The sequence below is a fragment of the Thalassospira sp. ER-Se-21-Dark genome (assembly GCF_017922435.1).
Taxonomy (GTDB): domain Bacteria; phylum Pseudomonadota; class Alphaproteobacteria; order Rhodospirillales; family Thalassospiraceae; genus Thalassospira.
This window is the reverse complement of the sequence record NZ_VDEZ01000001.1, coordinates 229837-345179: the sequence shown is the minus strand read 5'-3', so window position 1 is coordinate 345179 and position 115343 is coordinate 229837. Positions and strand designations below refer to the sequence as shown.

Here is a 115343-nt window from a genome sequence, read left to right as displayed (position 1 = left end):
CCGGACACAGCGGTTCAAACACGCCAGCGGCCGCCTTTGGCGAGCCCGTGGCTTCAAAGACAACATCAATACCCCAGCCATCCGTATCGCGTTTGACGATTTCGGTGATGTCTTGGGATTTGACATTAATCGGGGTGATGGCCGCGCTGAGCGATGCGGCAATTTCAAGTTTCTTTTCCGCAAGGTCGGCGACATAGACGCGCGCACATCCGCCAGCAAGGGCAGAAAGCGCGGTAACAAGCCCAATCGGGCCTGCACCAATTACAAGCGCAATGTCACCGGGTTTTATCTTGGCCTTGGTCGCGGCATGGACACCCACCGCCAGCGGTTCAACCATCGCGGCCTCGGCAAAGGAAACATTGTCGGGCAGCTTGAAGGTGAAGGCTTCGGGATGCACGCAGGTCGGGCGCAAGATGCCATGCACAGGCGGCGTTGCCCAAAACCGCACGGCCGGATCGACATTATACATGCCAAGACGGGTGGCCTTGCTGTTGGGGTCGGGCACGCCCGGCTCCATGCAAACCCGGTCACCGACCGATAAGGTTGTGACCTCGGATCCGGCTTCGATCACGGTGCCGGATGCCTCGTGGCCAAGGATCATCGGGTCCTTGACGACGAAAGGTCCGATGCGGCCATGGGTGTAGTAATGCACATCCGATCCGCAGATGCCGACAGTATGCATCTTGATGCGCACATCGCGCGGACCAAGGACCTCTTCTGCGCGGTCGATGGCAGGAAAGTCACGCAGGGTGATGTCATCCTTTTTTTCAAGAACCAGGGATTTCATGACGTTATCCTTTCCTGACAATATAGACGGCAAGTGCAAGGGCAATGACGTTCGAAATCCAGATCGACAGGCCCATCGGTTCGATAAAGCGGAACCAGAAAAGCGACATCGCCACCCAGATCACGACCGAAATGAAACAACGGTCAAAGGCGTTGGTTTCAATCGGCAAAAAGCCTTGGCGTTCTTGCGTTGTGTTTGGTTTCTTTTCGTTTTCTTCCTCGGTCAGAGGGGCGGTATCAAGCTGTGTCGCGTTTTGATTGGTCATGGTGTTATCCTTTCACCGCGCCAAAGGTCAGGCCTGCGACGATGTGTTTTTGCACCAGACCAAACACGATCAGGGCCGGGATCAGGGTAAAGACCGAAATGGACGCCATGATTCCCCACTCCGTCCCCGTGGTAGTTACATATTCCGAAAGACCGGTGGTCAGGGTTCGGGCCTCGAAATTGGTCAGCGTTGCGGCCAGAAGATATTCGTTCCAGGCAAACACCCATGTCAGGATCAGGGTCACAGCGAGTCCCGGACGACAGAGTGGGAAGACGATTTCGGTGATGACTTTCCAGGGACTTGCGCCGTCAACATAGGCGGCCTCGTCGAGTTCGCGCGGGATGGCATCAATCGTCGGGCGCAGGGTCCAGATCGCAAAGGGCAGGTTAAAGGTGCAATAGACCAAGATCATGCCAATGCGGGTATCAAGAAGGGTGAAATCACCAATACGATAGACCTGTGTCATTAGCAAAAACAGCGGCAACAGGAACACGGCGGGTGGTGCCATGCGGTTGGTGATTGTCCAGAAGAAGATCGATTCCTTGCCGCGGAACTGAAAGCGCGACAGCGCATAGCAGGTAAAGAAGCCAAGCACGGTGCAAAGCACAGCATTCCCGGTCGAGATCACCAGCGAATTGATCATGTAGCTCCGCAGCAGTCGGTTACCAAGGACCTCGGTATAGTTGCCCCAAAAGGGGTTGTTCACGATCAGGTCGGGAGTACTGAAAAGCTGCACGGCGGGTTTGACCGAAATGACAAACAGCCAGTAGATCGGGAACAGGGTCAGCAGACTGATGAAAACCCAGAAGAGTGTCGTAAGGAACGGGTTACGCTTTTTCATGGTTTTATCCCTTCCGGTTCTTGCGCGGGGCCAGCATGCTGACATAAAGCAGCCAACAGACCACGATGGTCAGGTAGAGCACGATCACGGAAATGGTCGACCCGTAGCCGTAATTGGTCTTGGGGAAGACTTCCTTGAAGATATGCACCCCAAGGAAACGGGTTGACGAACCTGGCCCACCCCCGGTCAACATCCAGACCTCATCTACGGTGCGCAGCGCATCCATCAGGCGGATAAACACGGTTGCAACCAGGGCCGGAGTGATCATTGGCAGTGTAATGTGCCAGAAGGTCTGTGCCTTGTTCGCACCATCAATCTGGGCCTGCTCGAACGGATCACGCGGCAGGGATACCAGTGCAGCGATCAATGTCAGGGTGACAAGCGGCGTCCAATGCCAGATATCCATGATGACAATTGTCATGAAGGCCGCGGGTGCCGATGTGCCGATATTCATGGTGATGCCAAACCACTCATCAAGATAATGCGGAATAATGCCGATGGATGGCGTGGTCATCAGTTTCCACACCGACCCAACAATGATCGGCGCCATGATGAGCGGCAGGGTATGAATGGTGCGGAAGATCGATTTCCCGGGGAATTCCTTCATGAAGGCCTGTGCCAGTAGATATCCGATAACAAGTTCGGACAGCACGGCAAAGATCACGAACATGACGGTCACCCCAAGTGAATTGAGGAAGGCGTCATCAAAGACAATGCGGCGAAAATTCTCCGCCCCGTTAAAGATCATTTCGGGTGATGCCGCAAACGGGTTCCATTGATGGAACGAGACAAAAACGACATAGAGGAACGGCAAAACACCGAAGAAAAACAGGATCACCAGCGTCGGGGCCAGGAGGATCCAACCGAGTTTGTTGGATTGCATCGTCTACTCCCTGGAAAAGGATGCAGTCAGGCGGTCATGACCCGAAAAGGCCAAGCAGCTTCGTGGTCACTGCCCGATGGAAGGACAGCGACCACGACGGATGTTCTCAGGAAACAGACCTATTTGCGGTAGCCAAGATCGGTCAGTTCTGCCTCGGCCTTGGCCGCCATCTGATCAAGACCTTCGTCGGGACCAAGGTCACCGGTCAGGATTTGATAAAGAATTGGCGCCGTGGCTTCGCGCACTTGGGCGTGGAACGGATATGCCGGTGCACCGGCAAACAGGTAACCCTTGTCACGCAGCAGGTCGTAATACCCGCCGAGTTCCTCGTTCATTGCCTTAACCTTGGGGGCATCATAGGTGGTTTTGTTGGTCACACGTGGTGCGGCAACTGCCCAGTCAGGTTGAACTTCGTCCTGACCGATATATTGCAGGAACAGCATCGCGGCTTCCTGGCTTTTTGATGTCGAGGGAATGCCAAATGCACCACCATCGTAATAGCCGATATAGCCGGTGCCACCTTCGACTTCTTCCATGACGCCATCCTGAAGCGGCGGCAGGGCAACACCCACATTGCCAACCACAAGTGATTTGGTTTCATCCGCAGCGATCCAGCCGGCGTTTTCACCGTAAACCAGGCCTTGGGCTACGCGGCCTGCACCAAACGTGGTGCCGACTTCGGTCCAGGTGGATGCGTTACTTTCAGGCGGGGCGATATCACGCATGCTCAGCCACCATTTCATGGCTTCCTTGGCTTCATCGCTGTTCATTTCGCCGCCATTGGCAACTGATGCCGCGAAGTTGTTATCGGCATCAATACCCCAGTTATAGACACCAAAGGTCGGCGCGATGGTTTCAAAGAACTCGTACCAGGATGCCGGATGGCCGGTATGGGCCTGTGCGGTGGTGCCCCACAGATCCATATCGTGATCTTCTCCCCACTTGGTGAAGAACTGCGCAATTTCGGCATATTCGGCATGGGTGGTTGCCGGGACAAGCTCGCGGCCGGTCTGTTCCTTGAAGGCCGCCTTGATCTCGGCGTCATTGAACAGATCCGTGCGATACAGATAGATCTTGATGAAGGCTTCCATCGGGACGCCGTAAAGGTCACCGTTTTCGCCACGGAAATAGTTGGCGAAGGTGGTGAAATTGTCTTCGCTATAGGTTGGTGCCTTCAGGTCCGGATTGTCCGCCAGAAGTTTTGTGGTGTCGGTCAGGAAATCACGTGCGAGATAGGAATAGACGATGTCCTGTTCGATAAAGACCATGTCATAGATGCCGGTACCGGCCTCCATGTCCTTGATGGCCTTGTCATACATCTGATCCCAGGACGTGGTTTCGATATCCACCCGGATACCAGTCAGCTCTTCAAATTCCGGTGCAAGGACTTCACGGATATAGTTCGAAGGCGGGGTGGATTCTGTCACACCACGCAGGGTTACGTCCTGATAAGGCTTGGCTGCTTCTTTCCAGAAAGCGTCATCGGCATATGCCGCGCTTGATGCGACAGCCATCGCCAAAGCAGATACGCCCACTTTGAGTGCAAAATTCATTGGTTTTTCCTCCCGTTGGAATGATGGGATATCGCCATTAGCAGTCTTGCGCTGCTTTGGAATCGCGATTCCAGTCGCCGAAAGAATGCATATGTATTAAACTGCATGCAAGTGAAAATTTTCATTTGTAATTTTTAAAATACATTTGTTAGTTTCTCGTAATAACGAACGCACTGCCAGAATGTGCAGGGTCATGAAAGGGAGTAAAACATGCCAAGAGAGCCGCTTGAGGACGGTGAAGGGTTCGTAACCGAAGTCTGTTGGCGTTACTATGTGAACGGCCAGACACAGGCTGAAGTCGCGCGCGATATGGGAGTTACCCGCCTTCGCGTTAATCAGGCGATCCAGAAAGCAAAATCGCTTGGACTTGTGAAAATCCAGATCGAGTCGCCGTTCGTGACGCGCCTTGAGGTTCAGCAGCGTCTTGAACAGGCCGGTGTAGCAAGGGCGCTTGTGGTGCCGGTGGATCATGCAAATTACGACAACCATGCCCCCGTGGGGGCGGCATTGGCGCATTATCTCTCCTCAACGCTCAAGAACGAACCTTGGAAACGCATTGGTGTGTCCTGGGGGGTGACCTTGCAGCGTGCTATGGAACGTTTGCCGCTGCATTCCTTGCCGGATCTTGAAATCCTCGCCCTGATGGGCGGGACCGCGGCGGGATCATCTTTCAATGCCTTTAGCATCGCGTCGGGCTTTGCCGAGCGGTTCGATGCAAATTACTCCCATCTGGTGGCGCCTATTTATCTGCCCGGTGACGTCGATAAGGACGTGTTGCTCAGCCAAGAGATTTATGCAACGCACATCGAACGTTGCCTGTCGGCAGATGCGGCTTTGCTGGTTGTCGGGGACGTCTCGGATTTATCCTTTATGGTCAAGTATGGTCTGCCGCGGGATGTAACCATGCAGGAATTACGTGATGCCGGGGCAGTTGGCGATGTGCTGGGTCGCTTCCTTGATGCGGACGGGAATGAAATTGACCATCCGCTTAATGCGCGCACGGTTGGCGTCAACCTTAACGCGCTGGCAGATATCCCCAACAAGATACTGACCGCTGCCGGAAAGCATAAGGTTCCGATCATCAAGGCGGCGATCAAGCGTGGTCTGGTCGACACACTTGTGACCGATGATCTGACAGCGGAACTCTTACTCGAAACCATGACATAACCATCTGAGCACAGGTCACAAGGCACGGACAAATCGTTAGAAAAACAAGCCAGTGCGTGTTTCAAAATCAGGGAAAACGTCGACTTATGACAGCTACATTTTCAGGAAAGAAAGTCATCATCACCGGGGCCGGGAAGGGCATTGGTCATGCATGTGCGCAAATCATGGCCGCGCGCGGGGCGTCGGTTGTCGCCATGGCACGCACGCAAGCCGACCTTGATGCACTGACGGACGAAATTGGGGCAACCGGTATTCGCGTTGATCTGGCTCACAGTGAAGCGGCCCGCGATGCCATGAAGTCAGCAGGTCCAGCGGATTATCTGATCAATTGTGCGGGGACAAATGTTCTCGAAAGCGTGCTTGAGATGACCGATGAGGGATATGAAACCGTCTTGGGCATCAATCTGCGGGCTGCCCTGATATGCGCGCAGGAATTTGCCCGTGCGCGGGTGGCGGCCGGCGGCGGCGGGGCGATTGTTAATGTCACCTCGATTGCCGGGCATCGCGGATTTGTAGATCACATGTGCTATGCCGCGTCCAAGGCCGGGCTTGAAGGGGCGATGCGTGTGATGGCCAAGGAGCTTGGTCCGCATGGCATTCGCGTCAATGCGGTGGCCCCGACGGTGACCATGACGGAACTGGCAGCTGCGGCTTGGTCAGACCCGGCAAAACGCGATCCAATGATGGTGCGTCATCCCCATGGCCGCTTTGCCGAGGTCGAAGAAGTCGCAGGGTCTATCGTTATGTTGCTTGATGATGATGCGTCCTTCGTCAGTGGCGCGGTTCTTCCTGTCGATGGCGGTTTTCTGGCTGTCTGATTCCAAACCTTATTTTTCGGAGATGTATTATGGCTCAATCACTTGCGGGTAAGATTGCCGTTGTCACCGGCGCTGCATCGGGCATTGGCCTGTCGACCACACGTGCGCTGCTCGATGCCGGTGCCAAGGTCGTGATGGTGGATTATAACAAGGATGCGCTTACCGAGGTGACCGGCGAGCTTGGAGAGAATGCTATTGCCCAGCACACTAACCTTCTTGATGTCGACAGCTGTGTGGCCATGGTTCCCGAAATCCTAGAAAAGGTCGATCACATCGATATTCTGCATTGTAATGCTGGGTCTTATATCGGCGGTGATCTGGTTGAAACCGATACGGCAACCATCGACAGGATGCTGAATTTGAACGTCAATGCAGTGATGAAAAACGTCCGTGATGTGATCCCGCACATGCAGGAACGCGGCACGGGTGACATCATCGTTACCGCATCGGTTGCCGGACATATGCCCATTCAATGGGAGCCGGTTTATTCCGGATCAAAATGGGCGATAACCTGCTTTGTACAGACTATGCGCCGTCAGCTCAACAAGCACGGCATTCGCGTCGCCCAGGTCTCGCCAGGTCCTGTGGTATCAGCACTTCTGGCCGACTGGCCGGAAGAAAACCTGCGCAAAGCCAAGGAAAACGGAGCATTGCTTGATCCCTGCGAAGTCTCGGATGCGGTAATTTACATGCTCTCACGTCCGCGCACTGTAACCATCCGCGACATGATCATCCTTCCGACTAACTTTGATATTTAACCTTACAGCTACTAAGTTAACGCTGTGGTTGTTTTGGCAGATGTCGACTTTATCTGCCGAGGCAGAATTGTCAGCGTTTCGGTCAATTCTGCAGATTTATGTCATCTTTTCTGCACGTGACACGAAAATTTATGCCGCCTGAGCCCGGCGCATATATGCGTCGGCGTAGGTGTAGCTATTTTTTTCATAACTCGTAGTTATGGATATTCTTTATTGTTTCTCATGAACGTTCAGCAGTTACCAATTTAGGAAGCTCCACAATCGCGCCCCGTTTTTGAATGACATGTCCCGCCACGTTGTGAGCAAGGGAAACGGCATCATCAAGGCTTTTGCCGGAGCATTTTGCGTAGATGAAACCGGCGTTAAATGAATCGCCTGCTCCAGTCGTGTCGATTGGTTTGACTTTTTTCGGTGCGAAACGTGTTTCAGCAGTGTCCAAAGCCCGATGTATGATTTCTGAATCAGCGTTCTTTACGACAACTTCCTCGCATCCCAGCGCAAGGTAACGGTGCGCGGTGTCAAAAGGTGAGTAATCACCAAACGCGTCCTGCTCATCTGAAAAGCTCGGCATGACGAGGTTTGAAAGAGCGGCTGCACGCTCAATCGCGTCACACATCTCGTTGTGGGTTTTCCAAAGCTTTGGGCGGAGGTTCGGGTCAAAAATGACCTGCTGGCCGTTTTTGCGGCAGTTTCCGATCAGACGAAGGAAAGTGTCGCGGTCTTTTGGCGGAAGTATCGCAAGGGTTATTCCCGAGAAGTAAATCACATTCTGCTCGGTCATGACTTGTTGCAAAATATCAGGATCAGCAGCAAGTAGTCTTGCCGCGGAGTTTTCACGCCAATAAGAGAAACTCCTTTCGCCATCTTGTAAATGGATTGCATAGAGGCCGGGCTGACGGTCCGCGATCCTGACGATGTGATCAATGGCAAATCCTGCACGTTGCAAGAACGCATACATCTCGTCAGAGAGGCGATCTTGGCCAAGTGCTGTAAAATACTCGACGTTCCATGATTCATCGAACAATTGCCGGAGATACCAAGCAGTGTTCATGGTATCTCCCGCGAAACCCTGTTGCCAAAGGCCTGTTTCAGCAGGAGAAAGTTCGACCATGCATTCGCCGATGCAAAGCACTTTGTTTGAGGTTTTCATCAGCTGAAATCCAATTGCACTTTCATGGATTGGCTGCGATCCGATGCAAGGTCAAAGGCCTTTTTAGCGTCCCGGAAGGGGAGCACCGAACTGATGATCGGCGAAACATCAATCACCTTGCGGTCAATTAGTTCTGCGGCCTGGGCAAATTCCGCATCAAAGCGGAAGCTTCCGATCATTTCGACTTCTTTGGTGACCGCGAGACTGAGCGGGAGTTCGCCGTTGCCGCCAAGCCCGACCGAGATGATCGTGCCACCTGGTTTTACTACATCGAAGGCATTGGCAAGTGCCTGCGGACTGCCGGAGCACTCAAACACAACATCCTGAGTGCCCTTGTTCATGCCAAGCGTTTTAAAGTCATCGGCATTCTGGGCGACATCAATGCAGCTATTTGCACCTGCCTGTTGGGCGATATCCAAGGCCGCCTGTGACAGGTCCGTCGCGGTAATCCAGTGCGCTCCGGAATGGGCGGCGGCCAAAATGGTCAGGCAACCGATCGGGCCGCAGCCGGAAACGAGGACTTTTTTCCCCGACAGCGCCCCGGCCTGATGCACAGCATGCAAGCAGACGGCCAACGGTTCGCTGCAGGCGGCGTGTTCCATGTTGATGTCCGGGGACAGTTTGACCAACTGTTCTGCCGGCAGGTTGATCTGCTGGCGGAACAGGCCCTGTTGATGGGGAAAGCGCATTGCGCTGCCAAAGAAACGCATGTCCGTGCATTGATTGCGCATATTTGCGCGGCAATACTGGCATTCGTTGCAGGGCATGGAGGGATTGACCGCGACCTTGTCATTTACAGAGAGGTCAGTGACGTTTTGGCCAATAGCAACGATCTTGCCAGCGACTTCATGCCCTAACGTCATGGGTTCGCGAATTTTAACCGCCCCAAAACCGCCGCTATGGTAGTAATGCAGGTCCGAGCCGCATATGCCGCCCTTGTCAATCTGGACGGTGACCATGCCCGGTTGCGGTGCACCGGGCTGATCGATCGGGTCCACCCGCAGATCATGGGGTGAGTGTATGACAACAGAGTACATGTAAGATCACCCTAAAGAACAGAAATCATGCCGCCATCGGCATAGATGATCTGACCGTTTACGTAGTTCGACGCATCCGAGCAGAGATAAATCGCCGTGCCGATAAGTTCTTCGGGCTTGCCCCAGCGGCGTGCTGGCGTACGTCCCTTGACCCATGCATCGAATTCCGGGTTGGATGTGAGCGCCTCGTTCATGTCGGTCAGCATGTAGCCCGGCCCAATCGCATTCGCCTGAAGGCCTCGTTCGGCCCATTCGGCCGCCATCGCCTTGGTCAGCATTTTGATGCCACCCTTGGCGACGGTGTAGGGGGCGACGGTTGCGCGTGCCAGTTCGCTTGTGAGGGATCCGATATTAACGATTTTGCCGTAACCGCGTTTGACCATACGTTTGGCGGCTTCGCGGCCAATCATGAAGGCCGATGTCAGGTTGGTATCAATCACACGCTGCCAGTCGGCAGTGTCCAGTTCCAGCATGGGTTTGCGGAACTGGATACCAGCGTTATTGATCAGGATGTCGACCTGCACACCTGCGGCGTCCAAGCGGTCAAAAGCAGCCTTGATTGCGGCTTCGTCGGTTACGTCAAACAGAGACGTATCGACCTTCATGCCCTTTGCCGACATTTCTTTTTGTGCCTGTGAAAGTCTGTCTGCATTGGTGCCATTAAGGATCACTGTGGCACCGGCTGCGGCCAAGCCTTCGGCAAAGGCGCGGCCTAGTCCACGTGAAGAGCCGGTTATGAGGGCCGTTTTTCCGGCGAGCGAGAAAAGTTCGAGAGACATGGTTCCTCCAACGGGCTTTTATTTTCAGGCTTTGCTTTCACGGACGGTCAGGTCGCTGCGATCAAAGAAGGATTTCAGCAGTTCGACACCAAGGCCGGGGCCCGCCATCGGATAGACGTAGCCGTTTTCGATTTTCGGAACGGCGGTCACCAGTTCGTTATACCAGCCCTTATAGAAGGCGCGGACGCTTTCCTGAATAAGGGTGTTGGGTTGGCTAAACGACATGTGAATTGCGGCCGCAAAACCAACCGGACCGATGCAGTCATGCGGGGCAAACGGGCGGTGCCATGTTTCCGCAAGAGCGGCGATTTTTTTGCCTTCGGTAAGGCCGCCGGTCCAGCACAGGTCAACCATGACAACATGGGTTGCATCACGATCAAGCATATCCTTGTAGGGCCAGCGTGAGCCCAGTGTTTCACTGGCACAGGTCCAGACATCGGTAGATGAAGCAAATTCTGCCAAGGCCTGCGGTGAGTTCATCCGGATCGGGTCTTCGTACCAGGTCGGGCTGAACTGTTCGAGTTCGCGGGCAATTTTTTTGGCGGTCGGCAGGTTCCATTGAGAATGGAACTCGACCATGATTTCCATCTTGTCGCCAACAGCCTTGCGGATTTCTTCGAAAGGATGGATCGCCTTTTTCATCTGTTCGGCTGTGATGTACTGCCCACGTGTTTCGGCAGCCATCGGGTCAAACGGCCAGATCTTCATTGCCGTGATGCCGGATTCCAGAAGATTTTCGGCCAGTTGGGCCGGGCGGTTCATGAAACCGTCGAGATCCTCATAGGGGCCTTCCGGCTCACCGAGGTTCCAGTTAGAGACAGGCTTGATGTTGTTGGTGCGGACATAGCGATATCCAGCACAGGTGTTGTAAACCCGGATTTTATCCCAGCACAAACCACCCAGCATTTGGTGGACAGGCTGTTCGCATACTTTGCCAAAGATGTCCCAAAGCGCAATATCAATGGCAGAGGCGGCACGATATTCCGCCCCCGTCGATGATTGTGCCATCGGCAAGTTGACCATTTCCTTGTGCAGGGCTTCGATATGAAGGGGGGGCTGCCCGATCAGGCGCCCGGCCAGCGTTTCGTGAATGTGGGCTTCGACCGCACCTGCACCATAGAAGGTTTCGCCAAGGCCAGTGATCCCGGCGTCTGTTTCGACATGGACCCAAAGCACATTGGCAAATTCGTCCACGCGGTAGGTTTTGATAGCTGTGATCTTCATTTTCTTATCCGAATTCAGATTAATTGAGTATTTCCGGGAGCCATAGCGCGATGGACGGGAATGTCAGCATCAACGCCAGGAAGGCGATCTGAATGAGCATGAAAGGCCAAAGAGATGCGAAAATCGTCTGAACGGTGATTTCCGGCGGGGCGACGCTTTTGAGGTAGAAAGCGGCCGGGCCAAATGGCGGTGACAGGAAAGCCACCTGCATGGTCAGCGAGAAAAGAACCCCGAACCAAACCGGGTCATAGCCGAGCTGGGTGACGATTGGCACAAAGATCGGAATGGTCAAAAGCAGGATGCCAATCCAGTCCATAAACAACCCGAGGACGATGAAGATCGCCATCATCAGCATGATTGTAACAACAGGCGCAATATCCAGACCGGTGATCATGCCAGTGACAAAGCGCTGTCCACCTGACAGGTTGTAAATGGCAATCAGTGATGCCGCCCCAAACGTGACCCAAAGGATAATCCCGCAGGATTGCAGAGTACGTGTCAGGGCCTGCCATAGCATTGTGATGTTCAGTTCAGAGCGCAGGGCAATGATCAGAATGGACATGCCGACTGCAATGCCCGCGGCTTCGGTAATTGACGTTACCCCACCGTAAATGCAGCCGAATACGATACCGATCAGGACAAGTAACGGCAGGATGCCGCGCAAAAAGTCCTGTTTTGTAAACGGTTCGGTTCTTTCCGGTGCTTTTGGGGTCAGCGCCGGGTTGAGTGTGCAGCGGATGTAGATATAGGCAAAGTATGCAAAGGCAAGTGCGAAGCCCGGTACGAAGGATGCCAAGAAGAGTTTTTGAACCGAGACGTCAGCGGTCAGTCCATAAATAATCAGGACAATTGACGGCGGGACCATGGTGCCCAGTGACCCGCCGGCGCAGATGATCCCGATAGAAAGTTTCCGATCATATTGCAGGCGCATCATCTGTGGCAGGGCAATCAGACCCAGCAGAACGATTTCGCCGCCAATGATGCCACTGATCGCGGCCATGAAAACGGAAATGATCAGGGTCACGGTCGCAACGCCGCCCTTTAAATTCCCGAAAATCTTGAACAGGGCATCATAAAGATCCTGGGCGAGCCGGGACCGTTCAAGCAATGTTGCCATCAGAATGAAAAGCGGCACAGACAGCAGTGAGTATTCGGTCGCAAGTCCGTAAACTGTTTTATGTGCAAGTGCTATAACCGCCGGGCCAAATTTCAGATAGCTGACAAGAATGGCCAGCGAGCCCGCTGCAAAAGCGAGCGGAACACCCAGCGCCATTAGGGCAAATACACCGCCGACGAGGATAATTGATATAAGTTCAATCGACACGGTTGTCCTCCGTGACTGATTCTGCGGTGTCGGCTGGAGTGCCAAGGAATCTTTTGACGCAGTTGATGATCGCGTAAAGCGCCATCAATCCGGTTGTCAGAACAATAAGGGGCTTCACCGTTGCCGGGATCGGCGGGTTCCATGCGGTACCAAACGGTTCCCAATTCATCAGAGATTGCCACGAACTGGGCGCACCGAACCACGCAATGCCAAGGCAAAATGTCAGGCAGCAAGCCAGCGTGATGAGATCGAATATGCGCTGAAGCCATGCGGGGCACGCGTCATAAAGGACTGTAATTCTGAGATGCTGGTCTCTTTGCATGGCATAGAGACCAGCGGCCAGAAACAGGATTGCCGATAGCCACAAAGCCAGTTCATTGGCCCAGATTGTCGGAGTTTTGAAAATGTAGCGAGCGATGACTTCGTAAAAAGTCACCCCGACAATAATCAATAGAAGTAGGGAAAATAGTGCGACGATGAATTGAAAGCTGCGCACGCGTTTCGGGGTTGCCTGCATCGCGGACCTCCAGAAAAGCCCTCGGGGGATATCCCCCGAGGATCAAAATGATGGACTTGCTGGTTAGTCGAGGATGCCGTTTTTCTTCATATACGCGATATGTGCGTCATAAGCCGCTTTGGCTTCTGGGCTGCGCGTTGCCCAGTCGGCCCAAACCTCCTGGGCTGCTTTGCGGAATGCCTGGCGGTCTGCGTCGCTCCAATCTTCCAAGGTGATGCCAGCCTCGGTCAGCTCTTTGGCAGCTTCTTTGTCAAGCTTGGTTGATTCGGCAATGACTTCCGGGGCAACGGTTGCAATCGCGTTTTCCATGGCCGTTTGCTGTGACTCGTTCAACGCGTTCCATTTTTCCAGGTTAATGGCGATATGTTCGATCGGCATGGAATGGAAGCCAGGATAGGTCGCATATTTTGCGATATCATACAGGCCAAGTTTCTTGTTCACAGCAAGCGTGGATGCATCTGCGCCGGAAACAGTGCCCGTCGACATGGCGGTAAATACTTCGCCAAACGGCATGACAACCGGGCCTGCACCAAGTTTCTGGAAAATTTCAGACTCCATGCCAGGGGGCGAACGGAATTTCCAACCCTTGAGGTCTTCAATACCCGCCAGCGGCGTGGTTGAACTCAGCGATTCCGGGGTTGCGATGAACACCCCGACGAGATGCATGTTGAATTTGTGATAAAGCTCGTTGGCAAGATCAAGGCCGCCATCCTCGTACCAACCAAGAAGCTGTTCCGGGGTGCTATATCCGCCCATGATGTCGCCATAGAACTGGAAAGCCGGGTTCTTGCCAGTGATATAGCCAGCACCCGTTGCGTCACCATCGATGATGCCCATGCTGGATGCTTCGAAGGCCTCGTTCGAGTTGACTACCGACGAGCTGGTGTGCATTTCGACCTGCACCGTGCCATCGGAATATTCTTTTACAAGGTCAGCAAATCGCAGCAACGCTTTGCCCTGCAGCGAGGAGGCGTTGTGGTGTGTCTGGAATTGCAGTGGGTTCGGGGCGGACGCGAGTGCCTGTGATGCCGTGAAGGCCAGAAAGCCGGTGGTGGCCAAGGCGGTCAGTGTTCTTGTTAGTTTTTTCATGTCGTTGGTTCCTCCCTTATGTGACATGTCGTGATATTTCACGAAACATCAGTAACATGCAATGCGCGATAACTTCAATAGTTTTGCTTTCTCGTGTGTGGGAAAATGTGTATATGATATTGAATAAAAACAAATATATTGTGACTTTTTATAAAATTACAGAGACAAAGAATGGCGTCAAAACAGAAAGATAAGGTCATTTCGGGTATTCCTTCCGAACCGGGTAAAGCAGTCTCCGGCAGTGGAAGAAACCTGAACGAGGTAGCCTATAACAAGCTTGAAGAGCTTATTGTTACGTGTGAGTTGAAGCCTGGCAGTTATCTGCGCATACAGGATTTGCAAACTGCAACCGGCATCAGTCGCACGCCAGTCCATCAGGCGGTAACACGCTTGGCCGCGGATACGCTGATGATCATTCAGCCCCGCCAGGGCATCCAGATTGCGCCGATTGATCTGACGCGCACCCATTTGCTGCTGCGGCTGCGTCGCGATATGGAAAGGTTTGTTGTGTCCCTGGCGAGCGCGCGTGCCAGTACATCGCACAGAAGTCAGATGCGCCATCTGATCGGTCTTTTGTCAAAGCATCGCGACAAGATGACGATTGTCGAGTTCAACGAATTTGATCGCCGGATTGATCAAATGATGCTGGCAGCCTGCGGCGAGCCGTTTCTTGAATATACGCTGCGACCTTTGCACACGATTTTCCGCCGTCTGGGATGGATTTATCATACGCAGACGGATGATGGGGTGTCCCTTGACGTGACCATCGACAGCCATCTGGATGTGCTGAATGCGGTTGTGGAGGGGAAAAAGGACGAGGCATTGGTTGCGTCGGACAAGCTGATTGATTTTGTGGATGCGATGTTTCCCGTGCTTGAAAGCAGTATCGCACCGAGCATTTTTGACGTGACCCAGGACTTCGATCCATTTTGATTTAGAGGTTTGACCTCCGTTGTGATTTTACAGTTTTCCTGTTGAAATTTTGTGAAATATCAGAAAATATCAAAGTGCAAAAACAATAACCATATGTGGGAGGATTTCGTGAAGGTCGTGTTCCATGGGGCAAATGCCTCGACTTTTTATCCCGGTTTTGCCGAATTGCTTGAAGAGCCCCATGAGCTTGTCCTGTTGCCCGATCATCTGGACAGTAATGCTGATCGGCAAGACTATGCCAGTGCAGATGTCATCATTGGTATCAAGTTCGACGAAACTTTTCCGACGCCACGCAACCTGAAACTGTATCAAGTGCCGGGGGCTGGTTACGATGGCATCCATGTTCCGGAGCTGCCGGTTGTAGCCTATCTTTGCAATTGCTTTGGGCATGAAATTGCGATCGCGGAATACGCCATGTGTGCGCTGTTGTCACGTCATGTCCCGCTTGCCGATGCCGACGCGCGGTTGCGCAAAGGGGACTGGAAATACTGGGCTGGCGGGCCATCTGGCATGAGAACCGAGCTTGGGAGTACCACAATCGGTATTCTTGGGTACGGGCACATCGGCAAAGCGATCGCCCAGCGCGCCAAAGCCTTTGGTATGGGGGTTCAAGTCGCCAACCGTTCCATGCCGGAAGACCAAAGCCAGATTGATGCTTTCTATGAAATTGACAATTTCAAGGAAATGCTGGCGAACGTGGATGTTGTCGTGAATACACTGCCGCTGGCGGAAAATACGACCGGAATTATTGACGGTCAGGCGTTTGCCAACATGAAGCAGAATGCGGTTTTCATGAATGTCGGCCGCGGTGGCGTGGTCGATGAAGAGGCTCTGTTTAAGGCGCTTAAAGACGGCCTGATCGAACATGCGTTCATTGACACATGGTACCAATATCCAACGGCACCAGATGCGGAGACATTCCCCTCGCGCTTACCATTCCAGGAATTGAGCAACGTCACGATGACGCCCCACATGTCTGGCTGGACGCATGGCACGATTGATCGGCGCACACAAACAATGGCTGAAAACATCAATCTGATTGGTCAGGGGAAAGAACCGATCAATCGCATAAAGCGATAGATCTCCTGTGACTTCGTCTCCCACCGACCAGATTGCTCTTTTGAGTTGTCTGGTTATCCCCCGGGGCAGAAGCCGCCCTTTTGCTCCGGGGCACCTTTAATGTTTGTCACAGCAGAAAAGATTAGTGTGCTGCGTAACAAATGCTATCCGTCAGTTTGGGTCAGTTTTTTGACGTTGGCTTAGGATGTGATGAGTTGTCAGCTTATATGGTACCTGACAATTTTTCCGAGAAATTATTCTGCCTGAGCCCGACGCATACATGCGTCGGCACTGCTGTTTGTTCGGGGGAATTACGCCTTTTCTCCGGACTTCTCGACAGAATCGCGTTCTACCATAAGGCATTCGACCTTGATCTGGTTTGGTGTTGCCAGAAGGCCACCAACGCTGTCGATCAGTAGTTCGGCACTGATTTCGCCCATTTCGTAGTGCGGTAGAATAAGCGTCGTGAGGGCAGGGTGTGTGTGCTGGGCGATTTCGCGGTCGTCAAAGCCGATCACAGCCACATCGTCCGGGATGCTTTTCCCCAGTTCACGCAGCGCGTCAAAACAACCAAGCGCCATCAGGTCATTGGCACAGAAAATCGCGTCTGGCGGATTATCGAGTGCCATAAGCTCATGGGTCATCGAATAACCGGTTGAGGGCTCCCAGTTGCCTGGACGCACAAGTGCCGGATCAAACGGTATATCGTTGCTCGAAAGTGCCTGACGGTATCCCTTGAGGCGGTCGCGCGAGGCGTCGACACCTTTTTGCCCGTTAATGATCGCAATACGTTTGCGACCGGCTTGTATCAGACGTTCAGTTGCCGCCCGTCCCCCCAGCAGGTCACCTGGCAAAACAGACGGAAGGGTGCGGGTGCTGTCGTAGCAATTAACAAGGACAGTGGGCTTCTTTGACAGGATCGGTGGCAATTCCACCAGTCGGGTAAGAATTGTACCGTAAATGATCCCAATGACGTTCGAGTCTGCCAGTTGATTGACGATGCTGGCTTCGATGTTCGCGTTGCCGTGGCTGACCGCGAGGCAAACATTGATCCCGTATTCCAGGGCCTTGTTGTGCGCCCCTTCAAAGGCCAGTGCCATCCAGGGATCGGTGCTGATTTCATCTGCGATAAAGATTATGACGGATCGTGACTTGTTGCTTGGCGCAACCTGGTTTTCACGGCGAACAAGCTGATAGCCAAGTTTGTTCGCAGAATCGATCACGCGCTGACGTGTGGATTCAGTCAGTTTGGCCGGGCTCCCGTTCAGGACCAGTGAGACTGTTGCCTGCGATACGCCCGCCATCGAGGCAACATCCATCATCGTCGGGCGATTTTTGCCACCGTAATGTTTCTTTTGCGACATTGAACTCGTTTTGCCTCTGGTCTTTTAGCCAACCGAATATTGTGCAGTGATTGCGTCAGATGGTGCAAAAACGACCGATAGACAGCGTTTTCGCCCTTAGAATTGAACAGGTTGGCGCACGTCTGAACCACCAAGCCGATATTGGTAATACCTTATTCAAGACGATCAAGACAAGCCGTCTGCCGCGCCTGCAGCATAATTAGTAATCATTCTTGCGGTTGAATTTATATCGGCATTCTATCCTGAGGTCACTTGACTCCATATTATTAATTAATATTATTAATTCAATAGGGAGGATAATTAATGAAAATTTTGATTACTGGTGCAACCGGCAAGGTCGGCAAGGCATTTTTGGCGGCATTTCTTGATAACCCCAAGTATACATCGGCCAAGATCGTGGCGCTGTGCCACAACCGCAAGGTCGAAGCGGGTGAACGGGTAGAGGTCATTACGGGGTCTCTGTCGGATCCGGATGCGGTTGCGCACGTGATGGAGGGTGTCACCCACGTTCTTCATATGGCGGCGGTGAAAGAAAGCCCCGATCTGGTCATTGATGTTGCGATCAAGGGGATGTTCCTGCTTCTGGAAGCCGCGCGCCAGTCATCGACGCTTAAGCAGTTCATTCTGATAGGTGGCGATTGCTCTGTTGGGCACATTTTCAAGGATTATCCGGCGCCAGTCACAGAAACCTCCCCAAGGCAGGCCTACAGCGGCTGTTATGCGCTGACCAAGGTGCTCGAAGAGGTGATGATCGAGCAATATCAAATCCAGTATGGCCTGAATGGCACAGTTTTACGTGCGCCCTGGATCATGGAGAAAGACGACTTTAAATGCGCGCTTTCGTTTGGTCCGGACCAGTTTGGTGGCCCGGTCTGGAGCGACTTGATAAGCGCGGAAAAGGCTGCGCGCCTTGCCGAGGGCAGTTTTGTGCCGTTGATGCGTGATAAAAAGGGCGCGGCTCTTAAGCGCAACTTTGTGCATGTCGATGATCTGGTCGCTGCGTTGATGGCAGCCCTCGATCACCCGGCCGCGATGCAGGAGCTTTTCAATATCTCTATGGATGAGCCGGTCGATTACGCGCAGGTCGCAGATTATCTGGTGCGAACGCGTGATATGGAGCCCGTGGAAATCCCCACGCCGTTTCACAGCAACTGGCTTGATAACACCAAGGCACGGCACGCCTTAGGTTGGCGGCCGCAAGTAGATTTCGAGGAGATGATCGAGCGGGCCTGGGCATATGAAAGAAGCCCGAGCGATCCTCGGAAAATCTGGTATCCGGGGTAATCAATTCCGGGCCAGACCAACTAGGGAGAGCTAAACGTGAAACATAAAATGTTACTAACTCTCGCATCTGCGCTCATTCTTGCGACAGGTGTTGGCGCTGCAAATGCCGATGGGAAAAAGACATTGGCCATTGTGGTGAAAGGCTTGGATAACCCGTTCTTCGAGCAAATCAATCTGGGTTGTCAGAAGTGGATGTCGGAGAACATGGACTCTGAATACGAGTGTTTGTACACCGGGCCTGCATCCAGTGCTGATGAGGCTGGCGAGGTTCAGATCGTCGATGATCTGTTGACCCGCGGTGTTGCCGCAATCGCAATTTCGCCGTCAAATGCGCCAGCGATGGCAAACCGAATTCGTCAGATCAACCCGAATGTTCCGGTGATGACGATTGATGCCGATTTCCTTGAAAAAGATCGCGATTTGCGCGCGACCTATCTGGGAACTGACAACTATCTGATGGGGGTCAAGATGGCCGAAGAAGCCATGATGCTTAAGCCGGACGGGGGATCGGTATGTTTGCAGTTGGGGAATGTTGCGGCGGACAATATTAACGCGCGTGCTTCTGGCTTCCGCGACACGATTTCAGGCGCTAAGGGGACCGAGCGCCTTGCGAACAGCAATGGCTGGACGGAAATTGAAGGGTGTCCGGTCTTTACCAATGACCAGGTCGATCTTGCCAATCAGCAGATGGCCGACACCTTCACGGCAAATCCCGATCTTGATGCCTTTATTCTGATTGGCGGCTGGGCACAGTTTGCGCCGCAAGCCTATGCCCAGGTTACCGATCAGGTCATGGACCGGCTGAAATCCAAGGAGCTGATCCTGATTGCGGGCGATACGCTTCCTCCGCAAACCCAGGCATTCCGCGACGGGCGCAGCCATGCGCAGGTCGGTCAGCGTCCGTTTGAGATGGGGTATCGGGCACCTGACGTGATGATCGAACTGATCAATGGCAAAAAGGTAGATGATCCACTCTATACGGGACTGGATGTTTGCAATCAGTCGGATCCGGGTTTTTGCGCGGATAACTGATACCAATCCTTGATGAACTGAGCCGGATTTGTTGATCAGATCCGGCTCGATTTTTATCCGGGCTTACAAAGGGCGGAAGACAACGTGACAAAAACAAAAATCAACTGGGGCATTCTTTCGACGGCCAATATCGGCGTGGAGAAAGTTATTCCGGCAATCAAAAAATCACCCTCGTCGAATGTGCTGGGGATTGCATCGCGCAATGCGGGGCGATCGGCGAGGGTGGCCAATGACCTTGGAATTCAGAAGTCTTATGCGTCTTACGAGGCGTTGATTGCTGATCCGGAAATTGATGCGATTTACAACCCGTTGCCAAACCATATGCATGTCGACTGGACGCTGGCTGCAGCACGGGCAGGTAAGCATGTGCTGTGTGAAAAGCCCGTCGGGTTAAATGCGCGCGATGCAGAACGGCTACGCGCGTGTCCGAAAAATGTGTTGGTCGCAGAGGCCTTTATGGTGCGCTACCACCCGCAATGGATACGTGTGCGCGAGATGGTCAGAAGCGGTGAGCTTGGTGAGGTCAGGGCGATCCAGGCGGCATTCAGTTACTTTAACGATGATGGTCGGGATATTCGCAACAGGTCAGAGGCCGGTGGTGGTGCCATCATGGATATCGGTTGCTACCCGATCACGGCGGGACGGTTTTTGTTCGAAGACGAGCCGTTGCGCGTTATGGCCCTGATCGATCGAGATCCCGCATTCAAAACCGATCGGATGGCGAGTGTGGTTGCGGACTTTGGCGGCGGCCGGCAATTGTCATTCATGGTTTCGACCCAACTGTGTCCGTATCAGACCTTGAATGTGTTTGGCACGAAGGCACGGGCCGAAATCATGATCCCCTACAACGCGCCGGCAGACAAAGAAACCGCCCTGATTGTCGATACAGGCGAGAGCCTGGATGGCAGCCTGGCTGGCTGCGAGATCGTGCCAGCGTGTGATCAATATGCCGAACAGGCGGAAATGTTTGCGCAGGCCATTCTGACAGGAAGAGGTTTGCCATACGGCATCGAGGATTCGATTGCCTCCATGCGTGTTCTTGACGCGGTTTTTGCGAGCGAAGAGCAAAAAACGTGGGCCAATCTGTAATTAAAACCATCAACTTACACAACCGGGAGTGAAAAACGCTTGATCCAAAATTATTAATGATATTATTAATGATGAGCCGCACAGATAATTTATAAATACAGTCGTGCGGATTGTTAATCGGGAGGATTAAACGCATGAAATTTGTAACAACATTCGCAACCCTCGGTCTGTCAATGGTTCTGGCTGGCGGGGCGTTCGCACAAGAAAAGCAGCAGCTTGCATTCGTGGTGAATGCTGCTTCGGACTTTTGGAAACTGGCAGAAGCAGGGGTCGAGGCCGCACAGGCAGAACTCCCCGAATATGAACTGCAGTTCCGGTATCCTGCACAGGGAACCGCAGCACTTCAGAATGCGCTGATGGATGATTTGGTCGCCGGGGGAACGGATGCGATCATGATTTCGTCGGCCGATCCAAAGAACTCCATTGATGCGTTCAATCGCATTGCGGCCCAGGTGCCGCTCTTTACCACCGATAGTGATGCCCCGCAAAGTGATCGCATCGCCTATCTTGGATCATCGAACGTTGCCGCTGGCGTTCAGGCTGGAGAGATTGCCGTCAAAGCACTGCCAAACGGCGGAAAATGCATGGGCTTTGTCGGGTTCCTTGGGGCCGACAACGCGATTGAGCGTATCGCCGGTTTCCGTCAGGCGGTTGAAGGCAGCGGTATCGAGCTTGTCGATGTGCGTGGTGATGATGTCGACTTTGCGCGTGCGCGATCAAACGTCGATGACGTGCTTGCGGCAAATCCCGACATTGATTGCATGGTCGGGTTCTATTCCTACAACCCGCCCAAAATTTACGAAGCATTGCAGGCTGCTGGCAAGCTGGGGCAGGTGACGGTTGTTGCCTTTGATGAAGACCCTGTAACGCTAGGCGCGGTTCGCGAGGGCAGCTTTGCTGGCACGGTTGTTCAGGACCCGTACCAGTGGGGTTATCAGGGCATGCATCTGATGGCGGATTACCTTGAGGGGGACAAGTCCAAAGTGCCTGCAGATGGCTTGATCATCGTGCCGACGCAGGTGATCGACAAATCCAATGTTGATGAGTTCGAGGCCGTCGTTAAGGAAAGAATAGGCGGGTAATTTTCTTCCCCCTGCCTAGCGAGCGGACGCACGAAATCTGCGCGTGCGCCCGTTCGCACCTTTCCAACGATGTCGAATGGACATTGGGGAGCCGAGTATATGAGTGCAGTGCATGGACTTGATTTGCGACTTGAAGGCGTCACCAAGGTTTATCCCGGTGTGGTGGCCCTTAATGATGTTTCATTGCAGATCAAAGCTGGCGAAGTTGTTGGACTTCTTGGTGAAAACGGGGCCGGAAAATCGACCCTGATGAAGATTCTCGGCGGGCTGATCGCCCCTACATCCGGGAAAATTATTCTTGATGGACAGCATTATGACGCCTTTGACGTCAAACAGTCCCAACAAGCAGGGATCGCGTTCGTCCATCAGGAACTGAATGTTTTCGATAACATGGATGTTTCCGCAAACATCTTCCTTGGCCGGGAACTGGTACGTGGGCCTTTGCGGCTGACTGATCGCAAAGCCATGAATAAAATGGCGGAGCCGCTGATCGAGCGTGTTGGCGCCCCGTTCAAGCCAGATACACCGGTTTCCACATTATCCTTGGCGGAGTGCCAGTTGCTGGAAATCGCCAAGGCGTTGTCGATGAATGCGCGGTTGGTCATCATGGATGAGCCGACATCAAGTCTCACACTTTCTGAGACCAACATGCTGCTTAAGGTCATTGCCGACCTTAAGGCGCAAGGGATTGCCGTCATCTATATTTCACATCGCCTGAGCGAGGTGGAGGAATGCGTCGATCGTGCGGTTGTCCTGCGCGATGGCCATAATGTCGGCGTGCTTGAGCGTCAGGCCGTTACGCATGATGCGATGATCCGCATGATGATCGGACGAGAGCTCAAGGCACTTTACACACCACCTTCAGTGCCTGCGACCAAACCCGTTCTTTCCGTCAAAAACTTTGCGATCAGAGGCAAGCCTGATCGCACGGCAAGCTTTGATGTGATGGCGGGCGAGATCCTTGGCGTTGCGGGCTTGATCGGGGCAGGGCGCACAGACTTGGCCGAGGCAATCTTTGGTGTCGGCGACAAGCTTGGCGGGGACATTCTGATTGATGGCAGAAAGACCGAGATCAATAGCCCGGCCGATGCCATCGCAGCAGGGCTTTATCTTGTGCCCGAAGACCGCAAGCGGGCCGGGTTGATCCTTGAATTTCCGACATTGGAAAATGTCACGATGGCCAACTTGCCAGCATACACATCGCGCGGGCTTGTTTCCCAGAAACGTCAGATCGCTGTGGCGGAATCCCAGCGCAGTGCATTGGCGATCAAGACACATGATGTTCGCCGGGCTGCAAATGAAATGTCTGGTGGCAACCAGCAAAAAGTCGTTCTGGCAAAGTGGCTGTCCATGGATCCCAAGGTCATCATTTTCGATGAGCCGACCCGGGGGATCGATGTCGGTGCAAAAGCCGAGATTTATGGATTGATGCGATCGCTGGCCGATCGCGGAGTGGGGGTGATGATGATATCGAGCGATATGGAAGAGGTAATCGGGGTTTCAGACAGGATTGTCGTGATGAAAGACGGGCTGATTACTGGGGAATTGCCGCGCTTTCGCTTTTCCGAGAGCAATGTGCTCAATCTTGCCGTCGGTAAGGTGCTGGAAGAGGCCTGAGAAATGCAAAAAAAAGATATCGGTCTTGGCATTCTGATTATCGTGGTTGGCGCAATTGTTTATATGCGCAACCCGCTTTTTCTGTCGCCCATCAACCTTGGCAATACCGCAAATCTGATCGGTCTGTTTGGCCTGTTTGCCATTGGGCAAGGGTTTGTCATCATGACCGGCGGTATTGATCTTTCCGTCGGATCAGTGATCGCGCTGCTTGGTGTGTTGTTTGTCGACATGGTCGGTAAGTTCGGTGTTCCCTGGCCATTGGCCGTGGCGATCATCATTGGCCTTGGTGTTCTGATCGGGCTGGCGCACGGTATCCTGATTACACGATTTAGGCTGCAGCCATTTGTCGTTACCTTGTGTGGGCTTTTGATTTATCGCGGCATCGCACGTGGATACACAGCGGAATCAACGGCAGGATTTCCTTTTGGTTCCAGTTATCCTCAGCTTGAATGGCTTACAATCGGTCGGAGTTTCGGCGTGCCGCACTCGTTCGTCGCGATGCTGATTGTGGCGGCGGTGATGTGGGTTGTATTGCATCACACAGTTTTTGGTCGTCACCTTTGCGCGGTCGGCAAGAACGAGGAAGCCGCACGCTTTTCGGGGATAAACGCCCGTTTCGTCACGGTGATGGCATATGTGATCTGTGCCGTGCTCGCATCGATTGCGGCGATATATTTCGCAATGTTCACCAAGTCCGTCCAGCCGTCTTCGCATGGTAACTTTTACGAGCTGTATGCAATTGCGGCGGCTGTTTTGGGCGGATGTTCTTTGCGCGGGGGCGAAGGTTCCGTCATCGGGATCGTTCTTGGGGCCGTGTTGCTACAGGAACTGCAGAACCTGGTGAATTTGCTGGGCATTCCATCTTCGCTGAATTTCGCAGTGATGGGCGCTGTGATTTTGCTGGGTGTTCTGGCGGATCAACAATTTGCAGCCTATCGCACCAGAAAAAATACCGAAAGGGCGCTGGGCTTGCTGCAAAAACCATAAATCACAAAAGAAAACCGTCTGCTTGTTACCACGTTAAATGGATCAGCAGACATGGGGGGTGTTCATGAATGTGCTTGAACTTAAAAACATATCCAAACGTTATGGCGCCATACAGGCACTCGATAGCGTGTCACTTGCTATTGCGCCGGGCGAAGTTGTCGGACTTATGGGTGATAACGGGGCGGGCAAGTCCACCTTGGTCAAGGTGATTGCGGGGAACTTTGCCCCGACGTCGGGCGATATCCTTATTTCCGATAAGAAAGTGGCGTTTAACAAACCATTGGATGCACAGAAAGCCGGTATCGAGGTCGTTTATCAGGACTTGGCGATTTGCAACAATCTGAGTGCAGCGTCTAACGTATTTCTGGGACGTGAACCAACCCGCAGGATAGGGCCGATCAAGGTTGTGGATTATGCCTTCATGCGCAGCAAATCCGCCGAACTGTTTGCGCGATTGAAATCGGAAACCCGTCCCCGTGATCTGGTGCACAAAATGTCCGGCGGGCAACGCCAAGCTGTTGCAATCGCACGAACCCTTTTGAGTGATGCCAAGATCGTTTTGATGGACGAGCCAACGGCTGCGATCTCTGTTCGACAGGTGGCGGAAGTCCTCAACCTGATCCGGCAGCTTAGTGATCAGGGTATCGCTGTCGTTCTGATCAGCCACCGAATGCCAGATGTCTTTGAGGTGGCAGACAAGGTTGTTGTCTTAAGGCGGGGCGAACTTGTTGCAGACAAAAAAGCATCACAGTCTTCGCCAGAAGAAATTACAGGCCTGATTACCGGCGCGATTGAGCACGCATGAGTGGACCTAAAAAAGGAACAATGAATATGGCAACGCCGACTCTTGCTGAAGTCATCAATCGTTCTCAGCATCATGGGCTGATCGCGCGGGTTACAAGCCAGCAGATTTTTTGGGTGTTTATGGCGGCTGTCTTTGCCTGCCTGGCATTGACGATCATGACCGACAGTTTCGCAACAGAGCGCAACCTGTTCAATGTCACCCGCAATTTTGCGTTTGTCGGGATCATTGCGCTTGGCATGACGGCGGTTATTGCATCCGGCGGGATTGACCTTTCTGTTGGCTCTACGCTGGTGATCTCTGCGATGACGGTCAGCGTCATCATGTCCGCGGGAATGCCTTTTTGGCTCGGTTGTATTGCCGCACTTGGCATCTCGTTGCTTGTCGGGGCGGTTAATGGCGTACTGATTGCCTATGCGAAAATGCCACCATTCGTGGTGACGCTTGGCATGCTGTCGGTCGCGCGCAGTCTGGCAATGGTGCTTTCTGATAACAAGATGATCTATGAGTTCGGGCCGGATCACGACTTCTTGCTTTGGCTTGGGGGCGGTTCGACGCTCGGTCTTCCGCATCCGTTGATCATCATGGTGATTCTGGCCTGTGTGACGGCGTTCGCGTTCAGGCATTTACGTTGGGGCCAGCATTTGTTCGCGATTGGCGGCAACGAAAACGCAGCGGTTCTGACCGGCATTCCCGTCGCGCGCATCAAAGTCAGCGTTTATATGTTTTCAGCCCTGATGGCAGGTATTACCGGGGTCCTGGAAGTTGGCTGGCTCGGTGGGGTTACGACCAATCTTGGCCAGGCCATGGAGTTGACCGTCATCGCCGCCGCGGTCATTGGGGGTGCCAATCTTGCAGGTGGCGGAGGCACTGCGTTTGGTGCCGTGGTCGGTGCATTGTTGATTGAAGTGATCCGCAACAGCCTTATTTTGCTTGGTATAAGCACATTTTGGCAGGGAACGTTTGTTGGATCGTTCATTGTGATCGCCGTAGCGTTTGATCGTTTCAGGCAGAGAAAGTCATAGACCTGCAAAAGTACTTTGAGAGAAATGGCAGCTTTTTGAGGCAATCGGAAATGCCAAGTAATTGATTCTGCTGTATCTCGAATGTTACCTTTTGCGGCACGTGACAGCTATACCTCAGACAGCGAGACCCTTGTCCCGTCAGTCGCGGATTTCGCGATTGCATGAATGATTTTTTCGAATTCGTAAGCGTGTTCGAAATCGGGGTAGGCCGGGTTGTCATCGCGGATCGCACAAAGCAGTGCGGCAGCTTCGATGACCTTAAGGTCGTTAAAGCCAAGCTGATGTCCCGGTGCCGGGCAGAATTCGCCATAAGGCGGATGTGCCGGGCCGGTCAGGATTGTGGTGAAACCCTGCTGTGCCTTGTCGCCTGAATTGCGATAAAGCTGCAACTCGTTCATGCGCTCCTGATCAAAGCAGATCATACCCTTGGTGCCGTGAACTTCCCAAGCCAGCCGGTTTTTGCGGCCCCATGCGGAGCGCGATGTCGAAAGGCTGCCCTGAGCGCCGTTGGCGAACCGCACCAAGGCGGATGCCGTATCCTCGTTTTCGACCTTGGCCCGCCCGGTTCCATCAGGGAGCGGGCGGGTAGTGTGAACAGTTTGCATATCGGCAATCAAACTGTCGATGGGGCCAGCAAGGCCATATGCCATCGATACCAGATGGCATCCCATATCCCCCAACGCCCCAAGACCAGCGTCGGCAAGTTTGGCCCGCCATGTCCAGGGGAGTGCCGGGTCAGCCTGATAATCCTCGTCCACCCAGCCGCGAAAATGAACGATCTCACCGATTTCACCAGTTTGGATCAATCGACAGGCATGTGTGAATGCCGGATTCTTGATGTAGTTGTAGCCGACCATGGTTTTGACGCCTGCTGTGCGGGCGGCATCGCGCATTTCGCGCGCCTGATCCAATGTGAGAGCCAGGGGCTTCTCGCAATAAACATGTTTGCCCGCCTTGATGGCGGCAAATGCCATTTCGAAGTGAAGCGCATTCGGCGTGGTGATCGAGATGATATCGACATCCGGATCTGAGATCAGCGATGTCCAGTCGGCAGTACTTTTGGCAAAGCCGAACTGGTCGGCCATCTGTTTGGCTTTTTCGACCGGCGTATCACATAAAACCGCAAGATGAGACTCCGGCACATCGCCCATAACAGCCCGTGCTGCGCCAAATGCCAGCGCGTGCGCCTTTCCCATGAAACCAGTGCCAATCAGGCCAATGCCAAGAGATTTCATTTGCCGGAACTCCTAACCTAGTCAAAATAGAATTTTTGTTCTATTTAATGGATGATCATGGAACGCGCCGTGCGTCAAGCAGAAACAAAACAAGGAAGAATAAACGCCATGAGTGATCAGACCGCACCTGTTTCGCTTGAGGAATTCAATCACCGTCTGGCCGAAATATCGGAAACCATGCCCAAAAGGCTGCGCCAATGTGCGGAGTTTGTTGCGCAAAATACGGATCGCATTGCTGTCTCCACAGTTGCCGAACTATCGGTCGGTGCAGGTGTGCAGCCCTCGGCCTTCATGCGGTTCTGTCAGTTGATGGGATTTTCCGGATTTTCTGAAATGCAGAAAATGTTTCGGGAAACCTATGCGCAAAAATGGCCGGACTACGCCACACGGCTTGAGAACCTGCGTGCAACAGGGGATGACAGCCCCAGTGCCCTGCTGGCCGAGTTTGTCGAAGCCGGGCGGTTGTCGTTGGAAAATCTGGCGTCAACGGTCGATCTGGAAACGCTTGAAAAGGCGGTGGATGTCCTGGCCGAAGCCCCTATGATCCATGTGGTTGGTTTCAGACGTGCCTTTCCGGTCGCGAGTTATCTTTCCTATGCCTTTGAAAAGATGAACATTGCCGCCGTTCTGCATGACGGTGTGGGTAACCTTAATCCACGCCACGCGATCCGCGAGGGCGATGTGGTGATTGCGATCACCTTTGCGCCCTATTCACAGGAAACGATTGATCTTGCCGCCTATGCACATGACCTTGGAAACAAGGTTGTGGCGATCAGTGATTCGCTGAGCGGGCCGATGCGCAAAACAGAAGCTTTGATGTTATCGGTATCGGAGGTCGATGTCGGGGCGTTCAGGGCACTTTCGGCGACAATCTCGTTGGCAATTGCCTTGGCCGTTTCTGTCGGGGCAAAGCGCGAGAAACTGATCGATGGAAAATAATTATTGAAAAACAAAAATAATGGAATAAAAATTCCATAGCGTATTCCCAAGCAGAATACGCGTATCAGCATAAACGGGTGCGAGAGACATCCGCGTGATCATCCCGAAATCATCGATCTGCCATTTGGTTTGCCAGGTTCTTGCTGGCGTGTCGCAGGCAGTTCGGGACGATCATCGTAAGTCAAGGCGGGAACGCCGAAGGGAAGGAACATCGGAATGCTTAAAATAGGTTTGCTGGGTGCTGGACGTATCGGGCAGGTCCATGCGGTGAATATTGTTGCGCACCCGCAAAGTGAACTGGTCGCGGTGTCGGACAAATTTGATGAGCCTGCCGAGAAGCTCGCGCAGATGCATGGCGCTACTGTGCGCAGCAGCGAGGATATCATTGCCGATCCGTCAATAGATGCCGTGTTGATCGCAACACCGACCGATACCCATGCGGACCTGCTGGAGGCAGCGACAGCAGCAGGGAAGGCGGTTCTGTGTGAGAAGCCGGTTGATCTTGATCTTAAGCGTGCCCTAGATTGTCTTGCGCGATGTGAGCCGTACGGCAAACCCATCATGGTTGGATTTAACCGCCGCTTTGATCCGAACTTTGCCCGTCTGAAAGCGGCCTTTGATCAAGGCGAAATCGGCAAGGGGGAGCTGCTTTCGATCACTTCCTTTGATCCGGCGCCACCCCCGGTAAGCTATGTAAAGGTATCTGGCGGGATCTTCCGCGATATGGCGATCCATGATTTTGATATGGCCTGCTGGATGTATGGTGCGCTGCCCGACAAAGTCACCGCCATCGGATCAAGCATTGTCGATCCGGAGATCGGAAAGGCAGGTGACTTTGATACTGCCGTTACCACGCTTGAGTTTTCGGGTGGACGTATCGCCGTGATTAAAAACAGCCGTCGTGCGGCATATGGCTATGACCAGCGTATCGAGTTTTTGGGCTCGGACGGGTTGCTTGCCGCACATAACGTTCTGGAAAACACGATTGAGAAAATCACCGCGCACGGTGCAACCAAGGCCAAGCCGGAGCATTTCTTCCTCGAACGTTATGCCAAGGCCTATCAAATTGAATGGAACAGTTTCATTGAGGGCGTGCAGGGGGCATCGCCCCTTCCAGTTACCCTGAAGGACGGGATCAATGCCCTGGTCGTTGCCGAGGCCGCCGCGCTTTCTGCGCGCGAGGGACGGAGCGTTAATGTCGCAAACGAAATTCTGGCCTGATTAAACGCGTTCTCATCAGGGCTTGGACTTAAACCGGCGTGGCCCATCAGCTGCGCCGGTTTTCTTTTGGCGATCAGGGATTTGTGCCACGCGAGTCGCCCCGAAAACTTAAAACGGCCGATGGCGACTGCACTTATCTGCAATAGCATTATCGGCCATCGCAATTGGTTCGGGTTGGGATGAGCGGCGGTTTCAGCTGGTTTGGCAAGGCCTTGTGGCGGTGACAGAGGGTTATCTTGCAGTGCAATAGAAAAAAAATGTTGATTTCGATAAAAAATAGAACAAAAATTCCATTCAACGGTTTCAACGGGTCATATCAACCCACGCCGCCAGAAGCAGAAAGGTTGCACAAAGACGACTGACTGCCAGAAGAACACATAAATTCAATGGGAAAATCCCAATATTTCAGCCGACTAGGGAGGCAACAGATGAAAAAGGCGCTTACTGCCATCGCGGCAGCAGCATTTGCATTTGCCGGTTTGTCCGCAACCGCATCCGCAGAAAATGAAAAATTCGTTCTCATCAGCCACGCACCAGATTCTGATAGCTGGTGGAACGTGATCAAAAACGCGATCAAGGTCGCGGGTGATCAGATGGGTGCAGAAGTCGAATATCGTAACCCGCCGACCGGCGACCTTGCCGATATGGCGCGTATTGTCGAACAGGCTGCTGCGACCAATCCGGATGGCATCATCGTTACCATTGCAGACTTCAACGTCCTTAAGGGGCCGATCACTGATGCCGTGGATAAGGGTATCCCTGTCATCACGATCAACTCCGGCACGCAGGAACAATCCGAAGAACTTGGCGCGCTGATGCATGTCGGCCAGCCGGAATATGATGCCGGATTTGGTGCCGGTAAACGCGCCGCCGCAGCGGGTGCGAAAAGCTTTGTCTGTGTGAACCACTACATCACCAACCCGGCATCTGTTGAGCGTTGCCGTGGCTTTGCCGACGCACTTGGTGTCGAGCTTGGCAGCCAGATGATCGATAGCGGTCAGGACCCGTCGGAAGTAAAGAACAAGGTCAGCGCGTATCTCAATACCAATCAGGATGTTGATGCTGTGCTGACACTGGGTCCGAACTCAGCCCATCCGACCCTTGCAGCCCTGCGTGACGCAGGTCTTGCCGGTGAAATGATGTTTGGCACGTTTGATCTGTCATCCGAGATTGCCGAGGCCATCAAGGCTGGTGAAATCAACTTTGCCATCGATCAGCAGCCTTACCTTCAGGGCTACCTTCCGGTCGTCATTCTGACCAACTATGCGCGCTATAGCGTTCTGCCGTCCGGGCATATCAACTCCGGCCCCGGTTTCATTACCAAGGACAACATCGCGCAGGTCGAAAAATACGCCGGCGAATATCGTTAAGATTTCCTCCCGCCAAGGGCGCGCCTCAGGCCGCCCTTGGTACCCACCTGATAGTTAAAAGAGTGATGCCATGTCGGACGAGCGGCTCAAGCAAGTCTCAGCCATTCGCCGTGCCATGATCAGGCCCGAACTCGGTGCGATCTGCGGTACGATCCTGGTCTTTGTTTTCTTCTTTATGATTGCCGGTGATAGCGGCATGTTTTCCCCGGAAGGCATTCAGAACTGGGGCGTTGTATCGGCCCAGTTTGCCATCATCGCAGTCGGTGCCTGCCTGTTGATGATTGCCGGTGAATTCGATCTTTCGGTCGGCTCAATGATCGGCTTTGCAGGTGTGGTGATTGCCATTCTGTCTGTTCAATGGGGCCTGCCGGTTTGGCTGTCTATTATTGCGGCCTTCATCGTATGCACGGCACTGGGCGCACTGAACGGTTTTCTGGTGATCAAAACCGGTCTGCCGAGCTTCATTGTTACCTTGGCATTCTTGTATATTCTGCGTGGTCTGACCATCTGGCTTTCCATCCTGACAACCCGGCAGACAATTATTGGCGGGGTTAAGGAAGTTGCTGAGGGTGATCCGCTTGCCTGGCTGTTTGGCGGCGTGATCTTCAAGGGCTTCTTCCAATGGCTTGGCGATATCGGTGTTATTGATACCTTTACCCGTGGTTCCCGTATCGGGCAGCCGGTCGTTGAAGGTCTGCCGATGCTGGTCATCTGGGCGCTGGCATTGATCATTTTTGGTCATTGGCTTTTGACCAAAACGCGTTTTGGTAACTGGATTTTCGCATCTGGCGGGGATGCGCAGGCCGCACGTTATGTTGGTGTTCCGGTCAATCGCGTTAAGATCCTGATGTTCATGTTTACCGCATTCTGCGCAACCGTCTTCGCGACCTGCCAGGTCATGGAATTTGGTTCGGCTGCAGCCGACCGTGGTTTGCTTAAGGAATTTGAAGCCATCATCTGTGTGGTGATTGGCGGCGCACTTCTGACAGGTGGTTATGGTTCGGTCATCGGTGCTGCATTGGGTGCGCTGATCTTTGGCGTCGTTCAGCAAGGGTTGTTTTTTGCCGGTGCGGAAAGTTCGCTTTTCCGGGTGTTCCTGGGCGGTATCCTGATCTTTGCTGTGATCATGAATACCTATATCCGCCGCATGATTACGGGAGAACGGTAATGAGCACGCCATTGATTGAAATGGACAATATCGAAAAGCATTTCGGACCGGTAATCGCGTTGGGCGGTGTTTCCTTCAATGTGATGGAAGGCGAGTGCCACTGTCTTTTGGGTGATAACGGTGCGGGAAAGTCGACCTTCATCAAGACCATGTCAGGCGTACACAAGCCGACCAAAGGTGTCATGCGGGTCAGTGGTCAAGAGACCGTTTTCGACAGTCCGCGTGATGCGATGGAAGCCGGGATCGCCACGGTTTATCAGGATCTGGCGATGATCCCGCTGATGTCTGTAACGCGCAATTTCTGGATGGGCCGCGAGCCACGCAAAAGCTTCGGCCCGTTCAAATGGATCGACTTCAAGCATGCCAACAAGGTCACCTTGGATGAAATGGCATCCATGGGCATCAATCTGCGCGAACCCGAACAGGCGGTTGGCACGCTTTCGGGGGGGGAGCGGCAAACAGTTGCGATTGCGCGTGCCGTTTATTTTGGCGCCAAGGTCCTGATCCTTGATGAACCGACATCGGCACTTGGTGTGCGCCAGACGTCAAACGTTCTGGCGACCATTGATCGGGTGCGCAAAGCCGGAATTGGCGTCATCTTCATTACCCACAACGTGCGCCACGCCATGGCAGTGGGCGACAGGTTTACGGTTTTGAACCGCGGCCAAACCCACGGCACGGCGAAGCGGGGTGAAATCAAACCCGAAGAGCTTCAGGACCTTATGGCGGGCGGTCAGGAACTGGCCGAACTCGAAGGGTCCCTTGGAGGGACGATTTAATGAAGCGGCTTGATGTCATTACGATTGGACGATCATCCGTTGACCTTTATGGCACCCAGATTGGTGGGCGTCTTGAGGACATGGCTTCGTTCAAGAAGTATATCGGTGGTTCCCCGACCAATATGGCGTGCGGGACTGCGCGACTGGGATTGAAATCTGCGCTTATTACGCGGGTTGGCGACGAGCATATGGGGCGGTTCATCCGCGAAAAGCTGGTTGCTGAAGGCGTTGATGTTCAGGGTGTCATAACCGATCCACAACGCCTGACCGCGCTTGTGCTTTTGGGCGTGCGCGATCAAGAACAGTTTCCGTTGATTTTCTATCGCGAAAACTGTGCCGATATGGCGCTGTGTGAGGATGATATTGATCCCGACTTCATTGCAAGTTCACGCTGTGTGACGGTTACCGGGACGCACCTTTCACATCCCAAAACCCGTGCGGCCGTTCTCAAGGCCGTTCGACTGGCCCGTGATGCCGGCGCCAAAACAGCACTAGACATTGATTACCGTCCCAATCTTTGGGGGCTGTCGGGGCATGGAGATGGTGAAAACCGTTTCATTGCCTCGGACGCTGTTACCAAGGAATTGCAGGCAACGCTTCATCTGTTTGACCTGATCGTCGGCACTGAGGAAGAATTCCATATTGCCGGTGGTGTGACCGACACGCTCGAAGCGCTTGAAAATGTTCGGGTGATTTCGAATGCGACGCTGGTTTGTAAACGTGGTCCCATGGGGGCCGTGGCGTTTGCGGACAAAATTGGCAAAAGCCTTGATGACGGAATTTCCGGGCCGGGATTTGCGGTTGATGTGTTTAATGTCCTGGGGGCGGGTGACGGGTTCATGTCGGGCCTGTTGAAAGGCTGGCTGAGCGATGCAGATTGGGAAACATCCCTGAAATACGCCAATGCCTGTGGTGCATTCGCGGTGTCGCGCCATGGCTGTACGCCTGCTTATCCGAGTTGGGATGAACTGCAATTCTTCTTTGATCGTGGCATCAAAACGCCGGAACTGCGCAACGATGCAGAGTTGGAGCAAATCCACTGGTCAACCAACCGTAGCGGCAGTTGGCCTGAAATGCGGGTTTTTGCATTTGATCACCGGATGCAGCTTGAAGATCTTGCCGATGATCTCAGCGTTTCGCATGACCGCATTGGTCCGTTCAAGGAGCTGTGCCTGCGCGCGGTCCAGAATGTTTCGGGCGGCAGGGAAGGATACGGCATCCTGTGCGACCGCCGACTGGGGCGTGATGCCCTTTATGCGGCGGCGGGCACCGGGCTTTGGATCGGGCGACCGGTTGAACTTCCGGGGTCGCGTCCGCTTGAACTGGAAATTGGTCCCGATCTTGGCACGCAACTGGCCGAATGGCCGGTGGAGCATGTGGTCAAGGTTTTGTGCTTCTATCATCCCGATGATGATGATGTTACCAAGGCCGATCAGGAAGCCACCATCATTCGGCTTGCCAATGCAGCGCGCGGCAATGGCTTGGAATTCCTTCTGGAAGTTATTCCGTCAAAGGTTCGCGATTGTGATGATGAAACAACGGCCAAGGTGATCAGGCGTTTCTATGAAATCGGTGTCTATCCCGATTGGTGGAAGCTTGAACCGATGAAATCGGATGCGGCATGGCGCAATGCGTGCGATGCGATTGCCCAAAATGATCCCTATTGCCGGGGTATCGTCGTGCTTGGTCTTGATGCACCAGAAGCAGAGCTTGTGGAAAGCTTCGAGGTTGCGGCGCGCTTTAACATGGTCAAAGGCTTTGCTGTCGGGCGCACGATCTTCATCGATGTTGCGCGTGACTGGATGCAAGGTACGATTGCCGATGATCAGGCCGTTACAGCAATGGCCCAAAAATATCGCGCCCTGTGTGATACCTGGGACGCGGCACGCAAAAAATCGGGAGGAGCGGCATGAAAACCGTTCGATTAACCGCTGCCCAAGCAATGGTGCGTTATCTGAGTGTACAGCGCAATCACGACGGAGAAGACTTTTTCGGGGGCTGCTGGGCCATTTTCGGTCATGGCAATGTCGCCGGAATGGGTGAGGCACTTCATGGCGCAGGCGACAGTTTTCCGACTTGGCGTGGTCATAACGAACAAAGCATGGCACACGCGGCAATCGCCTATGCCAAGGCATCCAATCGCAAACGGGCCATGGCCGTGACAACGTCGATCGGGCCGGGTGCGACCAATATGGTGACGGCCGCGGCACTGGCGCATGTGAACCGGTTGCCGGTTCTTTTTGTACCCGGCGATGTATTCGCCAATCGTGCACCGGACCCGGTTTTGCAACAGATCGAAGATTTTGGGGATGGTACGATTTCGGCCAATGACTGCTTCAAACCGGTCAGTCGATATTTTGATCGCATTACCCGCCCGGAACAGCTTCTGACAGCATTGCCGCGCACAATGGCGGTTCTGACAGATCCGGCCGATTGTGGGCCGGTGACCTTGGGATTTTGTCAGGATGTGCAGGCAGAAGCCTATGACTGGCCGGAAAGCTTCTTTGTGCCAAAGACATGGAAAAAGCTGCGTCCCCGTGCGGACCTTCAACAGATTGAAGACGCCATTGGCGCGATCAGATCGGCGAAAAAGCCGCTGATCATTGCCGGTGGTGGCGTGCATTATGCCCAAGCCTGTGGTGATCTGCATGATTTTGCCCATCGTCACAACATCCCGGTGGCCGAAACACAGGCAGGGAAATCTGCCTTGCCGTGGGATGATGATCTCAATATGGGCTCGATTGGTGTTACCGGGGCAAGCAGTGCCAACACCATTGCCGAGGACGCCGATCTAATCATTGCGGTTGGTACACGTCTTCAGGATTTCACAACGGGCAGCTGGTCGCTGTTCAAGAACCCTGATCGTCGTATTCTTTCGATCAATGTCGCGGCCTATGATGCGCGTAAACATGACGCGATTTCGGTCGTTGGTGATGCCAAGGTCACGTTGGCGGAGCTCACCAAGGAACTGGGCGAATATCGTGCAGGTGCGGTGGACCCGGCACTCAAGCAAAGCTGGATGGATGCGGTTGAGGGTGTCACCGCGGCGCCAACAGGAAATGCGTTGCCAACGGACGCACAGGTGATTGGTGCGGTTCAGCGCAGCACAGATGAAAATGCGATTGTTGTTTGTGCAGCCGGTGGGCTTCCTGGCGAACTTCACAAGCTATGGAAAGCAGCCCGACCCAATGGCTATCACGTTGAATATGGGTTCTCGTGCATGGGATACGAGATTGCCGGTGGGCTTGGGGTCAAGATGGCCTGCCCGGATCGCGAGGTTGTCGTTATGGTGGGGGATGGATCCTACATGATGATGAATTCCGAGCTCGCGACCAGTGTGATGCTGGGGCACAAGATCATCACTGTGATCCTTGATAACCGGGGCTTTGGCTGTATCAACCGTTTGCAGATGGCAACCGGTGGGGAAAGCTTTAACAACCTTCTTGATACCGCGCGTCATGTCGTGCCCTCGGCAATTGATTTTGCCGCGCATGCCGGTGCGATGGGGGCGATTGCCGAAAAGGTATCCTCGATCAACGAGCTTGAAGACGCCATGGTGCGCGCCAAAGAGGCTGATCGATCCTATGTCATTGTGATTGATACCGATCCGTTGCCAAGCACGGAGGCCGGTGGTCATTGGTGGGATGTCGCCGTGCCGGAAGTATCGGTTCGCCCAAGCGTCAACGAAGCCAGAAAAAATTACGAAGCCGCGCTGAAAAAGCAGCGCCCGGGAGATTAAAATAATGATCCTTTACGGTACCAATCCGATCGCATGGTCCAATGATGATGACCAGACCCTTGGCGCAGACATCAGCCTTGAAACCTGTTTGTCCGAGGCGGGAAAGATTGGCTTTGACGGCATTGAAAAAGGTCACAAGATGCCGACCGAACCAGCGGCACTGAAAGCTGCCCTTGCGCCACATGGCCTTAAATTCGTTTCAGGTTGGCATTCGCTTAATCTTCTGACCCATTCGGTCGAGGACGAGAAAAAGGCCATTCAACCGCATCTGGATCTTCTGAAGGCGATGGGATGCAAGGTTTGCATTGTCTGTGAAACGTCAAACGCCATTCACGGCAATGATAACGCAGCCCTTAATAACAGCCCGGTTCTGCATGCCGACCATTGGGCCAAGTTCGGTGCGGATGTCGAAAAAATCGCCGCCTATTGTGCCGATCAGGGCATTGATCTGGTCTACCACCATCACATGGGTACGATTGTAGAAACGGCCGATGAAATTCATGCCTTCATGAGAAATACCGGGCCGAAAACCAAGCTTCTGCTTGATACCGGTCATGCCTGGTTCGGGGGTGCCGACCCCGAAGAACTGGCGGCGCGTTACATGGATCGTGTTGGCCATATCCATTGCAAAAACGTGCGCCCGACTATTAGCAAACAGGTCCGTGAAGAAGGGCTTAGCTTCCTTGAAGGTGTGCGGCGCGGGGTCTTTACCGTCCCGGGCGATATCGAGGGGGGCGTTGCATTTGAACCGGTTCTTAAAATCGCAGCCGACCATGGATATTCCGGCTGGCTAGTGATCGAGGCAGAACAGGATCCGAACGTTCGTAACCCGTTTGAATATCAGTCATTGGGACTGAAATCGCTGCGCGACATGGCACAGAAAACCGGACTGGATAAAGGAGACGCCTGATGGCAGATCTGCTCAGAAAGCCGAATGGAACGACCGGGAAGGTCCACGATATCACGACTGATAGTGCCAACTGGGGTTATGTCGGGTTTGGGCTGTATCATCTGAAACCCGGCGAAACTGCCCGGGAAGCAACCGGCGATCGCGAGGTCATTCTGGTTTTGGTTGAAGGCAAGGCAGAGATTTCTGTCGATGATCAGGATTTCGGTGAACTCGGTAAACGCATGAGCGTGTTTGAGCGTATCCCGCCAGCCTGTGTCTATGCGCCCAATGATGCCAATTGGAAAGCTATTGCGACAACCGATTGCACACTTGCGGTTTGTACCGCACCCGGGAAGGGAAATTACCCTGCACGCGTAATCGAAAACATCGAGCTCGTAGAGCGTGGCAAAGGGGCGAATACCCGATATATCCACCCGATTGCGATGGAAGAAAAAGACATCGCCGATAGTCTTCTGGTGACCGAGGTCTTTACCCCGCAAGGCAACTGGTCAAGCTATCCGCCACACCGTCATGACGAGGATAACTATCCCGACATGACCTATCTTGAGGAAACATACTACCATCGCCTCAATCCCAAACAGGGATTTGGTTTCCAGCGGGTCTTTACCGAAGATGGCGAACTAGATGAAACCATGGCGGTGTCAGACGGTGATGTTGTACTGGTGCCCAAAGGACATCATCCGTGTGGCAGCCCTTATGGCTATGAGATGTATTACCTCAATGTCATGGCAGGCCCAGTGCGCAAATGGCGGTTCCAGAACCACCCGGACCATGACTGGATATTCCAGCGCGATAGCAAGTGATGCCCTTGTTTAATCCAGGACCCAACAAGGCGCACAATTGCAACGTCGTGACACGCCTTGCGGTGCATGTTGTCATGGCTGTGCTTAGCTTGCTTGTGGTGTTTTGGGTTAGTGCGGCTTTTTCTTCGTCGCCGTTGCTCAGCTCCAACATTCTGAACGAGGCGACCGAAGTTTCCCCGATTACGGGCATGGCCTGTCGAACCTGGCTCTTTAAGGGCCTGCCTGATTCCAAACAACCTGAACGCGGAAGCCCTGCAAAAGCACGTTCTTCAACGCCATGCGGATGGTCGTATTAAAGCTGGATTTTGATTTCGGGTGCGGTTTGATGTCACCTCGCTTTACATTGCAACAGCCACCAGTGGTCTTGGTCGTCGCGGGGGTGAATAACCTTCAACTGCTTACTTTGGCTGTCAGTTTCGACAAAGCCGCAGGACGTTCATGCCCTGTTGGGTGAAGAACCGGATTTGTTTGCTGATCGCCAATCCGGCGTCGGGTATTTCGCCGTGTTTGTCGGTAGACGGACTGATGCTGATAAGGGTCGCATCCCGGCGGGCCAGGGCAAGGATGTCGGGTGCAACATCTTTGTCGTGGAAAATGATATCTGCCGTTTCGATGTTGCCGGCAACACCGTGCGGGATGTCATAGGCGTTATTGGCGCTGATCGTGACCTGCAAGGATTGGCCGGACGGCACGGTTGCGCTGCTGCCTTGCGGGACAAAGGTGCGGAGTTCATGTGCGAGGTCATCCGGGGTGACTTTGCCGGTGTTGTCCGTGCGCAAGGCGTTTTGGAAAAAACGGGTCCAGAAGCGCTGTCGAGACAAGCTGTCGTTCAAATGTGCGGCAACTGTCTCGCGGGCGTCACGGGCGATCTTGGCGAGGTTTGACAAGGTTGCCGGGAACACGGTTTCAAGTCGTTGCCGTAACATGCGTGCCAGTGCCGGGGCGCAGGCGCCTGTCGAGATCGTGATCATGATTGGCGCGCGATCCAGAATGGCGGGCACAATGAAATCGCATTGCGCGGTCTTGTCGACGACATTCAGAAGGATGTTGCGTCGTTTGGTTGCCGCCTCGACCCGCTTGGTCAGATGGGGGTTGTCCGTCGCGTCAAACACCATGATCGCGCCATTAATCATGGTATCGACAAACGGGGCGCGTTCCCAAGTGATCTGACCGGTTTTGTGCATGTTTGCAACGTCATCGCACACTTCAGGCGCAATGACCGTGATATCGGCGTGACTGCGCAAAAGAAGGCGGAGCTTGCCCGCGGCAACTTCGCCGCCCCCAAGTACGACAACCTTCTTGCCCTGCACTTTCACAAATGCCGGGAAGTAGGCGAATTTTTCGTCCGGCTGATCGGTGCTTGCCCGAGATGCCGTGGTGTTGAGAGTGCTATTCTGCGGCGCGCGGTAATACGTCATCGAGAATCTCCTTTATCTCCGGCACGCAGGATCCGCATCCTGTTCCGGCCTGAAGCAGGCGGCCGATGTCGATCGCCGTCACGGCATTCTGTTTAGAAATGGCTTTGCTGATTGCGGCCAAACCAACCGAGAAGCATGAGCAAATCAGGCGATCATTGATCGCCCCGGCATCGGGCATCCGCCCGGCCAGAAGCGCGTTGCGTTCAACCGGCGCGATGGCATTCGCACCAAACAGGTTTGAAACCCAGTCACGACCAAGTGCCGGACGATCCGGGCCGACAAACAGCGCCCCGGTAATCCGATCACCCTCAAGGCGGGCAAACCGATGGACCCCCTTGTTGGCGTCGGAATATTCAATGATCTGCTCAACGTCCCTGCCTGCTGTAATCGGCAACAGGGATTTAAACAGGATCGGGGCATCACCGGCGATTTCGAAAACCATGCTGCCCGGTCCGGTCGCACCGACCCAGTAGGGCAGTTTGGAAAGATCAACCGGTGTGCTTGAAAACAGCAATCCCTGCCATTTGGCGCTAAATGGCTCGAGGGTAATCGGGATATGCTTGCTTTCGGGTTGGCCGGAGTGGGGGTCAACATTGGGGGGCTGTAGTCGACCAATCCCACCCGCGGCCGAAAAGACATCGTTCCAGTGCATCGGAACGAAAACCTGTCCTGGTGTCTGTGCATCCGTAATTGCCACCCGCATCAATGCAGTGCCATGCTGGCTTTTGATCCGGGCGATCCCGCCATCAGAAAGGCCGTAAAGCACAGCATCCTTTGGGTGAATTTCAAGCAACGGTTCAGGGCGATGCGCGCTGAGGCGCGCGGCAGTGCCTGTACGCGTCATGGTGTGCCATTGATCGCGGTAACGGCCGCTATTGGCAATCAGTGGATATTCCCGGCTGGTTTGAGATTGCGGGCGGCTGTGGGTAAGGCCAAGCATCTTGGCGCGCCCACTTGAAGTGGTGAAGATGCCGTCGCCATAAAGACGGGTTGCGCCATTCGCAGGCTGAGATTTGCGCGAGGCCGGCCATTGAAACGGTTCCATACTGTCATAGACCGATTTTCTGGCCTTGTGCCATGCACCGATATCAAAGGCACGTGTGCCATCATTTTCGAATTCCGACAGGGCGGCGTGCTCGACAAAGATGTCGCTTGGGTCCTTGTATTTAAACGCCTTGCCAAAGCCCATGGCCTTGGCGACTTCGGACATGATCCACCAGTCTGGCTTGGCATTGCCAAGGGCCTCTCGGAAGGGGCGTTGGCGCGAAATGCGGCGTTCGGAATTGGTGACCGTGCCCGATTTTTCGGCCCAACCGGCAGCGGGGAGTTTGATATCAGCATGGCGCAATGTATCGGTATCGTTCACGACGTCCGAAACAATCACAAGCGGACAACGTGATAGCGCAAGCCGGACGCGATCGGCATCCGGAAGGCTGACGGCAGGGTTGGTCGCCATGATCCATACAGCCTTGATTTCCCCACGCTCAATGGCGCGGAACATATCAACCGCCTTGTACCCTTCGCCCTGTTCAAGAACATCGGATTTCCAGAACCGACGTACGCGATCAACATCAATCGGGTCATTGGGGTTCATGTGGGCGGCCAATTGATTGGCAAGCCCGCCAACTTCGCGTCCGCCCATGGCATTGGGCTGGCCGGTGACGGAAAACGGGTTTGAACCCGGCTTTCCGACGCGCCCTGTTGCCAGATGGCAATTCAGGATCGAGTTGACCTTGTCCGATCCGCTTGATGACTGGTTTACCCCTTGCGAGAACACGGTGACGGTGCGTTCAAAGGCCGCAAACCAGTTAAAGAACGTTTCCAGTTTTCCCAGACCCGAGCCGAGTTCATCAGCGCTTTCATGGGTGTCGAGCCCGCATTTTTCTGCGGTTGTCTCGATATCGGGGCAGTCAGCACGTGCTTCTGCCACGGCGTGTTCGTAGCCGGTCACATGACGGGCCACGTAACGAAGATCGGTATTGCGAGTTTGATCAAGCCAGGCCAGCAACCCGTTAAACAGGGCAACGTCGCTGCCCGGTTTGATCGGCAGGTGCAGATCGGCAATATCGCAACTTGCCGTCCGCCTAGGATCAATCACGACGATCTTTGTGCCGTGTTTTTCCTTGGCCGTGCGCAGGCGCTGGTTCAGCACCGGGTGACACCATGCCAGATTTGATCCGGTCAGAATGACCAGATCGGCGATTTCAAGATCCTCGTAACAGCCCGGCACAACGTCCGCGCCAAACGCCCGTTTGTGCCCGACCACGGTTGATGCCATGCACAGCCGGGAATTGGTATCGATATGCGGCGATCCGATGAAGCCTTTGATCAGCTTGTTGGCGACATAGTAATCCTCGGTCAGAAGTTGACCCGAGACATAAAACGCCACCGATTTCGGGCCATGTTGGTCGATGGTATCGCGCAGGCGCTTTGCCGTTTCGCCAATGGCATCATTCCAAGAGACCTGCTTGCCATCGACTTCCGGTTCCAGCAGGCGAATATCGCGCTGTTCCTCGGCCATGATGGTATCGATCAGCGCGGCACCCTTGGAACATATCCGCCCGAAATTGGCCGGATGATCCGGATCGCCGCCCACAGCCCATCCGTCACGGGTTGGCGAAATGATCAGGCCACAGCCAACACCGCAGTAGGGGCAGGTTGTTTTGACCTCATCCTGCATGGCGCAATCCAGCTTGCAGTTCGGTCAGGCCAACACGGACAATCCCGTCAATGACCTGGCATTCCACCTTGGCGGCACAGCCGTCATCGGGTCCCTGTGCCTCGCCGGTTTCAAGCGAGAACACCATATTATGCAACGGACAGGTCACGAAATGACCATGGACGATGCCCTGTGCCAGCGGCCCTTGTTTGTGCGGGCAGCGGTCAAGCAATGCAAAGATCTGATCATCAAGAGTTCTGAAAATCGCAATGCGATCCGTTTCGGTTTGCAGGGTGCGTGCCCCTTGCTGCGGGATGTTGGCAGCGGGCCCGACTACTACCCATGTAAGATTGTTGCTCATCTGTCTTACTCCGCTGCGACCATCGAAAGGGGGGTGAATTCGTGCGCGTCAACGCCTTCGGATGCGCGTTCTGCCCATGGATCAATCTGCGCTGTTTTCTGACTGATCATGAAGCGTTCAAACAGCGCCTTGCGGTTGGCTTCATCATCGACGACCCGTTCCTGAACATGTTTCATGCCAACCCGTTCGATCCAGGGGGCCGTGCGTTCAAGGTAGCGGGCCTCTTCACGGTAAAGCTGAATGAAGGCGCCGCAATATTCCTTGACCTCGTCATCGGTTGTGACCTTGCACAGAAGATCGGTCGCACGGACATGAATGCCGCCATTGCCACCAACATGCAGGTCCCAGCCGCCATCGGTGGCCACAACGCCGAAATCCTTGATGGTTGCTTCAGCGCAGTTACGCGGGCAACCCGATACGGCCATTTTGAACTTGTGGGGCATCCAGGATCCCCAGGTCATTTTTTCCAGTTCGACGGCCATGCCCATCGACATCTGGGTGCCAAAGCGACACCATTCCTGCCCGACGCAGCTTTTGACCGTTCGAAGCGATTTGCCATAAGCATGGCCTGATACCATGCCCGCCGCATTGAGATCGGCCCAGACAGCCGGCAGGTCTTCTTTTTTGACCCCCAAAAGGTCAATGCGCTGGCCGCCGGTAACCTTGACGGTGGGGATTTCGAACTTGTCGGCAACATCGGCAATCGCACGCAGTTCACGCGGGTTGGTCAAGCCACCCCACATGCGCGGAATAACCGAATAGGTGCCGTCTTTCTGGATGTTGGCGTGAACGCGTTCGTTGATAAAGCGTGATGCACCGTGATCGACATATTCACCCGGCCATGCCGCCAGCAGGTAATAGTTCAAAGCCGGGCGGCAAACATGACAGCCATCAGATGACTTCCATTCCAGTTCCTGCATGACAGCCGGCATGGATTTCAGGTTTTTGGCGATGATCAGGCGACGGACGCTGTCATGATCATGATCGGTGCAGGTGCAGATCGGCTTGACCGTCGCGGCCTGATAATCGCCGCCAAGGGTTGCCGCCAACAGGTTTTCGACAAGGCCAGAGCATGACCCGCAGGATGCCGATGCCTTGGTGTGGCCTTTGACCTCATCAAGGGTGGTCAGGCTCTTTTCACTGATGGCGGCAACGATCGATCCTTTGCAAACGCCGTTACAGCCACAGATCTCTGCATCGTCTGGCAGGGCTGCAACGGCATCAAGAGGGTTTCCGGCAGATCCCCCCGCAAATGCCTGACCAAAGGCAAGTGTGTCACGCAGTTCAGTGACGTCTTCGCCGTCTTTCATCAGCTGGAAATACCAGCCGCCATCGGATGTGTCGCCATACAGGACCGCACCCTTGATCTTGCCGTCTTCAAGCACGATACGCTTGTAAACGCCGCGACCGGCATCGCGAAAAACGATTTCCTCTGTCTCGCCGCCGCCGGAAAAATCACCTGCGGAAAAAACATCGACGCCTGTCACCTTAAGCTTGGTCGAAGTCACCGAACCGGTATAGCCATCGGTTTCGATTTCGGCCATGTGATCGGCCAGTGATTTGGCCATTTCAAACAGCGGGGCAACCAGGCCATAACATTGACCGCGATGCTGAACGCATTCGCCAACGGCAAAGATCGCCGGATCACTGGTGGTCATGACATCGTCAACAACGATTCCGCGTTCGACTGCAACACCCGCGTCTGCGGCAAGGCGCCCATTTGGGCGAATGCCAACAGCCATAACCACCAGATCAGCCGGGATCATGCGTCCGTCTTTAAGGCGAACGCCGGTAACATGTTCACTGCCAACGATTTCGGCGGTATCGGCCTCGGTAATCACCGTGATGCCGCGACGTTCCAGTTCTTGTGCCAGAAGATAACCCGCCGACGGGTCAAGCTGGCGTTCCATGACATGGCCTGCCAGATGCAAAACCGTGACATCCATGCCGCGCGATTGCAGGCCCACGGCCGCTTCAAGGCCCAGAAGCCCGCCGCCGATGACGACTGCCGGGCCGCCCTTGGCAGCAGCACCCAGCATGGTGTCGACATCATCGACATCGCGGAAGGTGACAACGCCGTCAAGCTTGTGACCGGGAACCGGGATGATGATCGGATCAGAACCGGTTGCCAGCAAAAGCTGGTCATACTCGGTTTCGGTTCCGCTTTTGGAAATCACCACTTTGCGGTCGCGGTCGATCTTGACCACCGGGTCGCCGGAATAAAGATGGATGTTGTTTTCGGTGTACCATTCCGGGGTGTTGATCACGATCTCGTCGAAATCTTTTTCGCCAGACAACAGTGGCGACAGCATGATGCGGTTGTAGTTCACGCGCGGCTCGGCACCGAAAACGGTGATGTCATATTTGTCTGGCGCGCGGTTCAGGATTTCTTCAACGGTCCGCATGCCGGCCATGCCGTTGCCGATGACAACCAGGCGGACTTTGGCGGTTCGTAATGCAGCAGTGACGTGGTTCATTTGTCTCTGGCTCCTCGTCGCGGGATGCGAATTGGCACAAAAAAAACGCCCGATGCGGCCTGCCCTCAAAAGAGGCATTTCGCAACGGACGTCATTATCCGGTGAACCCGTCTTTGGATTCTTTATATATACAATCGGCTTTTTCGCCGGAGCCGCAGGCGACACTGCCCGCGCTCTTGCTTCAATATATTCAAGTGCCGTGCCAGAATTGAAAATTGAGAAAATTATCTCTTAACAAGCTGAAAATATTGATGAAAATGCTTACTCGGCAGATTGGGGAATTTGGCTGGACTTACTAAAGTGATTAAAAAATAATCATCAAGAAAAATGAGTGATTTAAATTTGTGCAAAAAATAGTCATTTTGGCGCGTTAAAAAACATCCTGTGCAGATGCGGTCGTCAAATTATGATTATTTTCAACGATTTGATGGAATTGTCCCGCATCGCGGAAGAACTGGCGCGGTGTTTGCAATACCGGTTTCGTGTGAGCAGCTTTGACGAAAGCATGCCCAATGACGGGTGGCTCACAGTTCTTCGTCCAACGGCGGACGATCAGACGTTTGGAACAGCAGCGCGATGAGCGCGCAGCCTTTCCGATACGAATGACGGGCCGCCTGCGGACATCTTCCAGATGAAGCATGAGGCCCATGGGGAAAAACCGTCGGTCGTACAAAGCAAACATCAAGCTCTGCGCGACCTAAACGAAGGGCTTCAATGTTATGGAAATCAAGAACAAGGCTACACGCATAAATCTATTCAGTCTCAAGACTGTCCAGATGCGTACTTTTCACCTCACCTGGCTTTCATTTTTCCTGTGCTTCTTTGGCTGGTTCGGGATCGCACCGCTGATGCCGCTGGTGCGCGATGATCTGGGGCTTAGCAAAAGCGAAATCGGCAGTACCATCATTGCCTCGGTCGCGATTACGGTTCTGGTCCGACTTTTGATCGGACCGCTTTGCGACAAGATCGGCCCGCGCAAGACCTATACCGGTCTTCTGGTGCTTGGGTCGCTTCCGGTCATGCTGATCGGTCTTGCCGACAGTTATGAAACCTTCCTGCTTGCCCGTCTGGCCATTGGGTCCATCGGCGCATCCTTTGTCATCACGCAGTATCATACCTCCATGATGTTTGCGCCAAACGTTGTCGGTACGGCCAATGCCACGACGGCGGGTTGGGGTAACCTTGGCGGTGGCGTGACCCAAATGGTCATGCCAGCAATCCTTGCGATGGTTCTTGGTTTTGGCGTGGCTGAAACCATGGGCTGGCGTCTGGCGATGGTGTTCCCGGGTGCGATCATGCTGGTTGTTGCCGTGCTGTACTGGGTCTTCACCACCGATTGCCCGGAAGGCAACTATGCCGACATGCGCAAAAGTGGCGCGCTTAAGCCGGAAGACGATACTGCCGGTGCCGCCAAGGGCATGATGGCGGCCGTTTCCGATTACCGTGTCTGGGCATTGTTCCTGGTGTATGCCGCCTGCTTTGGTGTCGAACTGACGATCAACAACATTGCTGCGATCTATTTCTTCGACAAGTTTGAGCTTTCATTGGCAACCGCTGGCATGATTGCCGGTCTGTTTGGTTTGATGAACATTTTTGCCCGTACGCTGGGTGGTGTGTTCTCGGACAAATTTGCTGCCAAGGGTGGCATTTCGGGTCGTGTGAAATTCCTGTTCATGGCACTGTTCATCGAAGGCGTCGCACTTGTTGCCTTCTCGCAGATGGAAGCACTGGTTGTAGCCGTTTCGGTGATGATCGTCTTCTCGCTGTTTGTTCAGATGTCAGAAGGTGCGACCTTCGGGATCGTGCCGTTCGTTAACCGCAAGGCGCTTGGCTCCGTTGCCGGTATTGTCGGTGCGGGCGGTAATGCTGGCGCGGTCGCAGCCGGCTTCCTGTTCAAGTCCGAAGCACTTACCTATCAGGAAGGTCTTCTGTATCTCGGTCTGGCCGTGATCGTCTGCTCGTTCGCGGCTTTGGCAGTCCGTTTCTCGGCGGAAACCCAGGCCGAAGAAAAGGCGCGTTTCGATGCGGCACAGTCAGAACGTTTCGGGACTTCGGGTACAGCGCAGCCGGTTCCGGCTGAATAAGATACGCTGTTTGATATGATCTTTTCGGGATGCGGTCGGCGCCGCATCCCGAAACCAATAATCCGGACCCGTAAACGGGACGGAGCATATAAAAAATATCTCAGAGAGGCGCAGCCATTTCAGGCTGTCAGGGAGTTAGGGTTAGTTGGTGAAGCTGGAAGAATTCAATATTCTGGTGATTGACGAAAATCCGGACCGTGCGGCGATTGTCGAACGTGGTCTGGTTGAAAGCGGCTATACCCGCGTGGCCCGTATTGGCACGTCCCACAATCTGGTCGAACGCATTCAGGCGTTGGCACCAGACATCATCATCATCGATCTTGAAAACCCCGACCGCGACACGCTTGAACAGATGTTTCAGGTGTCGCGCGCCATTGCGCGCCCGATTGCGATGTTCGTTGATCAAAGTGACGCATCCATGATCCACGAGGCGGTTTCGGCAGGTGTCAGTGCCTATGTGGTTGATGGTCTGCGTCAGGACCGCATTCGCCCGATTGTCGAAATGGCGATTTCACGGTTCAACGTCTTTGACCAGCTGCGCCGCGAACGTGATGAAGCGCAGGCGAAGCTCAATGAACGCAAACTGATTGAACGGGCCAAGGGCATCCTGATGAAAGAAAAAGGTCTGTCCGAAGAAGATTCTTATGCGCTGCTGCGCAAAAACGCCATGAAGCAAAATCGCAAGATTTATGAAATCGCGCAAAGCGTTATAACGGCGTTTCAGTTGGAGTTTTGATGGATGGCTAACAAGGTTCGTCTTGGTTTTGTTCCACTGGTCGACTGTGCCATTCCGGTGGTGGCGCGTGCAATGGGGTTTGCCCAGCAGGAAGATATCGATCTGGAACTGGTCCGTGAAATGTCATGGGCAGCCATTCGTGACAAGCTTTCCTTTGGCATGTTTGAAGCAGCCCATCTTTTGGCGGGAATTCCGATCGCCGCGCGGCTTGGGCTTGGCGGACTGCCGGTTCAAAATATCGTCGTGCCGATGGCGTTGGGCCGTGGTGGTAATGCGATTACGGTCTCGACCCAGCTTTATCAGCGCATGTTGGAGGCCGACCCGAATGCGATGCTTGGGCCGCGCGGGCGGTCCGCAAGGGCGCTTAAAAAGGTCATTGATGAAGACAAGGCCGAAGGGCGCCCGATCCTGTCCTTTGCCACCGTGTTTCCGTTCTCAAGCCATAACTATGAGCTTCGCTATTGGATGGCGGCAGCCGGAATTGATCCGGACATGGATGTGAATATCGGCGTGATCGCGCCGCCGCGCATGTTTGACAGTCTGCGTAATGGTTGGGTGGATGGTTACTGCGTTGGCGAACCATGGAACCAGCGGGCGGTGTTTCACGGTGATGGTGTGATTGTTGCGCTTAAGGACGATATCTGGTCACGAAGCCCCGAGAAGGTTCTTGGTCTGCGGGAAGACTGGGCGCAGAGCAATCCGGAACTTGTTTCTGCACTTGTGCGTGCGCTTGTCAGGGCTGCTGAATGGGCAGACCAGCCGGGGAACCGCGTTGAGCTGGCACATATACTGTCTGAGGAGGCCAATGTCGGCGCGCCGTTTGAAGTGCTGAAGGCATCGCTGAGCGGTAAGCCGGTCTTGCGTCCGGGGGAGCCGCCCATCGATCTGCCTGACCGCCATGTCTTTTACCGCTACACCGCAACTTTCCCGTGGTTGTCACAGGGTCGCTGGATTGGCGAACAAATGAAGCGTTGGCGACAAATCCCCCAAGACACGGATCTTAAAGCCGTCATTCCCGATGTCTTCCGACCGGACCTTTATCGAGCGGCAGTTGCCGGGCTGGATGTTCTGGTTCCGCAGGATGACTGGCGTGTCGAAGGTGCCGCAGACGCACCGGATCGATCACTTGTCGGGATGGATCAATTCCTTGATGATACGATTTTCAAGGCTGAGTTCTGAGCCCAAAGGTGGGTTTGGCCGCCCTGCAAATCTGATGAGCTGACCGGTTCAGGGCGCAAAATTGTGCCGCGCGTAAAACCGGTTGAGTTCGCTTTGCGTCGGGGCCTGACCGCAGAATGTTTCGACATAGCCGGGAATGCGCGCCATGCGCACGGCTAGATCTTCGTTTGCTTTCATCGAGATATAGCCAATCTGTACCAGATAGATCGCACGGGCGCGGACATCGGCCATGCGTTCTTCCTGTCCGAAATGGATGAACAGTTTGGCGAGCGCATCAAGGCGTTGCTGATCGGCCTTTTCAATCTCGGCCCTGACATCGTTGGACTGCATCGACCAGCTGCGCACGGCAAATTCAAGACGCGAATCAAACAGGTCGGGCATCAGCCAGCAATCGATGATGTTCAGCATCGCTTCCGAGACGGTCTCGGCATAGGCCTCGGTCTGTTTGATCAGATTGCCGGTGTTTTTTTCGCGCCACAGATCCAGCAGCGCACCCAGCAACTCCTTCCGGTCCTTGAAAAACCAATAGAAGCTGGTGCGTGACAGGTTCAGGCGTTTTGCCAGTGGCTGGATCTTGACGCCATCGACACCTGTTTCAAGCAGGGCGTCATAGGCCGCATTCAGCCAAATCTCCGCCGATCCGCGCCAACCGCTATTTTGTCCTGCGATATCTTCAATCTGTTCTTCCATGGACGTTTCCTTAGCAAACTGCCCGGGCCGCGACAAGCAGAGTGTACATGAATGTATCTAAAATATACATCAGTGAACTTAAAATTGACATAACTGTACATTTTTGAATATCGTCATGGGCAGAGAGATCAAATCCGGAGCCCCGCACATGTCCAACGATCCGCTTCTTCAGCCTTATCAGCTTAAACATCTGACGCTGCGTAACCGCATCATGATGACGTCGCACGAACCGGCCTATCCCGAGGATGGCATGCCAAAGGACCGTTATCGTGCCTATCATGTGGAACGTGCCAAGGGCGGCGTTGCCATGACCATGACGGCGGGGTCGGCCGCGGTGTCAAAGGACAGTCCGCCGGTTTTCAACAACCTTTTGGTCTGGAAGGATGAAGTCGTTCCGTGGATGAAGGACCTGACCGATGCGGTGCATGAACAGGGGGCGGCGGTTATGATCCAGCTAACCCATCTGGGGCGTCGCACGCGCTGGGACAAGGCAAACTGGTTGCCAGTGGTATCCCCATCGCACAAACGCGAAGCCGCCCACCGGGCCTTCCCGAAAAAAATGGAAGACTGGGATATCGAGCGCATCATCAAGGATTATGCCGATGCGGCCGAACGCATGAAGGCAGGCGGCATGGACGGGATCGAGCTTCAGGCCTATGGCCATCTGATGGATCAGTTCTGGTCGCCGCTGACCAACGAACTTGATGGCCCCTATGGTGGCAGCATTGATAACCGCCTGCGGTTCACCTTTGATGTGTTGACCGAAATTCGCAAGCGCGTTGGGTCCGACTTCATTGTCGGTGTGCGCTATACCGGGGATGAATGTATTGATGGCGGCTTGACCCCGTCCGATGGTCTTGAGATTTCCAAGCGTCTTAAAGACAGCGGGATGGTCGATTTCCTGAACGTTATTCGTGGGCGTATTGATACCGATGCTGCGCTGACTGATGTGATCCCGATTCAGGGTATGGCCAATTCACCGCATCTGGATTTTGCTGGTGAAATTCGTGCTGCAACCGAATTCCCGACCTTCCATGCCGCCAAAATCCCTGACGTGGCAACTGCGCGTCATGCGATTGCTTCGGGCAAGGTTGATATGGTGGGCATGACGCGTGCGCATATCACCGATCCGCATATTGTCCGCAAGATCATTGAAAAGCGCGAAGACGAAATCCGCCCGTGCGTTGGGGCAAACTATTGCCTTGATCGCATTTATCAGGGCGGGTCGGCCTATTGCATCCATAACGCCGCAACCGGCCGCGAGCTTTCGATGCCCCAAATCATTGAAAAGGCAGAAACCCGTAAAAAGGTCGTGATTGTCGGATCCGGCCCGGCGGGTATGGAAGCCGCACGTGTTGCCGGCGAACGCGGCCACGAGGTTGTCGTCTTCGAGGCCGCCCCAAATCCCGGTGGGCAGATCCGGCTGACCGCGCAGAACGAACGCCGCCGCGAAATGATCAGCATCATCGACTGGCGCATGGCCGAGTGCACCCGACTTGGTGTGACTTTCCATTTCAATACCTGGGCCGAGGCCGACACGATTACGGCCGAAAACCCCGATGTGGTGATCATCGCCACCGGCGGCATGCCCGATACCGAAGTCCTGTCAAAGGGCAATGATCTGGTAGTGTCGACCTGGGATATCATTTCGGGCGACGTCAAGCCGGGCTCCAATGTTCTGGTTTATGACGATGCCGGGGATCATGCCGGTTTACAGGCAGCCGAACTGATTGCCAAATCAGGGGCCAAGGTCGAAATCATGACCCCGGATCGGTCATTCGCGCCCGAAGTCATGGCGATGAACCTTGTGCCCTATATGCGCAGCATGCAGAAACTTGATACCACCTTTACGGTGACCTATCGCCTTGAAGCGGTCGAAAAACAGGGCAATCAACTCATTGCGCATGTCGGCAGTGACTATGGCGGGGTTGTCAAGCAACGCATTGTTGATCAGATCGTGGTCAACCACGGCACCATTCCACTTGATGATATCTATTTTGATCTCAAGCCCGGCTCATCGAACCATGGTGAAATGTCGCATGACGACCTTTTGGCCGGAAAGCCGCAATCGGTCGTGCGCAATCCCGACGGGACCTATCAGCTGTTCCGGATCGGGGATGCGGTATCGGCACGCAATACCCATGCGGCGATCTATGATGCATTGCGTTTGTTAAAAGACGTCTGATGTGTACGGCAAGCGTGGCAGTGTGTCGCGCTTGCCGTTTCCCGCTATCTCAGGCGGCATCGATCAGCCAGTCGACAAATATGCGGGCCTTTTCGGATGCGCGCGGATGGACGCGCAGATAAAACCCCATCGGCGAGGGGATTTCGTCAGGCACAAGTTTGATCAGGCGTCCGTCTTCCAGCAGAGGCCCAACCAGCTCGTCCCAGCCAAGCACCGCACCGACGTCATCCTGTGCGGCCTGAAGCGCAATCGTGTAATTGTTGAGCTTGAAGCTGCGGCCCTTTGGGGCCGGGCGTCCCAATGCGCGGAACCAGTCGGTCCATGTTGTCCAGTCGGTTTCCTCGTTATGCAGATGGATCAGGGGCGCACGCAAAAGATCATCAATCGTTTCGATGTTTTGTTCTGCCTTGAAGGCCAGTGTGCCGATGGCGGCCACGCGATCCTGAAACAGTTTGTAATATCCATTGGCCCCGTCATCGGGGTTGCTGTAATGGATGCTAAGGTCACAATGCCCCGTCATGCCCGGCACGTCCGATACAATCTGCGAGACAGTGATATTGGGATGAATTTTCCAGAAGGCGGCAATTTTTGGCGTAAGCCAAAGTGAACTGACCGCCGTTGTCGTGCGGATTGTGACATCAACCGTTTCGGGTTGATCGCGCAACTGAATGACCGTATCGGAAATGGTTTCAAAGCCCCTTTGCAGGGCGACGAGAAGGAAGGCACCTTTCTCGGTCAGCTCCACCCCGCGGTTGCGGCGAATGAAAAGCGCACTGCCAATATCGGCCTCAAGCGCCTTGATCTGGTGGCTTACAGCCGCTGGCGTGACATTGAGTTCTGCCGCCGCATCCTTGAAGCTCATATTGCGACCAGCTGCCTCAAAGCAGATCAGGGCATTTATCGAAGACAGATCATATGGGTGGGCCAAGAGCCTCTCCTGAAAACAGAGCAGCGTAACTTAGGTGAGTTTTTCAGATTAGGTGAGCTAAACCAAGATGAAAATTAATGCCGTTGTAAATCGCGGCATGAAGTTCACACTTTTGGTTGCTTCTAACCATCAAGAAACGGATTTCCGCCATGCCCGTTATGCCGCATTCAGTCCAAGATCTTTTGGCGCGTCGCGTTCCCGGATATTCCCTGGAACAGCCGTTCTATACGGATCAATCGATCTTTGAGCTCGACCTTGAAAACATTCATTACAAGGAATGGCTGTTTGCGATCCCGGCATGTGAAATCCCCAGGGCGGGCGATTACGTCATTTATGAAGTCGGTGCCTATTCCGTCGTTATCGTACGTGGCAATGATCAGGTCGTGCGGGCATTTCACAATTCATGCCGTCATCGTGGGTCGGTTCTGTGCAAAACCAAAAAGGGCCGAAATCCAAGGTTGGTTTGCCCGTATCATCAGTGGACCTATGACCTTGATGGCAAGTTGCTTAGGGCGCGTGATATGGGGCCGGACTTTGACAATTCAAAATTCGGGTTAAGCCCGGTTCATTGCCAGGTGATCCACGGCTTGGTCTATATCTGCCTTGCTGAAAACGCACCGGATATTGAACCGTTTGCGAAGGCCGCCGAACGCTATCTTGCGCCACACGATCTGGAAAATTCCAAGGTCGCATTCGAAAGTACGATTATCGAAAAGGCCAACTGGAAGCTGGTCTGGGAGAATAATCGGGAATGCTATCACTGCGGGGGCAACCACCCATCCCTGTGCCGGACCTTCCCGGAAGATGCGCGTGCGATCGGCAGTACATCTGATGGTGTCGTGGCCAGTGTGCTTGATGATCATGTGGCCCGCTGCGAGGTGGTCGGGGCGCCATCTGCCTATCAGATGGCAGACAGTGGTGAATGGCGTCTGGTGCGTGTGCCGCTTCTGGGTGAAGCCGAAAGCTACACACTTGATACCAAGGCGGCCGTCAGTTTGCCGAACTCCAACATCCCGTTCAAAAATGCCGGATCGCTTTTGAAGTTCCATTATCCGTCAACCTGGAACCATTTTCTGTCTGATCATGCGCTTGTTTTCCGTGTGACGCCCATCAGCCCGATGGAAACGGAAGTCGTCACCAAGTGGCTTGTCCACAAGGACGCGGTTGAAGGCCGTGACTATGATCTGAAACGTCTTACCGAAGTCTGGCTTGCGACCAATGCCGAAGACAAGGAAGTGGTCGAGAACAATCAGCGCGGCATTGCGACACCGGCCTACAAGGTCGGTCCGTATTCCGAAATCCACGAAGCCGGTGTTGCCCAGTTCGGCAACTGGTATGCGAAAACCCTGTCGGACAGGCTGACCCAAACCAGATTGATCGCGGCGGAGTAGGGCGATGTCTGTGATCGAGAAACCAAAGCTTGCCTTTTGGTCGGACGCTGAGGAACTGGAATGTGTTTCGTTCCTGCCAGAAGCCCCCAATGTCATGACATTTTGCTTCCAGTCGGTGTCGGGCGCGTTGTTTAGCTATGACCCGGGGCAGTTTTTGACCTTGGAGCTCCCGATGCCGGGCGGGCCGCTTTATCGTACCTTTACGATTTCATCTTCACCATCGCGGCCGACATCCTTGACGGTGACGGTCAAGGCGCAGGCGGGTTCGGTCGGTACGCGCTGGATGCTGGATAATTTGCGTCCGGGCGTGCGCATTCGGGCCAAGGGACCGGCGGGCAGCTTTTCACTCATTAACCATCCGGCGGACAAATACCTGTTCATTTCGGCGGGATCGGGTATCACGCCGATGATGTCGATGACGACCTATCTTTATGACGCGGGGCGTGATCCCGACATCGTGTTCGTTAATTGTGCGAAACGCCCGTCCGAGATCATCTTTCGCGAACGTTTGGAGCACAGCGCGTCGCGGATTAACGGCATTGCCCTGAAATGGGTGGTCGAAGAAGCCGATCCCTACAAGCCATGGACCGGGTATTTGGGCACGTTCAATCAGCTAATGCTGGGCCTGATGGCACAGGATTATCTTGAACGTGAAGTGTTCTGTTGCGGACCTGAACCGTTCATGCAGGCCGTGCGCGAGGTTCTGGTCGGGCTTGGCTATGATATGGATCGCTACCATCAGGAAAGCTTCCACGCGCCGACAATGGAAGCAGAAGACGTGCCCGATGATGTCGTGCCTGATGAGGACAGCAAGGCTGTCATCGCATTCACCGCATCTGGCATCACGGCAAATTGCACCCAAACCGATACCGTTCTTGCCGCGGCGCGCACCGCAGGACTCGTGATCCCGTCAGGCTGTTCGATGGGGATTTGTGGCACCTGCAAGGTGCGCAAGACCGAGGGCCAAGTGCATATGGTCCATAACGGTGGCATCACCGATGATGATATCGAGGAAGGCTATATCCTTGCCTGCTGCTCAAACCCGATTGGGCAAGTCACCATTGATGCCTGATCAGGGCTGGGCCGTAGAAACCGTGTTTCGGTATTCCGACGGGTTCATGCCGATTTCGGCCTTGAAGGCATGAATGAAGTGCGATGCATCACAAAAACCGGTGCTTAGTGCGATCTGGGTGGTTGTTTTTCCGGTTTCGCCAAGCAGCTTTTTGGCGGCATCAAGCCGGATGCGCAGGGCCGCTCGTGATGGTGAAATGCCGATATCGGCGTTAAACACCCGTTCGAGCTTACGGCGTGTGACGCCAAGTTTTTCGGCCATTTTGGCGACGGTTTCCGGCGACTCAATATTCTGGCGCATCCGCAGAAGCGCCTTTTTCACCAGTGGTTCGCGGGCAACCAGATCGGTCTGAAAGCCCGGTTGCGGGTTTTCGCCGGTCATGGCCTCGTTGATGATCATGATACTCAGGCTTTTGGTCGCAGCCGTTCGACCGATGTGCTTTTCCACCACCCAGGCCGCCAGATGGGCCGCGCCATGCCCACCCGAACAGGTCAGGCGATCCCGATCAACGACAAAGATCTGATCGGAAACCGGTTGGGCGGCCTCAAACCGTGCGACGAATTCGTCATGGTGAAACCAGCTGACACAGCATCGGTATCCTTCAAGCAACCCCGCCTCATACAGCGCGAAAACACCGGTACACAACCCGATCAGGTTTTTGCCCTTGGCGGCAGCCGCCTTGAGATAGGTGATGCAATCAGATGAAAACCCGCCTTGTTCTTGAATTAGGCCGCCGACAACCACGATATAGTCGTAGTCACCGGCATTGCGCAGGCGTGTGTCAGGCTGCACCTTGACCCCGCAACTGGATCGCACCGGGTTCATGGTATCAGACAGCACCGTCCAGTCGCAGTGAATGGGCCGCGAACGGTCGGCTTCATCGGCCGAAAGACGCAAGACATCGACAAAACTGGCAAACGCTGTCAGCGTGAAATTGTCTGCCAGCAGAAAGGCGACGCGAAGGCGCTTTTTTGCATTGGGTTTACCGGGGTTTGATCCCGGGCTCGAAAAAGAGTTCATGGCAAAAATATACAATGAAATTGTCGCAATTATCCAGTCCGCAGAGCATGGACATTGATAGAGTTCCGGCAATGGTAAATCGGGGGATCGTATAATCATGACCCATTTTTCTGCGCTATCGCTTATCAAAAACGCCCTTAGCGGCCAAAAAAACTGGGAGCCGCAATGGCCCGACAGTGAGCCGAAGGCCGAATACGATGTCATCATCGTCGGCGCGGGTGGTCATGGTCTTGGTGCGGCCTATTATCTGGCCAAGGAACACGGCATCACCAATGTCGCCGTGATAGACAAGGGCTGGCTTGGCGGTGGGAACACCGGCCGTAACACGACGATCATTCGGTCGAACTACCTCTATGACGAAAGTGCCAAGCTTTATGACCACGCGCTTGATCTGTGGGATGGGCTGAGTCAGGATCTGAATTACAACGTCATGTATTCGCAGCGCGGCGTTCTGATGTTGGCGCACAACGTGCATGATGTTCAGAGCTTCCAGCGTCACGTACATGCCAACCGCCTGAACGGTGTAGATAACGTCTGGCTGTCGGCCGAGGAAGCCAAGGAATTCTGCCCGCCACTCGATATTTCGCCCACTGCACGCTATCCCGTCGTTGGTGCTGCCCTTCAGCGTCGCGCGGGTACTGCACGCCATGATGCGGTGGCATGGGGTTATGCTCGTGGGGCGGCGGCGCGTGGTGTTGATATCATTCAGAACTGCCCGGTAACGGCCATTCGCCGTGGCCCGGATGGCCGTGTCACCGGTGTTGAAACCGCCAAGGGTTTCATTGGCGCGAAAAAGGTTGCCGTTTCGGCTGCTGGTCACACCTCGGTTGTGATGGATACGGCAGGTGTTCGCATGCCGCTTGAAAGCTATCCGTTGCAGGCGCTGGTGTCCGAGCCGATCAAGCCGATCTTCCCCTGTGTCGTCATGTCCAACAGCGTGCACGCCTATATCAGCCAGTCTGACAAGGGCGAGCTCGTGATTGGGTCGGGCACCGACCAGTATACCAGTTATTCCCAGCGTGGCGGTTTGCCGCTGATCGAACATACGGTTGCCGCGATCTGCGAGATTTTCCCGATCTTCAACCGCATGCGCATGCTGCGTAAATGGGGTGGCATTGTTGATGTGACCCCGGACCGTTCGGCCATCCTTGGCAAGACGCCGGTGCCGGGTCTTTATGTCAACTGTGGCTGGGGTACCGGCGGGTTCAAGGCAACCCCGGGTGCCGCCCACACACTGGCATGGACCGTGGCAAAGGATGATCCGCATCCGGCCAACGCGCCCTTCACCCTTGAACGTTTCAGCACCGGCCGTCTGATTGACGAAGCCGCTGCTGCCGCTGTTGCGCACTAAGGAGACCGGACATGCTTCTGATCCATTGCCCCTATTGCAATCAGACCCTGCCGGAACTGGAATTTACCTATGCCGGTGAAGCGCATATTGCACGTCCGGCCGATCCGTCGTCGGTCAGTGACGAAGAATGGCGTGATTTCCTGTTCATCCGCACCAACGTGAAGGGCCCGCATTATGAACGCTGGCGCCATTTCCATGGCTGCGGTCGATATTTCAACGCTGTACGTGACACGGTTAGTGACCGGTTCCTGATCACCTATAAAACCGATGATCCCCGTCCTGAACTGTCCAAATTGTTGGAGAAATCGAAATGAGCAGCTTCCGCGTTTCCGGGCGTGGTCGCGTCGATCACACCCAACCCATCCAGTTCACCTTTGACGGCAAGAAAATCAAAGGTTTTAAAGGCGATACCATTGCATCGGCATTGCTGGCCAATGGCATTCACCTGATGGGTCGTTCGTTCAAATATCACCGCCCGCGTGGTGCCGTGACCGCCGGTTCGGAAGAACCGAACGCACTGGTTGGCACGCGCCGTGGTCCGGGCCGGTTCGAGCCGAACACCCGTGCAACTGTTCAGGAAATCTGGGACGGCCTTCAGGTCAACAGCCAGAACCGCTATCCCAGCCTGTCCTTTGACGTTGGTGCGATCAACGACAAGGCCTATATGCTGTTTTCGGCAGGGTTCTATTACAAGACCTTCATGTGGCCGAAATCCTTCTGGGACAAGGTTTATGAGCCGTTTATTCGTGCGGCGGCCGGTCTTGGCGTTTCGCCGACGGAACCGGATCCGGATCACTATGCATCGCGTTATCTGCATACCGATGTTCTGATCATTGGTGCCGGTCCTGCCGGTCTTGCGGCGGCCTTGTCGGCGGCGCGTGCCGGATCGCAAGTGACCCTTGTTGATGAAAACCCCGAAGCAGGTGGATCGCTTCTGTCCGAGCCGTCGGCAATGATCGAAGACATGCCGGCATGGGATTGGGTTGCCAAAACCGTGGCGGAGCTCAAAGAGCTTGGCGTCAAGGTCATGACTCGCACGACCGCGATTGGCTATTACCACCAAAACATGGTTGGTCTGTGTGAAAAGCTGACCGATCACCTGGCCAGCCCGGATGCAGAAACACCGCGCGAACGCATGTGGCGTGTCCGCGCCAAGCAGGTTGTTCTGGCGCAAGGCGCACTGGAAAAGCCGCTGGTATTTGATGGCAATGACCGCCCGGGCGTGATGCTTGCGGGTTCGGCCCAGACATACCTTAACCGTTATGGTGTGCGGGTTGGCAACAAGGCCGTCATCGTCACCAGCCATGACAGCGCATGGTACGCTGCCTTTGATCTTGCCGATGCGGGCACCACGATTGCTGCCATCGTCGATACTCGTTCCGAACCGAATGCCGATCTGATTGCCGAGGCCACCAAGCGCGGCATTCGCATCATGGCCGGTCATACCGTAACCGGCACCGAAGGCCGCCTGCGTGTCAAATCGGTGCGGGTCAACCCGGTCAGTGGTTCGTCGGTCGGTCCGGCCGAAATGATCGGGTGTGATTGCCTTCTGATGTCGGGTGGCTGGACGCCGTCGCTACATCTGTTCTCACACACCAAGGGAACGCTTAAGTGGGACGACGAACGCCAGACCTTCCTTCCGGATCACAAGGCAGAGGAATGCGAAATCGCCGGTGCAGGCCGTGGCCTGTGGGGCATTGAGGCGGTCCTGAATGACGGGGCGGCAATGGGTGCTGCAGCCGTCAAAAGCCTTGGTAAGGACATTGCGCCTGCGTCTTATACAGTTGCCAATGATCGCCCGGGAACGGGTGTCAGCCACAAGGAACTGCCGACCGATCTGGATGCCGGCAAGGCACGTGCCTTTGTCGATTACCAGAACGACGTAACCGCCAAGGACCTGCGCCTTGCGGTGCGTGAAGGCATGCGTTCAATCGAACATGTCAAACGTTACACCACCAACGGCATGGCGACTGATCAGGGCAAGATGTCAAACATCAACGGCCTCAATATTGCCTCCGACGCATTGGGTGTGCCGCAGCCGAAAGTTGGTCTGACGACTTTCCGTCCGCCTTACACCCCGACGACCTTCGGGGCGTTTTGTGGCTATCACAAGGGCAGTCACTTTGAAGTGACGCGGAAAACCCCGATTGACAGCTGGGCCGAAGAAAACGGTGCCGCGTACGAGCCGGTCAGCCTGTGGCGCCGGGCATGGTACTTCCCGAAAGACGGCGAAGACATGCATGCCGCAGTATCACGCGAATGCCGTGCGACGCGTGCAAGTGTCGGCATTTTTGATGCATCGACCCTTGGCAAGATCGAGGTGGTTGGTCCCGATGCGGTTGAATTCATGAACCGCATGTACACCAACCCCTGGACAAAGCTGGCACCGGGACGGGCACGTTATGGCCTGCTTCTGGGCGATGACGGGTTTATCCGTGATGACGGTGTCATTGGTCGTTTGGCCGATGATCGCTTCCATGTCACCACCACGACCGGTGGTGCGGCGCGCGTTTTGAACATGATGGAAGACTACCTTCAGACCGAATGGCCGGACCTTGATGTCTGGCTGACCTCAACGACCGAGCAGTGGGCGACCATTGCGCTGAACGGCCCGAATGCCCGCAAGGTGCTTGAGCCGTTTGTCGAAAGTCTTGATATGTCTGATGAAGCCTTCCCGCACATGTCGGTTGCCGAATGCCGCGTTGGCGGCTTCCCGGCACGCCTGTTCCGCATCAGCTTTACCGGTGAGGTTGGCTTTGAAGTCAACGTGCCGGCCCATGCTGGTCGGGCCCTTTGGGAAATGCTGTTCGAAGCGGGCAAGAAATACGATATCTGCCCCTACGGGACTGAGACCATGCACGTGCTGCGTGCCGAGAAGGGCTATATCATTGTCGGTCAGGATACCGATGGCACAGTCACCCCGCATGATGCCGGGCTGAGCTGGGCTATTGGTAAAATGAAACCAGACTTCGTTGGCAAGCGTGGTCTGGCGCGTCCGGACCTGGTTGCCGAAGGCCGCAAGCAGTTGATTGGTCTTCTGACCGAAGATGGCAAAACCAAGCTTGAGGAAGGGGCGCAAATCGTTCTTGATCCGAACCAGCCCAAGCCGATGAAAATGGTTGGTCACGTGACATCCAGCTATCACAGCGATGCCGCAGGTCGCCCGATTGCCATGGCGCTGCTTGAAGACGGTTTCAATCGTATGGGTGAAACCATTTACATTCCGATGCCTGATCGTGTGATCAAGGCGACCGTCACCGGGACCGTGTTTTACGATCCCGAAGGCGAACGGTTGAAACTCTAGGCGGGGAACAGAAAAATGACGGTACTTACACACGCATTTACGCCGGGTCCGATCGTTGCTTCCGGGCCGGTTAAACTGACCCTGATGGCACCGGTTGCGCGTTTCTCGCTGCGTTTGCGGGCGGCCAATATTCCGGCCGTATCCAAGGCGATTGGTGTTGATCTGGCAATCACCGTTGGCGCACGTGCGGTCAATGGCACGACTGAGACCATTTGTCTCGGCCCGGATGAATGGCTGATCATTGCCAAGCCGGATGATGCCGAAACAGTGACCAAGGCGTGCGCGGATGTCTATGCATCGGCAACCCACAGCCTGACCGAGGTGTCTGCCCGTGAAGTCACGGTCCGCATCGAAGGCGAACGGGCTGCTGAGCTTCTGACCATCGGTTGCCCGCGCGATATCGACAGCATCCCGGTGGGCGGTGGCTGCCGTACGGTGATTGATGGTGTCACGGTTGTTCTTTGGCGGGATGCCGCGCAAAGCTTCCGCATGGATATCTGGCGATCCTTTGCCTTGCACATCATCGATCTGCTGTGCACCGGCTGCAAGGAATTCGCGGCAGAATAATCTGCATTGGGGCGGGGTTTTGGCGATTGCCATCCCCGCCCTTATTGTATCTAGGCAAACGTATTGGGTTAAATGTCGTGTCCTGGCGATATGAAACTGCGCATCAACTTGTCTCAGGTGATTGAGGCCGCTAGTCTTTGGGGCACACGCAGCCACCGAAAGACGCCCCAATGATACGCTCCGTCCTTGCCCTTCTTGATATCCGCCCGACCTATACGGCCATGTTGGCAGAACGCCACCATCTGCATCGTTATGACCTGATTGAGGACAAGCAGAAATTTCTTGATGAAATGGGCGACCAGATCAGAGCTGTTGTGACATCCGCGCGCTTTGGTGTTCCGGAAGACTTGCTGGCGCAACTCCCGAACCTTGAAGTCATCACAAGCTTTGGCGTTGGGCATGATGTCTTTGATCTTAAGGCACTGCGTGACCGCGGTATTCGTCTTTCAACCACACCTGACGTCCTGACCGATGACGTTGCCGACACGGCGATCATGTTGATGCATGCCACCTTGCGACAGCTTGTTTTGGGCGACGACTGGGTGCGCAGCGGAAAGTGGGCCGCAAAAGGTCCGATGGCACTGACCAGAAGTGTACGCGGCAAGAAACTTGGTATTGTCGGGCTGGGCCGGATCGGACAGGCAATTGCATCACGCGCAGTTCCAAGCGGGGTCGAGGTCGGCTATTTCGGACGCAGCAGGAAGGATGTCGATTATCGGTTCTTTGATGATCTGACGGCACTCGCGACATGGTCGGATATTTTGGTGTTGTCGTGCCCCGGTGGGGCCGCGACCAACGGGATCGTCAATGAAGCAGTGCTTGAAGCCCTTGGCAAAGATGGTGTCGTGATCAATATCGCACGGGGATCGGTGGTTGATGAACCGGCTTTGATCCGGGCGTTGCAGCAAGGGTTGATTGCCGGCGCGGGACTTGATGTGTTTGAAAATGAACCGGACATCGATCTGGCATTTGCAGATCTTGATAACGTTGTGCTCTATCCGCATCTGGCGAGTGGAACGGTGGAAACCCGCGATGCCATGGGCCAACTGGTTGTAGATAATCTTGATGCCTGGGATGAGCGCCAAGAATTGATCACACCGCTTGTTTAGTTGATCGGTTGATCTGCCAGTCGGACAGGTTGAAACAGGCTTGTGTCAAAGTGTCACTGTGCCATTCTGTCGCCCATCTATTTTCCTGTTATTGAGGCCACCCCATGACTTTCAAGCCCCAGCATCAAGCCCCAACAGACGCCGCCGAGCGTCGTGCGATCAAGCCGGTCGTTGTTTATCCCAACGGAACCTTGCCTGAACCGGACTTCGCGACCTTGGCCGAATTCAAGGCATCAATGAAGAAAGCGAACGAGGTTATCGTTCCGCCGCGCGATGCGCGCACGTTTCATGTGCCGAAGGGATACTTTTTCCGGATTGTCAGCGTCGATGGCCCGCAGGTCGGTGATTTAAACCTTTGGAATGCCAATGACCTGAAGGAACGGTTTTTCAGCGGCAAGACCCGTGCCCTGCATCGGACTCACCTGACCACAGGTGACCGTTTGTGGTCCAATATGCCCTATCTGCGTTCGATGGCGCTGATCAGTGAAGATACCCTTGATTGGTATGGCTTTGATGAGGATGGCGGCAGCGTGCATGACGTGATTGGCACGCGCTGCGACCCGTTCACCAACCGGTTGCTTTCGGGGAATGATTATCATCATTGCTGCCACTCCAACCTGTGCCGGGCCTTTAGTGATGAGACCGGCATGTCGATGCAGGAAGCCGATCACTATGTGCATGATGTGTTGAACGTCTTCATGTGCACCGGCTTCACCAAGGACACCCATCAGTATTTCATGAAGGCAAGCCCGGTACGTCCGGGGGACTATCTTGAAATGTTTGCCGAGATCGATTTGCTGGGCGATCTTTCGACCTGTCCGGGTGGCGATTGCAGCACCGGCCATTCAAGTGATGAGGCCGCCTGTTATCCGCTTAAGGTCGAGATCTATGAAACCGATCCGGCCTTGCAGGACAAATGGGATTGGCCAGGACCCAGTGCGTATCAGCATCCTTAAGCCTTAAAATAAACCCCCGTCGAAGATACCGACGGGGGTTTGACGTTTCTTGGTGTGTCAGTTTTAGCGATCGCGTAACTGCCCATTGACTGTGACCGATTTGATCACGGCAAAGACCTTTTGATGGGGCTGCAGTTTTAAGCGTGATCCCGACCATTTCGTAATGCGGGCATGAATTTTGGGGCGGCCACTGGTTTCCGCCAGAAGGGTGGCATCCGCATCCTGACCAAAGCACATGGTCACATCGATTGTGTCACCGGGCTCGTCACTGATTTTGGTGATGGTGACGGGAATGATGTTGTTGGCACTGATATCGTGCGGCGGGGTGCGGGCAATCATCACATCACGGGCACGAATATGGAGTCGGATACGATCACTTTTCGGACGGCCGAGATAGGGCACGACAAGTCGTTGTCCGCCACATTCAAGGAAGCTGACCTCGGCCTTGGGATCACGGCTGACAATCCGGGCGGCCAGAACCGTTCCGGCGTCAAAGCGCCCGGCAAGCGGCGCCAAGTCTGTGCGGCCCAGCATGTCAAAAACCGACCCGGTCGCAAGTGTCTTGCCCTGATCAATGATTACCATGTGGTCAGCAAGGCGGGCGACCTCGTCAATCGCGTGGGTGACATACAGGATCGGTATCTTCCTGTGGTCACGCAACCATTCGAGATACGGCAGGATTTCCTGCTTGCGGGCGTGATCAAGGGCCGAAAGCGGCTCATCAAGCAGCAATACATTCGGATTGGACAAAAGCGCACGCCCAAGTGCCACCCGTTGCTTTTCCCCGCCAGACAGAAGGTTGGGGCGGCGATCCATCAGATCCCAGATATCAAGCATCTCCAGGATGGCCTGTTGTTCATCCTGTGGCAGTTTGTGGGGATTGCGGCGCGCCCCGTAAAACAGGTTGTCACGTACCGATTTGTGCGGGAACAGGCGATTATCCTGAAACACGCACCCAACCCGACGCTTGCGAACCGGAAGGTTGATGCCACGCGAATGTTCAAAAAGCACATGGTCGTTGATCTGGATATGGCCGCGATCCGGGCGGACCAAACCGGCAATTATGTTAACAAGCGTCGTCTTGCCGCTGCCCGAAGGGCCAAACAGGGCGGTTATCCCCGGTTCAGGAATATTGAATTCGGCGGAAAGCCTGAAAGTCTTGAGACTGCGTTCAACATTGACACCGATGCTCATGACGCGGCCCTCTTGCGAATACGACGGAGCGCCAATTCAGACAGAAGCAACCCGGCAAAGGCCAAGCCGATTGAAAGGACAGCCAAACGCGCCGCGGCCAGTTCGCCGCCCGGTGTCTGGATCGCCGTATAGATCGCCAGTGGCAGGGTGCGGGTTTCACCGGGGATGTTCGAGACGAACGTGATGATCGCGCCAAATTCGCCGAGGCTCGCGGCAAAGGCGGTAATTGCACCGGCAATGATACCGGGAAGTGCCAAGGGCAATGTCAGCGAAAAGAACCGGTCAATCGACCCGGCGCCAAGGGTCTCAGAAGCCTGATAAAGACCCGGATTGACGTTTTCAAGACTAAGCCGGATGGCGCGGACCTGAAACGGGAAGCTTACGATTGCCGATGCCAGTGCCGCGCCCGTCCAGCTAAAAACAAAACGCAGATCGAATGTTTCATACAGCCAAGCGCCCAACGGTGCCCGTGTGCCCAAGGCAATCAGCAACAAATAGCCCATCACAACCGGTGGCAGGATCAGCGGTAGATGCACAATTGCATCAAGAATAAAGCGCCCGGGAAACCGACCGAGGGCAAGCGCGGTTGCGACAATAATCGCAAAGGGCAGGGCACAAGCAACAGCAACGCCTGAGATGCGCAAGCTTAGCAGAAGTGCCTCTATTTCGGCGGGGGTCAAATTGATCATTTTCTGGGCACGTTGGCTTGCGTTGTTGCAACGGGTTCAAAGCCATAGTCTGCAAAAATGCGGCCCGCGTCATCCCCCAAAAGCCAAAGTAGGAATTTCGTGACTTTGGTTTCGGACGGATCACCCGTCAGGGCAACAGGATAGGTAATGACGGGGTGGCTGTTTTCAGGGAAGGAGCCGATGATTTTGACTTTATCGGAAATACCGGCGTCAGTTTGATAGACGATGCCAATCGGTACTTCGCCCCGTTCAACCAGCGCCAGGGCCGCACGAACATTGTCAGTACGCGCAAGTCTTGGTGCCACTGTTTCCCACTGCCCCAAAGATGTCAGTGCCTGTTTGGCATAAGTGCCGGCCGGCACATGATCCGGGTCGCCGACTGCAATGCGATCATTGGGTCCGATCAATGCTGTCAGGTCTGAAGTATTGCTAATTTTAATCGGGGTAAGATTGCTATCTTTGGGCGCAACAATAACCAGACGGTTTGTCAGTAGGTCATGACGCCTGCCGGGGACAAGCAAACCCTGATCATTTAACCAGGTCATCCATTTTTCGTTGGCAGAGATAAAGACATCTGCGGGTGCCCCTGCGGCAATCTGGCGCGCCAGTGTCGACGAACTTGCCAGTGACAAGCGTATTTTATCACCGGTTTCCTTTTCATAGGTGGCGGCCGCAGTTTCAATGGCATTGGTGAGGCTCGCAGCGGCAAAGACAGTGATATCGCGCGCACGGGCCGCTGTTGAGATGCTGCCGAAAAATATGATCGCGATCACAAAGAAGACGACTGCAGATGGCAATGGGGATCGAAAATGGGGCATAGGGTCCCGTAACTTAAGAAAAAGGGCGCGTTTGCATCACTATAGACGAAATCAGTTTTGTTGCCACACATGACAAGGCCCGCCACAGGGCGGGCCAAAGGGTGTCCGATTTGGCGATGGAAACAGCGTTCAGGAACAGACCGCCGCGCGCAGGGGGTCGTCGGCATCCATATCAAACCATTCATTCATCGCGGTCGGGAAACCGTTGCTGTCGAGTGACGTGTCGGGTGTGATATAGCCACGCCGTCCTTGCGCGCAATCAACAAGATGGATCAGGGCAAGGGTTTCTCCGCCCTTGCGCAGCAGCAGGGTCATGACGCGTTTTTCATCGGGGTTTTGAGGATTGGATACCAGTTTTTCGCGATCAATCGCCGTAAAGCGGTTGGTCGGTGCGGAAACCAGTGTCCAGGGCGCGAAAATGTTTTCGTCAGTAAAGGTCTGAATGACGCTGATGGTCTGAGGCAGGCGGGCCTCGTAGCGATCAAACCATGTGTATTCATCCCAGATCATGTAGCCAAACATCGCAATCGCTGCGACGAGCGGAATGACATATTTCGGTGCCTTGCGGCCCCAAAGCCGGAACAGCAACATGACCACGCCAGCCGACGCAAATCCGACAACAACGGTTGAGAAGATAAAGACGTACATAGGCTGGTGGCTCCCGATCTGCTGTTATTATTGGTGGGGCATTTTTTGAGCCCTGATAACCGATTAGCGCAGTATCCGGTCGAGCTCAAGTTCGCCTTTCGGATCACGTTTGGCGATCTGGGCCAGAAACAGGCCCGACGCGGCAATCGCGTCAGACAATGCGTTATGGGCCCGGAAAGGGGGCAGGTTATGATTTCGGCGCAATGTATCAAGCCTGAGCGCCCCGGATTTCATGGTTTCACCGCTGCGCCGGATGTCACGCAGAGCCAAAACCAGGGTATCGACCGTCGGGATTTGTAGCGGCGCGCCAAAGAACTGTTTGCAGGCCTGGCCAAGGAAGCCTAGCTCAATCGGCGCATGGTGGGATAACAGAACCCGGCCAGCCATCTGCGGCAAGAGATGCTCAAGGGCCGCTTCAATGCTTGGGGCATCGGCGACATCGCTGTCAAAGATCCGGTGGACCACGACCGAGCTTTCGCTGAGCTCCTTGGTTGGCCGCACCAGAATATGTTCGCAACTTGAAAAATCGACCGAAAGCTGACGGATAATCACCCAGCCGAGGCTGACAATTTCGTCCTTTTTGGGGTCAAGGCCGGTGGTTTCCAAATCAAGAGCGATGAATTCGGTTTCCATCACGGATCTTTCAGGATCGGCAGGCGGAACATCGTAATAGGTCCGCAAAGGCCCGGTTGCCTTGCGCTGGATGAAGTCACGATACAGCCGACTGTCGAGGATTTTCTGGCGCAATCCCATATGGCTTATGTCCCGCTTTTGCCAAAGGCGTGCTCAAGTGCGCCCTGAAGGTTCTTGATCACTGAGAACGCATCTTTGAGATGGCTGCGCTCAAAGGCCGACAGGCTTTCAGGTTGCAGGAAGTTATCTGGCTTTTCGCCGCGCCGGATCTGACGGACCTGATGTTTCAGGCGGGTGATGCTAATGAATTCAAAGGCATCAAGAAGGTCTGACGCCCCCTGATTGCTGATGGATGGGAATGCCTTTACGGCATTGAGCCGCTCATAGGTGTTTACGGCCTCGACACCGTTGGCAAGGGCGTGAATGCGGGCGACATCAACGATTGGCACCACGCCGTTATGTTTCAGATCAAGGGTCTTGTCATGTTCGCCGCCACGGATCATGACGAAATTTTTGAAGAAACCAAGCGGGACGTGATGGCTCAGCGCATTGCCCACCATATAGGCCTGGAAAATACGGTTGTCCTTGGCCTTTGAGATGATCATGCGATGCAGGTCTTCAAACAGGCTCTTGGTGCCGTGGACCGGGCGCAGGTCAAACCAGACCGAACACAGCATCAAGGATTTTGGTTCGGGTTGTTCGATCCATTTGTTGAAATAGTGCTGCCAGGTGCGCACCGGTTGCCGCCATTCATCTGTTCTGGCCATCATTTCACCGGGGCAATAGACGTAGCCAACCTTGTTCAGGCCATCACAGACAAAGTCGGCAAGCTTTTTGAAATAGTCCCCGTGCTGATCCGCGTTATAGGCGTCATCTATAATCAGGCAATTATCCTGATCCGAAAGTGCCGTTTGTTCCTGGCGGCCTTGTGATCCACCCGCCATCCAGACATAGGGAACGGGCGGGGGGCCGAATTCTTCCTCTGCCAGTTGCAGCAGCCGGGCGGTCGCTGCATCCGAAAGGGTCGTTACGATATGTCCGGCATTTTGCGATGTCGCGCCCGCCTCAATAAGGTGGCTAAGAAGTTCGGGGACCTGGGCGATGACCTTTGCCATTTCTTCGGGTTCGGTCAGTTTGCCGATGCGGCCTGCCATGTAAACAGCCGATAGCGACTGGCGTGCCAGCAGGTTGTTGGTGGTGATCATGCCAACCGCCTTGCCGTCTTTCATCACCGGCAGATGGCGGATATTATTGCGCGTCATGGTCAGAAGCGCATCAAAGGCGTACTGATCGGGATCGATCGAGATCGGCTTTTCGGTCATGATGGCGGTCACCGGCTCATCATAACTGCGGCCCTTGGCGATGACACGATTGCGCAGGTCACGGTCGGTCATGATCCCGGCAACGCCGTCACCGCCTTCGGTAATCAGCAAACAGGAAACGCGTTCCTTGCTCATCAACTGGCCAGCTTCAAGGATCGAGGCTGACTTGTCGATGCTGACCAGTTCGCGGGCAATCAGGTCACTGACCTTCACACTCATCAGTTTGAGCTGATCGTCATCGCGACTTTCGAGCAACTGCATGCCACTGCGCAGGCGTTCGCCACCCATCTGGGCGAAGAAATAGCTAAACTGCGGATACTTGCCCGTCAGCGCATGAAAATCTTTTTCGGGCAGCAAGTAACACAGGCTGTCTTCCAGAGTTGTAATGTTATTTGCCGCGCGACCATTCTGATACATCGCGCGCACACCAAAGCATTCACCCTCTGACAGACGGGCAAGCAACTGCCCGTTCGGGTCGCGGGTTTCGGTGCCGCCGGTGCGGATGATGTATAGATGAAGGCATTGTTCCTCGGGCGAGAGGACCTTGGTCCCTGCACGGAAATAGCGGGCCGACAGGCGCTTGGGCAGGGCGTTGATTTCTTCGTCAGGTAACAGATCGAACGGGTGATGTTGTTTTAAAAACTCGGCAATTTCTTCGAGTTCGATGCTCATGACTGTTTTCCTCCGCAAGGGCATGCCCTGAGTGCATTGTTGCCTGACTAAAGCCGAAAAGAAAAGCCCCCGGATCAATGATCCGGGGGCCTGCAACAGTTCCTGGCAAACCAGTTGACCGATTAGTGGTCAACTGCGCCACCGGCTCCTTTCGGAACGCGGATGTCTTCAATCATGTGCTGGATATGCTCTGGCGGTTCAGCGGTGACTTTCGACACAGCGAAAGCAACGATGAAGTTCAGGAGCATACCAACGACGCCAATGCCTTCCGGCGAGATGCCGAACAACCAGTTTGCTTCGACGTTTTCGATCAACACCGGGATAAAGATGCCCTTGTAGGACATGATATAACCCATGGTGAAGATCAGACCGACCAGCATCCCGGCAATAGCACCTTCACGGTTAACCTTCTTGGAGAAGATACCCATGATGATAACCGGGAATAGCGAGGATGCGGCAAGACCGAAGGCGAAGGCCACCACCTGTGCCACAAAGCCCGGAGGATTGTAGCCCAGATAACCGGCAATCACGATCGCGACCGCAGCCGCAACACGCCCGGCCATCAGTTCCTGTCCTTCTGTCATGTTCGGTGTGAACGTGCCTTTGAGAAGGTCATGTGAAACGCCCGACGAAATCACAAGAAGCAGACCAGCAGCTGTCGAGAGTGCTGCGGCGATACCGCCAGCTGCGACCAGGGCAATGACCCAGTTCGGAAGCTGTGCGATTTCCGGGTTGGCAAGAACCATGATGTCACGGTCAACGCTCAGTTCGTTACCAGCCCAGCCATATTCGGCTGCTTTGGTCGCAAACTCTGCGTTCGCATCGTTGTAATACTGGATGCGGCCGTCACCGTTCTTGTCTTCGAACTTCAGAAGGCCGGTAGCTTCCCAGCGCTTCATCCAGTCCGGACGTTCTTCATAGACGAGGTTACCGTCTTCTGCGCCCACTTCACCGGTCTGGATGGTGTCGGTCAGGTTCAGGCGAGCCATTGCACCAACTGCCGGAGCAGTGGTGTACAGCAGCGCGATGAATACCAGCGCCCAACCGGCCGAAGAACGTGCATCACGTACTTTCGGAACGGTGAAGAAGCGAACGATAACGTGCGGAAGACCGGCCGTACCAACCATCAGTGCAAGCGTGATTGCAAAGATATCAATCGTAGACTTGTTGGTGGTGGTGTATTCGAGGAAGCCGAGTTCCGTCACAACCTGGTTCAGGCGATCAAGCATGTATTCGCCGGTGCCATTCACGGTCGAGCCAAATGCCAACTGCGGCAGCGGATTGCCGGTCAGCTGGAAGGCAATGAAGATTGCCGGAATGGTGTAGGCAATAATAAGAACGCAATATTGTGCAACCTGGGTATAGGTAATGCCCTTCATGCCGCCAAGAACAGCATAGATGAAGACGATGCCCATGCCGACGATCAGGCCGGTGAGGAGTTCAACTTCAAGGAAGCGCGAGAACACGATACCAACGCCGCGCATCTGACCTGCCACATAGGTAAACGAGATAAAGATCAGGCAGATAACAGCAACGATACGGGCGGTTTTGGAATAATAACGATCCCCGATGAATTCCGGCACGGTGAATTTGCCGTACTTGCGAAGGTACGGTGCCAGAAGCATCGCCAGCAGGCAGTAACCACCTGTCCAGCCCATGAGGTAAACCGAGCCGCCATAGCCAAGGAAGGCAATGAGGCCAGCCATAGAGATAAAGGAAGCAGCCGACATCCAGTCTGCTGCGGTCGCCATGCCGTTGACGACCGGGTTAACACCTTTGCCAGCGACATAGAATTCGCCGGTGGTGCTTGCCTTGGCCCAGATCGCGATGCCGATATACAGCGCGAAGCTCAAGCCGACGGCAATATATGTAAGGGTGGTAAGATCCATCTTGTCTGTCTCCCTGATCCTGCGTCAGTCGTCTTCACGAACGCCGAATTCGCGATCCAGTTTGTTCATCTTGGCCACATAGACGAAAATCAGTGCGACAAAGACGTAAATGGACCCCTGTTGAGCAAACCAGAAACCAAGCTGGAAGCCCGCGATTTCGATAGAGTTGAGGGCATCGACAAACAAGATGCCGAAACCGTAGGAAACGATGAACCAGATCGCGATAAGAACCGAGACCAGCTTCACGTTTCTCTTCCAGTAGGCTGCGCTTTGTTCATCCATCGCGCGTCTCCTTCCTAGAAATGATAACTTTCCCTGCCGACATATTTTTATGCTGTGTTTGCCGGCCGCATGAATGCGTGGCGTTGAATGCATCAAGACACACTCATTGCCTGTAAAGCTCGATACCAGTTTTCGAGAGTCGCCATAAGCTAATCATTAGTCGTATAGAACAGGGTGTTAGAAGGTGTTCTGCCCCAACGTCGAATAAAAATAGTGACAGAATCCGGGCGGTTCTCACTGTGTGCATTGCAGCATTTTAAGGTTGAAAAACATTGCGTCTAAGTGCCTAAAAAGTGACGTTTTTATAACTTAAGGGACCCATCACGGTCTGATGCGGCTATTTTTTGACTGAAACCGACGCAAATTTCGTTTGCCTGACCCGATTGATGTCGCCGACGCGAGATTGCTTGATGCACCTTGTTTCAGCTCGCCACTTGGCATGTTTTGACAGCATGTGAGCTGTCTGCGGTTTGAAGTTGTTAAGAGCCTGCCTGTCGGTTACAAACGGGCACAGTATTTCAGGCATGCGCATGAGTGTGCCGAAGTGTTTCAGCCCAACAGGGCGGACCCAACGACTTTTGGATGGGGAATTTAATGGCATCCTACCAGTATATTTACGTCATGAAGGACCTGACCAAGATCCTTCCGGGCGGTCGCGAACTTTTCAAGGGCATCACACTGTCCTTCCTGCCAGGCGTAAAAATCGGTGTTCTCGGTAACAACGGCGCAGGTAAATCCACCCTGCTGAAAATCATGGCCGGCATCGAAAAGGATTACGCCGGTGAAGCTTGGCCTGCCGAAGGTGTCAATGTCGGCTATCTTGAGCAGGAACCGCAGCTTAACCCGGAGAAAGACGTTCTTGGTAACGTCATGGAAGGGTGTGGCTCGATTGTTGACGATCTTGCACGCTTCAACGAAATCAGCGGCAAGTTTGCCGAGCCGATGACCGATGACGAAATGAATGATCTCCTTGCCGAGCAGGGTGAACTTCAGGAACGCATCGATGCGGCCAATGGCTGGGATTTGGAGCGCACCCTTGAGATCGCGATGGACGCCCTGCGTTGCCCGCCCAAGGATGCGGACGTAACCAAGCTTTCAGGTGGTGAGCGCCGTCGTGTCGCCCTTTGCCGCCTGTTGCTTGCAAAGCCTGACATTCTGCTGCTTGACGAACCGACCAACCACCTTGACGCTGAATCGGTTGCGTGGCTTGAGCGCCACCTTGAAGATTATCAGGGTACCGTCATTCTGGTCACCCACGATCGTTACTTCCTTGATAACGTCACGGGCTGGATTCTGGAACTTGACCGCGGCCAGGGCATTCCGTTCGAAGGCAACTATTCCTCCTGGCTTGAGCAGAAGCAAAAGCGTCTGGAACAGGAATCCCGTCAGGAAGGCAGCCGCCAGAAACAGCTTGCCACCGAACTTGAGTGGATCCGCCAGAACCCGAAGGGCCGTCAGGCAAAATCCAAGGCCCGTGTCCGTGCCTATGACGATCTTGTCGCCGAGGCCGCAAAAGCGGTGCCGGATTCCACCAAGATCGTTATTCCGATTGCCGAGCGTCTTGGAAACGAAGTTATCACCGCCGAAGGTCTGACCAAGGCTTATGGTGACAAGCTTCTGTTTGAAAACCTTGATTTCCGTCTGCCGCCGGGTGGTATCGTTGGTGTGATCGGTCCGAACGGTGCGGGTAAAACCACCCTGTTCAAAATGTTGACGGGTGCTGACACCCCGGATGCAGGAACGCTCAAGATCGGTGATACCGTCAAGATGGGCTATGTCGATCAGTCGCGTGACTCGCTTGATCCGAACAAAACGGTTTGGCAGGAAGTCTCCGACGGCCTCGACGAGATCCTTTTGGGCAAGCGTCCGATGTCGTCGCGTGCCTATGTGTCACAGTTCGCCTTCAAGGGCGCAGATCAGCAGAAAAAAGTCGGCCAGTTGTCCGGTGGTGAACGTAACCGTGTTCACCTTGCCAAGATGCTGAAATCTGGCGCGAACGTTCTGCTGCTTGATGAACCGACCAACGATCTTGACGTTGATACGCTGCGTGCGCTTGAGGAAGGTCTTCTTGAGTTTGCCGGTTGCGCTGTGGTCATCTCGCACGATCGCTTCTTCCTTGACCGTATTGCGACCCATATTCTGGCCTACGAGGGCAACTCGCATGTCGAGTGGTTCGAAGGGAACTATCAGGAATATGAAGCCGACTACAAACGTCGCTATGGTGAAGAGGCAAGTCGCCCCCACCGCATCAAATACAAGCCGCTGACCCGCTAAAACGGTTTATGTGCTTTGAGATTAAAGGCCACCTTCGGGTGGCCTTTTTTTATGCCCGGATGCGAGATGTAAAAAAGCCACCGTCGCAAGGATGGTGGCTTTTATATTCGGATATTAAGGCGGGCTTTGATCAGAGACCGGTTTTTGCCTTGAGTGCAGCGGTCAGGGCGCCGACATCGTCATTGTTCTGTTGGATGACCGATGTGAATTCATCGCGTTGGGTGATGCCCATGCTCAGACCTTCGATGGAAACATCAATGATCTTGTAGCTGTCATCAAACATCCGCATCCGCCAAACAATGTTTACCGGTGGGCCGTCCGGGCGGACGAACTGCGAATCGACAAAGGTGTCCTTGTTCTTCTGGGTCTCATCACCGACGACAAACTGTTCGCCGTTGAATTCCTTGAACTGGTTTGCGTAGTTGAGCGCCAGATAGTTCTGAAGCAGGACTGAAAACTCCTCGATCTCCGCTTCGGAAATCGAACGCCAGTAACGCCCCAGAACGAAGCGCGAAACGACATCCATTGCAAAATAGCGGTCCATCAGGGACACGAACTTTTTGCGGCGAACGTCGTCAGCAAGGCTTTGATCCGTCAGTTCATTCATGGCCTGGTCAGCCATGCTCTGAATGACATTTGCTGCGCTGGTTTCGGCAGCGACTTCGGCAACAACGTTTGAAGACAAACCCGTTGCCGATGCCGGACCAGACCAAGCGGCCGCGATGGCGATCATCGCGGCGGTTGATATGGCGATTTTGCTGTTTACCATGACTGGCTCTTACTGGCTTGCCGCTTCGACAGCATCGTCGAAGTCAAAAGATGCACTTTCGTCTTCTACGGCGAATTCTGGTGACGGGCCACCATTGCGAATCATCTGATTGCGTTGCTGACGATAGAGGCTGCGCAGGGCTGCGTAATAGTCGATAGACGACTTTTGCAGTTCGTTCAGCTGATTGATCGTCGCGTAACGATAATGCAGGGCTGTAAGACCGACCGAGCCAAGATAAAGGGCTTCGGCGGTATCGCTGTTCTGTGCGCCCCATGTCAGCGGGTTGGCAACATAGTCAACCCCGATGCCGGCTGTATCACGCAGGTTGGACGGGCCAAGCAGCGGCAGCACAATGTAAGGGCCGCCGCCAATGCCGTAATGGGCAAGGGTCTGACCAAAATCTTCGCGACGGTACGGAATGCCGAAATCAGATGCGACATCATTGAAACCAAGGAAGCCAAGCGTCGAGTTCATGATGAAACGCTGGAACGAGGCAGCAGCCTGATCCGGGTCCCCCTGCAGCAACGCGTTGAACGAGTTCAACGGTTCGTTGATGTTGCGCACGAAGCTCGCGACGGAGGTTTTAACAGGTTCCGGGGCAATGTCGCGGTACCACATTGCAGCAGGATACAGGACCATGAAATCGACCGCGCCGTTAACACCGTGAACCACGCGGTTCACCGGCTCAAGCGGATCATAATCACTCGTGTCCTGAGCGGGTTCTGTCGATGCGCACGCGGTCAGCAAAGACAGCGATCCTGCGGCACAAAGCGAAAGCAAAGTTCGAAACTTCATTATTTTTAGCCAACCGATGTTCGATACACAGACTTCCCCGACCCGAAACGCTTTTGATGCGGAATACCAAAAAACGTTACCGATCAATCCCCTGCTCGAAGGGCGATCATGTAACGCGCACGCCTCAGATATCCATTTGGTTAGCATAGGGTGAAATTAAACACCAGCATACAAAAAGTTGATCAGGATCAAGCAGTTTTCAGGTGTGGCATTTAGGCAACAAGTTTTCACGCGAAAATAGCGCTTGAACAAATATAAACATATCTTTATATCTTTCTTGTCAACGTGGAGGGCAATGGTATGGAGCAGGTTCTGGCAAGATTGCGCGCAGCTGCTGAAGCAACGCGGCTTCGCTTGCTGGCGATCTGCGCCGAGTGCGAATTGACCGTCAGCGAAATCACCCAGATCATCGGTCAGAGCCAGCCGCGCGTCTCCCGACACCTTAAATTATTGTGCGAGGCAGGCCTGCTTGTCCGGTTCCGCGAAGGGACTTGGGTCTTCTATCGCACGCCGCATTCCGGGCCGGGTGCCGACCTTGTGCAGCCTGTGCTGTATCTGTTGCCAAAAGATGACGAGACGCTTGCACTTGATCGTGCCCGTCTGGATCAGGTGAAGGCAGAACGGGAAAAGATCGCGACAGAATATTTCCGCGCCAACGCCGAAGACTGGGATCGGATTCGCTCGCTGCATGTCGACGAGGCGGTTGTTGAAAAAGCATTGCTTGAAGCGGTTGGTGATCTGACCGGTGGCCGGATTCTCGATGTCGGAACAGGTACTGGGCGTATTCTTGAGCTTCTCGGGCGCAATGCCGAAGAGGGCGTTGGCGTTGATATGTCGCGCGAAATGTTGGCTGTTGCGCGCGCACGCTTGCAGCGTGCAGACCTGTCCAACTGCCTTGTTCGACAAGCCGACATGTACCAATTGCCTTATCCCGGCGGCATGTTTGATGTGGTGACCCTGCATCAGGTGCTGCATTTCGCTGAAAAGCCCGAGGCGGCCCTTGCCGAGGCAGCGCGCGTTCTGGCCCCCGGTGGCAAGCTTGTCATTGTCGACTTTGCCCAGCACGAACAGGAAGAACTGCGCGAAGAACATGCGCATCGACGTCTTGGTTTCGATGATGGGTCCATCAATGACTGGTTCCGCGCCAGCGGTCTTGAGCCTGGTAACGTTGTCAGTTTGCCGGGTAAACCACTGACGGTTCGGATCTGGATGGCTCGCCCGACATCGGCCCAAACAGCGGACAAAAGTCAAAGAAATTCTGAAAAGGCTGCGGAATAACGCGCAGCATGTATTGAAAATAACCAGATAGAAAGACCGACCCAAGGGCTCAGCCTGCGGGAAAGCGAAGACAGGATTGAGATATCAATATGATGACGGTTCCAGAAATCAACGCAGTACGCAAACACCTCAAGGTTTCGTTCGAATTCTTCCCGCCGAAAACGGAGAAGATGGAAGAAACCATGTGGCGGTCGATCCATCGGCTTGCGCCGCTCAATCCGTCTTTTGTTTCGGTGACCTATGGGGCCGGCGGCACCACACGTGATCGCACCCATGGCAGTGTCACCCGTATTCAGGGTGAAACCGGCATTCCGGCTGCGGCGCATTTGACCTGTGTTGGTCACACCAAGGAAGAGATCGATCAGATCGCGCGCAGTTATTGGAACGAGGGTATCCGATCCATCGTTGCCCTTCGCGGGGACCTGCCGGACGCGGGCGATAAGTATGAACCGACCCCGGGTGGCTATGCCTATGCGGTTGATCTGGTTGCCGGCCTTAAGGAAATTGCCGATTTTGATATTTCGGTGTCTGCTTATCCGGAAACGCACCCGGATGCGCCGAGTTCCGATTTCGAAATCGATTATCTCAAACGCAAGATCGATGCGGGCGCCAACCGGGCAATTACCCAGTTCTTCTTTGATAACGAGACCTATCTGCGGTTCCGTGACAAATGTGTGGCTGCGGGCATCGAGGCGCCCATCGTTCCGGGCATTTTGCCGGTGACAAACTTTGCGTCGCTCTTGAAATTTGCCGATATGTGTGGTGCTTCTGTGCCGCAGCGTTTGCATTGGCGTTTCGAAGGGCTTGATGAAGATCCCGATACCCGTCGCATGGTCGCATTCCACGAAGCCATTTCACAGGTGGAAGGTTTGATCAGCGAAGGGGTGACTGACTTCCACTTCTATACGCTTAACCGTGCCGAACTGACATATGCCATCTGCCATGCGCTGGGCATTCGCGGAACTGAACAGGTTGCAGCCTGAAACTGTTTTTGCCCTGTAACCCGGACGCATGAAGAATTGATTGGATGAAAAAGATGAATGATCGCAAGGAACGCATTGCCCTGCTGCGCAAACGGGCCGAGGAAAAGATACTGATCCTTGATGGCGCAATGGGCACGATGATCCAGAAGCACAAGCTGACCGAGGAAGACTATCGCGGCGAACGCTTTGCTGACTGGAAGCAGGACGTCAAAGGCAATAACGATCTTTTGTCACTGACCCAGCCGTATATCATCAAGGACATCCATCTGCAGTACATCGCGGCCGGTGCGGACCTGAACGGGACCAACACGTTTAGCGCGACAACCATTGCCCAGGCCGATTACGGCATGGAAGACTTGGCCTACGAGATCAATTTCGAAAGTGCCAAGATCGCACGTGCTGCCTGTGATGAATGGGAAGCAGCCCATCCGGGGGATGTGCGCTTTGTAAATGGTGCGATCGGCCCGACCAACCGCACGGCATCGATTTCGCCGGATGTGAACAATCCCGGCTTCCGTGCCATCACCTTTGATCAGCTCAAAGAGGCATACAAGGAAGCCACGACCGGTTTGCTGGATGGTGGCGCGGACACGCTGCTGGTGGAAACCATTTTTGATACACTCAATGCCAAGGCTGCGCTTTTTGCCATCGACGAAGTTCTCGACGAACGTGGTGAAGATGTACCGGTGCTGATTTCCGGCACGATCACCGATGCGTCAGGCCGGACGCTTTCGGGGCAGACGACCGAAGCGTTTTATAATTCCGTGCGTCATACCAAGCCGTTCTCGATTGGGCTGAACTGCGCACTCGGTGCCGCACAGCTGCGCCCGTATGTTCAGGAACTGTCGCGCATTGCCGAATGCCGCGTTTCGGTTTACCCCAATGCAGGTCTTCCCAACGAGTTTGGCGAATATGACCAGACCGATGCCGAAATGGCCGAATTGGTCAAGGAATGGGCCGATACTGGCATGGTCAATCTGCTGGGGGGCTGCTGTGGTACGACACCGCCGCACATCAAGGCGATTGCCGATGCGGTGGCAAATGCCAAGCCGCGCGTTGTGCCCAAGTTTGAGCCAAGAATGCGTCTGTCCGGCCTCGAGCCGTTTGATGCTGCGTAAATCTGATATTGATAGCTGAAAAGAGATCGAAAAGACCCATGACCGACATTTCCAGATTTATCAATATTGGTGAGCGGACCAACGTCGCCGGATCGCTGAAATTCAAGAAGTTGATCGTCGAGGAAGATTACGATGCAGCCCTTGAGATCGCCCGTCAGCAGGTCGAAAACGGCGCGCAGATCATCGACATCAACATGGATGATGCGATGCTTGATGCCGAAACGGCGATGGTCAAGTTCATCAACCTGATTGCGGCCGAGCCAGACATTGCCCGCGTTCCGATCATGGTCGACAGTTCCAAATGGAACGTGATCGAAGCCGGTCTGAAATGCCTGCAGGGCAAGGGTATTGTTAACTCAATCAGCCTGAAGGAAGGCGAAGAACCCTTCATCGAACAGGCCAAAAAACTTCGCCGCTATGGCGCAGCAGTCGTTGTCATGGCCTTTGATGAAAAAGGCCAGGCCGATACAGTCGATCGCAAGTTCGAAATCTGCAAGCGCAGCTATAACGTGCTGGTCGATAAGGTTGGCTTCCCGCCCGAAGACATCATTTTCGATCCGAACATCTTTGCCGTCGCGACCGGTATCGAAGAGCACGACAATTATGCTGTCGATTTCATCGAAGCCTGCAAGCTGATCAAAAAGCACCTGCCATACGCCAAGATTTCAGGCGGTGTTTCCAACGTTTCCTTCTCGTTCCGGGGCAACAACCCGGTCCGCGAAGCGATGCACTCTGTGTTCCTGTATCACGCCATCAAGGCGGGACTGGATATGGGCATCGTCAATGCCGGCCAGTTGGTTGTGTATGAAGAAATCCCGGCAGAGCTTCGTGAACGCGTCGAAGACGTCATCCTGAACCGCCGTTCGGATGCGACCGACCGTTTGCTCGAAGTTGCCGAGAAATACAAAGGTACTGGCGGGCCCGAGAAAAAGGCCGACCTTGAATGGCGTAAAAAGCCGGTCAAGGAACGTCTGGCGCACGCCCTGATCAACGGTATTGCCGAGTTCGTCGAAGAAGACACCGAAGAAGCCCGTCAACAGGCCGACAAGCCGCTGCATGTGATTGAAGGTCCGTTGATGGACGGCATGAACATCGTTGGCGACCTGTTCGGTGACGGCAAGATGTTCCTGCCTCAGGTGGTGAAATCCGCGCGTGTGATGAAAAAAGCGGTGGCTTATCTGATTCCTTTCATCGAAGAGGAAAAAGACGGCAAGCACGAAACCAACGGCAAGATCTTGCTCGCGACCGTTAAGGGCGATGTGCATGACATTGGCAAGAACATCGTTGGTGTGGTTCTGCAATGTAACAACTTCGAGGTCATCGACCTTGGCGTGATGGTGCCGACCCAGAAAATCATCGAAACCGCCAAGGCCGAAAAGGTCGACATGATCGGTTTGTCGGGCCTGATTACCCCGTCGCTTGAAGAAATGACCTATGTCGCGGCCGAAATGGAACGCGAAGGGCTGAATATTCCGCTTCTGATTGGCGGGGCGACGACGTCGAAGGTCCATACCGCTGTTAAAATCGCGCCGAACTATCTGAAATCATCGGTGGTTTACGTGATCGACGCATCCCGTGCGGTCGGTGTTGCCAGCAATCTGCTTTCAAAAACCAATGGCGAACGCTTTGCTGAGGAAATCCGCAACGAATATATCGCGATGGCTGAAAAGCATGCAGCACAGCAACTGCAGAAAAAGCGTTTCTCGATTGTCGATGCACGTGCCAACAAGGTTCAGCTCGATTGGGACAACTTTGAAGCACCGGTTCCGCTCAAACCCGGTATCACCCTGTTTGAAGATTTCGATCTGGAAGAACTGGTGTCGCGCTTTGACTGGAAACCGTTCTTCGAGACTTGGGAACTTCATGGGCGTTTCCCCGACATCCTGAAGGATGAAAAGGTCGGCGAAACGGCGCGTAGCCTTTATGCGGACGCGCAGGAAATGCTTAAAAAAATCGTTGCCGAAAAATGGTTCAAGCCCAAGGCGGTTGTCGGTCTGTGGCCGGCCAACTCGGTCGGTGATGATATCGAAGTTACCCCGGCACCGGAGAAGAATGAGCCGGTGATGCTCCATACCCTGCGTCAGCAGATGTATCGCGAGAACAACAAGCGTCCGAACCGCGCGTTGGCCGACTATATCGCGCCAAAAGACAGCGGCAAGACCGACTATATCGGCGCCTTTGTTGTTACCGCCGGGCCGGAAGTCGAAGAAATCTCTGCCAAGCTTGAAGCAGAGCATGATGATTACAATGCCATCCTGGTCAAGGCACTGGGTGACCGTTTTGCCGAGGCCTTTGCCGAGCATATGCACGAAAAAGTTCGTAAGGAGCTTTGGGGCTATGCACCGGACGAGGCGCTTGGCAATGATGATCTGATTGCCGAAAAATATCGCGGTATCCGTCCGGCACCGGGTTATCCGGCCTGCCCGGAACACACTGAAAAGGGCATTCTTTGGGATCTTCTGGATGCAGAGAAGAATGTTGGTGTGTCTCTGACTGAAAGCTATGCCATGACGCCAACCTCGTCGGTGAGCGGTTTTTACTTTGCCAACCCGGAAGCCAAGTATTTCGGCCTTGGTAAAATCGAACGCGATCAGGTGGAAAGCTATGCCGAGCGTAAGGGTATGACCCTGGCCGAGGCGGAACGTTGGCTTGCCCCGAATTTGAATTACGATCCGCGTCAGGCGAAATAAACGCCTGTCCGGTCGCAAGGAGAAGCCCCGCAGACTGCACTCTGCGGGGCTTTTTTGTGACCAGGAATGTCGGTGCCTAGTGGGTTGCCTGACAGAACTTGCCGCGTTCAGTGATGCCAACAATCACAATGCCAATCAGGCCAAGCGCGAAGTAACCGACCAGAAGCGGGATAACAGTGCCATTGAACTGCTGCCCGATAATCCCGCCGGCAATGACGCCAATCAACGTGCTGTAAACACCGGTGATCGAGGATGCAGTACCGGCAATCGCGCCGACCGGCTCCATCGCAAGCGAGTTGAAGTTCGGCATGGTCAGCGAGAAACAGAACAGGATGGTTGTCAGGCCGATGCCAAAGACGAACAAGGGCGGATGCCCATCAAACCAGAGCGCAATGAGAACATTGATCAGGCTGCTGGCGGTCAAGAAGAACAGCGCGACATGAGAAATCTTGTGCATGCCGATCTTGCGCACCAGTCGCGCATTGATGAATGACGAGAAACTCATGCAGGCGGCAATCATGCCAAAGGCCAGCGGAAACCAGACACCAAGCCCGTAAACCTCGGTTTCGAAGATCTGTTGGGCAGATCCGATATAGGCCATCAGGCAGGCGAACATGACGCCCATCGCCGTGGCGTAGCCGAATGTCTGGCGATTGGTGACGGTGGTTTTGATGTCGCGTGCGATCCGGCGCATCGACAGTTTATGCCGATATTCCGGATGCAGGGTTTCAGGCATGCGCATCAGGTACCAGCAGACAATCGCAATCGCGAGGACCAAGGTGCTGACGAAAATCATATGCCAGTTGGCCAGAGCTAAAATCAGGCTGCCTGATGCCGGGGCGAACACAGGCAGGATGATGAACACCATCATGACAAACGACATGACGCGGGCCATTTCGCGCCCTTCGAAACAATCGCGCGTGATCGCCATGGTCAGAACCCGCGGTGCAGCCGCGCCAAGACCCTGCACGAAACGCGCAATAAGAAGGTGCTCATAGCTGTCGGAAAAGATCGCCATCACGGTGCCGATGCAATAAATGCCAAGTCCTGCGATCAGGGTGGGGCGGCGACCAAAACTATCGGCAAGCGGGCCATAAACGATCTGCATCAGACCAAACGCGATCATGAAGACATAAATCAGCATCTGCATGCGGTTGCCGTCTTCGATGCCAAAGTCTTGCGCGATTGGGCCAAAGGCCGGCAGCAGATTGTCAATCGACAGGGCAACAAGCCCGATGGTGATTGCCATCAGACAGATAAATTCAACAAGACCGGGCAGCGGCCGCGCCGCCTGTGTACCCGTTGGTCGGTGGTCATTCATTGTTTTTGGTTCCGTTGAGAACGATTGGTGGCGTTTCTGGCCCTGCTTTCACGCGAGACGGGCAGAATGCTGTATTTCGTATGATTTTGGCAATGACGGTTTTTTGAAACGGAATCGCGGCAATGGGAATGCGCTGAATCCGGGTCACTTGTTGTGGCATATCTATCCGGATCAATCAACGGGCCTCAGGAATGCGAAATTAAACATGGTGGTTCTTGTCTTTACCCTTTATTCGCAGGAAAAGCTGATCCTAAGATCACACGCACAATCAATTCGCCAACCCCGGTATTGCTGACATGGCTGAAAAGCTTTTGAAATCGAACATCTTTTTGAACCGCATGCGTCGCATCGTCAAAAGCGAGCAACTGGTTCTGTCGATTTTGGCAATGATTGTCGGTGCACTGGCCGGGGGCGGAACCATCCTGTTTCGGGATGGCTTGTTGCTTGTCCAGTCGTTGTTTTTCGGGACTGGCGAAGAAGCGCTTCATCGGCATCTCAGTGAAATTCCCGTTTGGCAACTCATTCTGGCCCCGGCGGTGGGTGGTCTGATTGTCGGGATTTTCATCTACAAGTTCCTGCCGGAAAAACGACCGCACGGGGTTGCCGATGTGATCGACGCGGCATCGTTCCATGATGCGCGGATGTCGACCCGCTGCGGGATCAAAAGTGCGATTGCCAGTGCGGTATCGCTTGGCAGTGGGTCATCTCTTGGCCGCGAAGGGCCGGTTGTCCATATGGGCGCATCATTTGGCGCGTGGCTGGCGCGCATTCTTCATTTGCGCCGTTCGGCATCCCGAACACTTTTGGGGTGTGGCGTGGCATCAGCGGTGGCGGCATCATTCAACGCGCCGCTGGCAGGCGCCCTTTTCGCCCACGAAGTTGCACTGGGGCATTATGCCCTGACTGCTTTTGCGCCGATTGTGCTGGCATCGGTTACCGGTACGGTCATAACACGCATCTATTATGGCGATGAGGTCGCCTTCCTGATCCCGGGGCATGAAATCCAGTCTTTCTGGGAGTTCCCGGCTTTTGCGCTTTTGGGGATTATTGCCGGTGTGGCGGCGGTTCTGGTCGTGCGCGCCATCCCGGTCGTTCAAAAAACGGCAAATTGGACCAATGCACCGCTTTGGCTGCGACCGGCGGTTGCCGGACTGATTGTTGGCCTGATTGCGTTGGCATTTCCGCAGATTGTCGGTGTCGGCTATGGGGCGATGAACGATGCGCTTAATGAAAACTACAGCCTGACTTTCCTGATCGGCTTGTTGCTTGCCAAGGGCTTTGCCGTTTCGATCTGCATGGGGCTTGGTTTTGCGGGCGGCATGTTCAGCCCGGCACTTTTCCTTGGTGCAATGCTGGGTGGTGCATTTGGGATGATCGCAACCAGTGCCTTTCCCGAGCTATCATCGGGCTATTCGGCCTATACGCTTGTTGGTATGGGGGCTGTTGCCGCGGCCATCCTTGGTGCACCGATTTCAACGACCCTGATCATCTTTGAATTGACTGGTGACTATGCGTTGACGGTTGCGGTGATGGTGGCATCTGTCCTGGCGACGGTGGTGATGGATCAGTTCCAAGGCGGATCGTTCTTCCAGTGGCAATTGAAATGCCGTGGTTTGTCGACGCGCTGGGGCAGGGAAGTCAATTTGCTGCGCACGATCAAGGTGGACGAGATCATGAAGCGCGAATACGAAACCGTCCCCCTGACCGAGGGGCTGACGACTGTCCGCGAAAAGCTGATCAACGCACCCTATTCGGAACTTTTTGTCATTGATGATCAGGGCAAATTGCACGGAACGATCACACTGACCGATTTGCGCCACGCTGCCTTTGATCCCAATCTTGGCGATGAAGTCACAGCCGGCGAGGTCGCGCGATCAAAGCCGCCGGTCTTGTACCGCTCAGACAATATCGAAAAGGCCATCAAACTGATGGAGCAAACCGGCGAAGAACATCTGCCGGTTCTTAACAGTGCCGAGGAGCGTCATATCATCGGCTTCGTCCATGAAAAGGATGCGATGATGGCCTATAACAACGCCTTGCTGGAACTGCAAAGCGAAGAACGCGGTGACGCGCCGCCGAAGCTGTTCTAGTCCGATCCGCAATGAAAAAAGAGCAGCGCTATTTTGCGCTGCTCCGTTCAAGGTTTTTAGGCCGATGTAATCAGGCGGCCAATGCAGGTTGCTGTCGTGCTGGCGAACCAGACATGACTTGGGCTGCAACCCGGCTATCAAGACCGGCAACGTTTTCTGGAAGATCCGTTGCAGCCTGTTGAGCTGCATCGTCAATTTCCTGACGTTCTTTGCGTTTCTCAATTCGAGCCTGTTCGTTACGTTCCTTGTCTTTTGTCGGTAGATTGAAACTGTCACGAGCGGCAGACTTGAATTCCTCCTCGGCATCCTGCTCTGCAAGTGCAGGATCATCTTTTGCCGGATCGGAATTCGACGAGACCGGGTCATCAGTGGTCTTGATACCGTTTGCTCTATCATTGGCTTTGACTGCGTCCATGGCCGCAGCAAAGCTTGATGACCCGCTTCCGATATTCTGGAATTCAAGCATGACGGCTTGAACCGCGTCCGAAAGTTGGCTTTTGGAGGAGCCACCCTCAGATCCGATTGCCGCAACGCCTGAAACAGGTGCAGCGCTACCTGCGCTAAAACTTTCGATACTTTCGTGTGCACCCGACCGTTCCGCAGAACTGGCCCGGGTTGATATCGGCAACCCGTTGCCCAATCCAAAAATAGCACTCATTTCGAGATACCTTTCTTCTGGGATGCACAAAGCAAAGCTGGCACTCCCAGAAGACCTCCGGGGGCGTCAGACATGCTTACCACCAGAAATCAAAGCAATTTTCAGGCCATGGATGCTGAAAGCGCGGGTGAGCAAATCACATACAGATACCATGAAGTAGGCTGATGATGTTATTTGGTATTTCTGATCCCGCAGCTGTGACGACCTGCGGCAAAAAATACCGATACCAAAGAGGGTTATGGGAAGCCGGACTTATCTATTAGGCTATGTGAAGAAGACCAAGCTTTTCCAGAAGCAGGATGTATCGATATAAGATGAAGCTTCATCTCGTTGCCGGTGCCAGACCCAACTTCATGAAGATCGCGCCGCTGTTGCGCGGACTGGCGAACCATCCAGTAATTCGTCCGTCTTTTGTCCATACGGCCCAGCATTTCGACGACGTGATGTCTTCGACTATCTGGCGGGAGCTTGGATTGCCGGACCCTGATCAAGTCCTGAACTGTGAGCCATTCGAAAATGGCGATCAGATTGCCGGAATGATGCAGGCATATGAGGCACTTTGTCGTGAAGACCGGCCCGACATGGTTCTGGTTGTCGGGGATGTGAATTCATCCCGTGTCGCAGCCATCGTTGCAACTGAGATAAACGTGCCCCTTGTTCACCTGGAAGCGGGTCTCAGATGCTTTGATCCTGAAATGCCCGAAGAGCAAAACCGTATCGAGATAGATCACAAGGCAGATCTGTTGCTGACGCCGTCAATGGATGCAGATGCAAATTTACGGACAGAGGGGATCACGGCCGACCGCATAAAGCGTGTCGGCAATATCATGGCTGATACGTTGGCAATGATGAAGGCAACGATTGATCAGGAAGAAGGCGCCCGCAAGCTCAATCTCGTTAAAGGTCGCTATGTCCTTGTAACCCTGCATCGGCAAAGCAATGTCGATGATCTCGATCGGCTCCATCAGATATGTCATGCGTTGATGGCCCTTTGCTCCGAAGCGGACATCTGTTTTGTCCTTCATCCCCGGACCGAAAAGCGCCTTCGAACATCAAATTTGATCGAGCCACTAAGTGCTGCGGATGTTCTCTTGCTGCCGCCGATGGCGTATGTCGGGTTTACCAGTTTGATGCAGGATGCAGGCGTTGTCGTAACAGACTCCGGTGGTGTGCAGGAAGAAACCAGCCTTCTGGGCGTACCATGTCTGACGCTGCGCAATTCAACCGAACGTCCAATCACGATCACGCAGGGAACCAATCAGCTTGTCGGACTTCATCAGCTGACCGCTGCAGTGATGTCCGCGCTAGATGTTTCCGACGGTTGCAAGCGTACGCCCGCCAAAATCCCGCTGTGGGATGGTAAGACAGCGTCGCGTGTTATTCGGGAACTCGAAGTCTTTCTGCCGGGCAGAGCCGGTTGATACAAACGATCCCGCGAAGGGCTTGGTTGATGCTGGCAATGTGGTGCAGAATGTAAAAATCGTCGGTTCAATATGGAACGACACTGGCCCCCTTCGCACAGCGTGATATATATGCGGTCATGATGGATGATCCCTTCGAAATTGATGAATTCGCCGCCAGCCCCGAAATGCGTCTGGCCGATACACCGACCCCGGCATATCTCGACAATCTGAATGCCGAGCAGCGCGATGCTGTCGAAACGCTCGACGGACCTTTGCTTGTTCTGGCGGGTGCCGGAACCGGGAAAACGCGTGTTTTGACGACGCGTCTGGCGCATCTTCTGCAAACCAAGGCGCAAACCGAACGCCTGCATCCTCAGCAGATCCTTGCCGTGACCTTTACCAACCGTGCGGCAAAGGAAATGCAGGAACGTGTCGCACACGCCCTTGGTCGTCCGGTTGAAGGTTGGTGGCTGGGAACCTTCCACTCGCTTTCAGCGCGCTTGTTGCGCCGTCATGCCGACCTGATCGGGTTAAAGTCAAACTTCACCATCCTTGATAGCGATGATCAGGTGCGCCTGCTTAAGCAGATCATGGATGCCGAACAGATCGATCCGAAAAAATGGCCAGCCAAGCAGCTGATGGGGATCATTCAGCGCTGGAAGGACAAGGGTCTGACGCCTGAACGGGTCAATGAAAGTGTCGAGTTCGCCAATGGCGGGGCCAAGCACCTTTACAAGATTTATCAGGAACGCCTCAAGGTCCTTAATGCCTGTGACTTCGGAGACCTGTTGCTGCATTGCCTGACTCTGTTCCAGCAGCATCCGGAAGTCCTGAAGCAGTATCAGAACACCTTCCGTTATATTCTGGTCGACGAGTATCAGGACACCAACGTTGCCCAATATCTGTGGCTGCGTGCAATGGCGATGGTTCATCGCAATATCTGCTGCGTTGGTGATGATGATCAGGCGATCTATAGCTGGCGCGGGGCCGAGGTTGGCAACATCCTGCGCTTTGAGTCCGATTTCCCCGGTGCCAAGGTTGTCAGGCTTGAACAAAACTATCGTTCCACCCCGCACATTCTGGCCGCTGCATCCAAACTGATCACGTTTAACGATGGCCGTCTGGGCAAGGAGCTGTGGACCGAAATCGATACTGGCGACAAGGTGTTTGTCAAAGGTGTCTGGGATGGTGAAGCAGAGGCACGCCTGATCGGTGAAGATATCGAAGCCCTGCAGCGCAAGGGTGTTGGTGCATCCCAGATTGCCATTCTGGTGCGGGCCGGTTTCCAGACTCGCGAGTTTGAGGAACGCCTGATCACGCTGGGCATCCCGTACCGCGTTGTCGGTGGTCCGCGCTTCTACGAGCGTCAGGAAATCCGTGATGCGCTGGCCTATATCCGGCTTGTTGCGCAGCCTGATGACAGTCTGGCATTTGAGCGCATCGTCAATGTACCCAAGCGCGGGGTTGGCAAGGCAACGCTTCAGACATTGCATCAATATTCCCGTGATCAGGCGATCTCGCTGCCGGCGGCGGCGCGCGATTTGTTGGACACCGAAGAACTCAAACCCAAGATGCGCCAAAGCATCGGCGGCCTTTTGGGGGATTTCAAACGCTGGCGCGAAATGCTTGGCAACAGCAGCCATGTCGAAGTCGTTGAAACCGTTCTGGATGAAAGCGGCTATACCGATATGTGGCGGACATCAAAGGAAATTGATGCGCCCGGCCGTCTGGAAAACCTGAAAGAACTGGTGTCTGCAATCGGCGAGTTCGAAAACCTGACCAGCTTCCTGGAACATGTCTCGTTAGTGATGGAAAACGCGCAGAACGATCATGAGGAAAAAGTCACCATCATGACCCTGCACGCCGCCAAGGGACTTGAGTTCGATTACGTCTTCCTGCCCGGTTGGGAAGAGGGCGTCTTCCCCCACCAACGCGCAATGGATGAAAGCGGGGTCAAGGGCCTCGAGGAAGAACGTCGTTTGGCCTATGTCGGGATCACTCGGGCACGCAAACGTGCGACCATCTGTTATGCCGCTAATCGGCGCATCTATAACCAGTGGCAATCAGCCCTGCCATCGCGCTTTGTTGATGAGTTGCCCGACGAACATATCGAACGCAGCAGCGATACCGGTCTTGGCGGGCATGGTGGCAATCATTCACCAGGTGCGTGGGGTGCCGATGACTGGATGAAAATGCCAAGCTGGGCAAGCGACAGTGGCAGCACGCCGTCGCGCAATCCGGTATCGGGCGCGGGGGATCGTAAATTCGCCTCAAGCGGTTGGCAGGGTCGCGTGCGCAAGAACGTGATTGATGTGAAGCCCGACGGTGAAACCAGTTATTCCACCAGTTCCAACTCATCGAAATACAAGGTGGGCGATACGGTGCGCCATCGCAAGTTCGGGTCGGGAACCGTTCGTGCGGTCGATGGCAACAAGTTGGAAATCCATTTCGAAAGTGTCGGCACCAAGAAAGTGGTCGACAGCTTCATCCTGCCGGGGTAAGCCCCGGGCAATATTTTCGGATGACCGATTTAACCGGGCAGAGCACATTTGCCGCCCACACGAGCGAGAAGCGATATGACCGAACCCGTCCTTTGCTATAACTTCAAGTTCGAAGTTGATGGCGCCTATGCACAGATGTTTGCCGACGCGCTGTTTGATTATTGCGATGCGCTTTCGCATTTCGAACGCGATGGCAACCCTGACGGACCTTGGCGTATCGAAGGCTTTGCCGGTGAGATGTTTGACAAGGGGGCGGTTGAGACCGCGGTGTCGATCATGGCCTCCGCAGTCGGCATTGATGCACCAACCGTGACTTTTGGCACTTATGAGCCAAAGGACTGGGTCAGCGAAAACCTGCGCAGCTTCAAGCCGATTTCGGTCGGGCGTTTCTTTGTCCATGGTTCGCACTGGAATGAGGAAATCCCGGTATCCAAAACAGCGCTTCAGGTCGACGCCGGTCTGGCATTCGGGTCTGGTGAACATCAAACCACCAAGGGATGCCTTGCTGCAATCGATTGGTTGGCCAAACGCGGACCACGTCAGAATGCGCTTGATATGGGCTGTGGGTCCGGCATTTTGGGCATGGCATGTGCCAAAACCTGGCGGTGCCCGGTGATGATGGCCGATATTGATGCCGCATCGGTTCGGGTCGCACGTGAAAATGCCAAAACCAACAAGATCGCAGATCTAGTCACGACCATTCATTCAAATGGTTTTCAGGATGCCCGTATTCGTGACGCCGGATATTACGACATTGTCTGCGCCAACATCCTTGCCCGCCCGCTGCGTGGTATGGCCCATGATCTGACCAGCACGCTTTCGGAAAACGGTGTCGTCATCCTTTCAGGCCTTCTTGCGCATCAGGAACAGTTTGTTCTGTCGGCCTACCGCGATGTCGGGCTTTCCCTGATCAACCGCTTCAAGGTCGAAAACTGGACAACACTTGTCGTCGGCTAAGCGATAAGGGCGAAGACAAAGCGATATATTCCCAGAAGACCAAGGCCGACGATAAGGACGCCAACCGCAATCATAAGCGGCTTTCGCGGGATAATTTTGACAAGCACGGCTGCCAACGGGGCGGCCGGCACACCGCCGATTACAAGCGCCAGTGCCGCCATCCCGAAGCTTTCCAATCCGAATGATCCGGCAAATGTGACGGTAATTGTCACGGTCACAAAAAACTCGGCCGCAGCAGACGTTCCAAGCATGCGGTGCGGTTCGTTGCCGCGATAGACCAGCGTGCTTGATACGATAGGTCCCCAGCCGCCACCCCCGATTGCATCAAGAAATCCACCGATCATGCCAAGCGGGGTAAGCCCGCGGATTGCCGCAGGCGGCTGGACTTTGCGAAGGGCCTTTGCAATTACAAGAACACCAAGGGCACTAAGATATACCGCGACAAACGGTGCCAGATAGTGCCCGATACCCGATGATAAAAGAGCAGCGCCAGCACAGCCGCCTATTGCACCGGCAAGTGCCAGCTGACGGACCATGCGCCAATCGACATTGCGTGCAAAATGGTGGGCAGTACCGGAAACAGCGGTGGTTGCAATCTCGGCGGCGTGAACAGTTGCACTTGCCTGTGCGGGGGTAAGCCAAGCGTGATCAAAAGGGAAGTTGAGGTCAGGCCATAGGCCATGCCGAGGGCACCATCAATCAATTGGGCGATAAACCCAATCAGAACGATCCACCAGAAAAACACATCCGTCTTCGCCGCAAGCTCCAGGCATGGATACGATGCTGCAAAGTTTAGCAAGTTGGCGGCAATGCGATATTGCGTTGTGATTTTTGGGTGGCATTGCCGTTATGCATTAATGCCACGAGACTTTTGACAATTAGGTGCCCACGGATAACCGGCAATGCCTATCAGGTTCGCACCGGGACGCGAAAACGCCCATAACCAAAACCGCCTTGTCGGTTGCTGTTGCATGATGACCGGGTACACGATCCGGTTGCTTTGATCCATTTTCGGTATGCTGATTTTCATCGATTCGCATTGCAATCGAGCCTTCAGAACGGAAATCCCGGAGATACCAGAACTTCTCCATCAAAATTCAATCAAAGGTTTTCACTGTCTTTTTCGCGAAATCCCTTGGAAACCGGGCCAAAAACAGCCTGAGAACCGATCTCACACTTTTTGCGTATGTTGCAATATACAATACCAACGGATAGGTTTTATCTATTCGCTCGTAGTATTTTGTATCTGGCATGGGGCAGGGTGATTGAGTGAGCTTGAACGTCGCATTTTGGTTGTAGATGACGAACCGCCGATCCGAAAATTGCTGGCACGTATCTTGGAGCGTGCCGGTTTTGAAGTGGTGGTTGCATCTGACGGACTTGAAGCGCTTGAGACAGTAAAATCAGACGCATCATTGCGTCTGGTTGTTTCTGATTTGCGCATGCCAAATTGCAGTGGTCTGGACTTCGTTAAACGGGCAATCAACGAATACAAGCGGGATTTCGAATTCATTCTACTAACCGGGGATGGTGACAAGACCGATGCCGTGACGGCACTGCGTCTTGGGGTGCGGGAATTTCTTGATAAGCCGATCGAACGTGCTGATCTTGAACGCGCCGCACTTGATGCGCAGGCGCGACTGCAGGAACGGGACCGCGAAGTCGAACGTGTTCGCAAACTCGAACTGGAAAATATCAGTCAGTCGAAAACTCTGGATGACATCAGCCGCAAACTTGGCGGTGCAGAACAGGAAATGATCGACCGGCTGAGCCTGATTTCCCAGTATCGGGACATCGAAACAGCGGAGCATTGTGTTCGCGTCGGTCTTTATTCCCAATTGCTGGCAGAGATGGCCGGTCTGGATCAGAATGTTCAGCGGACAATCCGTCTGGCCGGCATTCTTCATGACATCGGAAAAGTCGGCGTGCCTGATGAGGTGCTTCTGAAAAACGGAAAGCTGACCGACGACGAATTCAAGGTCATGCAGCGCCACACCGAGATCGGCTTTGCGATGCTCAATTCATCAGACAACCCGGTTCTTGGACAGGCCGCAATCATTGCGCGCTATCATCATGAACATTGGGAAGGGTCGGGCTATTGTGTGGGTCTGTCGGGCGCGGATATCCCGATGATTGCGCGGATCGTCTCACTGGCCGACGTTTATGACGCCCTTCGCAGTGCGCGCCGATACAAACCGGCTTATGGCCACACCGAAGCCGTCAATATCATCACCAAAGGTGACGAGCGAACCTCCCCGGAGATGTTCGATCCGAAACTTTTGGGGCTTTTTGCCGATAATCATCTGCGCTTTGAAAGCATCTATAACAGCATGCCCGACCAGTTGGTCTGAGAATGGGGCCCGATAACTCATGCCAAAAAGATTAAGCGCCAATCTGGACCGGACAAGAAACCGCAGCGCAGACTTTATGTTGTTTGTGATGTCGATTGGCGGGGTGCCCGCATTGGTTTCCTCGATGTTGCGCGAAGCAAGCCAGCGTTCGATCGCGGTCGAGATCATCCATCTTTTGGTTTTTCTGGCCGTTGTTGCCGGTCTTGTACTTCGCAAACGCTTATCGACCTTTACCAAGTCGGTTGTGATTGTCGCCGCAATGACAAGCATGTCGTTGCTTTATATCGTCAGGTTTTCGCCCGCAAGCGGCATGGCGATGATGATTGTGTCAACCGTTATCGTGGCGCTGTTCTGGCGATTTTCCGTCACCATTCGCTACGCGGTGTTCTGCTTTGTCGCGATTGCAAGCGTCGGCGTGATGCGTGTTTTCAACCTCGACGGGGGCTTGATCACCGATAGCGGAACCGTTCCCCATACGTTGCCGGTTTGGGGATCTGCGCTGTTTGGGTATGTCTGGATGACCGCGTCACTTGTTGTCGGGATCGTCTGGATGCGCCAGGCACTTTTGCAAACCAGCATGGACCAGCTGCGTTCGCAAAACGAACTGATGTCGGGCAAAAAGTTTCTTGAACAAATCCGCGAAAGTGCGTCTGAAGTCGCCAACCATTTCTCGTCACTTGATCGCATCGAAAATGCGTCTTTCCGCCCGACATTGAAGCGTTTTGCCAACCTGATGAATTGTGAACGGGCAAGTCTGTGGTTGGAAAAAGATGATGGTGACGTTGAGTGCGTCGGGCTGTTTGATGCCAATGATCCGTCGGCGAAACATGACGGCATGATTTTGAAACGCGCTGTATTGCCGCGATATTTTGCGGCGCTGGAAACCGGGCAGATTATCGATGCGGACAACGCCGTTGAAGATCCGCGTACTTCCGAACTTAAAGACGCTTATCTGATCCCGATGAATATCAAAGCAATCCTTGATGTTGCATTGATCTCGGCGGCGGGCCGAATGGGCATATTGTGCTTTGAGTCTGTCGGGCGGACCAGAGTATGGCGCCCTGAGGAAATCGTTTTCGCTCATATGGCAGGTGGGTTGTTGGCAGCCGCCGCAGGCATGAAAAATGTCATGGAAGCCAATGACGAGCTTAGCTTCTCGCGCCGTCGCTTTGAGGCGGTTGCCAACTACACCTACGGCTGGGAAAGCTGGATTGCGCCTGATGGCAAACTGATCTGGGTGAACCCGGGGATTGAACGCGTTCTGGGCTACACGGTCGATGAATGCATGGCGTGTGGTGATTATCCGCTGTCATTTATTGCGCCCGAGGATCGTGACCGTGTCCGCCACTATATTGACGAAGGTCTTGATGGCCTGTCAGGCAGTGACCGCGAATTCACCGGTGTTCACAAGGATGGCCGCAAGGTCGGTATCGACATGTCATGGCAACCGATCGCCGATAGCGACGGTGGGAACCTCGGGATCAGGATCAGTTGCCGCGATATCACCGAACGCATCCGTTATCGCCAGGATCTTGAGGTTGCCAAGAGTGATCTGGAGGCCAACCAGCGCCGCCTGCGCGCGCACTTCAACAACGCGAAAATCGGAGTGTTTTACTGGACGCCGGACAGAACCATCATTGAGGTGAACGAAACCGCCTGTCAGCTGTTTGGCTATAATGCCGATGAGATGGTCGGCAAGAAGCTTGAACTTCTGGTGCCCGAGGAAGACCGGGCGCGTCTTGGCACTCTGATCGAACGGATCATGGAAACGCAAAACAGCGTCAATAACCGGTTCGAGAATGTCAAACGCGACGGCAGCCGCATCATCTGCGAATGGTATGAAAGCCCGATATTTGATGCCAATGGCGAACTGGATTGTATCGCCAGTTTCGCACTGGATGTGACGGAGCGCGAACGCCATCAGGAGACACTGGAATCCATTTATCGTGGTATCCGCTATCAGGTCGGTGCCGGGTTCTTTGAAAACCTGACAAAGGTTCTCTGTGAAACACTTGATATGACCTATTGCCATATCGCCGAACTTGTCGGTGACCGGGTGAAATCAGTTGCATTCTATTCCCCGGATGGCAGTCGTGGTGGCCTTGATTTCGCCCTGGCGGGATCTGCAGCGGAACGCGTTATCAAGGAAGGCACGTTTGTCTGCAAAGACAATTTTTCCGTTTTGATGAAGGATGTCCAAAAGGTCACTGACGTTGATGTCGTTGGATATGTCGGGGCCGCGCTTTACGACAGTGAGGCACGCCCGATCGGTATTCTGGTGACCATATCGGACAAACCACTTGGTGATCCGGAACTGGCGAAATCCATTGTCGAAGTGTTCGCGTCGCGGGCGTCTGCCGAACTTCAGCGGCTTCAGTCCGAACGCAAACGTGAAAAGCTTGAACAGCAACTGCGTCATTCCCAGCGGATGGAAACCATCGGTGTTCTTGCGGGCGGGATCGCACATGACTTCAACAATATCCTGCAGCCAATCAGTGGCTATGCCGAACTGCTTTATTCTGATTTGCCCGAAGATTCACCGCTGCGTGAAGATGTTATGGAAATTCGCCAGGGGGCGGATCGGGCACGTGATCTTGTCCGTCAAATTCTGGCATTCAGCCGAAACTCAGAAACCGAACGTTCACCGATTGATGTCGGGTCGATGATTTCGGGCACGGTTCGTTTTGCCCGTGGGTCCATGCCATCGAGTGTGTCGATCAAGGTCGAACTGGGGGCGAAATCCATGACCGTGATGGGCAACGCAACACAGCTGGATCAGTGTCTGATGAACCTGATCACCAATGCCTGTCATGCGGTCGGCGATCAGGGTGAAATTCGCGTGAAGGCAAGCCGCTTCGAAGTCACCGAAGACAGTCTGGAAATACATCCGTTATTGACGGTCGGGCGCTATATCCAGATTAGCGTCGTGGATAACGGCGTCGGTATGGAGCCGGAAACAGCCAAAAGGATCTTTGATCCGTTCTTTACCACCAAGGAGCCGGGCAAGGGTACTGGGCTCGGCCTGTCTACGGTGCATGGCATCGTGACCGGCCACAAGGGCGAGATATCGGTTTATAGTCGCCTGGGGCAGGGAACCCGGTTCGCGATTCTGTTGCCGGAACATGATCGCGAAGCCACGGATGAAAAGCGCGAAACCCGCAGCCTGTCGGCAGGTGCAGGCGGGCATCTTGCGGTCGTGGATGACGAGGAAAAGAACCTCAGGCTTTGTGCGCGGATGTTGGAGCGGATCGGATATTCCGTCGATACGTTTAACGAGGCCGCCAAGGCGCTTGAAGCGCTGAGTGCACCGGACGCAAAGTTTGATGCGCTTCTGACCGATCAGACCATGCCCGGCATGACCGGCCAGAAACTGATCGAAAAGCTGCGAGAGGCTGGCAATCAAATCCCGGTTGTCGTCATGACCGGGTATGCCTCAGACGAGGTGACCAACGCCTTCAATGCTTTGGGGGTTGCGCGCATACTGGCCAAGCCACTTGATATCATTGAATTGCATGATGGCTTGGCCGCGGTGTTTGGCGAAACAAAGGACGTGGCGATGGCATCTGCCGATTTGCCGGGAAAGCCTGAAACGCCCTAAGAGCAACCAAATCCGGAAAGTCGTCGGGTATCAGGCTTGATCGGTCGTGCTACCGGCCGCCTGATACATCAATGATGCTGCCTGTGACATAGGACGCGTCGCCCGAGATCAGCCAAAAGATACTTTGGGCGACTTCCTGCGGGTCGCCGGCACGTCCCAACGGGCAATTCGGGCCGAGTTCATGGGCGCGTTCCGGGCGGCCACCACTTGCATGAATATCGGTTTCGATGATGCCCGGACGCACGGCATTGACGCGAATCCCTTTCGGGCCGAGTTCCTTGGAAAGGCCGATGGTCAGGGTATCGATTGCCGCTTTTGATCCGGCGTAATCGATATATTCGTCAGGTGACCCAAGCTTTGCCGCAATGGATGAAACATTGACGATAGCGGTACCGGAACGAAGGGTTCGTGCGGCTTCGCGTGCAACCAGATAGGCACCGAGCACGTTGGTATCGAACACGGCTTTTATGCGATCAATATCCATATCCGCAAGTGTGCTTTGCCGGGCGACAATGCCGGCATTATTGACCACGGCGTCAATCGCGCCAAACCGATCACGTGCAGCCTCAAACAGGGCAATAACGCTGTCTTCATCGCGAACGTCACATTTGCGCGCAATCACATTGCCGGTAAATCCGGCGCGCTCGCACATCGCACATGTTTCATCAGCACTTTCCTGATTGCCAACAAAGCTTAGCGCAACGTTCCAGCCTTTGGCGGCAAACAGAACAGCAGTTGCGCGTCCGATACCGCGTGATCCACCGGTGATCAGAACTGTCTCGGTCATTTCCACTCCGCATCGTGATCATGATTTACTGTTTGGGGCACTATGGCGTGCTGGCCTGCGACTGGTCAAAAAGAAACGGCCCTGCTGTGGAGAAGCAGGGCCGTTTCAGAGGGAAAAGACAAAAATGCCGCAAGGATCATGAACCGTGATCCTGCGCTTCGTCTTTTGATGCAGACCAACCCGGGCGGGATTGATCCGTTATTCCGTATCCTTGGCATCTTGCGGGTCGTTTTTAATTCGATCCGCAATGTCGTCTGCCGGATGGGCAGGGCCAGTATCAAGACCGAGCGCAGTTTTCTGACCAAGGGCCAGGCGCTCAAGGCCGTCATAGGCCGTCTGGCGACGACGGGATTGTATGACGCTCAAGGCAGTAATAGGAAAACGGATCACCGTTCATGGTCTCCAGCAAATTGACGTCCCGACGGGCCATCTTTTTGTCGCGGGACTGTCATACGTTAACCTTTGGCTAATGTGCATTGCGAAGGTTGCAACGCATTCATACGCGGGATGCATGCACCGGTGTTTTCGGGCGGGGAAAAGGGCTCAGTATGTCGGAAAGTTCTTTGGTGCTTGCGCGACATCGGCACAAACCCTTACATAGGTCTAACCACCTGCCCAATGCCCCACATGTTTTAAAGAGGATCTTCATGGCCATTTCCGGTGATGCTCAACTTGCCAAACTGCTTGAAGCCGCCAATGTCGACAAGGATGTTAGCGCTGTCATCGACCTGATTGACGGTGTTCTGGCCGCAGCCCAGGGCAGCACGCGAGAAGACTGGATTGATCTGATTTGCCAATCCCCGGATGATGCCCTGCGGGCCGAATTGCTGGCCCTGCGGGATGAGCGTAAAACGCTTTTTAAAATGGCCAAGGATGATTTTGACGCAGCCCATCGACTGGATGCTTTGCGCACCTATCTGGCGGCCAAGGGCGTTGACGGCTTTATTGTGCCGCGCGCGGACGAACATCAGGGCGAAAACGTACCAGCACGGGCCGAACGTCTGGCGTGGCTGACCGGCTTTACCGGATCTGCGGGTGCGACCGTTGTCTTGCGCGACAAGGCCGCCGTTTTTGTCGATGGCCGTTACACCATTCAGGTGCGCCAGCAAGTTAACCGTGATCTGTTTGAATACCGCCACCTTGTCGAAGAACCGGTTGTCGGCTGGCTGCATGACCACCTGAAATCGGGTGAGAAGCTGGCTTATGATCCTTGGCTGCATACCGTGCAACAGGCGGCACATCTGCGCTCTGCCTGTGAGGCGGTCGGGGCGGAACTGATCGCGATTGATACCAACCCGATTGACGCCATCTGGCATGCCCAGCCGCACCTGCCGCTTGGCCCGGTGCGTCCGCATCCAATGGAATATGCCGGTAAATCCAGTTTTGAAAAGCGCACCCAGATTGCCGAAATTCTGTCGCGCATTTCGTGCGACAGCGCCATTCTGTCGGCACCTGACAGCATCGCGTGGCTTTTGAATATCCGTGGTGCCGATGTGCCGCAAACACCGCTTGCACTTGGCTATGCGATCATCAACGGCGATGCCTCGGTCGAACTTTTCATGGACGAACGCAAAATCGCGCCAGAAACGCTCAAATGGCTGTCGGGTGAGGCAACCTTGCGGGCACCGGGCGAACTCGGGGATGCCCTGAAGGCGATGGGCAATCAGGCTGTGCGTCTGGATGAAGCCACTGCAGCCGACTGGCTGCGTATGAAATTGTCCGAGGCCGGTGCCACCGTGCGTGTCGGGCGTGATCCGGTTGCCATTCCGAAGGCCTGCAAGAACGAGGTCGAACTTGACGGTTCGCGCAAGGCCCACAAACGCGACGGCGAAAAGATCATTCGCTATTTCAAGTGGCTTGATGAAACGGCCGCCAACGGTGATATCGATGAACGCGCAGCAGCCGACATGTTACTGTCGATGCGTGCCGAAGATCCGCTGTTCCGTGATTCAAGCTTTGAAACCATTCCGGGCAGTGGCCCGAACGGGGCGCTTTGCCATTACCGCAATACCCCGGAAACCAACCGCAATCTGACCCCGGGCGAGATTTTCCTGATTGATTCCGGGGCGCAATATCTTGATGGTACCACCGATATCACGCGCACGACCGTGATCGGGAATCCGACACAGGAACATCGCGACCGCTTCACCCGCGTGCTGAAGGGGCATATTGCCCTTGCCCGCGCCATATTCCCCGTTGGAACTACGGGCCAACAGCTTGATACGCTGGCACGCATGCCGCTTTGGGAAGCCGGGCTTGATTTTGACCATGGCACCGGCCACGGCGTTGGCAGCTACCTTGGTGTGCATGAAGGTCCGCAACGCATTTCCAAGGCGCCGAACACGGTGGCCCTGAAACCGGGGATGATCCTTTCGAACGAGCCGGGCTTTTATAAGGAAGGCGAATACGGCATTCGCATTGAAAACCTGATTGCGGTAACTGAAATCGATGCGCCGATTGGGGCTGATCGCAAAATGCTTGGCTTTGAAACGCTGACCTTCTCGCCGATTGACCGCAAACTGATCGATCCGGAATTGATGACCAGGGACGAGTTGCAGTGGCTTAACGATTACCACGCACAAGTCTATGCGATGTATGCCGATGATCTCGATGATGATCATCGTGAATGGCTGCAAAACGCAACAGCGCCGATCAAAAAGAAATCAGACTGATTTCACGCTGCGTACTTGGCACTGACAAACAGGGTCGAATGCCCTATTAAGACTGCATTGGATCGATTTAAGAAAAGCGGTAAACCGCTTCTGAAAGCAGGAGGAATATATGGCTGAAGTCGAAGCCCAGTGGATGGCTAATCCTGATCGCTATAACGACGAAAACTGGGACTGTTGCGGGCGCAGTGGATTGCTTCTGCCGAAAATCACGCTTGGTCTGTGGCAGAATTTCGGTGGCGTGGATGTCTATGAAACCCAGCGGGCGATGATCCGTCGCGCGTTTGATCGCGGTGTGTTCCACTTTGATCTTGCCAACAACTATGGCCCGCCGCCGGGTTCGGCCGAAGAAAACTTTGGCAAGGTCCTGTCGCAGGATCTTAAACGCCATCGCGACGAGTTGATCATTTCCACCAAGGCGGGCTATCGCATGTGGCCGGGGCCGTTTGGGGAATGGGGGTCACGCAAATATCTGATTTCCAGCCTGGATCAAAGTCTTAAGAGGATGGGGTTGGAATATGTCGATATCTTCTATTCCCACCGGGTTGATCCCAACACCCCGCTTGCCGAGACCATGGGCGCACTTGATCAGATCGTGCGTTCGGGCAAGGCGCTTTATGTCGGGATTTCGTCCTATTCGCCGGAAATGACCCGCGAAGCGCATGCGATCCTCAAGGACATGGGAACGCCATGCGTCATTCATCAGCCGTCCTATTCGATGGTCAATCGCTGGGTCGAGGATGGTCTGCTTGATACGCTTTCCGAGCTTGGCATGGGCTGCATCGCCTTCTCGCCGCTCGCACAGGGCCTTTTGACCAACAAGTACCTGAATGGCGTGCCAGAGGATTCACGTGCCGCCCTTGAAGGATCCTTCCAGAAAGGCATGCTGAGCGACGAAAACATCAATCGCGTTCGCGCACTGAACGAGATCGCCAAACGTCGCGGTCAAAGCTTGGCCCAGATGGCGATTGCCTGGGTGCTGCGCCGTCCCGAGGTGACATCTGCCCTGATCGGGGCACGTCATGTTCAGCAGCTTGATAACAGCCTTGATGCGCTCAATAACCTTGAATTCAGCGCAGACGAGTTGGCCGAGATAGATAAATATGCCGGGGATGCCGGTATCAATCTTTGGCAGAAATCGTCGGACAGTCAGGCACCAGTCTGATCCCAGCGATTGATACGATGATAAAAACCCCGACCGAAGCATCTTTCGGTCGGGGTTTTGTTTATCAGAGTCAGTGTTGGTTTATTTTTGGTTGGCCATCGGAACGGTGCCGGCAAGATCACGCAATGTATCGACAACCGCCTTGCCCCCGGCACTCAGCGGGCGATCCTGTAACCAGGACAGCATCACCTTGCGCGACAGTTCCGGGTTGGTGATGCGCCGTGCCTTGAGGCGCCCGGTCGAAAGTTCCTGAACCAGCGAACTGCGCGGCAAGACGGTATGCCCGACATTGCGCGTCACCAGATCGACCAAAACGCGAAGGGCATCGGCCTCCACCACCGGAGTCAACGGCCGTCCGGCGCGAAAGGCGGCTTCCTGCATCATGGCGCGCAGCCCGTGCTTGTTGGTCGGCATGATGAGCGGCAGGGACAAAACATCTTCGTAGGCGATTTCGGTTTCCTGTTCGCCGACCTGTGATGGGTGGGAAATCAGAAACAGGTCTTCGCGCCAAAGCTGTTCGGCATGCAGGCTGCGTGAAATCATGCCGTCATGAAGGATGCCGATATCAAGTCGCCCGGACAGCAATCCTTCCTGCACATCGCCAGTCAGGTCTTCGGCAACCGTGATGTTAAGGTCAGGATAGCGATCGCGCAGAGTTTCAATCAGCGCCCCGGTAATCACGATCCCGGCGCTGGGCGGAACGCCGACATGCACATGGCCTGTCACCTGACTGCTGCGGGCCGAAAGATCCGCTTCAAGACGGGCAAGATCGGTCAGGATCACACGGGCCCGTTCGGCAAGCATCTGGCCCGCTTCGGTTAATTTGACGCCGCGTCCGGTACGTTCCAACAGTTTGGTCTCAAGCGCCTCTTCGAGAAGGTTAAGCTGCCGACTGAGCGCGGGCTGCGACAAATTAAGCCGCTCTGCCGCGCGTGACAGGCTGCCGAGTTCGGCAATATGTACAAAGCTTCGAAGTTGTTTGATATCCATCGGGCGTGATCCTGAGCAGCTTTGCGCATCCATTTGCCTGCCAGATATAGCCAAAGCTGATATCTGATAGCAATTAATTCGAATTGAATAATGGCAGTTCACGGGTAACTATGGCAACCGATAGAGGATCGGAGAAACCCATGACGCCACCACCGTCACCTTCTGAGCCCGGGCAACAGGTTGTTACGCCTGTCGTGTCGCCGGCGGGTTCCGCGCTGACCATTGTGTTGCTTGCGACAGCTGCCTTGGCCATGAAAGGCCTTCTGGCAAAATTTGTTTATGCCACGGGTATGACAGTGGATGGCTTGTTGCTGTTGCGGTTTTTGATCGCGATGCCGCTCTTCTGGCTTGGGGTGGTTTTGTTTGGCAAGAACCGGCCGGGCGACCGCAAGATGAAGCCGGTTGATCTTGCCTGGGGCGGGCTTTATGGCGGGCTGTTTTTCCTTGCGGCCTTGTTTGATTTTACCGCTGTTTCGTTGATTGAGGTCACCGTTTCGCGGATCGTGCTGTTTACGTTTCCGGCCGTCGTGATGATCCTTGAGGCGCTCCATAAACGGCGCTTTCCGCCAGTTCGCCAAATTTTCTGCTTTGTCATAACCTATGTCGGGCTTGTTTTGGTGCTGGCACCGGGCGGGTTTGGCGAGGTATCGCAGGAGCTTTGGTACGGGGCGGCTTGGGCGTTCGGTTCTGCTGTGACCTATGCGATTTATCTCTATTTCGGACAGCGGATGATTACCGTTATCGGGTCGATGCATTTTGCAGCCCTGATCAACACCATGGCCGGTATTTGCATGGTGATTTACCAATTGATCGTGCAAAACCCGCTGAACCTGAATGTGGCCGGCATCATGTGGACGGCAGGTATTTCGATATTTTGCACCGTTATTCCGTTCTTCCTGCTGTACGAGGGTATTCGCAGGGTCGGTGCGACGCAGGCATCGCTGATATCGCTTTCGGGGCCTGCCATGACCTTCTTTGCTGCATGGCTGTTTCTGGGCGAGGTCCTCACAGTGCCGCAATTGGTTGGGTTTGTGGTCGTCACACTCGGTGTGGCGTCACTTAAAAACAGCTTTACACTGGCGGGGCTGGGACGGTTGCTGGCACGGCCGTTTGCATCCGGTGGGACGTCGCAACGCTAATTAGGTTTGATGTTATTCGTCGCGTTGCCAGCGGCGAACTTCAATTTCATGTTCGGGTAAACGTTCACCGCGCCGCCATTTCAGCGGATCAATGAATTCCCCTGCCCAGACGCCGGTGCGTGCCTGTCGCGCCTGATTTTCATAGGCTTTGTATTCCGGCATCTGATCGGGGCGGGCAACCGCCATGCCCCGAACAATCAGGCTTTGCCCAATATCAACCCCGTTGGCATTGCGGCAAACGGTCATGTTGCGATGATACCGGTTTTTCCCGCGCACTTCGCATGTTATCGGTGTTGCGACCAGAAGGTTGGTGGTCACCTGCCATGCCTCTGCCCCGCAGGCCGTGCTTTGACCGTTAATCAGACATTCCTGAAAACGGTTCATGGCGTCCGCCCCCCACAGATCAACACGTTTGAAGCCGAATTCAAGCGTATCAGCATCAATCGCACGCGCCGGGCCCGACAGGGTATCAAAGTCCGGATCGGCCTTTGATACTGCTGGAAAGCATCCCAGCATCAGGGCAAAACCAAGTGTGATCAGGCGGTGGGGAAGGGCGGGCACCATGCGGGCCTCAATACAGGTCGCTGTATCTGATTTCATCAAGCTGGGCAAAGATGACTTTCCACTTTTCATCCTGCTTGAGCAGTGCGAACGCATAGTCGCAATCAAAGATCAGGTTGTTTTCCGAATTGCCAAAGCGGAACGAAACAATTGCACGCGCCCCACCGGGAAGGGCGGAATGCTGTTCAATCACCATGGACTTTGCCATGGCAAGATCGGCATTTTTCAGTTCATCAAAGAACGAGTGATGGTATTTGTGCAGATCGTCTGAACTGCCAATGGCCTGCACACCGGACAGATCATTGATCAGGCACGGGAAGTGGAAGAAATCATCAAGTGCGTTTTCTTCAAGCTTCAGATGGGCATCGACATAACGGCGAAAAAAACTTCCAAGGTCTTCCATCAGCACACACTCCCCGGTTAGATCATTTTTATTCCGTGGCAATCAGATCAAGCCATCCCTGTTCATCAAGCACTGTAACACCTAATTCTTCTGCTTTCTTTAATTTGGAGCCCGCACCCGGTCCTGCAACCAAATAATCGGTTTTTGCCGATACGGATCCGGCGACCTTCGCGCCAAGACTTTCGGCTTTGACCTTGGCTTCGTTGCGTGAAAAGAGCTCCAACTTGCCGGTAAAGACAACGGTTTTGCCATTGACCGGATTGTCGCTGACCTGCGGGGCTTCGACATCGGTAATCGTCAAAAGCCCTTGCAGATCATCAAGAACCTCGCGGTTGTGATCTTCGGCCATGAATTCGATCAGGTCCTTGGCGACACCGGGGCCGATCTGATCAATGTTGATCAGTTCGCGAAGGGCTTCGCTGTCGGCTTCATTGGCGGCAACCATGGCGCTGCGCCATTCGGCAAGCGATCCATAATGGCGTGCCAGAAGCTTTGCCGTTGCCTGACCGATCTGGCGAATGCCAAGTGCATAGATAAACTTGTCGAGCCCGATGGTACGCCGTTCATTGATGCCATCAAACAGCTTGGTTGCGGATTTTTCCCCCCAACCTTCAAGCTTTCGGATGGCATCGCCGTGATCGCTTTCAAGACGGAAAATATCGCCAGGCGACTTCAGCCAACCCAGTTCAAAGAACGCCTCGACATTCTTGGCCCCCAGGCCATCGATATCAAAGGCCGTGCGCGATACGAAATGTTTCAGGCGCTCAACTGCCTGTGCCGGGCAGATCAAGCCGCCAGTACACCGGGTTACGGCTTCGCCTTCTTCGCGCATGGCGTGGCTGCCGCATTTCGGGCACTCGGTGGGAAATTCGTAAGGTGTTGCATCATCCGGATGATTGCCATCCTCGTCCAGAATGACCTCAACGACTTGGGGAATAACGTCACCGGCACGTTGCACAACCACAAGATCGCCAACCCAAACGCCCAAGCGGTCAATCTCATCTCGGTTATGAAGGGTGGCGTTGGATACCACGACACCGCCAACCGTAACCGGCTCCAGCCGAGCGACCGGGGTCAGGGCACCTGTGCGACCAACTTGAATGTCGATGGCCTTGATCCGAGTGCGAGCCTTCTCAGCCGGGAATTTGTGCGCAATCGCCCAGCGCGGTGACCGACTTACGAAGCCGAGGCGCAGCTGAAGTTCGAAGTCATTGACCTTATAAACAATACCGTCAATGTCGTAATCAAGGTCCGGGCGCTGGGTTGCCAGTTCTTCATAGAACGCCATGATGTCATCGGCGTTATGAAGCAACCGGGTCAACGGATTGGTGACAAAGCCCCATCCTTCGACCTTTTGCAGGAAATTCCACTGCGTCTGGGCCAGGCTTTCGGACAGTTCGCCAAAGCTATAGGCAAAGAAACGAAGCGGGCGTCTGGCACTGATCGATGGATCAAGCTGGCGAAGCGACCCTGCCGCTGCGTTGCGCGGGTTCGCAAAGGTCTTGCCGCCGGTTTCGGCCTGTGTCGCGTTCAGTTTCTGAAACGCAGTGCGTGCCATATAAACCTCGCCCCGGATTTCGACCACATCGGGCGCATCATCGGGAAGCGTCTTGGGGATGTCGTCAATATGGGCGACATTGGCGGTAACGTCTTCGCCCTCCGAGCCGTCACCGCGGGTGGCAGCCGTGACCAGTTCGCGGTTTTCGTATCGCAGGGACAGCGAAAGACCATCGATCTTGGGTTCGCCCACCACTTCGACCGGGCTGTGCGCTGTCAGGTTCAGGAAGCGACGAATACGGGCAAGAAAATCGACGATGTCTTCGCGCGAAAATGCATTGCCAAGTGACAGCATCGGGCGGGCATGCTTGACCTTGGCAAAGCCTTCCGCCGGGGCGGCACCGACTTCCTGTGTCGGGCTGTTTTTCTTCAGCGTCGGATAGTGGGATTCAAGTTCGATCAGGCGATTGAACAGCGCGTCATATGTCGCATCCGAAACCAGCGGGTCGTCATTAACGTGATAGGCCTCGTTATAAGACCGGATACGTTCGGAAATTTCGGCATGCTGTTTGCGCGCCTCCGTGCTCGAAGACGGCAATTCGGGAAGTTCGGACATGTTTGACGCGTGTTCGGCGCTCATATTCTTTTTGTTCCGTATTCAAGGTTGGGCCGACGTGTTGGCGCCGGGATCAATTGGGTTGTTCAAGCAGGCTGTCGGCGGCGGCACGTGCCTCGGCCGTCACGGAATGACCGGCCAGCATACGGGCGATTTCTTCGCGCCGGGCTCCATCGACAAGGGCATCGACGCGGGTCACCATGGTGCCTTCTGTCTCGCGCTTGGCAATATAGAAATGCGTGCGACCACGGGCGGCGACCTGTGGGCTGTGGGTGATGACAAGGATCTGGCGTTCCTGTGCCAGAAGATGCAGGCGCTGACCAATGGCCGCGGCCGTCGCGCCGCCGACACCGCTGTCGACCTCGTCAAAGACCAGGCTGGGCACGGCAGAAACACGCGCCAGCACGACCTTGAGTGCAAGCAGGAAGCGCGAAAGCTCGCCCCCCGATGCGATTTTGTTGAGTGCGCCCGGGGGGCTGCCGGGGTTGGTGGCAACCGTGAACTGCACCCGGTCAATGCCATCCTGGCCCCATTCGGCTTCTTCAAGCTCGGCAATGTCGGTAACAAAGCGCGCCTTTTCCATGCGAAGCGGCGGCAATTCGGCATTGATCGCACCATCAAGCTTGGCGGCGGCTTCCTTGCGCGCGGCATGAAGCTTTTCGCCCGCTTCGATATAGGCTTTGCGATATTCGCTTACGGCGGCGGTCAGGCGGCTCAGTTCCTTCTCGCCGAATTCAAGCTGATCAATTTGGGATCGGAAATCCTTCATCAGCGCATTCAGCCCATCGACCGGAACATTGTATTTGCGGGCGGCTGCGCGCAGGGCAAACAGGCGTTCCTCGACATTTTCCTGATGACCGGTATCAAGATTAAGATCGGCCAAGGTGGCCGAGATTGCCCGGTTGGCTTCTTCAAGTTCGATCGCGGCACGATCAAGGGCCTCGATGATCGGTTCAAACCGGCCATCGGCCTTTTCAAGTTCACGTTCAAGGCACCGCTGGGCACTACGAAGGGCGCTTTCGGCACCCTTGCCGCGCGAAAGTTCGGATCCGGCATCATTAAGGGCCGCAACCAGCTTTTCACCATGCATCAGGAACTGGCGTTCCTCTGCAAGGCGTTCTTCTTCGCCTTCTTCGGGGGCAAGCTTTTCAAGCTCATCGACGGCGTGGCGCAGCCATTCCTCTTCCTCGCGCGCCTTGTCAATTCGGGCGCGGGCAGCATTGAGTTCCTTTTGGGTTTCACGCCAGGCGCGCCAATGATCACGCACGGTCATGGCAAGGGGGCCAAGATTGCCGTGGGCATCAAGTGTCGCGCGATGTGTGGTGGGATCAAGAAGGCCGTGCTGATCAAACTGGCCCTGAATTTCGACGCAGTAATTGCCAACATCGCGCAGCAGCCCGACCGAGACGGATTGATCATTTACATAGGCACGCGAACGGCCATCTGACGTGACAACACGGCGCACGACAAGGTCTTCGCCCTCAAGATCAATATCCTGATCTGACAGCAATCCGAAAACCGGGTGGCCTTGTGGCAGATTGAAGGTTGCGGTGACACTGCACTTGTCGCAGCCATGGCGGACAAGGCCGCTGTCGGCGCGCGCACCCAGCGCGAGGCCAAGGGAATCAAGCAGGATCGATTTACCGGCACCGGTTTCACCTGTGAGCACGCTAAGCCCGTCGTGAAAATCGAGATCCAGTTTGTCGATAAGGACTACATTCCGAATGCTAAGGCGTCGAAGCATTGCTGGGTACTGATGTTGTTAACGGAGCAGCAGACAGGTACAGCCAAACTTGTTTGTGAATGTGCAGAGTGCCCAATCCCGCCCTGCCTTGCAAGCCTTGCGAAGGCGAAACGACATTCAATCCTGTCGTCCGAAGGGCGTTTGATCAAAATGCAGTGATATCAGACGGTAACCGCAATTTGTTCTTTTTTTGTTCTATCTTGTCGCAAGGCGGATTGTCAAGCAAACCCTTGGCCTTGCGAGGGTTTGCTTAAACGAAATCAGAACAGGCTGGAGATGGCGTTGGTCGTGTCATCCCACCAACTGCTGTCTTCGCGCTCCGGTGCGTCTTCACCAAGCATGAGACTATAGGACTCGCTGTAATATTCGCTGCCCGGGAAGTTGTGACCAAGCACAGCTGCGGTCCGCTTGGCTTCGCCTTCAAGACCAAGTGCAAGATAGCACTCGGTCAGGCGTGCAAGGGCCTCTGGCACGTGGGTGGTGGTCTGATAATTCTCGATCACTGCTTTGAAGCGGTTGATTGCCGCCAGATATTCGTTGCGGTCCTGATAATAGCGCCCGACATCCATTTCCTTGCCCGCAAGGTGATCGACCGTCAGGTCCTTTTTCAGCTTGGCATCGCGGGCATATTTGCTATCGGGGAAGCGGCGGATGACATCGTCAAGCGCATCCATCGCGTGCTGGGTCATCTGCTGATCGCGGCCGACGTCCGAAATCTGTTCGTAATAGGACAGCGCCTTGAGGTAATAGGCATATGGCACATCCGGGTTGGCCGGATGCAACGAGATAAAGCGATCCAGTGCGTTGATCGCATCATCGTATTTGTTGTCCTGGTAATAGGCATAAGCCGACATGAGGGTCGCCTTGGTCGCCCAGACCGAATAGGGGTGCTGACGTTCGACTTCGTCAAATGCCTCGGCAGCCTGTTGGTATTCCTTGGCGTCAAGCAGATCCTGCGCGCCGTTATACAGTTCGGAAACCGGACGTTCGACATATTCCGGCGCATCATTGCTTGAACATGCCGCAAGCATCAGCGACAGGCCGAGAGTTGCAATGACGTGTTTGGCGCGAACGGTACTTAGCACTGTGACGTATCCTCGAAATTTTTGACGCACTCACCGTAAAATCCGCCGGACTATATCATGCGAAGGGCGTGCTTGGGCAAGTAGTTGTGTCGTCAAATGCCGACTTTTATTCCATGTTAAATGCTGTGACGCGGATCAGAAGACTGAAAACCAACGCCGAAAACAAAAAAGGCGACCACAAGGGCCGCCATTCTCATAATGTGGATGCCAGTGACACCTGATTTCAGGCAGTGGCAAGCATCGGCTCGGAAACGCCGCGCAAGGCCGCCTTGGTCAGCGGAACAACACGATAAGCGTCTTCGTCGGCCAGCAACGCCTGAAGTAGCAGATTGTTGACATGGTGACCGGATTTGTAAGCGGTGACCTTGCCCTGCAACTGGTTGCCGGCAGTATAAAGATCGCCAAGCGCATCAAGGATCTTGTGGCGGACGAATTCGTCTTCGTAACGCAGGCCTTCCTCATTCATGACTTCGTCACCGGAAAGAACAACCGCGTTATCAAGCGAACCGCCACGGGCAAGACCGGCAGAACGCATGGCTTCAACTTCATGCAAGAAGCCAAAGGTACGCGCGCGTGCGATATCGGCAACAAACACGCCGTCATCGAACTTTACGGACATGCGCTGGTTGGCAATGGCCTTACTGGCGAAATCAATCTCGAAATCAATCTCGAACCCGTTGGCCGGTTCAACGCGTGCGGTGCAGCCGTTATATTCGACTTCAACCGGTTTAAGGACTTCGATGACCTGACGCGGGGCATCAAGTTCTTCGATGCCAACGCAATCAATCAGGAAGTTAAACGGGGCGGAGCTGCCATCCATGACCGGAACTTCGTCGGCATCGATATCGATGAGCACGTTATCAATGCGTGTACCGGCAAGGGCGGCCATCAGATGTTCGATCGTCCCGATCTTGATGCCCCGGGCTGCATCACCAAGGCAGGTGCAAAGACGGGTATCGATCACGCCATCGTAACGTGCCGGAAACAGCGGCTGGTCATCCAGGTCCGTGCGGCGGAATACAATGCCATGATCGGCAGGGGCAGGGTGAAGGGTAATGCGGATCTTCTGACCGGAATGCAAACCAACACCGGCACAGCCGATAGAGGCTTTGAGCGTGCGCTGGAGCACATAACCGTCGCCGGAGAAGCCAGTCTGCGTGATAGCAGAACCAAGATCGGCAATATTGTTCACAGGAACCCCCAAATCAGGTCAGTCAGTTTGTCATCAATCAACGTCAAAGCATGTTCAAAGCCACCTTCAAATTGGATGGCCCCTGCTTTGTTAGTTTGGAACACTACTGTTGATCGAACAATCACTCAAATCACTCTTTGTTACGCTTTGTAAACTTCATAGTGCTTTGAAATTGATAGGTAAAATGCATTTCTGCAGGGCATTTGGCGCCGGTTGTAACCGTGTGGTTTCCGAACTTTGGTCACAATTGCCGAATTACAGCGTCATCCAAGCTGGTGCGTCCAAAAAAAAGGGGAAGGCATTAAGCCTTCCCCATCTTCGCGCGGAGATCGTCGTCAGTTGGCCTGACGACGAAGGAAGGCCGGAATTTCAAGAAGGTCGTCAGACGCGCCTTGCGTCTTGCCCCGGGAAGCAGGCTCCTTCTTCATGACATGTTCGCTGTCCTCGCCAAGCGGCATCTCGGTCTGGCGTGGTGCAGGTGCCTGCGGCTGCGAGACTTTCGGCTCCGCATAGTTGTGCGGTTCCTTGGCAGACTTGTTCTTTCCAAACAGGCTGCTCAGAACTGAACGCGGCGAGGTTGCATTCTGGGCATCGGCTGCTTCGAATACGTCCGGGCTGTGCTGAGCGTGCTCGGCTTCGCTTGGCGTTACAGCACGCGGCGGAATGAAAGCCATGTCGCCGTTGCTGGTAGGTTTCTGGACTGGCTTGTCTGCACGCAGAACAGGTTTCGGTTTCAGGACCGTCTGGCCCATTTCAATCGAACCGGTTTCCTGTGCTTCGGCCTGATGGCTGATTTCCGGCTGCTGTGCGCTGCCGGTGGCAGCAAAGCGATCAGCAGGAATGTGATCAACCGACGCACCACCCGCATAATCACCAGCACCCGTGTTGTGGGCAGCAGCGGCTGCTGCGTTGCCAGCGCCATGTTGTGCGAAGGACGGTGCCGCGGCGGGATGTTCTGCCGGTTTCTGGGAAACAGGCTGTGCAACAGAAACAGTGGTCGGCTGCGGACGGCGAACTTCTTCGGCGTCTATACCGGTCGCCACAACAGAAACGCGAAGCGCACCTTCGATGGTCGGATCGAAGGTCGAACCGAAGATGATGTTGGCTTCGGATGCGACTTCCTCGCGGATGCGGTTGGCGGCTTCGTCAACTTCATACAGCGCCATATCCATGCCGCCGGTGATGTTGATCAGGACCGCACGAGCACCCTTCATGGATGCATCTTCAAGAAGCGGATTGGCTATTGCAGCTTCGGCAGCCTCAAGTGCACGTTTTTCACCCGATGCTTCGCCAGTGCCCATCATGGCTTTACCCATCTCGCTCATGACAGTGCGGATATCGGCAAAGTCAAGGTTCACAAGACCCGGGACCATCATAAGGTCGGTAATCGAACGCACACCGTTGCGCAGAACGTCATCTGCCATCTGGAAGGCATCTGCGAAGGTTGTTTTTTCATTCGCGACCCGGAACAGGTTCTGGTTCGGAATGATAATCAGGGTGTCGACATACTGCTGAAGCTGTTCGATCCCCTGTTCGGCGGTGCGCATGCGGCGCGTGCCTTCGAAATGGAACGGCTTGGTAACAACACCAACGGTCAGAATGCCGGCTTCTTTGGCCGCACGTGCAATGACCGGGGCTGCACCGGTACCCGTACCACCGCCCATACCGGCGGTGATGAATACCATGTGGCTGCCTTCAAGCTGCGCCTGAATTTCTTCAATGGATTCTTCGGCGGCGGCACTGCCCGCATCCGGACGTGCGCCTGCACCCAGACCCTGGGTGATTTTGCGACCAAGCTGCATCTTGCGTGTTGCTTTTGCCTGGGTCAGGGCCTGAGAATCGGTGTTGGCAACAACGAAATCACAACCTTCAAGTTCGGATGCGATCATGTTGTTAACGGCGTTGCCGCCGGCACCACCGACACCGATAACGGTGATCTTTGGTTTTAGGTTTTCTTCCGTTTCAGGAACGGAAAAACTGATTGTACTCATTGTTTGCTCTTCCTCTCCGCGCTTTAGAGCTTAAAGATCACACAGGCCTTCCCTTTGCCTGTGCGTGCCAGAAATACTTCGGGCACAAAGACCTCCGAGTCAGTTTTAGCTGGCAAAGAGTTATTGCCTTCTTAATGCGGATAAAAGTTTTCGGGAAAATGGATAAAAAAGTGCTTTTGGGCGTGCGAACTAGAAGTTCTCTTTGAACCAGGCACCCAAACGGCCCCAACGCCCACCCGATTGACGGATTTGCGCCATGGCTTCGCTCAGGGGATCGTTCTGTTGGGCAACAGCGCGCAACAACAGCCCCGAACAGGCCGAAAAAGCTGGGCCCGCGGTGGCTTCGGCAAGGCCCGAAACACCGTGCGGCAGGGCAATCGTTGCCGGACGTTCGAACATCTGGCTGGCCAGATCGGCAATGGCGTTCAATTGGCTGGCACCACCGGTCAGAACGATGCTGCGACCGCCGATTTGCGACAAGCCGTGTTCTTCCAGCTGATCGCGGATCAATTCGAACGTTTCTTCAAGCCTCGGCTTGATAATGTTGATCAGCATCGAACGCGGCACATGATTGAAATTGTTTTCGTCCTCATCGCCGATGGTCGGAACCGCGAGGATTTCCTGATCATCGGATGGCGAGGTCAAAGCACTGCCATGCAGAGTTTTCATACGTTCGGCATGGTTAAGCGACGTATTAAGCCCATAGGCGATATCGCGCGTGACATGCGCGCCGCCCACCGGGATCGAGGTGGTGTAGACCACCTGACCGGCATTAAAGACCGCCACACTTGTGGTGCCTGCGCCCATATCAATCACGGTCGCGCCCAGATCGCGCTGATCGGCTGTCAGGGCCGACAGACCTGATGCCAGCGGGGTGACGACCGTTTCCTCAATCGCAAGGTGGCAGCGTGCCAGAAGGGTGCCAAGATTGCGCAAGGGTGCGGTTTGCGTTCGGACAAAATGCAGATCAAGACCAAGGGTCGATCCATACATGCCGCGTGGATCATTCATGGTGTTGGCACCGTCAAGGCGGAACCCCAACGGGACAGTATGGATCAGCTCATCGCCGGCCTGACGCAGAAGGGCTTCCTTCTGGTCATTGAGTTTTCGGATCTCAAGATTGCCAATCGGGCGGGAGCCAAGCGGAAGCTCAACCGTGTGGGTTTCGGATTCCGGTCGACCGCCAGACAGATTGACAATGACTGAGTCGATGGTCTGACCCGCCATTTTTTCAGCGGCGTTGACCGCGGCGAGCACGACTTCCTGTGCGGCATCAAGATTGGAAATTGATCCACTTTGCAGGCCCTTGGACATGTTGTGACCAATGCCGATGATTTTTGGCGGTTGGTCCTTTTCACGTCGCGCAATAAAGCAGCAGACCTTGGACGTTCCAATGTCCAAAGCCGCAATCAATCCTGATCTGGTTTTGCCGCGTGCCAATTGAATGCTCTGAATTTTTATGGGTTATGTGGTCGGACTTTTTTGACCGTACCTTATTAAGCCTGTTTTCGACCAAAAGCGGTTGCAATTTGGTTAAGGCAGACCGTCGCATAACGCATCTTCATGCGAAAGTACGCAAAGAAGGTGAAAAAACAATCATGATATTGCGCAAGTCAGTGCCTTACGCGTCTGAAACGGGGTGCAGGAAGGATAGGCTGTCGGGGCGGTCAGTTCAGACCGCGCCCTCCTTCTTTGGCGGATTGCGCCTTTGTTCTGCAGCACCGGGTGTCAGGCGGACAAATGTCCGGTCGGGCAGGCGCAAATCAACAATCAGAACATCGCGATCAAGGATGCTGTGTTCGCGATCAAGGACTTCAAGGCGCTGCCATGCTTTTTCCATGTTTTCTTCAGGTAGGAGAATGAACATACCGTTGGCAAGCTGGATGTTCCAGCGACGATGCCCGATGCGCTGGGCACCGGTGATTTGTTCATAAAGGTGCGGGATGGATTGCAGGGTGGTCAGCATCTCCGCCGCACTTTTCGGTGCATCGTCACCGACAAGAACCGGCAGATCAAGGTAATCACCAAGTTCGTAATTCTGAAGTTGCTCGCCATCGCCATCGATCAATACATGGTCGCGGCCCTCGGTTTGCCAGATTGCCAGTGGTTTGCGCTCAACAACCGAAACGATCAGCGTATCGGGCAACTGGCGTTCGACGGTAGCACTTCGGATCCATGAAAGCTCTTCGATCCGTTCGCGGGCGGCGTCGACATCAAATGTAATGATCGGCGTGCCCGGTTTCTGTCCGATGGCTGCCAAAAGGGCATTCGGGTCGGTTTTTTCGCGCCCTGAAACTTCGATATTCTTGACCGTCATGCCAAACGCGGCAGAAAGCCGAACACTTTCCTGCGTTGCCATGCTCATCCATTTATCGGCCTTGCCGGTATAAACAAGGGCCGTCGGAACAATCACGATGGCACCAATGAAGCCGGTCCACCACATGACCCGCGCGA

General features: G+C 54.5%; 95 protein-coding genes (2 of these 95 only partly in view). 48 read left to right on the top strand and 47 right to left on the bottom strand.

Annotated features, from left to right (window positions below; all coding sequences use genetic code 11):
• The 5 genes from FHI25_RS01530 to FHI25_RS01510 all read right to left on the bottom strand — a co-directional run.
• On the bottom strand, positions 1 to 787 hold the 5' portion of the coding sequence (locus FHI25_RS01530; protein WP_210514372.1) for an NAD(P)-dependent alcohol dehydrogenase. Its footprint begins 266 nt before the window's first position; only the first 787 of its 1053 coding nucleotides appear in the window; it begins with the start codon at positions 785 to 787; its stop codon lies off the left edge, out of view.
• Positions 788 to 791: 4 nt separating this feature from the next.
• The gene (locus tag FHI25_RS01525) at positions 792 to 1052 is read right to left on the bottom strand and encodes a DUF2160 family membrane protein (protein WP_210514370.1); all 261 of its coding nucleotides are present in this window, start codon (positions 1050 to 1052) and stop codon (positions 792 to 794) included.
• 4 nt (positions 1053 to 1056) lie between these two features.
• Positions 1057 to 1893, bottom strand: coding sequence for a carbohydrate ABC transporter permease (locus FHI25_RS01520; RefSeq protein ID WP_210514368.1), 837 nt, complete (start codon positions 1891 to 1893; stop codon positions 1057 to 1059).
• A gap of 4 nt (positions 1894 to 1897) precedes the next feature.
• Positions 1898 to 2776, bottom strand: coding sequence for a sugar ABC transporter permease (locus tag FHI25_RS01515; protein ID WP_210514365.1), 879 nt, complete (start codon positions 2774 to 2776; stop codon positions 1898 to 1900).
• A 119-nt stretch (positions 2777 to 2895) separates the two neighbouring features.
• Entirely contained in the window at positions 2896 to 4329 is a 1434-nt protein-coding gene (locus FHI25_RS01510; RefSeq protein WP_210514363.1) for an extracellular solute-binding protein, read from the bottom strand.
• 210 nt (positions 4330 to 4539) lie between these two features.
• Between FHI25_RS01510 and FHI25_RS01505 the strand changes: the two genes are divergently transcribed.
• The 3 genes from FHI25_RS01505 (at position 4540) to FHI25_RS01495 (ending at position 7072) form a co-directional block, all read left to right on the top strand.
• Positions 4540 to 5496, top strand: coding sequence for a sugar-binding domain-containing protein (locus FHI25_RS01505; protein ID WP_210514361.1), 957 nt, complete (start codon positions 4540 to 4542; stop codon positions 5494 to 5496).
• Between the two features lie 86 nt (positions 5497 to 5582).
• The gene (locus FHI25_RS01500) at positions 5583 to 6314 is read left to right on the top strand and encodes an SDR family oxidoreductase (protein ID WP_210514359.1); all 732 of its coding nucleotides are present in this window, start codon (positions 5583 to 5585) and stop codon (positions 6312 to 6314) included.
• A gap of 29 nt (positions 6315 to 6343) precedes the next feature.
• Positions 6344 to 7072: an SDR family oxidoreductase gene (locus FHI25_RS01495; RefSeq protein ID WP_210514357.1), complete on the top strand. Its 729-nt coding sequence runs from the start codon at positions 6344 to 6346 to the stop codon at positions 7070 to 7072.
• 220 nt (positions 7073 to 7292) lie between these two features.
• Here the strand turns inward: FHI25_RS01495 and FHI25_RS01490 are convergent, their stop codons facing one another.
• The 7 genes from FHI25_RS01490 to FHI25_RS01460 all read right to left on the bottom strand — a co-directional run bounded on the left by FHI25_RS01490 (position 7293) and on the right by FHI25_RS01460 (position 14192).
• On the bottom strand, positions 7293 to 8222 hold the full coding sequence (locus FHI25_RS01490) for a sugar kinase (RefSeq protein WP_210514355.1): 930 nt from the start codon (positions 8220 to 8222) through the stop codon (positions 7293 to 7295).
• Entirely contained in the window at positions 8222 to 9259 is a 1038-nt protein-coding gene (locus FHI25_RS01485; protein WP_210514353.1) for an L-idonate 5-dehydrogenase, read from the bottom strand. Before FHI25_RS01485 ends, FHI25_RS01490 begins: the two co-directional genes overlap by 1 nt.
• Before the next feature lie 11 nt (positions 9260 to 9270).
• Positions 9271 to 10038 (bottom strand): SDR family oxidoreductase, encoded by a 768-nt coding sequence (locus FHI25_RS01480; RefSeq protein ID WP_210514351.1) that lies wholly within the window; start codon positions 10036 to 10038, stop codon positions 9271 to 9273.
• 24 nt (positions 10039 to 10062) lie between these two features.
• The gene (locus FHI25_RS01475) at positions 10063 to 11262 is read right to left on the bottom strand and encodes a mandelate racemase/muconate lactonizing enzyme family protein (protein WP_210514349.1); all 1200 of its coding nucleotides are present in this window, start codon (positions 11260 to 11262) and stop codon (positions 10063 to 10065) included.
• A 19-nt stretch (positions 11263 to 11281) separates the two neighbouring features.
• Complete coding sequence (locus FHI25_RS01470; RefSeq protein ID WP_210514346.1) at positions 11282 to 12586, bottom strand: TRAP transporter large permease subunit; 1305 nt, start codon at positions 12584 to 12586, stop codon at positions 11282 to 11284.
• On the bottom strand, positions 12576 to 13103 hold the full coding sequence (locus FHI25_RS01465; RefSeq protein ID WP_210514344.1) for a TRAP transporter small permease: 528 nt from the start codon (positions 13101 to 13103) through the stop codon (positions 12576 to 12578). Before FHI25_RS01465 ends, FHI25_RS01470 begins: the two co-directional genes overlap by 11 nt.
• Positions 13104 to 13166: 63 nt before the next feature.
• Positions 13167 to 14192 carry a TRAP transporter substrate-binding protein gene (locus FHI25_RS01460; protein WP_210514342.1) on the bottom strand — a complete coding sequence of 342 codons (1026 nt, stop codon included), beginning with the start codon at positions 14190 to 14192 and terminating at the stop codon, positions 13167 to 13169.
• A gap of 171 nt (positions 14193 to 14363) precedes the next feature.
• Between FHI25_RS01460 and FHI25_RS01455 the strand changes: the two genes are divergently transcribed.
• Together FHI25_RS01455 and FHI25_RS01450 are read left to right on the top strand one after the other, a co-directional pair.
• Positions 14364 to 15125, top strand: a complete 762-nt coding sequence (locus FHI25_RS01455; RefSeq protein WP_210514340.1) for a GntR family transcriptional regulator — start codon at positions 14364 to 14366, stop codon at positions 15123 to 15125.
• Between the two features lie 108 nt (positions 15126 to 15233).
• Complete coding sequence (locus FHI25_RS01450) at positions 15234 to 16205, top strand: 2-hydroxyacid dehydrogenase (RefSeq protein WP_210514338.1); 972 nt, start codon at positions 15234 to 15236, stop codon at positions 16203 to 16205.
• A 290-nt stretch (positions 16206 to 16495) separates the two neighbouring features.
• Here the strand turns inward: FHI25_RS01450 and FHI25_RS01445 are convergent, their stop codons facing one another.
• Positions 16496 to 17548, bottom strand: a complete 1053-nt coding sequence (locus FHI25_RS01445) for a LacI family DNA-binding transcriptional regulator (RefSeq protein WP_210514336.1) — start codon at positions 17546 to 17548, stop codon at positions 16496 to 16498.
• Between the two features lie 303 nt (positions 17549 to 17851).
• Between FHI25_RS01445 and FHI25_RS01440 the strand changes: the two genes are divergently transcribed.
• The 8 genes from FHI25_RS01440 to FHI25_RS01405 all read left to right on the top strand — a co-directional run bounded on the left by FHI25_RS01440 (position 17852) and on the right by FHI25_RS01405 (position 26466).
• Positions 17852 to 18832 (top strand): NAD(P)-dependent oxidoreductase, encoded by a 981-nt coding sequence (locus FHI25_RS01440; RefSeq protein ID WP_210514334.1) that lies wholly within the window; start codon positions 17852 to 17854, stop codon positions 18830 to 18832.
• Between the two features lie 48 nt (positions 18833 to 18880).
• Positions 18881 to 19864, top strand: a complete 984-nt coding sequence (locus FHI25_RS01435; RefSeq protein WP_210514332.1) for a substrate-binding domain-containing protein — start codon at positions 18881 to 18883, stop codon at positions 19862 to 19864.
• Positions 19865 to 19948: 84 nt separating this feature from the next.
• Complete coding sequence (locus tag FHI25_RS20785; RefSeq protein WP_210514330.1) at positions 19949 to 20953, top strand: Gfo/Idh/MocA family oxidoreductase; 1005 nt, start codon at positions 19949 to 19951, stop codon at positions 20951 to 20953.
• A gap of 134 nt (positions 20954 to 21087) precedes the next feature.
• The gene (locus FHI25_RS01425; RefSeq protein WP_210514328.1) at positions 21088 to 22035 is read left to right on the top strand and encodes a sugar-binding protein; all 948 of its coding nucleotides are present in this window, start codon (positions 21088 to 21090) and stop codon (positions 22033 to 22035) included.
• Positions 22036 to 22134: 99 nt separating this feature from the next.
• A complete protein-coding gene (locus FHI25_RS01420; protein WP_210514326.1) occupies positions 22135 to 23652 on the top strand; it encodes a sugar ABC transporter ATP-binding protein in 1518 nt (505 codons plus the stop codon).
• Positions 23653 to 23655: 3 nt separating this feature from the next.
• Entirely contained in the window at positions 23656 to 24639 is a 984-nt protein-coding gene (locus FHI25_RS01415; RefSeq protein WP_210514324.1) for an ABC transporter permease, read from the top strand.
• A gap of 64 nt (positions 24640 to 24703) precedes the next feature.
• Entirely contained in the window at positions 24704 to 25444 is a 741-nt protein-coding gene (locus tag FHI25_RS01410) for an ATP-binding cassette domain-containing protein (protein ID WP_064779987.1), read from the top strand.
• Positions 25445 to 25470: 26 nt separating this feature from the next.
• Positions 25471 to 26466, top strand: a complete 996-nt coding sequence (locus tag FHI25_RS01405) for an ABC transporter permease (protein WP_210514322.1) — start codon at positions 25471 to 25473, stop codon at positions 26464 to 26466.
• A gap of 107 nt (positions 26467 to 26573) precedes the next feature.
• Here the strand turns inward: FHI25_RS01405 and FHI25_RS01400 are convergent, their stop codons facing one another.
• A complete protein-coding gene (locus FHI25_RS01400; protein WP_210514320.1) occupies positions 26574 to 27701 on the bottom strand; it encodes a Gfo/Idh/MocA family oxidoreductase in 1128 nt (375 codons plus the stop codon).
• Between the two features lie 108 nt (positions 27702 to 27809).
• Between FHI25_RS01400 and FHI25_RS01395 the strand changes: the two genes are divergently transcribed.
• The 9 genes from FHI25_RS01395 (at position 27810) to iolB (ending at position 38630) form a co-directional block, all read left to right on the top strand.
• A complete protein-coding gene (locus FHI25_RS01395) occupies positions 27810 to 28640 on the top strand; it encodes a MurR/RpiR family transcriptional regulator (RefSeq protein ID WP_063088781.1) in 831 nt (276 codons plus the stop codon).
• A gap of 216 nt (positions 28641 to 28856) precedes the next feature.
• Positions 28857 to 29861, top strand: a complete 1005-nt coding sequence (gene iolG, locus FHI25_RS01390) for an inositol 2-dehydrogenase (protein WP_210514318.1) — start codon at positions 28857 to 28859, stop codon at positions 29859 to 29861.
• A 428-nt stretch (positions 29862 to 30289) separates the two neighbouring features.
• Positions 30290 to 31231 (top strand): sugar ABC transporter substrate-binding protein, encoded by a 942-nt coding sequence (locus FHI25_RS01385; RefSeq protein WP_210514316.1) that lies wholly within the window; start codon positions 30290 to 30292, stop codon positions 31229 to 31231.
• Between the two features lie 70 nt (positions 31232 to 31301).
• Positions 31302 to 32399: an ABC transporter permease gene (locus tag FHI25_RS01380; RefSeq protein WP_063088784.1), complete on the top strand. Its 1098-nt coding sequence runs from the start codon at positions 31302 to 31304 to the stop codon at positions 32397 to 32399.
• Positions 32399 to 33178, top strand: a complete 780-nt coding sequence (locus FHI25_RS01375) for an ATP-binding cassette domain-containing protein (protein ID WP_063088785.1) — start codon at positions 32399 to 32401, stop codon at positions 33176 to 33178. Before FHI25_RS01380 ends, FHI25_RS01375 begins: the two co-directional genes overlap by 1 nt.
• The gene (gene iolC, locus FHI25_RS01370) at positions 33178 to 35091 is read left to right on the top strand and encodes a 5-dehydro-2-deoxygluconokinase (RefSeq protein ID WP_210514314.1); all 1914 of its coding nucleotides are present in this window, start codon (positions 33178 to 33180) and stop codon (positions 35089 to 35091) included. Before FHI25_RS01375 ends, iolC begins: the two co-directional genes overlap by 1 nt.
• Positions 35088 to 36917 carry a 3D-(3,5/4)-trihydroxycyclohexane-1,2-dione acylhydrolase (decyclizing) gene (gene iolD / locus FHI25_RS01365; RefSeq protein WP_210514312.1) on the top strand — a complete coding sequence of 610 codons (1830 nt, stop codon included), beginning with the start codon at positions 35088 to 35090 and terminating at the stop codon, positions 36915 to 36917. The genes iolC and iolD overlap by 4 nt, the downstream gene beginning before the upstream one ends.
• 4 nt (positions 36918 to 36921) lie before the next feature.
• Positions 36922 to 37827 carry a myo-inosose-2 dehydratase gene (iolE, locus tag FHI25_RS01360; protein WP_210514310.1) on the top strand — a complete coding sequence of 302 codons (906 nt, stop codon included), beginning with the start codon at positions 36922 to 36924 and terminating at the stop codon, positions 37825 to 37827.
• Positions 37827 to 38630: a 5-deoxy-glucuronate isomerase gene (iolB, locus tag FHI25_RS01355; RefSeq protein ID WP_210514308.1), complete on the top strand. Its 804-nt coding sequence runs from the start codon at positions 37827 to 37829 to the stop codon at positions 38628 to 38630. The genes iolE and iolB overlap by 1 nt, the downstream gene beginning before the upstream one ends.
• A 410-nt stretch (positions 38631 to 39040) precedes the next feature.
• On the opposite strand, the gene FHI25_RS01350 is transcribed toward iolB, so the two are convergent.
• The 5 genes from FHI25_RS01350 to FHI25_RS01330 all read right to left on the bottom strand — a co-directional run bounded on the left by FHI25_RS01350 (position 39041) and on the right by FHI25_RS01330 (position 46227).
• Entirely contained in the window at positions 39041 to 40048 is a 1008-nt protein-coding gene (locus FHI25_RS01350; RefSeq protein ID WP_210514306.1) for a bifunctional precorrin-2 dehydrogenase/sirohydrochlorin ferrochelatase, read from the bottom strand.
• Positions 40020 to 42728, bottom strand: a complete 2709-nt coding sequence (locus FHI25_RS01345) for a nitrate reductase (RefSeq protein ID WP_210514304.1) — start codon at positions 42726 to 42728, stop codon at positions 40020 to 40022. Before FHI25_RS01345 ends, FHI25_RS01350 begins: the two co-directional genes overlap by 29 nt.
• Entirely contained in the window at positions 42718 to 43068 is a 351-nt protein-coding gene (gene nirD / locus FHI25_RS01340; RefSeq protein WP_210514302.1) for a nitrite reductase small subunit NirD, read from the bottom strand. Before nirD ends, FHI25_RS01345 begins: the two co-directional genes overlap by 11 nt.
• 5 nt (positions 43069 to 43073) lie before the next feature.
• A complete protein-coding gene (nirB, locus tag FHI25_RS01335) occupies positions 43074 to 45545 on the bottom strand; it encodes a nitrite reductase large subunit NirB (protein ID WP_210514300.1) in 2472 nt (823 codons plus the stop codon).
• 370 nt (positions 45546 to 45915) lie between these two features.
• Complete coding sequence (locus FHI25_RS01330) at positions 45916 to 46227, bottom strand: hypothetical protein (protein ID WP_147419463.1); 312 nt, start codon at positions 46225 to 46227, stop codon at positions 45916 to 45918.
• 94 nt (positions 46228 to 46321) lie between these two features.
• Between FHI25_RS01330 and FHI25_RS01325 the strand changes: the two genes are divergently transcribed.
• From FHI25_RS01325 to FHI25_RS01315, 3 genes are all read left to right on the top strand, one after another.
• Positions 46322 to 47629 (top strand): MFS transporter, encoded by a 1308-nt coding sequence (locus FHI25_RS01325; protein ID WP_246878853.1) that lies wholly within the window; start codon positions 46322 to 46324, stop codon positions 47627 to 47629.
• 148 nt (positions 47630 to 47777) lie between these two features.
• Positions 47778 to 48365, top strand: coding sequence for an ANTAR domain-containing protein (locus FHI25_RS01320; protein WP_008889538.1), 588 nt, complete (start codon positions 47778 to 47780; stop codon positions 48363 to 48365).
• Positions 48366 to 48368: 3 nt separating this feature from the next.
• A complete protein-coding gene (locus tag FHI25_RS01315) occupies positions 48369 to 49544 on the top strand; it encodes a CmpA/NrtA family ABC transporter substrate-binding protein (protein WP_210514294.1) in 1176 nt (391 codons plus the stop codon).
• Positions 49545 to 49592: 48 nt separating this feature from the next.
• Here the strand turns inward: FHI25_RS01315 and FHI25_RS01310 are convergent, their stop codons facing one another.
• Positions 49593 to 50234: a TetR/AcrR family transcriptional regulator gene (locus tag FHI25_RS01310; protein WP_210514291.1), complete on the bottom strand. Its 642-nt coding sequence runs from the start codon at positions 50232 to 50234 to the stop codon at positions 49593 to 49595.
• Positions 50235 to 50382: 148 nt separating this feature from the next.
• On the opposite strand from FHI25_RS01310, the gene FHI25_RS01305 reads away from it, so the two are divergent.
• Positions 50383 to 52419, top strand: a complete 2037-nt coding sequence (locus FHI25_RS01305; RefSeq protein WP_210514288.1) for an NADH:flavin oxidoreductase — start codon at positions 50383 to 50385, stop codon at positions 52417 to 52419.
• 49 nt (positions 52420 to 52468) lie between these two features.
• Here the strand turns inward: FHI25_RS01305 and FHI25_RS01300 are convergent, their stop codons facing one another.
• Positions 52469 to 53347 (bottom strand): LysR substrate-binding domain-containing protein, encoded by an 879-nt coding sequence (locus FHI25_RS01300; protein ID WP_210514286.1) that lies wholly within the window; start codon positions 53345 to 53347, stop codon positions 52469 to 52471.
• Between the two features lie 149 nt (positions 53348 to 53496).
• Between FHI25_RS01300 and FHI25_RS01295 the strand changes: the two genes are divergently transcribed.
• Positions 53497 to 54738 (top strand): aromatic ring-hydroxylating dioxygenase subunit alpha, encoded by a 1242-nt coding sequence (locus FHI25_RS01295; protein WP_210514283.1) that lies wholly within the window; start codon positions 53497 to 53499, stop codon positions 54736 to 54738.
• A gap of 4 nt (positions 54739 to 54742) precedes the next feature.
• Positions 54743 to 55810 (top strand): hybrid-cluster NAD(P)-dependent oxidoreductase, encoded by a 1068-nt coding sequence (locus FHI25_RS01290; protein ID WP_246878852.1) that lies wholly within the window; start codon positions 54743 to 54745, stop codon positions 55808 to 55810.
• On the opposite strand, the gene FHI25_RS01285 is transcribed toward FHI25_RS01290, so the two are convergent.
• Positions 55811 to 56830, bottom strand: a complete 1020-nt coding sequence (locus FHI25_RS01285; protein ID WP_246878851.1) for a GlxA family transcriptional regulator — start codon at positions 56828 to 56830, stop codon at positions 55811 to 55813.
• Between the two features lie 97 nt (positions 56831 to 56927).
• Between FHI25_RS01285 and FHI25_RS01280 the strand changes: the two genes are divergently transcribed.
• From FHI25_RS01280 to FHI25_RS01255, 6 genes are all read left to right on the top strand, one after another.
• Positions 56928 to 58181 carry a sarcosine oxidase subunit beta family protein gene (locus FHI25_RS01280; RefSeq protein WP_210514278.1) on the top strand — a complete coding sequence of 418 codons (1254 nt, stop codon included), beginning with the start codon at positions 56928 to 56930 and terminating at the stop codon, positions 58179 to 58181.
• Between the two features lie 11 nt (positions 58182 to 58192).
• A complete protein-coding gene (locus tag FHI25_RS01275) occupies positions 58193 to 58495 on the top strand; it encodes a sarcosine oxidase subunit delta (protein ID WP_008889547.1) in 303 nt (100 codons plus the stop codon).
• Positions 58492 to 61485 carry a sarcosine oxidase subunit alpha gene (locus tag FHI25_RS01270; protein ID WP_210514275.1) on the top strand — a complete coding sequence of 998 codons (2994 nt, stop codon included), beginning with the start codon at positions 58492 to 58494 and terminating at the stop codon, positions 61483 to 61485. Before FHI25_RS01275 ends, FHI25_RS01270 begins: the two co-directional genes overlap by 4 nt.
• Before the next feature lie 15 nt (positions 61486 to 61500).
• Positions 61501 to 62052, top strand: coding sequence for a sarcosine oxidase subunit gamma family protein (gene soxG / locus FHI25_RS01265; protein WP_210514272.1), 552 nt, complete (start codon positions 61501 to 61503; stop codon positions 62050 to 62052).
• 170 nt (positions 62053 to 62222) lie between these two features.
• Positions 62223 to 63161, top strand: coding sequence for a 2-hydroxyacid dehydrogenase (locus FHI25_RS01260; RefSeq protein WP_210514268.1), 939 nt, complete (start codon positions 62223 to 62225; stop codon positions 63159 to 63161).
• 104 nt (positions 63162 to 63265) lie between these two features.
• A complete protein-coding gene (locus tag FHI25_RS01255; RefSeq protein WP_210514266.1) occupies positions 63266 to 64117 on the top strand; it encodes a DUF1989 domain-containing protein in 852 nt (283 codons plus the stop codon).
• Positions 64118 to 64180: 63 nt separating this feature from the next.
• Here FHI25_RS01255 and modC read toward each other — a convergent pair whose 3' ends face one another.
• From modC to FHI25_RS01215, 8 genes are all read right to left on the bottom strand, one after another.
• Positions 64181 to 65311 carry a molybdenum ABC transporter ATP-binding protein gene (gene modC, locus FHI25_RS01250; protein ID WP_210514264.1) on the bottom strand — a complete coding sequence of 377 codons (1131 nt, stop codon included), beginning with the start codon at positions 65309 to 65311 and terminating at the stop codon, positions 64181 to 64183.
• Positions 65308 to 66000, bottom strand: a complete 693-nt coding sequence (gene modB, locus FHI25_RS01245) for a molybdate ABC transporter permease subunit (RefSeq protein WP_210514262.1) — start codon at positions 65998 to 66000, stop codon at positions 65308 to 65310. The genes modC and modB overlap by 4 nt, the downstream gene beginning before the upstream one ends.
• Positions 65997 to 66797: a molybdate ABC transporter substrate-binding protein gene (gene modA / locus FHI25_RS01240; protein ID WP_246878850.1), complete on the bottom strand. Its 801-nt coding sequence runs from the start codon at positions 66795 to 66797 to the stop codon at positions 65997 to 65999. Before modA ends, modB begins: the two co-directional genes overlap by 4 nt.
• Before the next feature lie 150 nt (positions 66798 to 66947).
• Positions 66948 to 67466 (bottom strand): hypothetical protein, encoded by a 519-nt coding sequence (locus FHI25_RS01235; RefSeq protein ID WP_210514258.1) that lies wholly within the window; start codon positions 67464 to 67466, stop codon positions 66948 to 66950.
• A gap of 63 nt (positions 67467 to 67529) precedes the next feature.
• Positions 67530 to 68219: an exonuclease domain-containing protein gene (locus FHI25_RS01230; protein ID WP_063088810.1), complete on the bottom strand. Its 690-nt coding sequence runs from the start codon at positions 68217 to 68219 to the stop codon at positions 67530 to 67532.
• A gap of 5 nt (positions 68220 to 68224) precedes the next feature.
• Positions 68225 to 70093 carry a DUF294 nucleotidyltransferase-like domain-containing protein gene (locus FHI25_RS01225; protein WP_210514256.1) on the bottom strand — a complete coding sequence of 623 codons (1869 nt, stop codon included), beginning with the start codon at positions 70091 to 70093 and terminating at the stop codon, positions 68225 to 68227.
• A 122-nt stretch (positions 70094 to 70215) separates the two neighbouring features.
• Positions 70216 to 71982 carry a sodium:solute symporter family protein gene (locus FHI25_RS01220; RefSeq protein ID WP_064789450.1) on the bottom strand — a complete coding sequence of 589 codons (1767 nt, stop codon included), beginning with the start codon at positions 71980 to 71982 and terminating at the stop codon, positions 70216 to 70218.
• A gap of 24 nt (positions 71983 to 72006) precedes the next feature.
• Positions 72007 to 72264: a DUF4212 domain-containing protein gene (locus FHI25_RS01215; RefSeq protein WP_008889559.1), complete on the bottom strand. Its 258-nt coding sequence runs from the start codon at positions 72262 to 72264 to the stop codon at positions 72007 to 72009.
• Positions 72265 to 72858: 594 nt separating this feature from the next.
• Between FHI25_RS01215 and ettA the strand changes: the two genes are divergently transcribed.
• Positions 72859 to 74538, top strand: a complete 1680-nt coding sequence (gene ettA / locus FHI25_RS01210; protein ID WP_008889560.1) for an energy-dependent translational throttle protein EttA — start codon at positions 72859 to 72861, stop codon at positions 74536 to 74538.
• A 130-nt stretch (positions 74539 to 74668) separates the two neighbouring features.
• Here the strand turns inward: ettA and FHI25_RS01205 are convergent, their stop codons facing one another.
• Together FHI25_RS01205 and FHI25_RS01200 are read right to left on the bottom strand one after the other, a co-directional pair.
• Positions 74669 to 75307, bottom strand: coding sequence for an ABC transporter substrate-binding protein (locus tag FHI25_RS01205; protein ID WP_064789449.1), 639 nt, complete (start codon positions 75305 to 75307; stop codon positions 74669 to 74671).
• 9 nt (positions 75308 to 75316) lie between these two features.
• Positions 75317 to 76102: a VacJ family lipoprotein gene (locus FHI25_RS01200; protein WP_246878849.1), complete on the bottom strand. Its 786-nt coding sequence runs from the start codon at positions 76100 to 76102 to the stop codon at positions 75317 to 75319.
• Positions 76103 to 76402: 300 nt separating this feature from the next.
• On the opposite strand from FHI25_RS01200, the gene FHI25_RS01195 reads away from it, so the two are divergent.
• The 4 genes from FHI25_RS01195 (at position 76403) to metH (ending at position 82171) form a co-directional block, all read left to right on the top strand.
• Positions 76403 to 77380 carry a metalloregulator ArsR/SmtB family transcription factor gene (locus FHI25_RS01195; protein ID WP_210514254.1) on the top strand — a complete coding sequence of 326 codons (978 nt, stop codon included), beginning with the start codon at positions 76403 to 76405 and terminating at the stop codon, positions 77378 to 77380.
• 89 nt (positions 77381 to 77469) lie between these two features.
• Positions 77470 to 78363 (top strand): methylenetetrahydrofolate reductase, encoded by an 894-nt coding sequence (metF, locus tag FHI25_RS01190; protein WP_008889564.1) that lies wholly within the window; start codon positions 77470 to 77472, stop codon positions 78361 to 78363.
• A 53-nt stretch (positions 78364 to 78416) separates the two neighbouring features.
• Positions 78417 to 79481 carry a homocysteine S-methyltransferase family protein gene (locus FHI25_RS01185; protein ID WP_246878848.1) on the top strand — a complete coding sequence of 355 codons (1065 nt, stop codon included), beginning with the start codon at positions 78417 to 78419 and terminating at the stop codon, positions 79479 to 79481.
• Between the two features lie 38 nt (positions 79482 to 79519).
• Entirely contained in the window at positions 79520 to 82171 is a 2652-nt protein-coding gene (gene metH / locus FHI25_RS01180; protein WP_083952664.1) for a methionine synthase, read from the top strand.
• Between the two features lie 76 nt (positions 82172 to 82247).
• Here the strand turns inward: metH and FHI25_RS01175 are convergent, their stop codons facing one another.
• Positions 82248 to 83492 (bottom strand): multidrug effflux MFS transporter, encoded by a 1245-nt coding sequence (locus tag FHI25_RS01175; protein ID WP_210514250.1) that lies wholly within the window; start codon positions 83490 to 83492, stop codon positions 82248 to 82250.
• A gap of 296 nt (positions 83493 to 83788) precedes the next feature.
• Here FHI25_RS01175 and FHI25_RS01170 point away from each other — a divergent pair, with 296 nt between their 5' ends.
• Positions 83789 to 85582, top strand: coding sequence for a chloride channel protein (locus FHI25_RS01170; protein WP_210514248.1), 1794 nt, complete (start codon positions 83789 to 83791; stop codon positions 85580 to 85582).
• Between the two features lie 70 nt (positions 85583 to 85652).
• On the opposite strand, the gene FHI25_RS01165 is transcribed toward FHI25_RS01170, so the two are convergent.
• Positions 85653 to 86240, bottom strand: coding sequence for a hypothetical protein (locus tag FHI25_RS01165; RefSeq protein WP_210514246.1), 588 nt, complete (start codon positions 86238 to 86240; stop codon positions 85653 to 85655).
• Between the two features lie 314 nt (positions 86241 to 86554).
• Here FHI25_RS01165 and wecB point away from each other — a divergent pair, with 314 nt between their 5' ends.
• The 3 genes from wecB to FHI25_RS01150 all read left to right on the top strand — a co-directional run bounded on the left by wecB (position 86555) and on the right by FHI25_RS01150 (position 91101).
• Positions 86555 to 87661 carry a UDP-N-acetylglucosamine 2-epimerase (non-hydrolyzing) gene (gene wecB / locus FHI25_RS01160; RefSeq protein WP_210514244.1) on the top strand — a complete coding sequence of 369 codons (1107 nt, stop codon included), beginning with the start codon at positions 86555 to 86557 and terminating at the stop codon, positions 87659 to 87661.
• A gap of 122 nt (positions 87662 to 87783) precedes the next feature.
• A complete protein-coding gene (locus FHI25_RS01155; protein WP_210516423.1) occupies positions 87784 to 90144 on the top strand; it encodes a UvrD-helicase domain-containing protein in 2361 nt (786 codons plus the stop codon).
• Between the two features lie 75 nt (positions 90145 to 90219).
• Positions 90220 to 91101 (top strand): 50S ribosomal protein L11 methyltransferase, encoded by an 882-nt coding sequence (locus tag FHI25_RS01150; protein WP_210514242.1) that lies wholly within the window; start codon positions 90220 to 90222, stop codon positions 91099 to 91101.
• Here the strand turns inward: FHI25_RS01150 and FHI25_RS01145 are convergent.
• Positions 91098 to 91697, bottom strand: coding sequence for a sulfite exporter TauE/SafE family protein (locus FHI25_RS01145; protein ID WP_349237979.1), 600 nt, complete (start codon positions 91695 to 91697; stop codon positions 91098 to 91100). The genes FHI25_RS01150 and FHI25_RS01145 overlap by 4 nt on opposite strands.
• Before the next feature lie 669 nt (positions 91698 to 92366).
• Here FHI25_RS01145 and FHI25_RS01140 point away from each other — a divergent pair.
• The gene (locus FHI25_RS01140; protein ID WP_063088820.1) at positions 92367 to 93452 is read left to right on the top strand and encodes an HD domain-containing phosphohydrolase; all 1086 of its coding nucleotides are present in this window, start codon (positions 92367 to 92369) and stop codon (positions 93450 to 93452) included.
• A 76-nt stretch (positions 93453 to 93528) separates the two neighbouring features.
• Positions 93529 to 97050 (top strand): PAS domain S-box protein, encoded by a 3522-nt coding sequence (locus FHI25_RS01135; RefSeq protein ID WP_210514240.1) that lies wholly within the window; start codon positions 93529 to 93531, stop codon positions 97048 to 97050.
• 49 nt (positions 97051 to 97099) lie between these two features.
• Here the strand turns inward: FHI25_RS01135 and FHI25_RS01130 are convergent, their stop codons facing one another.
• Positions 97100 to 97837 carry an SDR family oxidoreductase gene (locus tag FHI25_RS01130; RefSeq protein WP_210514238.1) on the bottom strand — a complete coding sequence of 246 codons (738 nt, stop codon included), beginning with the start codon at positions 97835 to 97837 and terminating at the stop codon, positions 97100 to 97102.
• Between the two features lie 198 nt (positions 97838 to 98035).
• A complete protein-coding gene (locus FHI25_RS01125) occupies positions 98036 to 98227 on the bottom strand; it encodes a hypothetical protein (protein WP_147419464.1) in 192 nt (63 codons plus the stop codon).
• A 257-nt stretch (positions 98228 to 98484) separates the two neighbouring features.
• On the opposite strand from FHI25_RS01125, the gene FHI25_RS01120 reads away from it, so the two are divergent.
• The gene (locus FHI25_RS01120) at positions 98485 to 100509 is read left to right on the top strand and encodes an aminopeptidase P family protein (protein WP_210514236.1); all 2025 of its coding nucleotides are present in this window, start codon (positions 98485 to 98487) and stop codon (positions 100507 to 100509) included.
• A gap of 133 nt (positions 100510 to 100642) precedes the next feature.
• Positions 100643 to 101671, top strand: coding sequence for an L-glyceraldehyde 3-phosphate reductase (mgrA, locus tag FHI25_RS01115; protein WP_282597573.1), 1029 nt, complete (start codon positions 100643 to 100645; stop codon positions 101669 to 101671).
• 81 nt (positions 101672 to 101752) lie between these two features.
• Here mgrA and FHI25_RS01110 read toward each other — a convergent pair whose 3' ends face one another.
• Positions 101753 to 102661, bottom strand: coding sequence for a LysR family transcriptional regulator (locus FHI25_RS01110; protein ID WP_210514232.1), 909 nt, complete (start codon positions 102659 to 102661; stop codon positions 101753 to 101755).
• Between the two features lie 140 nt (positions 102662 to 102801).
• Between FHI25_RS01110 and FHI25_RS01105 the strand changes: the two genes are divergently transcribed.
• Complete coding sequence (locus tag FHI25_RS01105; RefSeq protein WP_210514230.1) at positions 102802 to 103800, top strand: DMT family transporter; 999 nt, start codon at positions 102802 to 102804, stop codon at positions 103798 to 103800.
• A gap of 12 nt (positions 103801 to 103812) precedes the next feature.
• Here FHI25_RS01105 and FHI25_RS01100 read toward each other — a convergent pair whose 3' ends face one another.
• From FHI25_RS01100 to FHI25_RS01060, 9 genes are all read right to left on the bottom strand, one after another.
• Entirely contained in the window at positions 103813 to 104412 is a 600-nt protein-coding gene (locus FHI25_RS01100; RefSeq protein ID WP_246878847.1) for a thermonuclease family protein, read from the bottom strand.
• Entirely contained in the window at positions 104372 to 104764 is a 393-nt protein-coding gene (locus FHI25_RS01095; RefSeq protein WP_063088828.1) for a hypothetical protein, read from the bottom strand. The genes FHI25_RS01100 and FHI25_RS01095 overlap by 41 nt, the downstream gene beginning before the upstream one ends.
• Before the next feature lie 28 nt (positions 104765 to 104792).
• Positions 104793 to 106901, bottom strand: coding sequence for an NAD-dependent DNA ligase LigA (ligA, locus tag FHI25_RS01090; protein WP_210514228.1), 2109 nt, complete (start codon positions 106899 to 106901; stop codon positions 104793 to 104795).
• A gap of 49 nt (positions 106902 to 106950) precedes the next feature.
• Entirely contained in the window at positions 106951 to 108621 is a 1671-nt protein-coding gene (gene recN / locus FHI25_RS01085) for a DNA repair protein RecN (RefSeq protein WP_210514226.1), read from the bottom strand.
• A gap of 260 nt (positions 108622 to 108881) precedes the next feature.
• Entirely contained in the window at positions 108882 to 109706 is an 825-nt protein-coding gene (locus tag FHI25_RS01080) for an outer membrane protein assembly factor BamD (protein ID WP_083952662.1), read from the bottom strand.
• Positions 109707 to 109929: 223 nt separating this feature from the next.
• Complete coding sequence (lpxC, locus tag FHI25_RS01075) at positions 109930 to 110898, bottom strand: UDP-3-O-acyl-N-acetylglucosamine deacetylase (RefSeq protein WP_083996922.1); 969 nt, start codon at positions 110896 to 110898, stop codon at positions 109930 to 109932.
• Positions 110899 to 111233: 335 nt separating this feature from the next.
• A complete protein-coding gene (gene ftsZ, locus FHI25_RS01070; protein ID WP_210514224.1) occupies positions 111234 to 112889 on the bottom strand; it encodes a cell division protein FtsZ in 1656 nt (551 codons plus the stop codon).
• Positions 112890 to 113078: 189 nt separating this feature from the next.
• The gene (ftsA, locus tag FHI25_RS01065) at positions 113079 to 114290 is read right to left on the bottom strand and encodes a cell division protein FtsA (RefSeq protein ID WP_231959745.1); all 1212 of its coding nucleotides are present in this window, start codon (positions 114288 to 114290) and stop codon (positions 113079 to 113081) included.
• 271 nt (positions 114291 to 114561) lie between these two features.
• Positions 114562 to 115343 carry the 3' portion of an FtsQ-type POTRA domain-containing protein gene (locus FHI25_RS01060; RefSeq protein WP_210514222.1) on the bottom strand. 82 nt of this gene lie beyond the right edge of the window, so the window shows 782 of its 864 coding nt (coding positions 83-864); its start codon lies off the right edge, out of view; the stop codon is at positions 114562 to 114564.

Bases quoted from the DNA above. Each gene is read 5' to 3' on its own strand.
- FHI25_RS01525 (WP_210514370.1), bottom strand. From the start codon at position 1,052: ATGACCAATCAAAACGCGACACAGCTTGATACCGCCCCTCTGACCGAG.
- FHI25_RS01520 (WP_210514368.1), bottom strand. From the start codon at position 1,893: ATGAAAAAGCGTAACCCGTTCCTTACGACACTCTTCTGGGTTTTCATC.
- FHI25_RS01515 (WP_210514365.1), bottom strand. From the start codon at position 2,776: ATGCAATCCAACAAACTCGGTTGGATCCTCCTGGCCCCGACGCTGGTG.
- FHI25_RS01510 (WP_210514363.1), bottom strand. From the start codon at position 4,329: ATGAATTTTGCACTCAAAGTGGGCGTATCTGCTTTGGCGATGGCTGTC.
- FHI25_RS01505 (WP_210514361.1), top strand. From the start codon at position 4,540: ATGCCAAGAGAGCCGCTTGAGGACGGTGAAGGGTTCGTAACCGAAGTC.
- FHI25_RS01500 (WP_210514359.1), top strand. From the start codon at position 5,583: ATGACAGCTACATTTTCAGGAAAGAAAGTCATCATCACCGGGGCCGGG.
- FHI25_RS01495 (WP_210514357.1), top strand. From the start codon at position 6,344: ATGGCTCAATCACTTGCGGGTAAGATTGCCGTTGTCACCGGCGCTGCA.
- FHI25_RS01490 (WP_210514355.1), bottom strand. From the start codon at position 8,222: ATGAAAACCTCAAACAAAGTGCTTTGCATCGGCGAATGCATGGTCGAA.
- FHI25_RS01485 (WP_210514353.1), bottom strand. From the start codon at position 9,259: ATGTACTCTGTTGTCATACACTCACCCCATGATCTGCGGGTGGACCCG.
- FHI25_RS01480 (WP_210514351.1), bottom strand. From the start codon at position 10,038: ATGTCTCTCGAACTTTTCTCGCTCGCCGGAAAAACGGCCCTCATAACC.
- FHI25_RS01475 (WP_210514349.1), bottom strand. From the start codon at position 11,262: ATGAAGATCACAGCTATCAAAACCTACCGCGTGGACGAATTTGCCAAT.
- FHI25_RS01465 (WP_210514344.1), bottom strand. From the start codon at position 13,103: ATGCAGGCAACCCCGAAACGCGTGCGCAGCTTTCAATTCATCGTCGCA.
- FHI25_RS01460 (WP_210514342.1), bottom strand. From the start codon at position 14,192: ATGAAAAAACTAACAAGAACACTGACCGCCTTGGCCACCACCGGCTTT.
- FHI25_RS01455 (WP_210514340.1), top strand. From the start codon at position 14,364: ATGGCGTCAAAACAGAAAGATAAGGTCATTTCGGGTATTCCTTCCGAA.
- FHI25_RS01445 (WP_210514336.1), bottom strand. From the start codon at position 17,548: ATGTCGCAAAAGAAACATTACGGTGGCAAAAATCGCCCGACGATGATG.
- FHI25_RS01440 (WP_210514334.1), top strand. From the start codon at position 17,852: ATGAAAATTTTGATTACTGGTGCAACCGGCAAGGTCGGCAAGGCATTT.
- FHI25_RS01435 (WP_210514332.1), top strand. From the start codon at position 18,881: ATGTTACTAACTCTCGCATCTGCGCTCATTCTTGCGACAGGTGTTGGC.
- FHI25_RS01425 (WP_210514328.1), top strand. From the start codon at position 21,088: ATGAAATTTGTAACAACATTCGCAACCCTCGGTCTGTCAATGGTTCTG.
- FHI25_RS01420 (WP_210514326.1), top strand. From the start codon at position 22,135: ATGAGTGCAGTGCATGGACTTGATTTGCGACTTGAAGGCGTCACCAAG.
- FHI25_RS01415 (WP_210514324.1), top strand. From the start codon at position 23,656: ATGCAAAAAAAAGATATCGGTCTTGGCATTCTGATTATCGTGGTTGGC.
- FHI25_RS01410 (WP_064779987.1), top strand. From the start codon at position 24,704: ATGAATGTGCTTGAACTTAAAAACATATCCAAACGTTATGGCGCCATA.
- FHI25_RS01405 (WP_210514322.1), top strand. From the start codon at position 25,471: ATGGCAACGCCGACTCTTGCTGAAGTCATCAATCGTTCTCAGCATCAT.
- FHI25_RS01400 (WP_210514320.1), bottom strand. From the start codon at position 27,701: ATGAAATCTCTTGGCATTGGCCTGATTGGCACTGGTTTCATGGGAAAG.
- FHI25_RS01395 (WP_063088781.1), top strand. From the start codon at position 27,810: ATGAGTGATCAGACCGCACCTGTTTCGCTTGAGGAATTCAATCACCGT.
- iolG (WP_210514318.1), top strand. From the start codon at position 28,857: ATGCTTAAAATAGGTTTGCTGGGTGCTGGACGTATCGGGCAGGTCCAT.
- FHI25_RS01385 (WP_210514316.1), top strand. From the start codon at position 30,290: ATGAAAAAGGCGCTTACTGCCATCGCGGCAGCAGCATTTGCATTTGCC.
- FHI25_RS01380 (WP_063088784.1), top strand. From the start codon at position 31,302: ATGTCGGACGAGCGGCTCAAGCAAGTCTCAGCCATTCGCCGTGCCATG.
- FHI25_RS01375 (WP_063088785.1), top strand. From the start codon at position 32,399: ATGAGCACGCCATTGATTGAAATGGACAATATCGAAAAGCATTTCGGA.
- iolC (WP_210514314.1), top strand. From the start codon at position 33,178: ATGAAGCGGCTTGATGTCATTACGATTGGACGATCATCCGTTGACCTT.
- iolD (WP_210514312.1), top strand. From the start codon at position 35,088: ATGAAAACCGTTCGATTAACCGCTGCCCAAGCAATGGTGCGTTATCTG.
- iolE (WP_210514310.1), top strand. From the start codon at position 36,922: ATGATCCTTTACGGTACCAATCCGATCGCATGGTCCAATGATGATGAC.
- iolB (WP_210514308.1), top strand. From the start codon at position 37,827: ATGGCAGATCTGCTCAGAAAGCCGAATGGAACGACCGGGAAGGTCCAC.
- FHI25_RS01350 (WP_210514306.1), bottom strand. From the start codon at position 40,048: ATGACGTATTACCGCGCGCCGCAGAATAGCACTCTCAACACCACGGCA.
- FHI25_RS01345 (WP_210514304.1), bottom strand. From the start codon at position 42,728: ATGCAGGATGAGGTCAAAACAACCTGCCCCTACTGCGGTGTTGGCTGT.
- nirD (WP_210514302.1), bottom strand. From the start codon at position 43,068: ATGAGCAACAATCTTACATGGGTAGTAGTCGGGCCCGCTGCCAACATC.
- nirB (WP_210514300.1), bottom strand. From the start codon at position 45,545: ATGAACCACGTCACTGCTGCATTACGAACCGCCAAAGTCCGCCTGGTT.
- FHI25_RS01330 (WP_147419463.1), bottom strand. From the start codon at position 46,227: ATGTTTGCTTTGTACGACCGACGGTTTTTCCCCATGGGCCTCATGCTT.
- FHI25_RS01325 (WP_246878853.1), top strand. From the start codon at position 46,322: ATGCGTACTTTTCACCTCACCTGGCTTTCATTTTTCCTGTGCTTCTTT.
- FHI25_RS01315 (WP_210514294.1), top strand. From the start codon at position 48,369: ATGGCTAACAAGGTTCGTCTTGGTTTTGTTCCACTGGTCGACTGTGCC.
- FHI25_RS01310 (WP_210514291.1), bottom strand. From the start codon at position 50,234: ATGGAAGAACAGATTGAAGATATCGCAGGACAAAATAGCGGTTGGCGC.
- FHI25_RS01305 (WP_210514288.1), top strand. From the start codon at position 50,383: ATGTCCAACGATCCGCTTCTTCAGCCTTATCAGCTTAAACATCTGACG.
- FHI25_RS01295 (WP_210514283.1), top strand. From the start codon at position 53,497: ATGCCCGTTATGCCGCATTCAGTCCAAGATCTTTTGGCGCGTCGCGTT.
- FHI25_RS01290 (WP_246878852.1), top strand. From the start codon at position 54,743: ATGTCTGTGATCGAGAAACCAAAGCTTGCCTTTTGGTCGGACGCTGAG.
- FHI25_RS01285 (WP_246878851.1), bottom strand. From the start codon at position 56,830: ATGAACTCTTTTTCGAGCCCGGGATCAAACCCCGGTAAACCCAATGCA.
- FHI25_RS01280 (WP_210514278.1), top strand. From the start codon at position 56,928: ATGACCCATTTTTCTGCGCTATCGCTTATCAAAAACGCCCTTAGCGGC.
- FHI25_RS01275 (WP_008889547.1), top strand. From the start codon at position 58,193: ATGCTTCTGATCCATTGCCCCTATTGCAATCAGACCCTGCCGGAACTG.
- FHI25_RS01270 (WP_210514275.1), top strand. From the start codon at position 58,492: ATGAGCAGCTTCCGCGTTTCCGGGCGTGGTCGCGTCGATCACACCCAA.
- soxG (WP_210514272.1), top strand. From the start codon at position 61,501: ATGACGGTACTTACACACGCATTTACGCCGGGTCCGATCGTTGCTTCC.
- FHI25_RS01260 (WP_210514268.1), top strand. From the start codon at position 62,223: ATGATACGCTCCGTCCTTGCCCTTCTTGATATCCGCCCGACCTATACG.
- FHI25_RS01255 (WP_210514266.1), top strand. From the start codon at position 63,266: ATGACTTTCAAGCCCCAGCATCAAGCCCCAACAGACGCCGCCGAGCGT.
- modC (WP_210514264.1), bottom strand. From the start codon at position 65,311: ATGAGCATCGGTGTCAATGTTGAACGCAGTCTCAAGACTTTCAGGCTT.
- modB (WP_210514262.1), bottom strand. From the start codon at position 66,000: ATGATCAATTTGACCCCCGCCGAAATAGAGGCACTTCTGCTAAGCTTG.
- FHI25_RS01235 (WP_210514258.1), bottom strand. From the start codon at position 67,466: ATGTACGTCTTTATCTTCTCAACCGTTGTTGTCGGATTTGCGTCGGCT.
- FHI25_RS01230 (WP_063088810.1), bottom strand. From the start codon at position 68,219: ATGGGATTGCGCCAGAAAATCCTCGACAGTCGGCTGTATCGTGACTTC.
- FHI25_RS01225 (WP_210514256.1), bottom strand. From the start codon at position 70,093: ATGAGCATCGAACTCGAAGAAATTGCCGAGTTTTTAAAACAACATCAC.
- FHI25_RS01220 (WP_064789450.1), bottom strand. From the start codon at position 71,982: ATGGATCTTACCACCCTTACATATATTGCCGTCGGCTTGAGCTTCGCG.
- FHI25_RS01215 (WP_008889559.1), bottom strand. From the start codon at position 72,264: ATGGATGAACAAAGCGCAGCCTACTGGAAGAGAAACGTGAAGCTGGTC.
- ettA (WP_008889560.1), top strand. From the start codon at position 72,859: ATGGCATCCTACCAGTATATTTACGTCATGAAGGACCTGACCAAGATC.
- FHI25_RS01205 (WP_064789449.1), bottom strand. From the start codon at position 75,307: ATGGTAAACAGCAAAATCGCCATATCAACCGCCGCGATGATCGCCATC.
- FHI25_RS01200 (WP_246878849.1), bottom strand. From the start codon at position 76,102: ATGAAGTTTCGAACTTTGCTTTCGCTTTGTGCCGCAGGATCGCTGTCT.
- FHI25_RS01195 (WP_210514254.1), top strand. From the start codon at position 76,403: ATGGAGCAGGTTCTGGCAAGATTGCGCGCAGCTGCTGAAGCAACGCGG.
- metF (WP_008889564.1), top strand. From the start codon at position 77,470: ATGATGACGGTTCCAGAAATCAACGCAGTACGCAAACACCTCAAGGTT.
- FHI25_RS01185 (WP_246878848.1), top strand. From the start codon at position 78,417: ATGAATGATCGCAAGGAACGCATTGCCCTGCTGCGCAAACGGGCCGAG.
- metH (WP_083952664.1), top strand. From the start codon at position 79,520: ATGACCGACATTTCCAGATTTATCAATATTGGTGAGCGGACCAACGTC.
- FHI25_RS01175 (WP_210514250.1), bottom strand. From the start codon at position 83,492: ATGAATGACCACCGACCAACGGGTACACAGGCGGCGCGGCCGCTGCCC.
- FHI25_RS01170 (WP_210514248.1), top strand. From the start codon at position 83,789: ATGGCTGAAAAGCTTTTGAAATCGAACATCTTTTTGAACCGCATGCGT.
- FHI25_RS01165 (WP_210514246.1), bottom strand. From the start codon at position 86,240: ATGAGTGCTATTTTTGGATTGGGCAACGGGTTGCCGATATCAACCCGG.
- wecB (WP_210514244.1), top strand. From the start codon at position 86,555: ATGAAGCTTCATCTCGTTGCCGGTGCCAGACCCAACTTCATGAAGATC.
- FHI25_RS01155 (WP_210516423.1), top strand. From the start codon at position 87,784: ATGGATGATCCCTTCGAAATTGATGAATTCGCCGCCAGCCCCGAAATG.
- FHI25_RS01150 (WP_210514242.1), top strand. From the start codon at position 90,220: ATGACCGAACCCGTCCTTTGCTATAACTTCAAGTTCGAAGTTGATGGC.
- FHI25_RS01135 (WP_210514240.1), top strand. From the start codon at position 93,529: ATGTTGTTTGTGATGTCGATTGGCGGGGTGCCCGCATTGGTTTCCTCG.
- FHI25_RS01130 (WP_210514238.1), bottom strand. From the start codon at position 97,837: ATGACCGAGACAGTTCTGATCACCGGTGGATCACGCGGTATCGGACGC.
- FHI25_RS01120 (WP_210514236.1), top strand. From the start codon at position 98,485: ATGGCCATTTCCGGTGATGCTCAACTTGCCAAACTGCTTGAAGCCGCC.
- mgrA (WP_282597573.1), top strand. From the start codon at position 100,643: ATGGCTAATCCTGATCGCTATAACGACGAAAACTGGGACTGTTGCGGG.
- FHI25_RS01110 (WP_210514232.1), bottom strand. From the start codon at position 102,661: ATGGATATCAAACAACTTCGAAGCTTTGTACATATTGCCGAACTCGGC.
- FHI25_RS01105 (WP_210514230.1), top strand. From the start codon at position 102,802: ATGACGCCACCACCGTCACCTTCTGAGCCCGGGCAACAGGTTGTTACG.
- FHI25_RS01095 (WP_063088828.1), bottom strand. From the start codon at position 104,764: ATGGAAGACCTTGGAAGTTTTTTTCGCCGTTATGTCGATGCCCATCTG.
- ligA (WP_210514228.1), bottom strand. From the start codon at position 106,901: ATGAGCGCCGAACACGCGTCAAACATGTCCGAACTTCCCGAATTGCCG.
- recN (WP_210514226.1), bottom strand. From the start codon at position 108,621: ATGCTTCGACGCCTTAGCATTCGGAATGTAGTCCTTATCGACAAACTG.
- ftsZ (WP_210514224.1), bottom strand. From the start codon at position 112,889: ATGAGTACAATCAGTTTTTCCGTTCCTGAAACGGAAGAAAACCTAAAA.